The sequence below is a fragment of the Leptospira sanjuanensis genome (genome assembly GCF_022267375.1).
In the GTDB taxonomy this organism is placed as follows: Bacteria; Spirochaetota; Leptospiria; order Leptospirales; family Leptospiraceae; genus Leptospira; species Leptospira sanjuanensis.
Genome location: NZ_JAIZBH010000001.1, coordinates 3,177,672 through 3,262,500 on the forward strand (window position 1 = coordinate 3,177,672; position 84,829 = coordinate 3,262,500).

Annotated in this window: 86 protein-coding genes, 4 tRNA genes, 2 pseudogenes and 1 riboswitch (2 of these 93 only partly in view); of the genes and pseudogenes, 37 read left to right on the forward strand and 55 right to left on the reverse strand. The window is 46.1% G+C overall.

From position 1 onward, the window contains the following. Window positions 1-651 carry the 3' portion of a fumarylacetoacetate hydrolase family protein gene (locus LFX17_RS14205; RefSeq protein ID WP_238747159.1) on the forward strand. Its footprint begins 297 nt before the window's first position, so 651 of the gene's 948 nt are visible here — the last part of the coding sequence; its start codon lies beyond the left edge, outside the window; its stop codon occupies window positions 649-651. Between the two features lie 433 nt (window positions 652-1,084). Here LFX17_RS14205 and thiC read toward each other — a convergent pair whose 3' ends face one another. Beyond that, complete coding sequence (gene thiC / locus LFX17_RS14210) at window positions 1,085-2,653, reverse strand: phosphomethylpyrimidine synthase ThiC (RefSeq protein WP_238747160.1); 1,569 nt, start codon at window positions 2,651-2,653, stop codon at window positions 1,085-1,087. Window positions 2,654-2,778: 125 nt separating this feature from the next. Further along, window positions 2,779-2,877, reverse strand: a riboswitch (TPP riboswitch). A gap of 464 nt (window positions 2,878-3,341) precedes the next feature. Here thiC and LFX17_RS14215 point away from each other — a divergent pair. From LFX17_RS14215 to LFX17_RS14225, 3 genes are all read left to right on the forward strand, one after another. Continuing rightward, window positions 3,342-4,301: a porin OmpL1 gene (locus LFX17_RS14215; RefSeq protein ID WP_238747161.1), complete on the forward strand. Its 960-nt coding sequence runs from the start codon at window positions 3,342-3,344 to the stop codon at window positions 4,299-4,301. A gap of 148 nt (window positions 4,302-4,449) precedes the next feature. Further along, complete coding sequence (locus tag LFX17_RS14220) at window positions 4,450-5,421, forward strand: porin OmpL1 (protein WP_238747162.1); 972 nt, start codon at window positions 4,450-4,452, stop codon at window positions 5,419-5,421. A gap of 3 nt (window positions 5,422-5,424) precedes the next feature. Beyond that, the gene (locus tag LFX17_RS14225; protein ID WP_238747164.1) at window positions 5,425-5,580 is read left to right on the forward strand and encodes a hypothetical protein; all 156 of its coding nucleotides are present in this window, start codon (window positions 5,425-5,427) and stop codon (window positions 5,578-5,580) included. Between the two features lie 54 nt (window positions 5,581-5,634). On the opposite strand, the gene LFX17_RS14230 is transcribed toward LFX17_RS14225, so the two are convergent. Next, window positions 5,635-7,335, reverse strand: coding sequence for an acyl-CoA dehydrogenase family protein (locus LFX17_RS14230; RefSeq protein WP_238730822.1), 1,701 nt, complete (start codon window positions 7,333-7,335; stop codon window positions 5,635-5,637). 225 nt (window positions 7,336-7,560) lie between these two features. Here LFX17_RS14230 and LFX17_RS14235 point away from each other — a divergent pair, with 225 nt between their 5' ends. Further along, entirely contained in the window at window positions 7,561-7,806 is a 246-nt protein-coding gene (locus LFX17_RS14235) for a hypothetical protein (RefSeq protein ID WP_238747166.1), read from the forward strand. A gap of 132 nt (window positions 7,807-7,938) precedes the next feature. Here the strand turns inward: LFX17_RS14235 and LFX17_RS14240 are convergent, their stop codons facing one another. Continuing rightward, the gene (locus LFX17_RS14240) at window positions 7,939-9,066 is read right to left on the reverse strand and encodes an alpha/beta hydrolase (protein ID WP_238731612.1); all 1,128 of its coding nucleotides are present in this window, start codon (window positions 9,064-9,066) and stop codon (window positions 7,939-7,941) included. Window positions 9,067-9,658: 592 nt separating this feature from the next. On the opposite strand from LFX17_RS14240, the gene LFX17_RS14245 reads away from it, so the two are divergent. Together LFX17_RS14245 and LFX17_RS14250 are read left to right on the forward strand one after the other, a co-directional pair. Beyond that, on the forward strand, window positions 9,659-9,907 hold the full coding sequence (locus LFX17_RS14245; RefSeq protein WP_238747167.1) for a hypothetical protein: 249 nt from the start codon (window positions 9,659-9,661) through the stop codon (window positions 9,905-9,907). Window positions 9,908-10,009: 102 nt separating this feature from the next. Further along, entirely contained in the window at window positions 10,010-10,348 is a 339-nt protein-coding gene (locus LFX17_RS14250; RefSeq protein WP_238747168.1) for an LIC10421/LIC12816 family protein, read from the forward strand. Between the two features lie 316 nt (window positions 10,349-10,664). Here the strand turns inward: LFX17_RS14250 and LFX17_RS14255 are convergent, their stop codons facing one another. Continuing rightward, window positions 10,665-11,330 carry a protein-L-isoaspartate O-methyltransferase family protein gene (locus LFX17_RS14255; RefSeq protein ID WP_238747169.1) on the reverse strand — a complete coding sequence of 222 codons (666 nt, stop codon included), beginning with the start codon at window positions 11,328-11,330 and terminating at the stop codon, window positions 10,665-10,667. A gap of 94 nt (window positions 11,331-11,424) precedes the next feature. Here LFX17_RS14255 and LFX17_RS14260 point away from each other — a divergent pair. After that, a tRNA-Phe gene (locus LFX17_RS14260) sits at window positions 11,425-11,497 on the forward strand. 16 nt (window positions 11,498-11,513) lie between these two features. On the opposite strand, the gene LFX17_RS14265 is transcribed toward LFX17_RS14260, so the two are convergent. After that, a complete protein-coding gene (locus LFX17_RS14265; RefSeq protein WP_000876121.1) occupies window positions 11,514-11,756 on the reverse strand; it encodes a hypothetical protein in 243 nt (80 codons plus the stop codon). A gap of 109 nt (window positions 11,757-11,865) precedes the next feature. Between LFX17_RS14265 and LFX17_RS14270 the strand changes: the two genes are divergently transcribed. Next, window positions 11,866-12,291, forward strand: coding sequence for an AAA family ATPase (locus LFX17_RS14270; protein WP_238730826.1), 426 nt, complete (start codon window positions 11,866-11,868; stop codon window positions 12,289-12,291). A 249-nt stretch (window positions 12,292-12,540) separates the two neighbouring features. Next, window positions 12,541-13,710, forward strand: coding sequence for a DUF1577 domain-containing protein (locus LFX17_RS14275; protein WP_238730827.1), 1,170 nt, complete (start codon window positions 12,541-12,543; stop codon window positions 13,708-13,710). 213 nt (window positions 13,711-13,923) lie between these two features. On the opposite strand, the gene LFX17_RS14280 is transcribed toward LFX17_RS14275, so the two are convergent. The 4 genes from LFX17_RS14280 to LFX17_RS14295 all read right to left on the reverse strand — a co-directional run bounded on the left by LFX17_RS14280 (window position 13,924) and on the right by LFX17_RS14295 (window position 17,295). Then, window positions 13,924-15,189, reverse strand: coding sequence for an NHL repeat-containing protein (locus LFX17_RS14280; protein WP_238747170.1), 1,266 nt, complete (start codon window positions 15,187-15,189; stop codon window positions 13,924-13,926). A 9-nt stretch (window positions 15,190-15,198) separates the two neighbouring features. Continuing rightward, window positions 15,199-16,293: a helix-turn-helix transcriptional regulator gene (locus tag LFX17_RS14285; RefSeq protein WP_238747796.1), complete on the reverse strand. Its 1,095-nt coding sequence runs from the start codon at window positions 16,291-16,293 to the stop codon at window positions 15,199-15,201. Between the two features lie 242 nt (window positions 16,294-16,535). Then, window positions 16,536-16,973 carry a hypothetical protein gene (locus tag LFX17_RS14290; RefSeq protein WP_238730829.1) on the reverse strand — a complete coding sequence of 146 codons (438 nt, stop codon included), beginning with the start codon at window positions 16,971-16,973 and terminating at the stop codon, window positions 16,536-16,538. A 67-nt stretch (window positions 16,974-17,040) separates the two neighbouring features. Then, window positions 17,041-17,295 carry a hypothetical protein gene (locus tag LFX17_RS14295; protein ID WP_238747171.1) on the reverse strand — a complete coding sequence of 85 codons (255 nt, stop codon included), beginning with the start codon at window positions 17,293-17,295 and terminating at the stop codon, window positions 17,041-17,043. Between the two features lie 691 nt (window positions 17,296-17,986). Between LFX17_RS14295 and LFX17_RS14300 the strand changes: the two genes are divergently transcribed. The 7 genes from LFX17_RS14300 to LFX17_RS14330 all read left to right on the forward strand — a co-directional run bounded on the left by LFX17_RS14300 (window position 17,987) and on the right by LFX17_RS14330 (window position 25,351). Beyond that, window positions 17,987-18,391 carry an STAS domain-containing protein gene (locus LFX17_RS14300; protein WP_135779457.1) on the forward strand — a complete coding sequence of 135 codons (405 nt, stop codon included), beginning with the start codon at window positions 17,987-17,989 and terminating at the stop codon, window positions 18,389-18,391. A gap of 248 nt (window positions 18,392-18,639) precedes the next feature. Then, complete coding sequence (locus LFX17_RS14305; RefSeq protein WP_406600535.1) at window positions 18,640-20,310, forward strand: EAL domain-containing protein; 1,671 nt, start codon at window positions 18,640-18,642, stop codon at window positions 20,308-20,310. A 2-nt stretch (window positions 20,311-20,312) separates the two neighbouring features. Next, window positions 20,313-20,765 carry a hemerythrin domain-containing protein gene (locus LFX17_RS14310; RefSeq protein ID WP_238730831.1) on the forward strand — a complete coding sequence of 151 codons (453 nt, stop codon included), beginning with the start codon at window positions 20,313-20,315 and terminating at the stop codon, window positions 20,763-20,765. 427 nt (window positions 20,766-21,192) lie between these two features. Continuing rightward, on the forward strand, window positions 21,193-23,196 hold the full coding sequence (locus LFX17_RS14315; protein WP_238747172.1) for an NHL repeat-containing protein: 2,004 nt from the start codon (window positions 21,193-21,195) through the stop codon (window positions 23,194-23,196). Window positions 23,197-23,290: 94 nt separating this feature from the next. After that, window positions 23,291-23,914 (forward strand): dephospho-CoA kinase, encoded by a 624-nt coding sequence (gene coaE, locus LFX17_RS14320; protein WP_238747174.1) that lies wholly within the window; start codon window positions 23,291-23,293, stop codon window positions 23,912-23,914. Next, window positions 23,911-24,651 carry an SPOR domain-containing protein gene (locus tag LFX17_RS14325; protein ID WP_238730834.1) on the forward strand — a complete coding sequence of 247 codons (741 nt, stop codon included), beginning with the start codon at window positions 23,911-23,913 and terminating at the stop codon, window positions 24,649-24,651. Before coaE ends, LFX17_RS14325 begins: the two co-directional genes overlap by 4 nt. A 52-nt stretch (window positions 24,652-24,703) precedes the next feature. Then, window positions 24,704-25,351, forward strand: coding sequence for an FFLEELY motif protein (locus LFX17_RS14330; protein WP_238730835.1), 648 nt, complete (start codon window positions 24,704-24,706; stop codon window positions 25,349-25,351). Between the two features lie 324 nt (window positions 25,352-25,675). Here the strand turns inward: LFX17_RS14330 and LFX17_RS14335 are convergent, their stop codons facing one another. The 5 genes from LFX17_RS14335 to LFX17_RS14355 all read right to left on the reverse strand — a co-directional run bounded on the left by LFX17_RS14335 (window position 25,676) and on the right by LFX17_RS14355 (window position 29,587). Continuing rightward, entirely contained in the window at window positions 25,676-26,704 is a 1,029-nt protein-coding gene (locus tag LFX17_RS14335; RefSeq protein ID WP_238747176.1) for a hypothetical protein, read from the reverse strand. Further along, on the reverse strand, window positions 26,673-28,085 hold the full coding sequence (locus LFX17_RS14340) for an MBOAT family O-acyltransferase (protein ID WP_238747178.1): 1,413 nt from the start codon (window positions 28,083-28,085) through the stop codon (window positions 26,673-26,675). Before LFX17_RS14340 ends, LFX17_RS14335 begins: the two co-directional genes overlap by 32 nt. A 609-nt stretch (window positions 28,086-28,694) precedes the next feature. After that, window positions 28,695-28,776: transfer RNA gene (locus LFX17_RS14345), tRNA-Leu, on the reverse strand. Between the two features lie 96 nt (window positions 28,777-28,872). Beyond that, the gene (gene cueR / locus LFX17_RS14350) at window positions 28,873-29,274 is read right to left on the reverse strand and encodes a Cu(I)-responsive transcriptional regulator (RefSeq protein WP_238730838.1); all 402 of its coding nucleotides are present in this window, start codon (window positions 29,272-29,274) and stop codon (window positions 28,873-28,875) included. A gap of 25 nt (window positions 29,275-29,299) precedes the next feature. Further along, window positions 29,300-29,587 carry a 2Fe-2S iron-sulfur cluster-binding protein gene (locus tag LFX17_RS14355; protein WP_238730839.1) on the reverse strand — a complete coding sequence of 96 codons (288 nt, stop codon included), beginning with the start codon at window positions 29,585-29,587 and terminating at the stop codon, window positions 29,300-29,302. 164 nt (window positions 29,588-29,751) lie between these two features. On the opposite strand from LFX17_RS14355, the gene LFX17_RS14360 reads away from it, so the two are divergent. The 3 genes from LFX17_RS14360 (at window position 29,752) to LFX17_RS21045 (ending at window position 30,766) form a co-directional block, all read left to right on the forward strand. Then, window positions 29,752-29,961 carry a heavy-metal-associated domain-containing protein gene (locus LFX17_RS14360; protein WP_238730840.1) on the forward strand — a complete coding sequence of 70 codons (210 nt, stop codon included), beginning with the start codon at window positions 29,752-29,754 and terminating at the stop codon, window positions 29,959-29,961. 17 nt (window positions 29,962-29,978) lie between these two features. Continuing rightward, window positions 29,979-30,428 (forward strand): hypothetical protein, encoded by a 450-nt coding sequence (locus LFX17_RS14365; RefSeq protein WP_238747180.1) that lies wholly within the window; start codon window positions 29,979-29,981, stop codon window positions 30,426-30,428. Between the two features lie 140 nt (window positions 30,429-30,568). Further along, window positions 30,569-30,766, forward strand: coding sequence for a PIN domain-containing protein (locus tag LFX17_RS21045; RefSeq protein WP_406600681.1), 198 nt, complete (start codon window positions 30,569-30,571; stop codon window positions 30,764-30,766). Here the strand turns inward: LFX17_RS21045 and LFX17_RS14370 are convergent. Both LFX17_RS14370 and LFX17_RS14375 read right to left on the reverse strand, forming a co-directional pair. Next, on the reverse strand, window positions 30,758-31,465 hold the full coding sequence (locus LFX17_RS14370) for an IspD/TarI family cytidylyltransferase (protein WP_238747182.1): 708 nt from the start codon (window positions 31,463-31,465) through the stop codon (window positions 30,758-30,760). The genes LFX17_RS21045 and LFX17_RS14370 overlap by 9 nt on opposite strands. Then, window positions 31,443-32,714 carry a diaminopimelate decarboxylase gene (locus tag LFX17_RS14375; RefSeq protein ID WP_238747184.1) on the reverse strand — a complete coding sequence of 424 codons (1,272 nt, stop codon included), beginning with the start codon at window positions 32,712-32,714 and terminating at the stop codon, window positions 31,443-31,445. The genes LFX17_RS14370 and LFX17_RS14375 overlap by 23 nt, the downstream gene beginning before the upstream one ends. Window positions 32,715-32,789: 75 nt before the next feature. On the opposite strand from LFX17_RS14375, the gene LFX17_RS14380 reads away from it, so the two are divergent. The 5 genes from LFX17_RS14380 to LFX17_RS14400 all read left to right on the forward strand — a co-directional run bounded on the left by LFX17_RS14380 (window position 32,790) and on the right by LFX17_RS14400 (window position 39,501). Continuing rightward, on the forward strand, window positions 32,790-33,866 hold the full coding sequence (locus tag LFX17_RS14380) for a zinc dependent phospholipase C family protein (protein WP_238730845.1): 1,077 nt from the start codon (window positions 32,790-32,792) through the stop codon (window positions 33,864-33,866). A gap of 6 nt (window positions 33,867-33,872) precedes the next feature. Further along, window positions 33,873-36,365: a penicillin-binding protein 1A gene (locus LFX17_RS14385; RefSeq protein WP_238747185.1), complete on the forward strand. Its 2,493-nt coding sequence runs from the start codon at window positions 33,873-33,875 to the stop codon at window positions 36,363-36,365. Window positions 36,366-36,469: 104 nt separating this feature from the next. Then, window positions 36,470-36,880 carry a bactofilin family protein gene (locus LFX17_RS14390; RefSeq protein ID WP_118956141.1) on the forward strand — a complete coding sequence of 137 codons (411 nt, stop codon included), beginning with the start codon at window positions 36,470-36,472 and terminating at the stop codon, window positions 36,878-36,880. A 53-nt stretch (window positions 36,881-36,933) separates the two neighbouring features. Continuing rightward, the gene (locus LFX17_RS14395) at window positions 36,934-38,052 is read left to right on the forward strand and encodes a peptidoglycan DD-metalloendopeptidase family protein (RefSeq protein ID WP_118956140.1); all 1,119 of its coding nucleotides are present in this window, start codon (window positions 36,934-36,936) and stop codon (window positions 38,050-38,052) included. Between the two features lie 378 nt (window positions 38,053-38,430). Continuing rightward, window positions 38,431-39,501, forward strand: a complete 1,071-nt coding sequence (locus LFX17_RS14400; RefSeq protein ID WP_238747186.1) for an alpha/beta hydrolase — start codon at window positions 38,431-38,433, stop codon at window positions 39,499-39,501. A gap of 202 nt (window positions 39,502-39,703) precedes the next feature. On the opposite strand, the gene LFX17_RS14405 is transcribed toward LFX17_RS14400, so the two are convergent. Continuing rightward, window positions 39,704-40,372 (reverse strand): hypothetical protein, encoded by a 669-nt coding sequence (locus LFX17_RS14405; protein WP_238730848.1) that lies wholly within the window; start codon window positions 40,370-40,372, stop codon window positions 39,704-39,706. 23 nt (window positions 40,373-40,395) lie between these two features. Beyond that, window positions 40,396-40,857, reverse strand: a complete 462-nt coding sequence (locus LFX17_RS14410) for a MarR family winged helix-turn-helix transcriptional regulator (RefSeq protein ID WP_238731615.1) — start codon at window positions 40,855-40,857, stop codon at window positions 40,396-40,398. A 578-nt stretch (window positions 40,858-41,435) separates the two neighbouring features. Here LFX17_RS14410 and LFX17_RS14415 point away from each other — a divergent pair. Further along, a complete protein-coding gene (locus LFX17_RS14415; RefSeq protein WP_238730849.1) occupies window positions 41,436-42,815 on the forward strand; it encodes a histidine kinase dimerization/phosphoacceptor domain -containing protein in 1,380 nt (459 codons plus the stop codon). 15 nt (window positions 42,816-42,830) lie between these two features. Here the strand turns inward: LFX17_RS14415 and LFX17_RS21050 are convergent. Further along, window positions 42,831-42,929 (reverse strand): annotated as a pseudogene (locus LFX17_RS21050) (LIC12628 family protein); the annotation flags it as partial. 113 nt (window positions 42,930-43,042) lie between these two features. Between LFX17_RS21050 and LFX17_RS14420 the strand changes: the two are divergent. Further along, complete coding sequence (locus tag LFX17_RS14420) at window positions 43,043-43,870, forward strand: crotonase/enoyl-CoA hydratase family protein (protein ID WP_238747187.1); 828 nt, start codon at window positions 43,043-43,045, stop codon at window positions 43,868-43,870. A gap of 9 nt (window positions 43,871-43,879) precedes the next feature. Here LFX17_RS14420 and LFX17_RS14425 read toward each other — a convergent pair whose 3' ends face one another. Beyond that, on the reverse strand, window positions 43,880-44,059 hold the full coding sequence (locus tag LFX17_RS14425; RefSeq protein WP_118956466.1) for a hypothetical protein: 180 nt from the start codon (window positions 44,057-44,059) through the stop codon (window positions 43,880-43,882). Between the two features lie 113 nt (window positions 44,060-44,172). Here LFX17_RS14425 and LFX17_RS14430 point away from each other — a divergent pair, with 113 nt between their 5' ends. Both LFX17_RS14430 and LFX17_RS14435 read left to right on the forward strand, forming a co-directional pair. Then, window positions 44,173-45,021 carry a tetratricopeptide repeat protein gene (locus tag LFX17_RS14430; protein ID WP_135574622.1) on the forward strand — a complete coding sequence of 283 codons (849 nt, stop codon included), beginning with the start codon at window positions 44,173-44,175 and terminating at the stop codon, window positions 45,019-45,021. Window positions 45,022-45,238: 217 nt separating this feature from the next. After that, window positions 45,239-46,126 carry a DUF2167 domain-containing protein gene (locus tag LFX17_RS14435; protein WP_238747188.1) on the forward strand — a complete coding sequence of 296 codons (888 nt, stop codon included), beginning with the start codon at window positions 45,239-45,241 and terminating at the stop codon, window positions 46,124-46,126. A gap of 111 nt (window positions 46,127-46,237) precedes the next feature. Here the strand turns inward: LFX17_RS14435 and LFX17_RS14440 are convergent, their stop codons facing one another. Genes LFX17_RS14440 through LFX17_RS14460 form a run of 5 tightly spaced genes read right to left on the reverse strand, consistent with a single transcriptional unit; the run spans window position 46,238 to window position 51,936 of the window. Beyond that, entirely contained in the window at window positions 46,238-47,590 is a 1,353-nt protein-coding gene (locus tag LFX17_RS14440; RefSeq protein WP_238747189.1) for a hypothetical protein, read from the reverse strand. 42 nt (window positions 47,591-47,632) lie between these two features. Next, the gene (locus tag LFX17_RS14445) at window positions 47,633-48,421 is read right to left on the reverse strand and encodes an LIC_10740 family protein (protein WP_238730853.1); all 789 of its coding nucleotides are present in this window, start codon (window positions 48,419-48,421) and stop codon (window positions 47,633-47,635) included. Beyond that, complete coding sequence (locus LFX17_RS14450; RefSeq protein ID WP_238730854.1) at window positions 48,402-49,493, reverse strand: N-acetylmuramoyl-L-alanine amidase family protein; 1,092 nt, start codon at window positions 49,491-49,493, stop codon at window positions 48,402-48,404. Before LFX17_RS14450 ends, LFX17_RS14445 begins: the two co-directional genes overlap by 20 nt. Next, entirely contained in the window at window positions 49,460-51,136 is a 1,677-nt protein-coding gene (locus tag LFX17_RS14455) for a DEAD/DEAH box helicase (protein WP_238730855.1), read from the reverse strand. Before LFX17_RS14455 ends, LFX17_RS14450 begins: the two co-directional genes overlap by 34 nt. Continuing rightward, window positions 51,133-51,936, reverse strand: coding sequence for a class I SAM-dependent methyltransferase (locus tag LFX17_RS14460; RefSeq protein WP_238730856.1), 804 nt, complete (start codon window positions 51,934-51,936; stop codon window positions 51,133-51,135). The genes LFX17_RS14455 and LFX17_RS14460 overlap by 4 nt, the downstream gene beginning before the upstream one ends. 122 nt (window positions 51,937-52,058) lie before the next feature. On the opposite strand from LFX17_RS14460, the gene LFX17_RS14465 reads away from it, so the two are divergent. Together LFX17_RS14465 and LFX17_RS14470 are read left to right on the forward strand one after the other, a co-directional pair. Continuing rightward, a complete protein-coding gene (locus LFX17_RS14465; RefSeq protein WP_238730857.1) occupies window positions 52,059-52,526 on the forward strand; it encodes a RidA family protein in 468 nt (155 codons plus the stop codon). Beyond that, entirely contained in the window at window positions 52,516-53,022 is a 507-nt protein-coding gene (locus LFX17_RS14470; protein WP_238730858.1) for a hypothetical protein, read from the forward strand. Before LFX17_RS14465 ends, LFX17_RS14470 begins: the two co-directional genes overlap by 11 nt. Before the next feature lie 365 nt (window positions 53,023-53,387). Here the strand turns inward: LFX17_RS14470 and LFX17_RS14475 are convergent, their stop codons facing one another. From LFX17_RS14475 to LFX17_RS14515, 9 genes are all read right to left on the reverse strand, one after another. Next, entirely contained in the window at window positions 53,388-54,443 is a 1,056-nt protein-coding gene (locus tag LFX17_RS14475) for a BPSS1187 family protein (RefSeq protein ID WP_238747190.1), read from the reverse strand. Window positions 54,444-54,477: 34 nt separating this feature from the next. Further along, window positions 54,478-55,236, reverse strand: coding sequence for a GNAT family N-acetyltransferase (locus LFX17_RS14480; RefSeq protein ID WP_238730860.1), 759 nt, complete (start codon window positions 55,234-55,236; stop codon window positions 54,478-54,480). 101 nt (window positions 55,237-55,337) lie between these two features. Next, window positions 55,338-55,661, reverse strand: coding sequence for a metal-sulfur cluster assembly factor (locus LFX17_RS14485; protein ID WP_238730861.1), 324 nt, complete (start codon window positions 55,659-55,661; stop codon window positions 55,338-55,340). Between the two features lie 258 nt (window positions 55,662-55,919). Further along, entirely contained in the window at window positions 55,920-56,360 is a 441-nt protein-coding gene (sufU, locus tag LFX17_RS14490) for a Fe-S cluster assembly sulfur transfer protein SufU (RefSeq protein WP_238730862.1), read from the reverse strand. Continuing rightward, window positions 56,344-57,585, reverse strand: a complete 1,242-nt coding sequence (locus tag LFX17_RS14495; protein WP_238730863.1) for a cysteine desulfurase — start codon at window positions 57,583-57,585, stop codon at window positions 56,344-56,346. Before LFX17_RS14495 ends, sufU begins: the two co-directional genes overlap by 17 nt. Before the next feature lie 5 nt (window positions 57,586-57,590). Beyond that, window positions 57,591-57,902, reverse strand: coding sequence for a non-heme iron oxygenase ferredoxin subunit (locus LFX17_RS14500; protein WP_238730864.1), 312 nt, complete (start codon window positions 57,900-57,902; stop codon window positions 57,591-57,593). Further along, complete coding sequence (sufD, locus tag LFX17_RS14505; protein WP_238730865.1) at window positions 57,899-59,137, reverse strand: Fe-S cluster assembly protein SufD; 1,239 nt, start codon at window positions 59,135-59,137, stop codon at window positions 57,899-57,901. The genes LFX17_RS14500 and sufD overlap by 4 nt, the downstream gene beginning before the upstream one ends. Beyond that, window positions 59,106-59,873: a Fe-S cluster assembly ATPase SufC gene (gene sufC, locus LFX17_RS14510; RefSeq protein WP_238730866.1), complete on the reverse strand. Its 768-nt coding sequence runs from the start codon at window positions 59,871-59,873 to the stop codon at window positions 59,106-59,108. The genes sufD and sufC overlap by 32 nt, the downstream gene beginning before the upstream one ends. Window positions 59,874-60,135: 262 nt before the next feature. Further along, window positions 60,136-61,380, reverse strand: a complete 1,245-nt coding sequence (locus LFX17_RS14515) for an EAL domain-containing protein (protein WP_238730867.1) — start codon at window positions 61,378-61,380, stop codon at window positions 60,136-60,138. A 154-nt stretch (window positions 61,381-61,534) separates the two neighbouring features. On the opposite strand from LFX17_RS14515, the gene LFX17_RS14520 reads away from it, so the two are divergent. Then, window positions 61,535-62,497 carry a hypothetical protein gene (locus LFX17_RS14520; protein WP_238730868.1) on the forward strand — a complete coding sequence of 321 codons (963 nt, stop codon included), beginning with the start codon at window positions 61,535-61,537 and terminating at the stop codon, window positions 62,495-62,497. Between the two features lie 35 nt (window positions 62,498-62,532). Here the strand turns inward: LFX17_RS14520 and LFX17_RS14525 are convergent, their stop codons facing one another. The 12 genes from LFX17_RS14525 to LFX17_RS14580 all read right to left on the reverse strand — a co-directional run bounded on the left by LFX17_RS14525 (window position 62,533) and on the right by LFX17_RS14580 (window position 73,040). Continuing rightward, window positions 62,533-63,906 carry a cyclic nucleotide-binding domain-containing protein gene (locus LFX17_RS14525; RefSeq protein WP_238730869.1) on the reverse strand — a complete coding sequence of 458 codons (1,374 nt, stop codon included), beginning with the start codon at window positions 63,904-63,906 and terminating at the stop codon, window positions 62,533-62,535. Between the two features lie 200 nt (window positions 63,907-64,106). Beyond that, window positions 64,107-65,819, reverse strand: a complete 1,713-nt coding sequence (locus LFX17_RS14530) for a methyl-accepting chemotaxis protein (RefSeq protein ID WP_238747191.1) — start codon at window positions 65,817-65,819, stop codon at window positions 64,107-64,109. 3 nt (window positions 65,820-65,822) lie between these two features. Beyond that, a complete protein-coding gene (locus LFX17_RS14535) occupies window positions 65,823-66,182 on the reverse strand; it encodes a c-type cytochrome (RefSeq protein ID WP_238747798.1) in 360 nt (119 codons plus the stop codon). Further along, entirely contained in the window at window positions 66,182-66,499 is a 318-nt protein-coding gene (locus LFX17_RS14540; protein ID WP_238747192.1) for a methylamine utilization protein, read from the reverse strand. The genes LFX17_RS14535 and LFX17_RS14540 overlap by 1 nt, the downstream gene beginning before the upstream one ends. A gap of 29 nt (window positions 66,500-66,528) precedes the next feature. Then, window positions 66,529-67,578 carry a cytochrome-c peroxidase gene (locus LFX17_RS14545; protein WP_240009264.1) on the reverse strand — a complete coding sequence of 350 codons (1,050 nt, stop codon included), beginning with the start codon at window positions 67,576-67,578 and terminating at the stop codon, window positions 66,529-66,531. A 403-nt stretch (window positions 67,579-67,981) separates the two neighbouring features. Further along, window positions 67,982-68,641, reverse strand: a complete 660-nt coding sequence (gene purQ, locus LFX17_RS14550) for a phosphoribosylformylglycinamidine synthase subunit PurQ (RefSeq protein WP_238730872.1) — start codon at window positions 68,639-68,641, stop codon at window positions 67,982-67,984. Further along, complete coding sequence (gene purS / locus LFX17_RS14555) at window positions 68,638-68,886, reverse strand: phosphoribosylformylglycinamidine synthase subunit PurS (RefSeq protein WP_118956110.1); 249 nt, start codon at window positions 68,884-68,886, stop codon at window positions 68,638-68,640. Before purS ends, purQ begins: the two co-directional genes overlap by 4 nt. Then, window positions 68,862-69,728 (reverse strand): phosphoribosylaminoimidazolesuccinocarboxamide synthase, encoded by an 867-nt coding sequence (locus LFX17_RS14560; RefSeq protein WP_238747193.1) that lies wholly within the window; start codon window positions 69,726-69,728, stop codon window positions 68,862-68,864. The genes purS and LFX17_RS14560 overlap by 25 nt, the downstream gene beginning before the upstream one ends. After that, window positions 69,725-70,858 (reverse strand): PP2C family protein-serine/threonine phosphatase, encoded by a 1,134-nt coding sequence (locus LFX17_RS14565; protein WP_238747194.1) that lies wholly within the window; start codon window positions 70,856-70,858, stop codon window positions 69,725-69,727. The genes LFX17_RS14560 and LFX17_RS14565 overlap by 4 nt, the downstream gene beginning before the upstream one ends. 7 nt (window positions 70,859-70,865) lie before the next feature. Beyond that, complete coding sequence (gene ccsA / locus LFX17_RS14570) at window positions 70,866-71,558, reverse strand: cytochrome c biogenesis protein CcsA (protein WP_238730875.1); 693 nt, start codon at window positions 71,556-71,558, stop codon at window positions 70,866-70,868. A 47-nt stretch (window positions 71,559-71,605) separates the two neighbouring features. After that, window positions 71,606-72,277, reverse strand: a complete 672-nt coding sequence (locus LFX17_RS14575; RefSeq protein WP_238747196.1) for a heme exporter protein CcmB — start codon at window positions 72,275-72,277, stop codon at window positions 71,606-71,608. Next, a complete protein-coding gene (locus tag LFX17_RS14580) occupies window positions 72,249-73,040 on the reverse strand; it encodes an ABC transporter ATP-binding protein (protein WP_238747198.1) in 792 nt (263 codons plus the stop codon). The genes LFX17_RS14575 and LFX17_RS14580 overlap by 29 nt, the downstream gene beginning before the upstream one ends. Window positions 73,041-73,164: 124 nt before the next feature. Here LFX17_RS14580 and LFX17_RS14585 point away from each other — a divergent pair, with 124 nt between their 5' ends. Both LFX17_RS14585 and LFX17_RS14590 read left to right on the forward strand, forming a co-directional pair. Then, window positions 73,165-74,160: a tetratricopeptide repeat protein gene (locus tag LFX17_RS14585; RefSeq protein WP_406600708.1), complete on the forward strand. Its 996-nt coding sequence runs from the start codon at window positions 73,165-73,167 to the stop codon at window positions 74,158-74,160. Continuing rightward, window positions 74,157-74,847, forward strand: a pseudogene (locus LFX17_RS14590) (hypothetical protein). Before LFX17_RS14585 ends, LFX17_RS14590 begins: the two are co-directional and overlap by 4 nt. Window positions 74,848-74,853: 6 nt before the next feature. Here LFX17_RS14590 and LFX17_RS14595 read toward each other — a convergent pair. Next, a complete protein-coding gene (locus tag LFX17_RS14595; RefSeq protein WP_238730879.1) occupies window positions 74,854-75,618 on the reverse strand; it encodes an ABC transporter ATP-binding protein in 765 nt (254 codons plus the stop codon). A gap of 45 nt (window positions 75,619-75,663) precedes the next feature. Beyond that, the gene (locus LFX17_RS14600; RefSeq protein WP_238730880.1) at window positions 75,664-76,773 is read right to left on the reverse strand and encodes a hypothetical protein; all 1,110 of its coding nucleotides are present in this window, start codon (window positions 76,771-76,773) and stop codon (window positions 75,664-75,666) included. A 229-nt stretch (window positions 76,774-77,002) separates the two neighbouring features. Between LFX17_RS14600 and LFX17_RS14605 the strand changes: the two genes are divergently transcribed. Further along, window positions 77,003-77,899 (forward strand): hydroxymethylglutaryl-CoA lyase, encoded by an 897-nt coding sequence (locus LFX17_RS14605; protein ID WP_238730881.1) that lies wholly within the window; start codon window positions 77,003-77,005, stop codon window positions 77,897-77,899. Window positions 77,900-77,922: 23 nt separating this feature from the next. Next, complete coding sequence (locus LFX17_RS14610) at window positions 77,923-78,834, forward strand: TIGR02757 family protein (protein WP_238731618.1); 912 nt, start codon at window positions 77,923-77,925, stop codon at window positions 78,832-78,834. A gap of 4 nt (window positions 78,835-78,838) precedes the next feature. Here the strand turns inward: LFX17_RS14610 and LFX17_RS14615 are convergent, their stop codons facing one another. The 6 genes from LFX17_RS14615 to LFX17_RS14640 form a co-directional block, all read right to left on the reverse strand. After that, window positions 78,839-79,219: a TIGR04452 family lipoprotein gene (locus tag LFX17_RS14615; protein ID WP_238730882.1), complete on the reverse strand. Its 381-nt coding sequence runs from the start codon at window positions 79,217-79,219 to the stop codon at window positions 78,839-78,841. A 164-nt stretch (window positions 79,220-79,383) separates the two neighbouring features. Further along, window positions 79,384-79,458, reverse strand: a tRNA-Glu gene (locus LFX17_RS14620). Between the two features lie 17 nt (window positions 79,459-79,475). Next, window positions 79,476-79,548 (reverse strand) — tRNA-Lys (locus LFX17_RS14625). 74 nt (window positions 79,549-79,622) lie between these two features. Next, entirely contained in the window at window positions 79,623-80,900 is a 1,278-nt protein-coding gene (locus tag LFX17_RS14630; protein WP_238730883.1) for an adenylosuccinate synthase, read from the reverse strand. A 37-nt stretch (window positions 80,901-80,937) separates the two neighbouring features. After that, window positions 80,938-81,972, reverse strand: coding sequence for an ATP phosphoribosyltransferase regulatory subunit (locus tag LFX17_RS14635; protein ID WP_238747200.1), 1,035 nt, complete (start codon window positions 81,970-81,972; stop codon window positions 80,938-80,940). A gap of 114 nt (window positions 81,973-82,086) precedes the next feature. Further along, entirely contained in the window at window positions 82,087-82,251 is a 165-nt protein-coding gene (locus LFX17_RS14640; protein WP_238730885.1) for a hypothetical protein, read from the reverse strand. A 95-nt stretch (window positions 82,252-82,346) separates the two neighbouring features. Between LFX17_RS14640 and LFX17_RS14645 the strand changes: the two genes are divergently transcribed. Then, window positions 82,347-84,356 carry a 1-acyl-sn-glycerol-3-phosphate acyltransferase gene (locus tag LFX17_RS14645; protein ID WP_238730886.1) on the forward strand — a complete coding sequence of 670 codons (2,010 nt, stop codon included), beginning with the start codon at window positions 82,347-82,349 and terminating at the stop codon, window positions 84,354-84,356. Window positions 84,357-84,536: 180 nt separating this feature from the next. Here the strand turns inward: LFX17_RS14645 and LFX17_RS14650 are convergent, their stop codons facing one another. Further along, window positions 84,537-84,829: the 3' portion of a LamG domain-containing protein gene (locus LFX17_RS14650; RefSeq protein WP_238747201.1), read on the reverse strand. Its footprint extends 763 nt past the window's final position; 293 of the gene's 1,056 nt are visible here — the last part of the coding sequence; the start codon falls outside the window, past its right edge — the gene reads right to left on this strand; it ends in the stop codon at window positions 84,537-84,539.

Genomic DNA, 84,829 nt, shown 5'->3' on the forward strand with positions numbered 1-84,829 from the left:
TCGGACGCGTCCTTGTTTCCGCCGATCGGCGACATTGTGCGTCCCTTGCAGGTAAAACTTCTGGATTACGAGATCGAACTCGGTCTTGTTTTCGGAAAAGGATTCGATTCCGATTTGAATCCGAATCCGGAAAACGTCGCCTCGCACGTGGCAGCGTTCTTTATGGCAAACGACGTCTCTGCGAGGGATGTTCAACTTCCTCAATTGCAATGGTATAAGGGAAAATCTTACCGCACCTTTTGTCCGTCCGGCCCGCATCTTACGGTTTTGGAACCGGGAGATTTCGAATGTTTGGATTCGCTGGAATTGACGTTGACCGTTAACGGAAAAGTCCGTCAAAGGGACAAGGCTTCCAATCTCGTTTTCAAACCGATCGAAAGCATCGTAGAACTATCACGTTTTTGTAATATTGCTCCGGGTGACGTTTTGTTGACGGGAACTCCTTCCGGTTGCGCGCTCCGCGCACCGGGGAAACTCGTACAGGCGTTGGGCGGTTTTCTTTCCGAAAAAACGAAATGGAAGTTGTTCGTCAAAGGTCAAAGCAAACGAAGCCAATACTTACAACCGGGCGATGTCGTCCGTTCTTCGATCCGCACCGTTGACGGCAAGATCGATTTGGGTGAACAGGTTTTGAACGTGATCGCCGAGTAAGACGAACATACGGATCTCCCGCGGAGCTCCGAATGTGTTATACCAACGAACGGCAGCGGAAAACGTTAGACGAAATCACGTCTTCCGCAAAGAGCCGTTCGCCGTTTTGTCAACGTAATTTTGTGCCCTTTTGTTTGTCGGACCAAACGTTGCGTTCGGAAGAAAGCGTAAGAGTTCCCACACTTTTAGGATCTCGGTGAATCGCCTGTTTTTCCGGTTTGCGGGAGTTCCCACGATCTTTCGAAAACGGAAAGATCCCGGATAACGGCCCGCAAGCGACACGCACGGCTTGGTCCGAGTCTTCGAGGACCGAGCGGGACTCCGCGAGCCGGAAGTGGCGCGGTCCGCGTGGGAACTCTTACGAAATTCAAACGAACTCGTTGCGATTCCAACGCGGATGCGGCCAAAAATATTTCCGAAGGAGTTCCCACACTCAAGGAGCACTGTAGATTTCCGCTCCTTGATCCAAAAACTCTTTGGATTTTTCATCCATTCCGACCCGGAGCGCTTCCTTCTCGCCGATTCCTTTTTCCTCCGCGAATTTGCGGAGTTCCTGCGTTAGATTCATCGAACAAAAATGAGGACCGCACATGGAACAGAAGTGCGCCGTTTTCATACGATCCTGCGGAAGGGTTTCGTCGTGAAAGGACTTTGCCGTTTCCGGATCGAGCGAAAGAGCAAACTGATCCTCCCATCGAAATTCGAAACGTGCCTTGCTCAAAAGATTGTCCCGTTCGATCGCGCCCGGATGTCCCTTCGCCAAATCGGCCGCATGAGCCGCGATCTTATACGCGATCACCCCTTGTTTTACGTCTTCCTTATCGGGAAGTCCGAGATGTTCTTTCGGTGTCACATAACAGAGCATAGCCGTTCCGAACCATCCGATCATCGCGGCTCCGATCGCGGAAGTAATATGATCGTAACCCGGAGCGATATCCGTGACAAGAGGGCCTAACGTGTAAAACGGAGCCTCTTGACAGAGTTTCATTTGAAGATCGACGTTTTCCTTGATGAGATGCATCGGAACGTGACCCGGTCCTTCGATCATCACCTGAACGTCCTCTTCCCAGGCGCGTTTGGTCAATTCCCCCAAGGTTTCGAGTTCTCCGAATTGGGCTTTGTCGTTTGCGTCCGCGATCGAACCGGGACGCAATCCGTCCCCGAGAGAAAACGAAACTCCGTATTTTTTCATCACCTTGAGAATTTCGTCGAAATGTGTATAAAGAAAATTCTCCTTGTGATGCGCGAGGCACCATTTCGCGAGAATCGATCCTCCTCTCGATACGATCCCGGTCACTCGGTTTGCCGTAAACGGAATATAACGCAGCAGAACTCCCGCATGAATCGTGAAGTAATCCACTCCTTGTTCGGCTTGCTCTTCCAAAGTTTCCAAGAAAACCTGAATATTCAAATTCTCCGCTTTTCCTTTTACCTTTTCGAGCGCCTGATAAATCGGAACCGTTCCGATCGGCACGGGAGAATTACGGAGGATCCATTCTCTCGTTTCGTGAATATTCTTTCCCGTTGAAAGATCCATCACCGTGTCCGCTCCCCACTTGACCGCCCAGTGAAGTTTTTCTACCTCTTCTTCGATGGAGGAACCGAGCGCGGAATTTCCGATGTTCGCATTGATCTTTACGAGAAAATCCTTTCCGATGATCATCGGTTCCAGTTCGGGATGGTTTCGATTGGAGGGAAGAATCGCGCGACCGCTCGCGATCGCGGAACGAACGAACTCGGGATTCATATTCTCCCGAAGCGCCACATAACGCATCTCTTCGGTGACGATCCCTTGTTTCGCATAATACATCTGCGAATGATTCGTATCGCCTCGGTCCATACGTTTTTGGATCCACTCTTGTCTGAGCTTCGCGATTCCGTTTTTGTAGTCGGAAGGCTGCTTATCGGAAAGCGCACCTTCCGTATGATACGATTGATATTCGGTCCCGTCGGTAAGACGAATCGTTTTAAGCGGGACTTGAAATGATTGAGCGGGTTCCATACTTTCTCCTGACCGCGGGTTTGGAGATGGAACTGAGGAAGGACGTTAAAAAACAAGAACCGATTCGCGATTCTTCCTTTGAAACTTCCTAGACGACTCGAAACGAATGGGAACAAAGATAGAATCGTTTGTATGATCCGTTTTCCTACGCAGGCCTTATCCTGATCAGGTTCCGGGGACTCTCTCAGAGGCTATATTGTTTAGCCCCACCCCCAACGGTTTCAAAAGTAGAATCGCATGACAAGAGTTCGATGACAAGAATAAAAAGAAGCTCCCGGTATTAAAATCAAACCCGTTTCTCTTTGAGGAATTCCCGTCTATAACGAACTTGAAACGGAAGGTTCTAAAACTGCCGATCAAAAATCGGTGAGTATAAATCACCGAACGATTTTTCAAATTCGAAAATCGGCGTCGTTTTTTGTTCCGCGTCTTAAGGGATGTTTAAAAAATTTCGTCGCTCCGATGATCAAAGATTTTATACAAACTCATAACAAATGTTATAAATAAGTTAAAATTTTTTTCATTCTACTTCGGAATTTTGGGAACTTTTCAACCTTTTCCCTAAATCCTGTTTGACACTAATCCATGAACTTCTAAAGTTTCACCCTGTGTCCGGGATTCAGGAAAATAGAAACAACCTCCGGAAACACAATCAAATCAAAATTGAATCGTGAGTAAGGAGTTATCAATGGTTCGTAACATGAGTAAGGTGTTGCTTGTCCTTGCCGTATTGTTCGCGTCGGCTGCAAGCTTAAGTGCAAAATCATACGCAATTGTAGGATTCGGGTTACAATTAGACCTGGGTCAGTTAGGTGGAACGATCACTAAGGACGGTCTCGATGCAGCTAGTTTTTACGGTCCTGTAAGATCTTCCAACACTTGTACCGTTGGCACGGATGCAGGTTGTATCCAAAACCCTTCCCGACCTACCGGAGAAGGTAACTATGTCGGCGTTGCTCCGAGAAGAGCGATCCCTGCTGAAAACAGGCTGATCACCCTCGACAGAACTACCGGCGGTCTTGTAAACGCAAGAAGCACCAAAGGGGCTATGGTCGGCGGTAACTTAATGGTAGGTTACGAATCCGATTTCGCGAAATATTTCTTCTGGAGAGTTGCGGCCGAGTACACTCAAAAGATCTCCGGCGGGGTTACCAAAGCCGATATCGCAGGTTACAACATCGTAGACATCACTTGGGGATTCAGCGCAATCATTATCCCGGCAACTGTAGGTATCAAACTGAACGTTACCGAAGACGCTGCGGTTTATATGGGAGCGGGTTTGAACTACTTCAACGGTGGTTGGTCTTTGAACGGGATGAACAACATCAAAGGCGGATACGATATGTTGAGTGCTGCAGGTCTTACTTCCGTCGCAAACCTTCTGAGCGATGGAACCGATCCAGTAACTACTCGCGAACATACAAGATTTAGAGCTTCCGGAATCGCTCCTAACTTCCTGATCGGAACTCAAGCAAGAGTAACCGACAAAGGACACGTATTTATCGAGCTCGAAACGATCATGTCTGCGGCTTATTCCGTGGGTAAGACTCAGTCCGTAGGGGGAGCTACCAACCTTTCTCCTTACCCTGCATATCCGATCGTTGTCGGTGGACAAATCTACAGATTCGGATACAAACACGAACTCTAAGATTCTTTCCTAAGAATCGAATTTGCAAAAAGGCTCTCCTTCGAGAGCCTTTTTTTATACCACTCGCTCCAAAAAAGTTTGAAGAACCTTGACAGTAACCGATTCGAATTTAGCGTCCTAATTCAACCATCCGTTGAAAGAAGCGTAAATGATCTTGGACCCACGTCGATTCTCCGTAACGAAGCCTTATTGGCTGACGCTCTGCATCTTCCTCTCCTTCTCCCTTTGCGATAACCTTTCTGCAAAATCTTATTTCGTTACAGGCTTAGGTCTTCAATTCGATTTGGGAAATATGGGAGAAGTCATCACCAAAGACGGGATCAACTCGGGACAATACCATCCGGTTCAATCTTCGAATGCCTGCGACCCGAGCGTTGCAGTCTGTAGTCAAAACGGATTCGTAAACGGCGTCGCGCTCCGAAGATTGGTCGTTCCCGAAAATAGACTGATCACGATCGAGCGGACTACGGGCGGAGTATTTCAGGCAGAGAGCGCGCATGGCGCGATGGTTGGCGGAAATATCATGACCGGTTTCGAAAAGGATTTCGGAAAATATTTTTTCTGGAGAATCTCCGCAAACTACACACAGAAGATCGCAGGCGGCGTTACAAAAGCGAGTTTCATCGGATATCGTTTTATCGACGCAAACTGGAACTTTCAATCCTTGGTTGTTCCCGCGACGATCGGAATCAAATTAAACGTCAGCGACGATGCGGCCGTTTATATGGGAATGGGTTTAAATTATTATACGGGAGGCTGGGGTCTCCGAGGCAGAAACGATTCTAAAACAGTCGCGGACACGTTAGACGCTCTTATCGTCAGCGTTCCGCAGCTTGCATTGGTTCGGGATCTTTTGAAGGACGGTCCCGATCCTCCTTCTGTTCGGGAAAACACTCAGTTTAGAATTTCGGGATTTTCCCCGAATTGGCTGATCGGAACCCAAGCCCGGATTACGGACAAGGGTTACGTTTTTTTAGAAGTGGAAACCGTGTTCGCATCTAAAATGGATTCGACTACAAGCCAGTCTTTAGGAACCATTCTAAACCTTTCCCCTACTCCGGCCTTTCCGATTCAAGTCGGGGGTCAGACGTATCGGGCTGGTTACAAGCACGAGCTTTGAGCCGTGAGAGTTCCCGCATTCGGTGCGAAAGAGGGCTGTGCACGTTTTGTAAGAGTTCCCACAAACGTATCACCGAGCGATTTGAAAACCGCAAACTTTCAGAGAACGTCCGCAGGAGTTCCCACAAACGTTCTCTTTCGTTCGACGGTCGCGCGGTGAAACGCTCACTACGGGTCGCGTTAACTCAGCGAAACGCTCACTACGGGTCGCGTTTCAAGGAGCCATTTCGTACGCGTCTTTGTAAGAATAAACCTTTTCACAAACGCGGTTAAAAAGCGCTTCATCCTCTTCCGGTTTAAAGATCATCGCGAGACATTTTTCCATCTGTGCCTTGGTACTGCTTCTCTTTGAATAAAGTTGAAGCGCGTATTTTGAAAAGTCGCGGACCATAAAATCGAAAATCTGGCTCAATAGATCGTCCTCTACCTTCTCGATCGCGGCGTTTTCAATCAAAAGCTGACCATAAGCGACTAAAGTAAAAAGTTCTCCGAGAATAAGCATAAAATCCAGATCCTTGGACTGTTTAGAATCCGGCGGAGTGTTTTTCAGAAAGTCTTTCAAAACCTCGATCTGTTTTCTGAAAATCTTTACGTTCGGAAGATTCACGCTCGCATACACTTCGTTGTAATCCGGAAAAGTGATCTTTTCAAAACCTTTGGAAGTCGTTCCTTGATTGAAAAGGAAGTCGTCATTTTGAAAGCCGTCCATCTTCGGAATTTTCGGAAGCGAAGAATTCGGTTCGAAGAAATAATTGTTCATGAACTTAATGATCAAGGCCATGTTTACATGCGCCGTTCCTTCAAGCTTAGGAAGACCGCGGATGTCTTTGGCGGCCATTTCGAAATACATGTTCTTCTCGAAACCTTTTGCTGCGATCACGTCCCAAAGAAGATTGATAACTTCTTCTCCCTGCATCGTCACCTTCATCTTCACCATCGGATTGAAGAGAAGATAACGTCTATCCGTTGCGGACGCGGATCTCATATAATCCTTCGCTCTTGCGGCAAACAGTTTCATGGAGAAAAGTCTGCAATACGCATCGACGAACATTTGTTTGATTTGGGAGAATTCAGTCACTCGGCGATTGAATAATTTTCTTTTAGAAGCGTGATTGAGAGCCTCGTAAAAGGAATGCGTGCAGATTCCGATGGAAGCCCAACCGAGATTGTATTTGCAAACGGCGATCGTACTGAGCGACGCGTCCCAAGCTTCTCTGTCTTTGGAAAGAATATCCTTTTCCTCGATCGGATAATCCTTGAGACCGTATTCTCCCACATAGCTCTGCGAGTTGACCACGTTCTGAATCAGTTCGTAATTCTTGTGTCCCGAGTTCACGGCAAAGAAAACGTAATTTCCCGTGTCCTTCATCTTACCGAAGGTGGAAACAATCGCGGCTTTGTTCGAATTTCCGATATAGTATTTTCTCCCGTTGGCGACGTAGTTTCCGTTGCCTTTGTTTTCCAAAGACATTTCGCTGGAGATCAAATCGGCTCCGTGATCTTTTTCGGAAAGTCCGAACGCGAAAATTTCGCCGTCTTGCAGAAGTTTGGCGGTCTTGTGTTTGATTTCTTCGTTCTTGCTGTTCCAGATCGGACCGAGACCCAACATAGAAACCTGCCAAGTATACCAATAGCAAAGACCGTAAAAGCCCGCGATCTCGTTGAAGTCGCAGATCCGAGTCGTATCCCATCTGGAATCGCTCGGTCCGTATCCTGCGGGCGTCATCAACGTTGCAAAAACCTTTTCCTGTTTTTGAAACTCGAGAAAATCCGCATACCAAGTTTGATTGCGATCGTCTTCTTTTAACTTGTTCTTCCCTTTCTTTTCGAAAAAGGCAATCGTACGTTTCATAATGTTTCTGGATTTTTCATCCAGATGTTTGTATTCCGTTTTGTTTGGGTTTAATAGATCCATTGATTTATCTCTTCATGATTTTCATTTCGACAAAAAGCGTTTCCGAAAATAAATACGAAGGTCGGAAAGGCTCTAAAGGAGAATCGAATCGGTGAAGGAGAAGTAAATCAGAAATTTCCATTCAGATTCGATTTCGATCAAGAATTTAATAAGAAATCGGCGATTTAAGGCAAAATAGAAACTCGCTTTTTTTACCGAATTCTGTTTGTTAGCGGAATTTACAGCTTGTCCCAAAACTTATTCCTACTTGGTTCGAAAAACAAGCGCAAGGTTCTGTCTTTGATGCTGCGATTCATAGAGAGCAATGGCGCTGAGTTTCCCGCTGCGATCATAGAGAGCAATGTCATTGAATTTTCTTCGGGACAGGTTTTATCATTGAAGCGAAATCATCCTAAAAAAGAAATCCGCCGTGTCAATCTGGCGATCGTCCTTGACCGAAACGGCGATCCGACCAAGGGACAATATGGATAACATTGGTATATTATTATTTTCTTAATTTAAATCGCGAATCGGCGGCAACCGCAAGAGAATCGAGATTTTAAACGATCTTTAAAAAACACCGCACCCGGAACCGAGGTGCGGCTAAAAGAGCGTGCTTGGAAACTAAAACAGAGGCACGAAAAGAGACGGTTTCGAAAAAGGTGAGTTATGAACCGCTTCCGGATCGGAAATCGTGATCGCATCCAAACCAGCCTTCAAATATTGGGCCAATCCTTGGGTCTCCGATTGACTAAAGAATAAATCCTTATCCAACCATACGACTTTTAGATTGAAACCGTTCCAAATATTTTGAGAAACTGGCAATCTCGGAACCGCCGTTGTTGTGTTTCCGGTAGGATCCAAACCCACAATATTCGCTGCGGCGGGATACGGTTCCAAATTGCTCATGGTTTCCAATTGCGCGGGCGTCGGCGCTCCCGTAACGGGCACTCCATTGACCGCGTATTTGGTGTTGATATAAAAATCATCCGGTGTTTGCACAAAAAGACCCGTAATCGCATAGGGGGGATATGGAAACACATCTAGAATGATCAGCGATTTAAAATTCCAAACGAAACCTTTCGCAGAATTCGGATCACTCATCGGAGTATCTCCGCCGTACCAGGGTAAAGGAGAAGGAATATCGCTCGCGATGAGAATCGTATTTTCGATTCCGTATGCGCTTAAAAGACTCGAGCCCGTGCTTCTAAACCTATTTTGAATCAACTGTATCACGAGACCGCCGATACTATGACCTACGATGGTTGTTATCTTTCTTTTTTCCGTGTTGACCATGACGCTCAACAAAGCTCGGAGCGCGTCTCCATAATTTGTGACGGTTAGCTCGCTCACGTTTGACGGCGTTGCGGCGGTCCCTTGATACATCGTACTCGCACCATGGCCGGGCAGATCCATAATATAAACGTGATGTGCTTTTCCTTGATTGATCAACTCCTTGGCTAAGGGTTCAAAGAGCGTGCTGTTATCGCCGAAACCGTGAACGAACAAAACGGTTTTCGGAAAAAGAATAATCGGACCTCCGCTCGGACGACGATAGTGTACGACATTGATCGTATAATACGTGGTGTTCAGCGAATAAAATCCTCGTCCGACCAAATCGTATGTAAGAATTTCTCTCTCATACGCAGCGCTGACGGAATTTGCCCCAAAAAAAACGACTGTAAAACAAACGATCGAAACGATTCTTCGAATCCGATTTCGAACCTTTTTAAAATCCAATTCAATCTTCATCACTAGCTTCTCCTTGTAATTTAAGGAAGAAAACCCAATCTCTATTCTAATTCTATAATTCTCTAATTTATAATTTTCGAATGGAACTGATTCACTTTTTTAAGATTGTGTAAAGGAATTTATCGATTCAGACCCGGAAAAGTAGATCTTTATTATAAGATAACTGTATTTGTTTTGAATATGCAAATTTTAGAATTTTATATTAGACTCGCCCCCCTAGACTCAGAAACTCTATGAACTTTCGAAAAAAGAATATTGAAAAAACCTTCCCAGAATGATGAATGCGGCGGTTTGTGGGAACTCATACGATGAAATCAAAAAAAGAGCCGCGCCGACGCAACGAACTTGGTGCGTTCCACGGAAGTATTTTACGAAACTAAAACGGAGGAACCGAACATAAAAGAAACGCATTGTCTGCAAAATTGCATGCAGCGGAGAAAAATTTGAACGCCGCCTTATCAGAAAACGGTCGTCTTAGAATATAACTATTTTGTTATTTAGTAAATTATATTTTGATAACAAAACTTTTTAATACTAAAAAATATCGAAAGAGAGGAGATCCTACGTCTTTCGAGAAGACACGGAATCCTGGATGCGTAAGAGTTCCCACAAAATAATAAAGACTTCTTTTTCTAAAATTCTTTCAAAGCGGGAACTCCCCATAAATCGAAAAAGAGCAGAAGTGCCGACCAAACGCTACCGCAAAGAAAACGAAACAACGAAAGAGAGAACGATTTTTACCTTACGTCATTACAGCATGTCTCAAAACCTAATTTTACTGTACCAGAAAGACCAGCAGCAAGGTTCTACCCCGGTTTTGGGACAGGTTCTTATATCTTAAGGATCTTAGATCTAAAATAATCAAATCAAACAAAAAGAAGGATTCAAGAATACCGACCTTTCAAACCGTGACGTCTAAATGATAGAAGGCTAAAGGCTACTTATGAAATCATTACGCATCACAGCCCGTTTATTCTTTTTGGCTTTTTTTCTCATTTCGAATTCCCATTTTGCCGTTTCCGAAGAGACGGAGCAAAGGCTGATGGAAAAAGCTTTGATCGAAAGCGCGGTCACCTCGGAGCAAAAAACCGCAGTTGCCAATTATTTGCGGACAATGGCAGCGCAAAAAGCGAGCCGTGCGGAAGAATTGCGGGAACTCTCCAAACGTTCGACCGGAGGAAAGTTTCTCGCAAACAAGGCGCAATCCGATCGTTATCGCAAACAAGCCGAAGCCTTAGAAAGAGAAGTGGAACGGTATCAATTCCTGCTCAACAATTTGTAATCCGAAATTCTCTTTGAAAAAATCTTCAAAGCCCCGACAAGAGAGCGGGATTTCACTCGACTCCATGCAACTTTTCTGATATATGCGATTCCCTCGAACTCTTCCACGCATTCAGAGCGTCTTTCGAAAGCATCGTTTGAGTTTGCGAAATTAGCGTCACCGGCACGAACGTAGCCCGGCGCCTCGTCTTTTACGGATCCGTTTCCGCCGATCCCGGATGAATCCATTTCGGACCATAACAAACTTGCGACTCGGTTTCTTACGCTTAGGTCCACAACCTCTCGACGACCTACAACGGAATCAACAAGACGACAAATCACAACAAAGGAACGAACTTCACGCTACCCTTCGTTTCAAACGACCAGTTATGCAAATTTCTTCTTGCGATCATCAAAAACTGTTCTTCTTTTCCCAAAGGAAAAATAAAAATCCCGCCGGGAACCAAGGACTGAAAGTAACAACTGTCGACTCCGGGAAGATCGGGAAGCGCGGCGCAAGAAATCATCTTATCAAACTGCAGCTCAGCGGTGAGAATTTTCGGCGCGCTTCCGACCAGAAAACGATTCGATTCCGTGCAACGCGGCCTCCAACGTTCCAAATTTTGAATCGCATTTCGATGCAAAGTATCGAAGTATTCCACGGAAAAGAGTTGAACTCCGAGAAAAATCAAGACCGCGCTTTGATAACCGGAACCAGTGCCGATTTCAAAAATGCGATCACCCTTCTTCACATCCAAAAGCAAAGTCATCCAAGCCACCATAAACGGCTGCGAAATCGTTTGATGACAACCGATCTGCACAGGCTTATCCTCATAAGCCTGTGCAGCGTGAGAATTCGGAATAAAACATTCTCGCGGAATCGAACGCATCGCGGAAAGAATCCGTTCGTCTCGGATTCCTCGAGCTGCGATTTGAGAATCGACCATCTTCTTCCTTTCTTCGAATCGAAGAGAAGGATCGCAAATTTTAAGGGGAGAAGACATTGGAACTCTCCCGGAAACAAATCGGTGAGAGCGAGGAGTTTACGATCTTTTTCGTTGACAGTGAGGACTGTTTTTCTATGCTGTCCATGAGTTCGGCCTTGTAGCTCAGTCGGTAGAGCAGAGGACTGAAAATCCTTGTGTCGGGAGTTCGATTCTCTCCGAGGCCAGAACTCACTTCCTTTTCTACTTTGCCGCCTTTCTTTCTTCCCCTAATTTCCAGAGTTCCGAGAAAACGACCTCGTCGATCACCTTACAAAGTTCCGGTTTATACAATTTCTTGACCGGAGGTTTCGGATAGATATGAATTTCGTCCGTGTTGGGAATATAAGTCATCATCTTTTGAATCTGATCCTCGCCTTCCACTTCGTACATCGTGTAAGACATTCCTTTCGAAGGAATGATCTGCTCCGTTTCTAAATATTTCATTCTACTCCTATTCCTCTTTGTCGCCCCCGCTCCTCGATGAGCGAAAGAATTTCCTGCTGGATGTTTCCTATAGGCTAATCAGATTCAACGTATTTGTAAAGTAAAAGAAATGAACGCAGACAAGTCTCTCATTCTGCTCAGAGGTCTTCCGGGGGCCGGAAAAAGCGCACTCGCCCAAGTCTTATCCGAAAACGGGAAATATCCCGTCTTGAGCGTGGACGACTATTTTACCGATCCGCAAACGGGAAAATACCGTTTCGATTATAAGAAGAATCACCTCGCTTATAAGAGCTGCGAGGAACGTGTACGAAACGAAGCGAAGAAGGGAACGTCCAAGATTTTTTTGGACAATACGTTTACTCTCGACTGGGAACTGAAGCCCTACTTTCAAATCGCAACCGAATTCGGTTATACGATTTTCGTGGCAACCGTGGAAAACTATCACAACGGAAAAAACATTCATTCCATCGACGACGAATCCTTACGAAAGATGGCATCGAAATACAAGGTTCGCCTACTTCCGGAAAACCTATAAACAAACGGAACGTTCCGTTGTTTCGGATTCGGGGAAGGATCAAGATCGGACGATCTCAGAAATATTTCCGGATTTTGTGGGAACTCCCTCACTTAAGTAGAAAGGTCATCTAACGCATCATCCTATCAAATTATCGAATCTATAATTTGAAAAGTTTGTTAGGAAATTTTATATTTACCAAATTAGCATTCCATTCTATTCTTAGTTGCTCATATTGTATGAGGAAACGAGGTTCTTGGGGTAAGTTCAATGAATGGAATCAAGTTGAAAAATCGAGAATTAGATGTCATAAGTTCTGCAGAACAAAGGAAGCATATTATAGAAAAACACCTCCTTAAGCAAAGCTTAATTATAAAAGGCGACAACGACAAGGAAACGGTTCTTATACAAAAATACATCGACGACGGAGAAAAAATCATCGTCGAATCCGATAGTGAAAAAGATTTTCCCGAAGTCGGAGAAATCATTCTTTATAGAATTCTCGCGAAGTATGTGCAGATCGAATGCACTTTCTTAAAACGAATCAGCCCGAAAATTTTCGAACTCAGCATCAATCAAATATCGATCGCGAAATCCAATCGTGCGTTTCCCCGTTATCCCGTCGCGGAAGACTCGGCCCACGTAACCAATATCAATTCTTCCAAAACCGTTATAGACGCGTCCCTCTTCAACATTCCGACTCTTGTGAAAGTCAGCTTTGAGGACTACAAAGCCAAACTCAAGGCCGATCAGCTCGGTTTGATCGAGATCGACGTTTTTAAATCCGATCAGGAGGAAAAATTCGAACTCGTTAAAAGATCCAAAAAATACATTCATATTGAAAATACTTCTTTGGAAAAATCATACAACTCAACGAACGAAAATCAGATCGACGTGGAGGATCAGATTCAGGAAGAAATTCCTTCGCTGATGAGAAAGTATAAGGACGAGAAAATCGTTTCGGAAATCATTTACCCGATCATCTATATCAATCATTCAAGACAATCGATTCCGCTCGGTTATATCTGGGTCAGAAGCAAAGAGAATCCTCTCGGCAAAGATACGATCGACAAACTCTCGGAGTTCTCCAAAGAGATGGTGGCGCGCATCAAAGAATCCAATACGGTTTTAACCGCGGAAAAATTTCCGATCGTGGATATTTCCAACAATGGAATTTGCATTCGCATTACGGATCAACATCTGATCCAAACCCTACCCAAACATACGGGTTTCGTCTTTGACATTTATATTCGGATGCAGGGTTACTTTAAGGTCTTCGGAGCCATTCGCTGGTATTCGTACGACGAGATCGGAAATCTCATCCTCGGATTGGAATTGGTAGGCAAGTCCGCGTTTCCCGGTGAACGGGAAAAATTTCACCGAAACGTGGAACTTTTGGGTCAGGGGAAATTCACGGGATTAAAAACGCACGCGATCTAAGTAGGGAGATTTTGCGTTTCGATCACCCTACCGAATACTAATACATTAGAATTCTTTAATTTTTGAATTGAGAATGCTGCGCTCGATGTTTGATTTTTCGGCTTTCCAACGTTCATGTTTCATAGGATTGATTCTGATTCTTTCTAAATTCGGTATTCCGATTGTTTTATAATCAGAATGGATGATAAGCGAATCCGAAGATCCTAATCGTTTTTAGAACTTATTCAAATACGCGGATTGTAAGATCACGTCGCAAATCTTTCCGTTCGCTTTCGGATCGATTTCCACGAACGTATTCGCGTTGTAAGGCATTCCATAAATCCTTCCGTTCGGAGCCAAAACGCCTCCGGACCAAGCCCCGCCTCCGGGCGCCGTTCCGAAATAGTTTACGGTCAAGGTATCCGGATCAATCTCCACGAAAGAAGTTGCATTGAATGGAATTCCGTAGATCTTTCCGTTGGGAGCAAGAACGACACCCGAATAGGCGTTCGCCGGTCCAGGCGCGGCTCCAAAGAGAAAAAAACCGGGAGTGTTCGGATTGATCTCCGCGAACATGGAATAGTCGTCAACCATCGTATAAATTTTTCCGTTCGGAGCCAATGCACCGCCGGCCCACTTGCCGCTGAAAGAAATAAGGAATGATCCGAAAAAAGTGGCCGTATTGGAATCCGGATCAATTTCGACAAACTGACTCGATCTTGCCGGAATTCCATAGATCTTCCCATTGGGTCCAAGAACCCCTCCCGCAAACGACGGATCCGTAGGAACCAAACCGAAGATCGCACCGGTTCTCGCGACAGGATCGACCACTTTGTAATTAGGCGCCGAAGCCGGCATCGGATACAATTTACCGTTAGGCGCCATCGTACCGCCCACATAGGAGTTAAAACCCGGCGCCGTTGTATAGTTTGTCATAAGATATGTGGAAGAATCCATCGATGCAAAACTGGATCGAAACGAAGGAATGAATTCTACGTTTCCATCAAAACCCAATACGGCTCCGGACCAATCATATAAACCGCCGGGAATTCCAACAACGGTCGTAGATAGAGTATCGGGGTCCAACTCGATCTTGTTCGCGGCCCCATAAGGAATCGCGAGAATCTTTCCATTCTTCATAAGAACGGCCCCCCGATATGCGTCCGTAATCGGACCGATCGCTCCGAACGTATTCGCAACGGGCGGGCCGCTACTTCCCAAAGCGGCCTGCGCTTGCAGTTCCGCTTGCACCTTCGGCCATTGGCTCGGTTGAATCACCTCTTCCAAAGAAGCCGATGCACATGCTCCCGGCGGAGCGGGAGGCAAATCCTCGTTCGGGGTTTTCGGGAAATCGCCGGAACCGTTGCATCCAACATTGATTCCGGATCTACAAGTGTAGATCCATAAATTGAGTATGGAATTGTTGGTCGGATCGGAAGGCGCTATACGACAAGCGCCCAGGAAATAAATTCCGAAAAAGAAGGGAAGAAATCGGTACATTCAAAGACACTAATTGAGTGTATACGATGGAGAATGTTTTTTGAAGAGATGAGCCTCTCTGAACTTTTTCGGAGACATTCCCGTTTCACGTAGAAACGCCCTGTGAAAAACCGAATTCGAATTGAATCCCACCGCGTTTCCTACCGAGATCACGGAACGGGTCGGATCGTTGATCAGAATCATCTTCGCTTCCTCAACCCTGAACTGATTGATGTAGTTGTTGAAGTTGATTCCCTTATGATCGTTCAGATAAGAAGACAACTGATGCACCGAGACGCCGAGTTCTTCCGCGACGTTCGGAAGGCGAATATCCTCGTCGAGATAGATTCGTTCCTCGTGAATCAGGTAGTTCAGCTGTTTGTCAAGCGCATCCATATCAATGTCGCCGAGGATGGACTTTTTTTGCGTGTTCTTCTGCGCTTCTGAAGCCGTGTCGTCGCTTAACAAATCCTGAAAGTAGACGCTTATAAAGTAAAAGTAGATAACGTCGATCGTCGTCATCACCCCTGAAAGAAGCACGAGAGTCTTATTGTCTAAAATGATTCCCATGATTTCAAGAAACGCGCAGAAGGAAACGGAGACGACCAAACCGGCCAACAGCTTCGACTTCAAACGTTTGAATTCGAAAACGTGATTGGCGACCATGTGATAAACGGCTATACCGACGTAAACCAATACGAACATATCCGTAAGATAGAGAAACATTCCGAATTCTAATCTGCTCTGCTGATCGTATAAGCTTGCGATCGGAATCGATAAGACGATCGGAGGAATCAGGTTCCAATAGTATTTGGAAGGAAGATGGCTGTATTTCGAAAAAACCATAACGGAACAAAGATAAACGAGAATTCCCGCGGTCGACAACGCGATCAGATCGATCTGAAACAGAAACCTCCTCATCCAATTGTATGAAATCGCGTTAATCGAATATTCGTCGAAATACTGAAAGATCGCAGTCAGTATCAAAAGCGCGGAAAGAAAATAATCAATCTGTCCTTTCGCTCTTATCAAACGTCCGATCCCGACAATCAATGCAAAAAATGCGCCGAACCGCGCGATTTCAATCAACAATTCTTCCCTAAGGAACCAATCTACCACATTCAACATAGTCTCAACTTCCACACTTGAATTTCTTCTTTTATAATTCGATTTTCATTTCATGAAGAATTTCTAAATCATATCAATCGTTCTAATCAATATAATATTTCCCTTCACTCCGCTGTTCCATTCAATTGACCAACAAAATATTGCCGTTTTTTTTTCACCTCAAAGACGACTGACGTATACGACATGGAACCATCGACATATATTCGAGAACGAACTCCAAGCTTTGCTCCACGATCGTTTTATCCGATCTTCTCGCTAACGGCGTAAGAGCCGTTTAAAAGAGGCATAAGAAGTTCGATTTCATTCTGAATCCTCTTAAACAACAGGTCCGTAAGTTCGCTCGAATCCTTGATAAAGTGCGAAGGTCTTTCTAAAATCAAGGAAGGAAGAGACCACATAGTGACGTACGTGCGAACTCGATTCCTCAATTCGTTTCGAGCTGGCTTCGTACAGAACTCGAACTGTTCTTCGCTTAATATTTCCTCCGGAATCTGTTCCATCAGAATCAGATTCGATTCGGTCATCATGTGTTCGCTTAGCTTCGCGTTCAGCGTCGCCAAAATATCCAAAACCTCGCTTACCCGATCCGCAATCGAATCGCTTCTTAGGATCCGGATCAGCTCGACGACGAGCCTCTTCAGAGAATCGTTTTGTTTTTTATACGCTTCGGTTGGCATGCTTCTCTCTCACCTTTAATCTTCTTTATATTTGAACCGGTTTTATCTTTGTTTGAATGTTCGATCCTTAGGACCGTTTTTTCTTTGTGTAAGTTTTACTCGGAGTTCGTCCGTATAAATCTTTTAAGGACTTGGAAACCCTACGACTTTCCGAAACGATTCGAAAAACCTTCGGAACACCGGACTCCATTTCGACGTTCGTGTCTTTATGCCGTTTGATCGCATTATAGATCTCGTCCGATTCCCGATCGATTCCGCGGGTTTGAATCGTTTCCGCCAACGAGAGCAAAACGGCGCGCGGATTCCCGGCATCTTTTCGCATTCTTATGAGAATTTTACCTTTGAATTTCGTTTTCATGTATAAGAACCGGGCCGCCATTATCGGAAAAATTTCTATCGGAATCTTGCTAAACCGAAATCAATGTTTGGTTCCTACTATTCAGGTGTCTTTTGCCCGTGTCTTCAATGACCGGAATTAAATTGGAAAGATCTCCCAACCCGGAAATCAAGGTTCTAAGCATCAACATCAACTTTCTTCCCTCCTCTGTCATGTCGCCCTAAAACATCGCTTTATAAGTTGGTTCTAATTCAAAAAGTTTTTTATAAAATAAAACAGAAACTTCTTCCTTGTTCCCGTATACTTTTTCAAAGCTCGACCTAACCATTCTTATTTCATCATTTCCTAATATCTTTTTGCTCTCCATTTCCCCGGATTCTATACGAAAAATGAATATTACCAAGCGGATTTTGGAGTTTTCTCGGTTACAAAACTTTCAACTTAATTTAATCGGAACTGTAAAATAGAAATAGTATTGATTTATAATCTGTTATCATAATTGTTTTATTTATCACAGCCCGGAATCATTTTACTTTTTCTTGTCCGCAATTGAATACGAATGGATATTTCCTTATAGATCTCATATAAACGCGGTCAAAAACTTGTTTTTCATTTTTTATTGTATTTGTAGATCGCGATAAATAACGTGAACAAAGACGCCTTCCGGAGATAATTTATGGATACGAAAGCCGATACGATCAGTTACAAAACGAATGATATAAAAATCACTGTCGAGAATATTTCTTCCGGAGGAACATTACCCGGCCCTGCGGCAATGATTCAGCTCCAAGGAGACATCAACATTTTCTCGGCTAAAAAGTTGAAGGACACTTTCAACGAAGCGATCGAAAAAGAAATTTACATTCTTCTAATAGATGTATCAGGAGTAAAAGGGATGGATTCTTCCGGGATAGCGACTTTTATCGGAGCACAGACGCGTCTTAATAAGATTCCGAACGCAGGACTTGTTCTCCATTCTCTTACTCCTCAGATCGAGAAAATGCTGGAACTTACAAGACTCAAAGCTTTGTTTCGCACTGCTCCGGATTTATCCGCGGCAATTCGTTTGTTTTCCGCCTAATGAAATTCCGCCGAATCCTCGCGACTGTGCGAGGATTCGAAACTCCTTCCTGTCTTTTTTCCGAGCCACTTGTAATTCCCGCCATAAATCATCCGATCCGGTTCCAAAACTTCGTTATAAAAACGCAATTTACGTAATTCCTAAGGATTTATAAAGCCGATCCGAAAATTCTATAATTCCGTTTTTCATCGTTTCAGCGCTTTGATACACTCTAGAAATATAGGCTGGGTAGCAAAGTGACGAACAACGTGCAAGTATCTCCTCTCATTTTAAGAAGAGCCATTAAATTCTGCTCGGACAATTCGAAAGAAGGAATCATTCTATTCTCAAAAAACTGGGAATTACTGTATTCCAATTCGACATTCGAACATCTGATTCAATCTCCGAATTTCCAAACCATATACGAGGCGCTTATAGCTTATTTTAAAACGACAAAGTCGATCGTATACGAAAAGGAAACGGGGTTGTCCAGCCTACTTCTGGAATCGGGCGTAATCGATGTCGCCTATTTCAACGATATGACGCTGATGTTGAACTTCATCGTCCATGACTTGGAGGAAATCAACGCGGTTCGTTTTCTTACGGTAAGACAAAATCTTTCCGTTGATACGAAAGAATCCTTTTATCAGGACCGTTTCACGGGGCTTCCGAATAAGAATTACTTCCTTTCCATCTACAGCAACAACCGGATCTACAATAGCAACTCCAAGAAGGAATATTTTCTTTTTCTGATCTCGCTTTCCAATCCGGATTCGATTCTAAACAAAGAGGATAATTTTTATTACGAGTCGATCGCTCTTAAAATCGCGGATCGTCTCAAAAAGTACATCTCCAAAGGAGATCAGATCTTCCGGCTCGGTTCGGAACGGTTTCTAATCGCGACTTCGAACATAGAATCCGAATTGGAAGCGGAATGGTTTGCCGAATGCATCATACTCTTGTTTTCGTTCCCGTTCACATATCGAGAACGCGAATTTCATTTAAACGCGAACGTCGGTTACGCCCAGTTCGACCAACAGGTCAATACGGACTTAAATTCCCTCCGAATTTTGGAGGAGGCCGTTCAACAATCCGCCCTTATCGGGCCGAATTCCTTTTATCATTACGACCGCAACACGATCGAACAAAACGCGACACGCGCAAAGATAGAACTCGATCTGAGAAAGGTATTAAACCGAAATGAACTCGAACTTGCCTACCAACCGATCCTGGACCTAAGACAGGATTCGATTCTTTCCATGGAAGTTCTTTTGCGCTGGAATCATCCGGAAAAAGGAAAGCTGATGCCCGCGAGCTTCATCTCGATAGCGGAAAGTTCCAGCTTTATCAAAACAATCGGAGAATGGTTGATCTGGGACACACTTAAATCCTACAGCACTTCCATCCTGAGGGACAATCAGATCTGTATTTCGCTTAACATTTCCGCGAAACAACTGAACGACAAACAGATCTTCAACGTCCTCAAGGAATCCACCGATTTTTACGGCATTTCTCCCGATTCCATCATTCTGGAGATCATCGAGGATTCTTTCGATTCGAACCTCGTCAAAGTCAACAAAGTCATCACGCTTCTTAAGGATTTCGGTTATCGTTTTGCGATCGACGATTTCGGCAAAGGTTATTCTTCCCTTGGACGACTTCAGACTCTTCCGGTCGACTACATCAAACTAGACAAAGTCTTTCTCTTCAATTACTTCAAATCGTCGAGCAAGACCATCATCTCCTCTCTAATCAGCCTGATTCAAGCGATGGACAAAGCGATCATCGTGGAAGGAGTGGAGAATCCGAGTCAACACGAACTGTTAAAGGAACTGAACTGCAACTACGCGCAGGGATATTTTTATTCTTATCCTTTGGAGTCTTCCAAAGTGGAAGAATACGTGAAATCGAAATTCAACCAAAAAACAGCGAGGAGTTGAACGTGGAACTAATCGGAAAACTCAAAAAACAACACCTGATCGTGAACGAATACGCGCATCAGATCGAATCGGAAATCGATAAGGCGAACCCGAATATAGGTCATCTCGTCGAATTGCTTTCCATTTTTTCGGCTTCTCTCCTCTTTCACCTGAACGTAGAAGACTTGGAGCTCTATCTCAAGATGGAAAGTTATACTTATAGCTCGCCTACTTTGGTTTCCCTTTTCGAACAATACCAAAAGACCATGTTCGGTTTAAAGGACACCCTTTTGGATTATGCGAGCAAATATTCCGATCCGCTTACGATTGAAATGAACTTTTCCGTTTTCCGGGAAGAAACGGAAACGATCCTCAAACTCCTCCGGAGAAGAATCGAACGAGAAGAATCGGAATTCTATCCTTTGATCGAGGAGATTCTCAGAAAATTCGCGAACGAACCCGAGGCGGTTCCGTGAGAATAGAAGCGAAACGATACGCGAAAAAACTAAGAAATTCGGCCTGAAATTTCGGAATCTACGACTCGATTCGGAAATTTTGATACGGGGAACGCAAATTCGCTACGATCAATACGGCTTTATAATTCCTTTCGATTTAATATAAATGCAGACTATCCATTTTCGAGCGGTTCCGCATATAACATTAATTATTTATAATACTTTTGAATTCAATTTAATAAAGTACTTGAAAATTTAAACGGACATTGATCGGAATGAGCGAAAGAATACGGCTTTGTTCCGTTTTTAATTTTTATTCGTAAAAGGTAAAAAGGAATCAACGGACGTTTTTCCGGATTCAAATAGGATGTTGGAGGAATGATCGACGCCGACGCGGAAATTTCAAAATGGAAACTTCGCGCGTAATTTTTCGGCCGAGAGAAAAAATATGAGAAACAAATTCAAATTCTATAAAGTATTGATCGCGATCGTTTTATCGACGTTGAATTGTCTCGGAGACAGACATTCTTCCAGTCTATCGGTCTTTAATATTCCCGGATTTGTGACTTCAACAAACATCGACCCTACCTACGCGACGATCAGCGGAGACGTGACCGGCTTAGCGGGAACGGGTTTGATTCTTTCCAATAACGACACGGATTCGGTTACGATCGACGCCAACGGAAATTTCAGTTTTCCCGAAAAAGTTAGGGGCGGCGATTCTTACAACATCACGATTCGGCAAAATCCGGTTTCTCCCTCGCAGATCTGCTCGGTGAGCAACGGCTCCGGAATCGTATCTTCACAAGCGATTTCCAATATTCGTGTGATCTGTTCCGCGATCGGCTTTTCGATCGGTGGAAACGTTACGGGACTGAGCGGCAGCGGACTCGTTCTGAAAAACAACGGCGCCGATCCGATTTCGATTTCGGCCGACGGTTCGTTTACGTTCCCCGCTTCGATTGCAAGCGGCGCAACCTATGCGGTTACGATTCAGCAAGCTCCGATTTCTCCTACGCAGACCTGTACTCTGAGCAACGATACGGGCACCGTTTCCTCTTCGAACATCTCGAACGTTTCCGTTTCCTGCGGACCGGCGATGTATTTTGTGGGCGGAACGATCACGGGACTTTCCGGGAATCTAATATTAGAAAACAATGGTGGAGATTCCACGACGATTTCGGCGAACGGAAGTTTTAAGATGACGACTCCGATCGCAGATGCTTCTTCGTTTAACGTTTCGATGACGGGACAGCCTTCCGGTCAAACTTGTTACATCGCATCCCCCTCGGGAACGATCGCGACCGCGGATGCGACGAGCGTTCTCATTAACTGCGTGAACGGAACATCTCTCGGAACGTTGGTCAGCGGAAACAGTTTGGTTTCCTCTTTGCCTCTCGCTCCGTTCGTGGAAAATCCGGCTACCGGCAGCGCCGATTGGTTTATGGGTGATCCCGGAGGCGACCCGGATATAATCGCCGACGGCTACGGATTCGCAATGTCGTCCGCACCGACGGCATCGTTCGCGAACATGTATCATATCACGACGGACGGTATCCATCTTTACGCAGGAGATTATACCACCGCAAGTCCTACGACCGGAACGGTGAGAAAAATCAACATCGCTTCGAGAACCGCCACTTCTCTTCCGATTACGATCGATAGACCGAGAGGAATTACGACCGATGGGATCTTTCTCTACATCACGAGCCAAAGTCATTTTATCGTGAAATACAACCTCATCACGAACACGTATTCCACGATCGCAGGTCTTGCGGGTTCGAGCGGAAGCACGGACGGAGTCGGAACTGCGGCGAGATTCAGCGCTCCGAAAGGAATCGCGACCGACGGAACCTATCTCTACGTCGCGGACACGGGAAATAATAAGATTCGCAAAATCAGAATCTCGGATAACACGGTCACTACGATCGCGGGGAGCGGAACCGCGGGAACTCTGGACGGACCGGGAACTTCCGCGGAATTCAATAAACCAAGCCATCTCGTTTATGATTCCAACACTCTGTATGTGACCGACACGAACTCGAACAATATTAAGAAAATCGATCTTAGTTCAACGATGGTGACTACGATCGCGGGAAGTTCCGCCGGAACGTCCGGAAACGTAGTCAATGCAACGGGAACTATGGCGCGTTTTACCGGTCCCGTGGCGGTTTCACTAGACGCAAACTTTCTCTACGTCGTGGACGGAACTACGCTCATCAAAAAGATTTCAAGAACCGCTCCGTATGCGGTCACGAACCTTTTGGGTTGTTCTCCGATTCCGCCGACCAGCGGCACTACGGTTTCAGGCGGACCGGACGGAGGAACGATCGGAACCTGCCAGGCAAACGAAGGAAGCTTCTTTGCACCGAGGGGAATCGTGACCAACGGTCGGAGCCTCTTCGTAGTCGAAATGCATCCATACATGCGGTTGGTTCGAAAGATCGACTAAAATTCCCAATCCCTCTCCGAAAAGGGATTTTCGAAAGGAAGTCCCTTTTCTCTTTTTTGCTTGTACTTTTGTCCGACGTCTCTATTCTCAACGAATGCAGAGCGTGCAGCCCGGTAAAAAAGCCTTTTTGGTCGGAATTACCGGAATGATCGGGGGCGGCAAAAGCACCGCGGCAAAGATCTTGGAAGAATTGGGCGGCTTCGGAATCAGCGCCGACCGTTTAGCGAAACGTTATACGGAACCGGATTCTCCCATTCTCGCCGAACTGACGGAACTTCTAGGAAAGGAAATTCTCGATTCGGAAGGTAAGCCGGATCGGAAAAAAATTTCCGACATCGTGTTTCGAGACGCCGATAAACTCGCGGGACTCAATCGACTGATTCATCCGAGGGTTCGCAAGGACTTCCAAAATATTTTGGAGACCATCGCTCAAGGGAGAATGGTGATTTGGGAAGTTCCCCTTCTTTTCGAAACGGACGCTCACACACTCTGCGACGCGACCGTGACCGTGGATTCCGACCCGGAAGAATCGATCGCAAGAACGGTTTCCAGAGATGGGACCACGAAAGAGGACGTTTTGGCGAGAATCAAAAACCAACTTCCTCTTACGGAAAAGCTGAAAAGAGCCGATTATATCATTAGAAACAGAGGAGACTTGGAATCTCTCAGAGAAGAATGTAAAACTCTCTACTCCGTTCTGTTGGGAAAAATGTCATGAAAGAAAAAATTTTTTACGTAATCAATCTGGACAATAAGAGAATTCTAATTCTCTCCACGTTTTTAATCGGACTTTTGTTTTCGTTTTTTTTTCTGGGAGTTTCAGTCGGAAAAAAACGCGCAGGCGGCTCCGCGGAAGAAACGCTGACGTTAAACGACATCAAAAATCAGGAAGTGCAAAGTTCGATTCCGTTTTCCGAACCGGGTCAAATTCCGAGCGAAGGAAACAACACGGTCGCATCTGCTGAAATTCCGGCGGCGAACGCGAATTCTCCGTCTAACGCAAACACACAGGAATCCGTTACGTTCAAAAACATTCCTCCCGCAACCGAAGTCGTGGAATTTAAAAAATCGGGAACGGCCCCTTCTTCCGCTGAAAAGGAAAACAAAAACGCTCCTGAAACTCTTTCCGTAAAAGAACCGGAAGGTTCCAAGGATTCCAAAAAATCCAAACGAAACGAAGAAAAAAAATCGAAACGAATTTCCAAATCCTCTTCCGACGAAGAAACGGAAGGATTTACACTTCAAGTAGCCGCATTTAAGGAAAAAGAAAAGGCAGACGAATTAAAAAAATCGATTTCCGGAAAAGAGAAAAATACGAAAGCAACCGTCAAAAGATCAAGAAACGGATATTATACGGTACGATTCGGGTCCGCTTCGTCTAAAAAAGAAGCAGAAAGTCTTGCAAAGTTATTACCTGCGAAATTGAGATCCGGAGTCATCGTAGTCAAGGATTGATTTTTATATTGACCTCCGTTGTGGAGCCGACGAAATCTGTTTCTGAATACGAATGGATCAACAGGTGTTAGAGCTAACGCGTAAAGCAGTTGTACGCGCGACGATCGAGAGGCTTCGCACAACGTATTCGGATCTTCTCATCATCAAGGGATACGACGGCATTCCCGATTTTTTCGAATTCAATCTTTATTCTCCCGCGAACAAAGAAGAGCGCGACAACGCTTTAGAAAATCTTTATGAAAAGCTGAAGACGGTCGCGGGTAAATCCATGACGGACAACATTCATCAGATCATTTTGCTGAATCGCCTAACGGATTCTTTGGATTACGACACGGCAAAGATCGTGATCGAAAACAATCTGATGGAAGACGGAGTGATTTCCAGAGACAATCTTTACGCCGCGATGGGCGAAACCGATCGTTTCGAGGAAAGAAAGAAACAGATCCAGATGGTCGGAAATACGTTGAAATTCTTTTTTTCCCTTTCCAAACTTCCGATGATCAAACTCGTAATGGCTCCGATCAAGGTCGCAGCTTCCATGGTGGGCGCTACGTCGCTTGTCGAAACGATGGAAGCGGGTTACGAGTTATCGAGCAAAATCAAGGATCTCAATCCGTTTATCGAGGCATTTCTCGATCGTGAAACCCGTCTTATTTCGAAACTCGAACTGGGAAATCCCGTCGGCGAATTGTCGAACTGATTCTTCGATAAAATAGCGTAGGAACTATTACAAACAAAGAGGGATTTCGGCCGCATCCGCGCGTTGGAATCGAATCGTAAAAATTTGATTGTTGTGTGAGTTCCAACGCCCGGACCGCGCCACTTCCGGCTCGCGGAGTCCCGCTCGGTCTTTCAGACCAAGCCGTTCGTGTCGCTTGCGGAGTTGTAAGTCGGGAAATTTCTCCGTTTGCGCAAGAAAATGTGGGAACTCCAGCATTCATTGAGTTTCAGAAAAGATTTACTCTGGATATAAAATTGTGTAGGAACTCATACCTCTGCGCTGTTCTACGAAACGATTCCGCGGTCAAAACAGAGATTTCTTTTGCAGTTCCGCTCGGAATACCGCCGTGTATTCGGCTTTTCCTAAAAGATTGAAGTGAGAAGCGTCAAAGAACAATTCCGGTCTTGTTTCAAAACGTTCCGGGTTCAAGCGGAGATAAACCGCGCTCGATTGTTCTGCGATTTTTTTGAGTTCTTTACGGACGCTTTCATATCTCTGATCGTCTTCTTTGCTAAAAAAATAATTCGGAGTTTCCAGAAGAACGGTTTTAACTCCGTGCGTGTGCGTTAACTTTAGAATTTCATAAAGTTCTTGTATGAGTCTGGGATCGAGTTTCGGCGCCAATCCTTCGTATTGTTTTTTCCATTCCCCAATCCGGACGTCTTGTTCCGCGACTTGTCCCTTGTTTGAATCGATGTTTGCGGACTCTTGCGTTTGTTTTTTCGTTTTGTTCGTCGATTCGGCGTTCAGTTTCCAAACGAAAACGGAGGATAAATACTTATCATACAATTTCGAAAGAATAAAATGAGAAAAAGAATTCAGAGAATACGAATGAGAAATACGAAAAGTCCAGTATTCGATCGGAGATTCTTGCGGAACCTTTTGATCCAGAAAGTCCACGAACAAACCTTTGTGATAATATCCTTTCACGGATTTATACGCGGAATCCGGATAACGATCCGGGTTCAAAGCGAATTTATCGGTTTCTAACACAAGCAAAGAAGGAAGTTGCATGCGGTTCTTTTTCAGATATTCGCTTACGATTTCCTTTCTGAGAGCAAGGTTGGCGCCGGGCACGTTGAGAAGAACGACCGGCTTGCCGGTTTCTTTCGCAAGAACTTCCGGGTCCAAATCCCAAAGGATATGACTCGAACCGACGATGAGCGTATTTGCCGGCTTGAAATTTTTAGACATCGAAAACATCTTATCGTATTGTCCGAACAAAAGGGCGTACCAAACACGATCGAACAAAACTACGGAGACCAGAAGAACGAGAGAAAGACCCGCATAACGCAGAATTTTAGAACTGGAAGTAGATGAAGCTGGATCCATAGAACACTCCTCCCGTAAAAATCAAAGTGATGAAAATTCCCGCAACGGCCCAATCTCCGTATTTCTTCCAGCCTTCTTTCGTTCTTTCCCAAAAAGGAAACAAGGCTTCCAAAAGTAAAAAGACCGCGATCGCAAAAACTCCGGCTTTTTTCTGAAACTCTACGATCAGATCGAGTCCTTCTCCGTTTGTGAAATCGAAAATTCTTCGGAGAATCAAATGGGCGGTTGATACCGAATTCGCGCGGAAATAGACCCAGCTTAAAAGTACGAGATGGAACGTGACGATCACTCCGATCCAGCGGAACCAAAATCCTTTCGGAGTTTTTTCGGTGACATACCGCTTCCAAATCACTTCCGACGCGAGATAAATTCCGTTTAAAACTCCCCAGATGACGAACGTCCAATTCGCACCGTGCCAAATCCCCGAAAGAGCGAAGACGATCAATAAATTTCGAATATGAAGAAACGTTGATACTCTGTTTCCTCCGAGCGGAATATATACGTAGTCCCGAAACCAGGAAGACAAAGAAATGTGCCAGCGTCCCCAAAACTCGGACACGCTCGAAGAAAAATAAGGACGATCGAAGTTTCGCATCAGATCGATTCCCAAAATTTTCGCAGTTCCGATCGCGATGTTGGAATAACCGGCGAAGTCGCAATAAATCTGAAACGCGAAAAAATACGTTGCGACCAAAAGATCCGTACCGGATTTTCCGGCAGGATCGTTGTACATCGCATCGACGAAAACCGACAGCCGATCCGCGACCATCAGCTTCATTAGAAATCCATAAACTATGTACTTCAATCCGTTTTCGATATTCTGAAACACGAGCTTGTGTTCCTGATGAAACTGAGCCATCAAGTGATGCGCTCTTTCGATCGGGCCGGCGACCAACTGAGGAAAGAACATCACGTAAACCCAGTAATATCCGAGGTGCCTTTCGGCCTTAATCTTGCCTTGATAGACTTCCACGATATAACCCATGGACTGAAACGTATGAAAGGAAAGTCCGATCGGAAGTATGATCTGCAAAGGCGATACGGGAAGATCGGCTCCGATCAGAAATCGATAGAGATAACCGGTATTCTCCAGAGCGAAATTGAAGTATTTAAAGAAGATAAGAATCCCTATGTTCGAAGAGAGACTCAAGATGAGATAGGTTCTTCGTTTCGGCCCTGTCGCATTTTCGATCCAGATCGCAAGGTAGTAATCCAATACGATCGTAAACGCAAGAATCAATATGTAGGCCGGAATAAAGGCCATGTAAAAGTAGCAACTTGCGACCAGCAGAAGAATCCACCGGAAACGGAACGGAAACAGAAAGTAAAGAACCGCGACGATCGGATAAAATACGAGAAAGTGAATCGAGTTGAATAACATAGATCGGTTCTTTTGCGAACATTCCTTCGGTTGGAACCGCGTTTTGTTCCCGGCCGATATTTCGATAAAGTAAAATCAGATTTTGAGATTTGCGGTAATTGTAAAGTCAAAAGCGGCGCCGGGAACGGGACGATTCTGTCAAGTTTCAAAGGACGATCTTGTCGGAACAGTTGGAGAATTTCGGATTCCAACTGCAAGATTATTCCGTGCCGGGTGAGAGTTCCCACATTGCCTGCGATTCAAAATGATATGCGAGGATCCGCCGAGTAAAAGCCCCCGACGATTTCTTTCAGTGTTCCGACAGGATTTATAAAAAAGAATGGATGAGGAATTACTTGCGAGTAGAGGGACGTTCGAAAGTAGAAGTTTCTCCGGGTAATTAGAATCTGTGAAAACGCGGGACTCGCCGTTACGCAATCCGTCCTCGTGACGGATTCGGCTCCACGGCGTCTCCCTTTGGCCTCGGAACATCCTGTTCCTCGGAAGCGTTTCTTCGCTTCTAGGGTCGCTCGAAACGCTTTACCAAAGCTCGCTTCGAGTCCCTCAATTTTTTGATAGACAATTGATTGAATGTAGATTCGAGATTCGGATTTTAAAAGAGGAATTACTTGCGAGTAGAGGGACTCGAACCCCCACACATTACTGCACCAGAACCTAAATCTGGCGTGTCTACCAATTCCACCATACTCGCGTGGTCTTTCCAATGTTTGCGAGTGTACGTGCGAGTCAAGCGGAAAGAATCAAAACGCCGTGGGAAAAGAGTTGCCGCGGCCGCAATCGAACGTCGTCATTCGGTGTCGTCCTCGTTGGAAAGCGTCTTTAAAATCGGACAACTCGGACGATGATCTCCTTGGCAATGATGTGCGAGATGTTTAAGAGTGGCCGCCATCTCCTGCAGTTCGTTGATCTTATTCTCCAGAGTTTTCAGATGCGTGAGCGCGAGCTTTTTTACGTCGGCGCTCGCACGGCTCTTGTTTCTCCAAAGGCCAACGAGCTTTTGAATTTCGGAAAGCCCGAAGCCCATGCTTCGCGCGCGTTTCACGAATTTCAAAATATGAACGTCATCGGAAGAATACGTTCTATAACCGGAATCTTTTCTTCTCGCCTTTGGAATCAAACCGATCGATTCGTAATGACGAATCTGTTTCGCGCTGACTCCCGATTCTTTGGAAACGTTTCCGATGTTCATAGCTCTTCACCGTTCTCTTTCTTTTTTAGTTAGACTGCGGTTCGATTCTGCGAAGAGAAAGATCCGATTTCGGAACGGATCTGCAAGCCAAAATCAATCCGTTTTCTTTTTCTTCCTCGGTGAGAGCAAAACGATTGTGGGATAAATGTTCCACTTCTCCCTTTAAAAGAAGGATCTTGCACGCGCCGCATCGACCCAAACGGCAGGAATAGGAAAGATCGATTTTCGATCGTAAGGAAGAATCCAGTACATTCTCGCCTTCCAAGACATCGGCGCTGCGATTCCAATCGGGAAAATAAATTTTATACATCATACCGCAGATTCTAAAGCTTCCCCTAATGGGAAGGTCAAGGAGCCGATCGCAAAAAAAAGAATGCGAAAAGAAAAAAAATCGAAATCGGCTATTGACCTTACCCTCGTGGGAAGGTTTAAGCTGAGTTCCAAGATCGGTTTTCAAAACCGTTTAAGGAGAATCTTATGGTGGAATTTCAAGTGGAGAATATGACCTGTGGAAGTTGTGCAAACGTTATTTCCAAGGCGATCAAAACGATCGATCCGAACGTTCAAGTGAGCGTGGATGTCGCAAGTCAAACCGTTCGCGTCGACAGCGGGCGTTCGGAAACGGAACTCGCAAATCTAATCGAAGAATGCGGTTACCCCGTTTCCAAAAGTACTGTCGTTCAATAAAAGAGGAGAATCAATCGATGGAACATTCACAACCGAATCCTAAAAGCCTGGCCGTTTTCCAAAAAACGGCCTTCCCGAAAGCGGAGATCGCAAAACTGACGCTTTCCATTTTTCTTATATTCGCAAGTTATGGATTGCGAGCGCACGGAGAACACGAAACCGGACCGAACGGAGGAACGATTCGGATGCCGGGCGGTTTCCACACCGAGCTGGTTCTTTTAAAGGAAGGTCTGAAAGTGTATCTTTTGGATATCGAATTCAAAAACCCTTCCACAAAGAACGGCAAACTTCAGGCCAAAATCGTCCAAGGAAAATCCGAACAAAAACTGGAATGTCAGGCGCATCCGGATCATTTTTTCTGTCCGGTTTCCAAGATTCCATCTTCGGGTAAAATCGTCCTGAAGGCGACCCGGGAGAAAATGGAGGGAATCGACGCGGTTTATGATCTGCCGATCTCCAAAAAATGAATGGAATTACAAAAGCGTTTCATACATACTTTGTGTATGAAACGCACAAATCTTGTATTACAGGAAGATTTATTGGAAAAACTGCTTCTTGTTTCAGGTAAAAAACGTATTCAGACGCAGTCAACTTCGTCGAGAATCCGATGCGTTTAGAAATTTATGAAGAAGCTGCCGATCTATTTCGATTTTGCAAAAGCAAAGGAATTTCGATTCAATCCGGCATCGATTGCCAAATCGCAGTTTGTGCGATACGAAACCGACTTACGGTATTCCACAGAGATCCGGATTTTTCTCGGATCGCAAAGTTGACAAATCTCAAACAAAAAGAAATTCTAACCTAACTTCTCGAACAAACCGCCGTATAACTCCGCAAGTTCCAAATCTTCTTTGCGTGTGATTTTTAAATTGAAAGGATTCGATTCAACGATGGCCGATTTTTTTCCGCCGCTCAAAGCCCAGGAACAAAGATCGGTCGGAGTAGAATCGGAAGACAAGGACAACAATTCCTTCAACACGTCGCCTCGAATTCCTTGCGGGGTTTTCATAAACCAGATATGTTCCCGATCCAAAAAGGAAGCGGTTCGTCCATTCGATTCTTCTAATACGGTTTCGGAGGTTCGGGAAGCGAGAGTCGCGATTCCGTTCTCACGAACGCTGTCGCATAACAAATCCAATTCTTTCGAAAGAACGAACGGACGCGCCGCGTCGTGAATCAAAATGACGTCCTCGCTTTGAATTTCAAGCGCGGCCAATCCCCTCAGCATGGAAGCGTGTCTTGTTTCGCCGCCTTCCACGATCAGATCGTTGTCTCGAAGGTACGGCCCGCAGATCGATTCCGTTTTCGGAATGGATTCGAGATGGGAAACCAACACGATTCGTTTTTGTTTCCCCCAGGTCTGAAATTTTTTGAGAGTGTGAACCAGAATGGGTTCGCCTGCAAATTCCAAAAATTGCTTCGGAATCTCCGAACCCATTCTAGTGCCGGTTCCTCCGGCTAAGATCAAAACGTAGATTTTCTCAGAGAGAAACAGGGATTTCATTCTGAAAGATTTGTTCTAAATTTTGGCGTTTCCGAATCAGCTGAAAACCTCCGTCGAGTCCCACAAGAACCTCCGCCGTTTCGGGAAACGAGTTGTAGTTCTTCGCGGACATGGAGGAACAATACGCCCCCGCTCCTTCCATTACAACATAATCTCCTAATGAAGCTTCTCCGGTCGTTCTTGTAATCGGTCCGCCGCCCTCAGCCTGCGTGAACAAGTCCCCGCTTTCGCAGCAATGTCCCACGTAAACGTAGTCCGCCGTTTTTCCGGAATGCGCGCCTTCTCTGGGAACGACGACTAACGGATGTCTTGCGGCATACAAAGAAGGTCTTGTGTTCACGTCCATTCCGGCATCGATCTTAACGAACGTATAACCGCCGTTAGGTCCGGTGGTTACTACGTCGTCCACTGTGGTTATGATCGCTCCGTTGTTGACCATCATAAAGGAACCCGGTTCGATTTCCATGTGAAGTTGGGTTCCGTGCTTCTTCGCGAATTCCTGAAAGAGTTCGACGACCGGCTTGCCGATCGTCTGGAAGTCGGTCGTTTTTTCGTCTTCCATTCTCCCCACTTTGAAACCTCCGCCGAGATTCAAAATTCTACACTCGGGAAACTGTGCCGCGATGTCCAAAGAAACCTGAGCGACCGTTTTCCAAACCGCGGGATCGCTTCCCGATCCGATATGAGTATGAACCTTAAAGATCTTGAGATCGTATTTTTTCGCGAGCTCTTTCACCTGATCGATGTCTTCGTGCCAAACTCCGAAGGAAGAAGTTTTTCCTCCCACGTCCGTCTTTTTCGTTTGTCCCGAACCGAGTCCCGGATTAAAACGAACGCTGACTTCTTTGCCCGGAAAGTTTTTTCCGAACGCTTCCAACTGACGGAGAGAACAGGCGTTGAAGATCATTCCCTTTTCCACGAGTTCCTTCAGATTTTTCGCAAGCTCTTGAGAAGTGAGCATGATTTGTTCGGGTTTGAATCCGTAATGGATCGCCCGCATCGCTTCGTATTCGGAGCTCGCGTCGATCTGAATTCCTTTTCGTTTCATGATTTCAAGAATGGTTCGATTCGGATTTGCCTTCATCGCGTAACGAACCGTTAAGCCGAATGCGTTCGGAAACGCAAGAGCGGTGTCGCAACTTTTTTCGATTCTTTCCCGGGAATAAACAAAAACCGGGGTTCCGAATTGTTGTGCGATCGATCGCACTTGGGATTCAGTCAAAAATTTTAATTTTTCTATTGATTGCATAGTGAAACGGGCATTTCTAAATGGTTTTAGAACAGGCTCCGTCAGAGTCCCGTTTTTTTAAAGGCATTTTCATTTATGGCTGGCAAAATCACTCATCTCGAAGTCCTTTCTCAGGTTTGCAAACATCTGGATCACGGAACCGCCGAGCAAAGAAAAATCGCCGGCCTCATGCGCGCCGAATCCAACCGCAAGTTCGCGAACATCGGAGCGATCGCTCCGGATATATTTTATTTTTATCATATTCTTTCTCCTCGCAAAACGAAAAAGGCGACCGTGTGGGGAGACATGAGTCATCACAACAACGTCGCCGAACTCGTTCTCAGTTTTCTCGATCTGATTCTTCAGACCGAAGAAGGAATCCACAGGGACCGATACATCGCGTTCACTCTCGGCTACATCTGTCACTGCGCGGTGGACATCGTCACACACCCGTACATCTTTTATATCTCCGGAGACTTTTACAACAAAGACAAAAAGATCAGCAGCCTCGCTCAATACAATCACATGAGAGTGGAGAACGCTCTCGATTCCTGGCTGCTCGATTACAGATGGGGAATGACTCCGAAGGAATACGATTTCGTTCATCACGTAGACGCGATCTTCAAGTCGGACAAAAAAACCTGGAAGATGGACCCGATGCTCTGGCACTTCTGGCTCAGAGGACTCAAGGAAACGTTCTCACAAGAATTCAAAAAACATTATATAGGTTCAGAGGACAAAATCATCCCGGGAGATTTGTTAAACGAATCCTTTCTAGGTTATCTGGAATTTCACCGCGTTCTGGATTCGAGAAGCAAATGGATGCGCGGCGCCTTAAAACTGCTGGACAACATCACGTTCCACAAAGTGCGTTCTTCCGTGTTGATGCTCCCTCTGAAAGAGCACATCGACAAAAGAATCATGAACGAAGAACATAAGAAGTGGAACTACCCGGCCGATCCTTCTATCGTTCGCGAAGATTCTTTCGTGGAACTCATCAACCGTTCCGCGCAAAACGGGAAGGACGCGTTGACGCACGCTTGGAATTATCTGGAAAACAAAATGTCCCGCACGGCGTTCTTAAAGGAATACCAGGGATACAATTTGGATACGGGACTCCGCTTTCAAGGAGTCGACAGCATGAAAGAATTTTCACCGATAGAAGAAGTTTAATCGATTATGAAACACGAACCATCCAGTTATCTTTTCCGTTTTTTTGTGATCCACTTCCGCGACAGGATTCTTCAGAGAATTCTCGATTCGGAAAATGCCCTCAAACAACTCGCGAAGGTCTGCGCGGGACTTTTGTTTTTGAACGGATTTCTTTTCGTTTTCTCGATCAAAGATTTATGGAGAGTTCCCGATTCGAATCTCTATGAAAAACCTTCCGTCTTATACGGATTAAACGATAAAAACGAATACGAACCGATCGCCGAGTTCTATCGATTCTCCCGCGTCGTATTAAACATCAAGGAACTTCCTCCCGAAGAGGACGGCAAACCGAACAAGCTGATCCGCAGTTTCGTTTCGACCGAGGACAACAATTTTTATTCCCACTGGGGCTTGGACCTGCGGGGAATTTTCCGCGCGTTTATGGTCAACCTTCTCGCGGGAAGAATCAAGGAAGGAGCCTCGACGATCACACAACAGGTCGCGCGTCTTAAATTCTTAAACACGGAAAGATCGTTCTTAAGAAAAGCGAGAGAAGCCTGGCTCGCACTTCTTCTCGAAGCGGTGTTCGACAAAGACACGCTCATGGAAATCTATCTCAACGAAATTCCTCTCGGCCACGGAACGATCGGGGTCGGAGCCGCCGCGAGATTCTACTTCCGCAAGGACGTCAAAGAACTGACTTGGGGAGAATCGGCCCTTCTCGCGAGTTTGACCACGAGACCGACGGAATTTTCTCCCTTGGTCAACCCGAATTCTTCCAGCGCGAAAGTCCGAGTCGTTTTTAAGAAGTTCGTCGAGAACGGAATCCTCGACATCAAAACGGCGGAAAAAGAATACGACGCGTTTTCCGAATATTACATTACTCTAAACCGTTCTCCGAACGACTCCGCGTTTTCCGATCGTCTCAACCGCTTTCCGTATTTCACGGAATACGTTCGTAAAAACTTAACTCGTTATATCCCGAAGACGACTTTGTACAGCGGCGGCCTCAAGATTTATTCCACGCTCAACATTCAACACCAAACGCAGGCGGAAAAGGCTTTGTATGCGGGACTCAAAGCGCAGACGGCGCTTTCCAATCAAAGAACGTTCACAAAGATCGACGCCTTCGACGACGCGTACGGAGAAATCTACGACATTCTCGCGATGATCCACGACGTTCCCGAATTCAAGTTCAAAATTTCCAGATCGGTGCGGACGTTCAGCAGAGCCTGGCAGGAAGACTTGCGCGACGAACTCAGCGCGCTCAATCTTTTGAGCGGAACCGAATCGCTGGGCGAAGCGATCGAGTGGAGTTACCGCAGTCAACAAACGGAAGACTTTCTTCTTCCCGTGGAAGGGGCGTTGATCTCGATCCGTCCCGACAGCGGTTATATCACGGCGATGGTCGGGGGTTCCGGTTTTCGGTCGGACAACCAACAGATACGAGCGTTTCAAGCGTACAGGCAACCCGGCTCCGCGTTCAAGCCGCTCGTGTATGCGGCGGCGATGGAATACTACAATCAACATCCCGATCCGAAAAAGAACGTAACGGCCGCTTCTCTTTTTTCCGATTCTCCGCTTCAATACGTATTGGAAGACGGCGATGAATGGAATCCGTCCAATTACACGGGAGAATATTCAGGATTTATAAAGTTACGCGAAGCGCTTGAACTTTCCCGAAACAGCGTCGCGGTGCGCGTTCTCGAACACACCGGAATCAGCAACTTAATGCCGAATCTGGAAAAAATTCTCCAGATAGAAAATAGATCCATACCGAGAAACTATTCGATCTCGCTCGGAACCTTCGAAGTGTCTCCGTACGAACTTGCAAGAGCGTACGCGGTACTCGCGTCGGGAGGAAAACAAGTCTTCCCGTTGAGCGTTCTTTATGTGGAAGACGGTTCAGGCAACGTAATCAAAGACTTTCGAGAAGAGGCGAGCAAACAAGAGAAGAAACAAATTCTTTCTCCCGAAGTTTGTTTTATTCTTACTTCGATGATGGAAGACGTGATCAAAAAAGGAACGGGGACCGGAGCTTCTTCCTATGGACTCAGCCGACCCGCCGCCGGTAAAACCGGAACGACGAATAACTTTCGGGACGCGTGGTTTGCGGGTTATACGGCGGATCTCGTGAGCGTTGTCTGGCTTGGTTACGATACGGGAACTCTTTCCATGGGCCGGGGAATGTCGGGCGGGGTCGTTGCGGCCCCGATCTGGGGAAGATTTATGTCCAACGCACTTTCTCGCGAGAAGTCAAAGTCCTTTCACTTCGGAGAAACGGGCGTGGTCCGCAAAACGATCTGTTCCATCTCGGGAAAACTTCCGGGGTCTCATTGCAATCAAACGGAAGAAGAATACTTCACCAAGGATACGGTCCCTAAAGAAGTTTGCGACGATCACAGAGGAGCGGGTTTTATTCCCGAACCGGAACAGGAACATCATTCTTCCCATCAAACCAAAGTTAAAAAGAAGCAGAAAACCAATATTTTCCAGGGCGACGATGATTTGATTCGGTAATTCCGAACAAAAATACTTGTCGTTTTGGGATTGAATACACAAATAGATTTACGGCGTGTCCCGAAGAGCAAGGGGCAGGTTTGGATTGCTAGCAGGAGTTTTAGATGGCCATCGGCAAGGAAAATAATAACAGCGTAATCGGTCCCGGGTCCATTTTTGAAGGGAAATTTTATATCGCGGGTTCTCTCCGCATCGACGGAAAATTCGAAGGGGAGATCAAAACGGACGATACCCTCTACATCGGAGAAACCGGTAAAGTAAGAACCAATATCGCCGCTCGCGAAGTGACCGTTTCCGGAACCATGATCGGAAACATCAAAGCCGAGAACGAAGTTCGTCTGGAAGAAACCGGAAGACTTTTAGGAGACATCATCGCCCCTGCCCTCCACTTAGCCAAAGGCGTGGTAGCAAAAGGTAACATAACGATCACCGGCGGCCAAAAGAAAGACGTAAAGAAAATCGTGGAAGAATCTTTCGGCGGAACCCGCACTTTGGATAACGGAAAGGACGAATAAGTCCTTTTTCTTTACTATAGGAAAGGCTCTGAACGGGCCGATAATCTTCCTGTATGATCTTCAAAAAGCCCAGACAACTGAATGCGGGGAAGGAACTCCTTAGAACGGACAACTTCACCCTGATCTATCTGGGCGCCTTTCATTTTCATTATTCCTTTTATTTCAGAGGCAATCTTTATCACGGGAATCTCGACTTTCGCAGAAAAAGGTTCCGTCTCATTCCCATCTTCGCATCGGCCGCTCTCTTTATCGCCTTCTTAGGATTCGGAATGAATCCGAGCAACGCAATGATCGATTCTTCCGGAAAAGAAATTACGGAGAACGATTCCGAGGATCTCAAGGCGAAATCGGGTGATGAAAAGTTTCTCGAAGAATCGGAAAAGGCAAAACTTACGATTCTAATGGCGAAGGAACTCAAAAATCCTTCGGAAAAAAAGAAACAACTCAAGGTAACGACTTACCGCGTAAAACGAAATGAAACGTTAGCCGAAATTGCGACCCGATTCAAGGTTTCCATGGAATCGATCGCGGGTTCTTCGAACATCAAAATCGACGACACTTTGTATCCGGGTCAAATATTAAGTATTCCGAATAAACAAGGGCTTCTCTACAAGATGAAAACCGGAGACACAGTCGCGAAAGTGGCCAGTCTCTACAAGGTCAACTTGGACGAGATCATGCTCGAAAACAAACTGGACGATCTCGACATTCTCCGACCGGGACAAAAAGTATTCTTACCCGGAGCGGTCATTCCCGATCCGGCTCCGAAGTGGGTGATTCCGGTCGCTTCCCGAATCGTGACTTCCAACTTCGGATTCAGAACCTTCCCGAGAAGAAAGTTCCACGAAGGTCTGGACTTAAAGGCCTTCTACGAACCGATCGCGGCCGCAAGAAACGGAAAAGTCATCTACGCTGGATGGATGGGCGGTTACGGAAACGTGGTCGTGATCGAACATACGGACGATTTCAAAACTCTTTACGCACACAATTCCAAGTTGTTCGTACAACGCGGCGACTACGTTTTAGCCGGAAAGAAAATCGCAAGATCCGGTTCCACCGGTTATTCTTTCGGTCCTCACCTTCACTTTGAAGTCATCAAAAACGGTCAACCGGTCAATCCTTCTAAATATCTCAAAGGTCTTACGTTCCGCAAGGGCGGACCAACCCACTAAGCTTCGATCCGGATTCGTTTGTCGTAACGAGGGCGTAGGAACTCCTGCGCGTTACGGCGATTTCTGTAGAATGTGGGAGTTCCCGCTTTTTCTTGGAGTTCTCGACTTCACACAAATCCTTTGTTTTTCGAAAAAAAGTAGGAACTCATACGTCATCCGGAGAGAATTTTTGATCGCGCGGAAATTGTGGGAACTACCACAAAAACCGATTTCTTCCTCGGTGGGAGTTCCCACATTTCTCACTGCAAAACATTCCTGAAAGCGGGAAATATCGTTTGCAACTTGTAAGAGTTCCCACACATCTCTTCCGGAAAATTCTCATTCACAACTCGAGAATTTGATTTCCATTCTCCCGACTTTTTCGAAAGATTCTCCCAAATGAAGAATTTGATTTTCTTGTCCCCGATTCTACTTTTGTTTTTCAGCTTCGGCTGCAAAACCCCTTCCCTCGAAGAATTACTCGATCAACGTCTGATCAAAAATTACGATCAAACCGAAACGCTCAACTTATACTACGCGACGCTTCGCGCGCAAAACTCGAGCGCTCAAAATTCATGCAGCGTTTCATACTTCTTATCGACCGGAAATCAGGAACTCAAAACCGGATATTGTATCGTAAACGTTCCCGCCAATCACGAGGTAGGAGCTCTTCCCGCCGGACTCGGAAGTCGGGAGAACTACTTTCAATTTCTCGGCCATAAACCCTTTGAAAACCGGGACGCGCTCGTCGAGGATCTCAAAAAAGATCCTTTCGACGAGGTGCTCGTCTTCGTTCATGGATTCAACGTAAAGTTCGAAGAAGCGATTCTGCGCGGAGGACAAATCCGATACGACCTGAAATTCCCCGGAAAAATCGTAATCTTTACTTGGCCCGCGGGAAGCGAAGCCGGTTTGATCAATCAGGTTCTGCTCAAAGGAACCTACGAAAAAAATCTCTCCTCCGCGAGAAGCTCCCGAGACGAATTTAAGAATTTTCTAAAATCCCTGCAAAAGGTCGGTAAGAAGGTTCATCTCATCGTACATTCCATGGGACATCAAGTCGTTCTACCTGCGTTAGCCGAAATCGGGAAAGAATCGAAACAACCCGCCGTCCAGGAATTGATTCTGAACGCACCCGATTTCGATTCGGGAGAATTCAGACTTCTTTCGGATTCGCTTTTGAAAGCCGCAAAACGGACGACGCTTTACTGTTCGCCCGGCGACAGCGCGCTTCAAGCGTCCGCATCGGTCAATCAAGGAGGACGTCTCGGTTCCTGCGTGATCCTTCCGGGGATCGACGTAGTCAATGTGAACCCGGTTGATTCTTCCCTAATTTCACTCGGTCATGGATATTATTCTTCCAAACCGCTCTTAACGGACATCTATCAGATTCTACTTGGAGTAAAAGCGGAGAAGCGATTGTTTATCCGCAAATCCGCCGGTAACGAGAACTACGTTTTGCGGAATTGAAAAAACGAAGATGCGGAATCGAAGTCGAAGTCGATTCTGCCGATTGCAGACGAATCGAATTGCGCGGGATCGGAACCCGATTCGATTCCGGAAGAATGCGGACTGCGCGGATATTACGGACCGATTTTTTTTCGAAACTAAAAACGCGCGCTCCACAACCTTCGTCATGAAACACGCGTTCAACGAAATGATTTTACTTTTTTCAACGAGTGTTCGTCGTATTCTCTCTATGATACTTTAACAATCGAAAAATCGCATATCCTCCCGGAATCATCGGAAGCACCGCGGTGTAAAGACCTGAAAAATAATATTCTCCTACGGTCTTATAATAATAATTCGGCATATCCCGAATCAAGACTCCGTTGATCACCTGCGAAAACGGCTCGGGAGAATTGGGTTGAATGCTCGGCTCAAGAAGCGGAAAGATAAAATGTGTGAATTCCGCGCACCCGGGACCGATAAAGATAAACCACGCGATAAAACCCGCCAAAGGAATTCGAAGAAATAAACCCAACGCGGTCAACATATAGATCATCGGACCGAGCAAAGTGAACACGATCACGAATCCTTGTTCGCTCCAAGCGATCCCGAAAAGACGGCTCATCGCCGGACCGAAACCGGTTAGATATTCCTCGATCATATGAATCTGTAAGCAGACTACGGTAAGCACAAATAACGGGAGAATGACCCGAGGTTCCACCGGCCGTTTCAAATACGTGAAATACCAAAAGATACCTCCGATCAATCCCGAACCTCCGACTATAATCACCGGAGGCAAACCGATTTTAAGATAACCGAGCGTGCTTACAACAATCGTAAAAGTGAGAGCGGCGACCGCGCTCAAATGTTTTTTCCAAGTTTGTGTTTCCATCCGTAACACCCCTTCCGTATTTTTTATTCCGTTTCCGATTTTGTTTTTAGATTCGCGAGATTTTGTTCGATACGCGCAAGAACCTCCATCGTAACCGTAAGCTGTTCTTTATTCAGACCGATCGCCACATCACCTAACAATGATTTAGCGATTGGAATCAGCTTTTCCTTGAGGCGTTTACCGCGCTCCGTCAGAAAGATAAGCCGATTTCTACGATCGTTTTCAGATACAACCCTCCGAATCAAACCGTCCTCTTCCATCGCGTTCAAGAACCGCGTGACCGTGGTTTTATCCTTCAAGGTTTTTTGGGAAATTTCGTTCTGGTTCATTCCGTCCGATTCCCAAAGCCGATTGAGAATCACCCACTCTTCAGGCGTGATCTCGAATCCCGCGTTCTTAAAACGATCCTGCAGCTCCAACTTCATCACGATCGCGGCGCGATTGATCCGGTAGCCGAGAGTATTCTCGATCAAAAACTCTTTCATAATTAGATGTATAATACAACTAATTCCAAATTCGTCAAGCACGGAATTGGTTCGAATTCGATTTTTTTACATCGACCCTGTCCTGATTCAAAGCCGGACATAGACTTGTTCCCGAACAAATCCGAACTCGATAGCGGATTCGAAATCCGCAAGGGAGCAGAAAAACGGTTACCGATTCCCTACTTCCATTTTTTCGCCAAACAGGCGTTACCTGAAATTCACTCCCGCTTAAGGGATATAAAAAACGAAAATCAGCAAAAAGGAAACGGGACGCTTGTTCTTATCGTTGAAAGAGAAACCGAAACGGAACGGCGCCGCTTTGGAAGTCCGAACGCTCAAAAGGCCAGGGAATAAATTAAAAATCCGATCAGGATTCTCCCTAAAAAATGAGTCTAACGTAAAAGCTTGTAACAGGATCGAAATCGTTTCGCTCCCTTTTTTTTCTTTTCCGGCTAGGGGCTCGGAGAAAACTGGGAAGAGCGTTTGGAATTCCCACGAGGGGAAAACATAATTTTACCATAACTTTTTCCGTCTTTTGACAAATATCTTGTTGAATTCGGGGTTATTTTTAGTAACTAATGAATATGCTTCAGAAACCCAAAATTTTGGTCGTTGAGGACGAGATCATCGTTGCAGTCAACCTAGGCCAAAAGCTCAAAAAGTTGGGTTACGAATTGGTTGGAATTACTTCTTCGGGTGAAGAGGCGATCCAAAAGGCAGAGGAAAATCACCCGGATCTTGTCTTGATGGATATCAATATCGAAGGCAACCTGGACGGGATCGAAACCGCCGAAGTTCTCCGAAACCGCTTTCACACCCCCGTTATTTATCTTACCGCTTACGCCGACGAAAACACCTTAGACAGAGCCAAAAAAACACAACCCCTCGGATACATCGTAAAACCTTTCGAGTCGGATCAGCTTCGTTCCTCCATAGAAGTAGCACTTTATAAAAACGAAATCGAACAGCGCTCCAAACAAACCGAGGAAAAACTCAAAGGCGCGTTAGACCAGCTCGGTGCGGGAATTGTAACGACCGACGAAAACGGATCTCTTCTTTTTATGAATCCTGCGGCGGAAAAACTCATCGGTTGCAAATACGAAGATTATCTCGGCAAACCGATTCAAGACATTCTCTTTTTCAAAGACAGAACGGGTGACGCAGTCGGAAACGTAGTGGAAGAAGTTTTGAAATCCAGACTTCCGAAAGAAAACGGAAATCTTCTTCTTGTTTCCAAAAACGGAAATAGCCAGGAAGTACAGCTCCAAAGTTCACCGATCTTAGGAACCGAGGAAAAACTGACGGGAACGTTCAACATTCTCCGGACCAAAGAACAACATACGACCGCCGGAGAAAAAGACACCTACCTCAAAGAAATTCATCATAGAATCAAAAACAATCTCACGATCATCTCCTCCATCTTCAGCTTACGTTCGGGCCAAGCCAACGGAGAATCAAACGATGTCCTCCGTGAAAGTCAGAATCGTCTGCGCGCCGTCGCGCTTCTTCATGAAATTTTATACGAAAGCAAGGATCTCTCTTCGATCAGCTTCGAGCTGTATGTGAAAAAACTCACCGACGCGCTTTTCGAAATCTATCAGGTGGATCGGGAAAAGGTTCGACTCGAGCTGAACATCCGCGAGGGAAAAGTAAAAGCGGAGATCGGAATGAATCTCGCTTTGATCATCAACGAACTGATCACGAATTCTTTAAAACACGGATTGGCCGATTCCTTATCCGGGTTGATTCGGATTCATTTCACGAGGGAAAACGAAACGCTGACGCTGGAAGTTTCCGATAGCGGTGCGGGCCTCCCGGAAGAATCCATCCGAAATCGGAATCCAAGCTCGCTTGGCCTATCACTTGTGGAATCTTTGGCGAAACAAATCGGCGGAAAAGTCGATCTTTTGAATCGGGAAGGCGCCTGCGTTAAGCTGCATTTCCCTGCTTCCGCTTAAAAACGCGGGAACTCCCCACTTTTTTTTCTCCATAGAGGCATCTACGTCCTCTAAAAGCCTCTTCCATTCTTCCTTTGGATGTTGATGGCGAATCTTTTCCCAGCTGATAATCATCCCAAACCCTCTTTAAGATAATGAGAATCATTCTCATAATTTAAAAACTGTCCAGCATTTCTTGAGCTCAGGAATGACTTGTAAGAATTTTTTTCCCTCCGAAACTGACCGGGATGAAAACCCACTTTGAATTTTTTGAAATCGTCGCAAGACCCGAAGACAAAACCGCCATTCTTTATTTGAACCGCCCGGACAAGAGAAATGCTATGAACTGGCCTTTCTGGAGGGATTTACCGGACGCCGTTGAGGAAATCAACGCGAACTCCGACATTCACGCGTTCGTCATTGCTGCACGCGGAAAATCCTTTTCCACCGGTCTCGATTTGGATTCGTTCATCCAACAATTCGGCAACGTGATCCAAGCGCCTCTCGGCGGAGACCGCAGAAAATTCTTCGATCTCATCTTAAAAATGCAGAAAGGAATCAACGCGGTCTACGATTCACCCAAACCTTCGATCGCGGCGGTTCAAAAACATTGCATCGGCGGAGGGCTCGATCTCATCTCCGCTTGCGACATCCGTTACGCGACCACAGACGCTTCCATCTCGCTTCGCGAAGCGAAAGTCGCGATCGTTGCGGACATGGGTTCCATCAATAGACTTCCCGCAATCATCGGACAAGGTCATACGAGAGAACTGGCTCTTACAGGTAAGGACATCGACGGGATCGAAGCCGAAAGAATCGGACTCGTTACTAAGGTTTTTCAAACGGAAGAAGAGATGATGCAAGCAGCGCTTGCGACCGCGAAAGAAATCGCGGAGAATCCTAAGATAGTCGTTTCGGGTGTTAAGGATGTGATGCGCTACGCGGAAGGAAAACCGCTCGAAGCAGGTTTGAATTACGTTGCGCTATGGAATTCGAGCTTTCTCGATTCCGCGGATTTTAGAGGAGCGATGCAATCTTTCAAGGAGCGCAAACGCCCCGTCTACAATCAAAACTGAAGTTTCGTCTTAAGCGTAAAGGTCCAGGATTCTTCTTTGTCCCTCTTCCTTGGAATTCTGGACTCCCGCTTCCACGGCGAGATGCAACATCTTTCGATTTAAGTCGCTTTGAGCCTGAAAGATTTCCTTAGGTAGATTCGCTACCCTTTCCAAAAGTAAACTCTGGTTTGTGTTTCCGTTGATGTTCATAAATTCCCTCTTCCGAGAATTTCGGGGTTTTCTTTCTTTTTCCCCCAATTCTATTCTCGGTTGATAAATAGAAAACTTGATTATTTTTTGAAAATTTTTAACCTGTCCAAACTGTGAGTTTCCCTACACTGATCAGATCTGCGATTCAGAGGGAGAATCAAAGAGAATTCACGAAAGCTTTCAACCTCTACAAGGAAGCTCTTTCCTTCACCACAAGTCCGAAAACGATCTTAAAGATCCGAAATCGTCAGGCTTGGTGCCAGTATCATATCGGAAATACTCGAGAGACATTGAATCTCTTTCACGAGATCATCACTCAATATCCGAACGAACCCGGCAGCTATCTCTACTATTCCAATTATCTCATCAAGGTTTCCAATTTCAAACAAGCGAAGAAGATTCTTACCAAAGGAATCGAACTTTATCCGGATCAACTCGAGTTGTATCTGACTCTCGCTTCCCTATTGAAAGACACGGACCGTTCGAACGAAGCGATCGCGGTTTTAAAACAGGCGCTGGCTCAGGAAAAACTTTCGAGAGGAAGGGGAATTCTCCGTAAGGATATCTGGGCGGAACTCGGACATCTTTACTATCAAAGAGGAGATTACAACTCCGCTTTGGTTTCTTTGAAAACTTCCATGAGAATGGACAGCGACGAGAATTTTCTGCACTACGACATGATCGCCCAGTGTTATCTGAAAGTCGCCGATCATAAAAACGCGTTGAAGTTCATCGACTTATACATACAATATTTCGGAGAGTCTGATTCGGACATTCTCATCATCAAAGCGAGAGCGCACGCACAACTCGGAGAAAGTCATTTGGCCTGCGCTTCCCTTTTACAGGCGTATTCGATGGAAAACGGATTGAAGCTGAACGCGGAAGATATGGTGGACTTTGCCCCGCTGCTCCAGACCGGGTTTTTCGATACATTAGAGAACGTTGAAATAGAGGAACCCTGACCGTTTTTCCGAGAATTTCTTGACTCCGTTCCTCGTTCCTGTCTCATATTAGGTCCGGTCCGGATACAACATCCGGATTTATACGCACGGCTCTTAGTTCTTGAAAAAGTTTTCGCCGATAATATCGGGAAATACAGATATTTGCAGAAAACCTTGGACAAGCTAAAGCAGATCGACTAGCCGAAACGTTTTAAATCAATCCACGCGGGAGAATTCTATGAAATTGAAAATCACGGCGACGATTCTACTCCTCTTATCCTTCGGATTGCTCGCGCAACCGAGCCCGGAAGCGATCAAGATCGTCAATTCTTTGAAATACAAAACCGGAAAGGTAACGTTGGGAGACGGGCTCGCAACCTTGAACGTTCCCGCTAACTTCCGATACATCGACGGGGCGCAGAGTAAACTCGTTTTGGAAAACGTCTGGGGGAATCCGCCCGGAGCGGAACCGCTCGGAATGTTGTTTCTAAAGAATGAAACACCGATTAGCCAAAACTTCTCTTATGCGATCAGCATTTCCTTTTCCGAAGAAGGTTATATCAAGGACGACGACGCAAAGGACATGGACTACGACGACCTTCTCGACGAGATGAAAGACGACATGAAGGAAGCCAACGAAGCCCGCAAAAAGGAAGGTTACGAAAGCGTCGAATTGGTGGGTTGGGCCTCTCCTCCGTTTTACGATGCTAATACCAAAAAACTGCATTGGGCAAAGACCTTGAAGTTCGAAGGTTCTCCGGTCGATACATTGAATTATAATATTCGAATGTTAGGGAGGAAAGGCGTTCTGATCCTGAACGTAATCGCCGACATCGATAAACTTTCTTTGGTCAATGGAGAACTCGACTCGATCGTAAACTCGACCGAGTTCAACGAAGGACATCGTTACGCCGACTTCAATCCGGGTCTGGATACGGTGGCCGCGTACGGGATCGGAGGTTTGATAGCGGGAAAAGTTTTGGCGAAAGCGGGCTTTTTCGCTCTCTTATTAAAATTCTGGAAAGTGATCGCGTTAGCCGTAATCGGCGGATTGGGCGTGCTGAAGAGGTTTATCTTTAAGGAAAAGGATACTGCGGCTCCTCCGAGTAACGATTCCAACGCTTAACGGAATCTTTGCGTTCACGAATAAAAACCCTTTCACGGCGGGGCTTCCGGAAGGGTTCAAGAATCTTAATATTTGCCTTAAATGAGATTCTACGGTTCGGAGAACGCAAAGTCACTGAGGAATCTTCGGCCCCAACTCGATCACGAGTTGTTCTTCCGGAACGGTAAGATCGATCTTGTCGATTTTCTCAGGCATTCTTCCGGACAAAACGTCCTCGGTAAGATTTTTGATCTTAGGAAGAATCGTCTCGTCCGTGCAGTTCGAAATCGAGATGATGTTCGGTAGATCTCTTCCCCAAGAAAAACGAATTCCGGGGCTGTCCACAAAAAAGGATTCGGTAATACCGTCTCCTTCCTTATCGATCATGGTGAATACCGTGGAATCTCCCGTAACGACTACCGCCTTTTTGCCGTTTTTCATCTTCTCCGCTTTGACGCGCGTGTTCGTCATCTCGCGGTTCCAAAGATAATAGTATAATTTCCTAATTTGAGAATCGATCAGTTTGTCTCTCGCGGACTTAAACAATTCCCCGTATTTTTTGCCGACCTCTTCCTCTCCTTTCATCTGACCGTCGGGTTCGCGCGGAGTCGTGGAATGAAGATAAAAATCGGGAACACCGTTGATCGTATTCGTATAAAACGCCTGATCCTTTCGATCCCCCGGATACGGATTGGTGGATGAACCGGGGTTCCTTAAGAATTGAATGAGAACGTTTCTTCTTTCGTTTACTTTCTTGCGAAGTTCTTCCGCGCGGAAACGAATCGAAGTCGTTTTAGGTGAATCCTTTCCGTAAAACCGTTCGGACCGTTCCAATTCTCCGCTGACCGCACGTTCGGAAGAATAACTTTTCAAAAGTTCCTCGTCGTATTTCAAAAGAAGATCGAGCTCCTTCGTCTTTTTCAAAGGTTCCGCCGAAACCTGACCCGCCTCGGCGTTGTTAGTCGATCCATTTCCGGAAACCGCGGCGTTTGAAGAAGAAGTCGCGTTCGAACTGGAAACGTTCTGCTGACCGGAACCTTGCGGACTTTCGGAGGATTTGTTCGGACTTACGGTCCGTTCCGATTCGGGAAGTCTGTAGTATTCCGATTCCAATTCCCGGAGTCTCGCGTAATTGGAAATCTTCACGAGATATTCCTTTTCCTTCTCCCGTATCTTGTTCGGATCGTCGTATCCGTCCTTAAGTAACGTTAGTTGTCCTTTGTAGATGATCATCAAAGTCGCTTCGGAAGAATCGCGGTTGGGATTGGTTTGCGGAAGGGATTTTCCCTCTTTGTCCACGAGCTGTATAAAATGAAATGCGAGCCGATCGGTCCGAAAATCGGTGATATTGAGTAGATCGGGAGAAATCTGCAGATCGGAAGAAGACGAGACGCTTCCCCCGAGAAAAAACAGGGCGAGAAAACAAATCGTGAGCGGCTTCGTTTTGCCGATCGGAAACAAGCGACCCATAAAATCGGATTTCATCTTGTTTCTAGTATCGGCTAAAAAACGGACGGAAAGAGCGAATCAGTTCCTTTTATGGGTTAAATTGAGAGAATATTCCATTCCGGGAATGCTCTCCGATAAACCGTCGAGCCTATATTCTAGGCTTTGAATATCCTGAAAATTCTCGAAAACGGTTTTTTCCAGAGCAAGAAACGTGGAATCCAAGAGGGCCATCTTTTTACGGGCGATTTCCTTTTGTTTTTCTTCCTCTTTCATGTTCTGTTGAACGTAAGTATAATCGATTCTAAACTTCATCCCGGAAAGGATTTCCTGAAGCGTCGATTTTCTGAAATCCAAAATCAAAACGTTTCCGGTCTTCCAGATCGCCTTTACCGCGTATTGTATCTCGGGCAAACGCTTTAGGTTTTTATAATGTTCTCCCTTTCCGCTTTCAAGTGTCTTATCGAAATACGAGGATTCGCTGATTTCTCCGATCAGGGTCATCGTCTTGTGACGGTATTCTTCGTCTTCGAGAAGAACCTTTCTTTGAACCGGAAATACCTGACGTTCTCCGTCCGATCCGTAGATCGTGATCGTCGTTCTCGGATCTCTGTTTCCCACGTCGTAAAGGGAAAACGGAACGAGTGTGACGAAAGGGCTATTGCCCGCGAGAATAAAGGACGTAAAAAATAATACGACTCCGATCCAAGCGTAGGTCAGAAAAAGGGTTCGTCTGGAAACTCCGTCTTCGGTGGCGGTGCGGAACAACCAAAGATATCCGAGATTGATTTTTACTCCCGCGGCCTTGATCGCTTCCCATGCCGCGTCTCTGATCGCGATTGCAGATTCTTTAATTTTTTGCCAATTCATATCCCCGGATTCCTTCTACGATACTTTTCGCTATCTTTACTTGCAGACTTTTGCTTTGCAAAAGTTTGGATTCTTTTTCATGAGAAAGATAACCCATTTCCACGAGAACCGCGGGCATGAGACTTCCTCGGAGGACCGAAAAATCCGCCTTTTTCACTCCCCTGGACAGAATTTGAGGTTGGAGCTTTTTTTTCATCTCCGATTCCAGGGACCTCGCTAAGATTCTGCTCCTTCTTTGGATGAGGGAGGACATCATTCCCGCCTGGATTCTTTTGACGGCTGAGGTTCCTTTGGGCTTGAGAATCCGGTTTTCCAACAGCGCGGTTTCCCGCGCGGATTCTGTGGAGGCAGTTTGCGAAAGATAATAGATTTCGAAACCGTTCACATCCTCGTTGATGGAGGAATTGCAGTGAAGACTGATGAACAAAGCGCTTCCCTTTTTTTTGAGTTCCCGATTGGCGATCGCGGATCTTTGTTCGAGTTCCACGAACGTGTCGTCCGGTCTCGTTAATACGACTTCGATCGACGGATAAACCTTCTCGAAGAACTTCTTGAGAATTTTGGCGACTTGAAGAGCGACCGTTTTCTCGTTCGTTCCGTCGTTCGAGGCAGTCCCCGGGTCCTTTCCTCCGTGTCCAGCATCGATCAGAACGGTCTTGATTCCGAGTATTTCCGCGCCCGGAAGAACCTCCAACTCCAACACGTTTTCCTTATATTCGTAACGAACGTCCTCGGACATGAGTTGTACGAACAAGGCTTCCACGATTTCGGGTGGAATCAGAAAATCCTTTTCCTTATACAAAATCGGAACGGAGATTTTTTCGATCGTTTGATTGAAGGTGTAAAAGGAGGAGCCTACCCGAAAACGGATTTCTCCGGAAGGATGTTTGATCGAACCGACAAAGGTCGCTGGATTGAACGAGGACTTTAGGGAAGGAAATTCCTTTTGAACGTCCTCAAAGCGCACATAACGTTCGGAAGCCTGCGTGGGAATGGAGACCTTGGCCGCAAGTCCCCACGCGTTGGAAAAGAATAGGATCAGCCCCCAAAGATAGATTTGATTTTTTGCCAAATCGAACCTTTTTTCTTTTTGGAATCTTCTCTTTGAGTGTCGTTGATATCGAACAGATTCCGTTTGCTCTTGTCGTAATTCTTATTCGTCTGTTGGTTTCTGTTCTGATTGCGGTCGCGATTTTGTTGATTGCGTTGTTGATTTCCGCCGCCCTGTTGTTGACCGCCATTCGGTTGACGTTGTTTGTCCTTGCCGCCTTGAAAACGATGTTGATTCTTATTGCCTTGTTTATTGCCTTTCGGTTCGGAAGATAAAACGGAATCGGCTTTTTGCAGAAAAAATTCCGCCTCTTGAATCGCGGCGGCCGGTTTTTTCTTTTGGGAAGAATCTCTTGCGGGAGAATGAGAACGGGTATGACTTGCGTGACGTTTGTCCCCTCTTCTGTCCCGATCGTGTTTGTGAGGAGCGCGTTCCCCCCTTTCGTGAGGACGTCTCCCGTTTTGTTTGAAGTGAGTTTCTTTTTCCCGATCGTAGGAATCACCGCCCACGAAAGGCTGAAAATCACCCGCAGGAAATTGAATATATTCTTCCTGAACATCGAGAACGTCGATCTTTTGTTTCAGATATTTTTCGATCTTTTCGAGTTCCACGTAATCAGACTCGGAACAAAAACCGATCGCCTTCCCTTTTCTTCCCGCTCTTGCCGTACGTCCGATTCTATGAACGTAGTTTTCCGTGTCTTGCGGAAGATCGTAATTGTAAACGATGTCTATGTTTTCGACGTCGATCCCGCGGGAAGCGACGTCGGTCGCGACCATATAACGGTATTTGCCCGATTTGAAATCCCGTAAAAGTCTCAGTCTTTTTTTCTGATCCAACTCGGAGGAGATTCCAGTGACGGGAATTCCGTATTTGCGTAGAGTATGAACGATCTTGGGAATATTCGCTTTATAATTCGTGAATATGATTCCCTGACCTTCTTCCTCCGAGTTGACGATCAGATTGGTCATGTAAGGAATTTTTTCCTCGCGTCCCAAGTGGACGATCTTCTGATCGATTCTTTCGGTGATGATCTTTTCGGGATTGATCTGAATTTCAACGGGTTCGTTTAAGAAGCGATAGGCGAGACGCATCACTTCCACGGATAAGGTGGCGGAGAACAACAAGGTCTGCTTGCGATTCTTACATTTATGAAGAAGCCAACGGATGTCCTGGATGAATCCCATGTCGAGCATTCGATCCGCTTCGTCTAGAACGAAGAACTCGACGTTGGATATGTCGATGGAACCGGACTTGATCATGTCGATCAATCTTCCCGGAGTCGCGACGATGATTCCGTTCAATCCTTCCAAATCCTTGTTTTGGGATTTGTAATCGGTTCCGCCGATGATCGGCACCGCGCGAATTCCTTCCGAATGTTTCAGAAGTTTTTTGGCTTCGTCCGAAATTTGCATCGTAAGTTCTCTTGTGGGAGCCAATACGAGAGCGGAAACGCCTTGGATTTCTTTGGTAAGAATGGTGTGAATGACCGGCACTAAAAAGGCCACGGTCTTTCCGGTTCCCGTTTGTGCGAGACCGGTGATGTCTTTTCCTTCCAGCCCGTGCGGAATCGATCGTTCCTGAATCGGAGTGAGTTCGGTATAACCGATCTCTTGAATGGCTGAAAGTAATTTAGGATGTAGCGAAAGTTCTTCGAATTTCATGTGTGCAGCTTCTGAGCGATTAAGTGGAATGTATCACCGTAACAGGTGAGGTCTGAGAGACGTGCAAAAAGGCGGTGACTCAGTGTTTTTCCTCTCCAGCCCCGATCACGGGACGGGTGGTAGGACATCGGTTTCTTATACTCAGTCTTAAAACCGTATCCTTTCAACATTTTTTTCAGGGAGGCTGGGCTGTAATCCCAAAAATGGTCCGACGGATGCGTGCGGAACCATTCTTCCGGATTGGTTTGAAAGGTCGGACCGTATAAGGAAGGCAGTCCTAAGAACAGAAATCCTCCGGGTTTGACAAGACCGGTTAACTTTTCGAACACGAAGTCCGCGTCCGGAAAATGTTCCACTACGAAGAAAGCCGCAACGACGTCGAAAGTAGACCCTTGTAGAACCTTCTCCCCTAAAAAAGAATCGCAGAGAACGTCGAGCCCCAAAGTCTTTCGGGAATATTCGACCTCTGCGGGAGAAATTTCCAAACCGCTCACCTGATAACCGACTTTCTTTGCTTCGTCCAAAAAGAAGCCTGCGGCCGAACCGAGTTCGAAAAGAGCGGACCCTTTCGGGTCGTGGAGCTGACCCAAGATCGCGAGCCGTTTTCGGGCAAGAGCGCGCAGGGAAACCTCGTCTTCGTAGTAGGTCTTTTGATACTGATTTTTATATTCTTCTAAAAAATAAGAATCCTTGTATTCCCGGGTTTTGGCCGGTTTGTAAAAACAAACTCCGGTTCGTTTGCAGATCTGATAGTGTTCGGGATACTGCGGATGAGGAATCAGCTCGAGTTTCGGATACATTCTCTGGATCTAGTGAAACCGGAGGGGAAAAGAAAGAAAATTCCTTTTTTCGAAACTGCTTGAAAAATCGAGTATGACAATCTTTTTGGAAGGATCTTCCCTATTCGGCAAGAAAGAAGCACATGAGCATTCAAAACAAAATCGAATCCTTAGGTTACAAACTTCCTCCCGCTCCGCAAGCGATCGCGGCGTATATTCCCGCAAATCGTTCGGGAAATCTCGTATTCACTTCGGGACAACTTCCTCTCAAAGACGGTCAACTGATGCAGGTTGGAAAACTGGGAGAAGGTCTTTCCGTCGACGACGTCAAGGAAGCGACGATCCAAGCGAGTCTCAACGCAATCGCAGCGGCTGCGGCAGTTTGCGGAGGTCCGGACAAACTCGTTCGAATCGTGAAGATCGGAGTCTTTGTCGCTTGCAGTCCGAATTTTACCGAACATCATCTTGTCGCGAATCACGGAAGCAACTTTCTTCTTTCCGTGTTCGGAGAAGAAGGACGTCATGCGCGCTTTGCCGTGGGAACTCCTTCGCTTCCGCTCGGATCGCCGGTGGAAGTGGAAGTCACCTTTCAGGTTGCAGATGCTCCGTAATCTCTGGAGAGACGTTCAATGGAGCCTGCGTTCCGTCCCTCTTCTCTTGAGAGAATGGCTCACATTTTATCTTTCGTTTACGGGGAGGTTCACCGAGTTTTGGAAGGAAAAATCCGTCTCGGAAAAAGCCCTCTTTGTCGCTGTAACTCTTCAATTGTTATTCAGTCTTTCGACTTGGATCGAATACACGATCCATTTAGGCGGAGAAGAAACGGAAGGACTTCGTGTTTCGTCTAACTTCTATTTTATCTTTTTGTCGGCCGGGGTTTTCTTTTTCGGATCGTTCTGGCGTTCTCATTGGCTCGGATCGTTGTTGTTGAGCGTTCAATTTCTTTTGGGTTTGGGCGCGCTTGCGGGAATCTTTTTTCCCGAAGCGTTCTTTGTGAGCTTTTTGCGCGAAGAAGATTACGTTTTCAGTTGGAAGTTCTACGCGTTTTTGGGCGCCTGGGGAATTACGACTCTTCTTTCACTCAATCAATTCTTTCAGAAAGATTAGAAGCGCGGGCTCAAGGCTCGCACTCTATGAGATCGTTCGACTGGGCGGTGCCGCGTAGCGGCCCGGGCTCGCAGCTTCGGTCAATAAATTGAATCCGTTTTTGAATTCGCGAAATCATTCAGGAAAATCAATTTATTGACCACGCTTTGATCCCTACCGCTTCTCCGTAAGAGAAGCGGTGCTGAGTTCAATGAACGAAGTGAGTGGCCGCACAAGTTGCGCGAACCCGTATGAGTTCCTACATTTCGGATTTTCACAAGTGTTCCGACAAGAGATTCGGAAAAAGCTTGTATCAAAAAACTTTTTAGACCTGCACTGTTCCGAAAAAAATCCGAAACCAGAGGGGTATGTATCCACGTATTCCATTAAGGAAAACTAATATAATCCCAAGCCGCCTGTTGGGAGGGAATCATCGTACAGTTGTGTTTGCTGTTCTCGTCCTGACCCGCGCAGCGATTCGTAGTCAATCGTTGTGTTCCTCCGAACGGAGCGGTTCCGCTGTCGGCGTCGGTAAGGGCGCCGTTCATCCCGAAGGCGCTTTGCCACGTATCCGTAGCCTGATTCGAATTTCCGGAAAAATTCGTGACACCGTCTCCGACATGGATCAAACCGAAAAAGAACGCGGAAGAGGTCAGGCCGCTCTGAGCCAACCAAGTCGCGGGAGTCGCCGAAGTGATATGATAATCCCCAACACCGCTGTAAATCGAAACCCTTCCGATGGCTTTGATCTTTCCTTGATACGCGGCGTGTCCGCTGCCCTGCGAATGGCCGCCGAAATAAACCTTGTTCCAGTTAACGGAATCTCCGTTTAAAAACTGTCCCCAACCGTCGTTCGGACGTTTGACGACGAGATATTGAAGTAGCTTCAACAAACGACCGTCGATGGAATTGTTCGTATCGACGGAAACGATGTTCGTCTTATCGACTCCCGTAATGATTTCCTCTCTCGCATTCCCGAAACAAGCGGGAGAACTTCCCGCACCGTTACAAAGAACGTTGATCGGTTCACCGTTCGGATACATCAAACCGACGCTGTGATAACCGCGGGCCGCGCCTTCCTGAATGAGTTTGGAAACGCCGATCGGAGTTCCTCCCGAACCCGGCAAAAACACGGTAAGAATATTTTTTACGGAGGAAGAAGGAACAAAAATCAAATGCGGGTCGTTGTATCGCGGCACGCAGGGAAACGTAAAACTCGGCAGAACGAAAATCCGAGTCAAACCGTCGACCGTATCCACGCGGGGTGCGTTCTGATATTGTGTACATCCCAATACGCTCAACAATGCATATCCGGTGAAAAGATCCGCATTCGGATCGTCTTCTTTGTCTTGAAACCGTTTGCAGGAGATCGTCGACGAAAGAAAAAGAAAGGAAGAGAAGAGAAGGATTATGATCGTTTTTTTATATTCTAAATGATTCATATAGGTAAGTTGTTGAATCGAAACTCCTTTCGAACTAAAAACCGTATTTCCGTTTGAGAATAGGCGCCGTCAAATCGCTCAAGCGGACTTTTTGAAGCCCGTTCTCGTCGAAATTGCCGGGATTTAACCATTTCAAAAACGCTTCTTGAATCGCGGGCCATTCCTCGTCGATGGCCGAAAACCAGGCGGTATCGCGGCTATGACCCTTTAGAACATTGGCCTGTCTAAAAATTCCTTCAAAGGACAATCCGATTCTTTGTGCCGCGATCGCGGAAGGCAAGTTGAGAGCGTTGCATCTCCATTGATATCTTCTATATCCGAGTTCGAACGCGTTCTTCATCATAAGATACATCGCTTCCGACGAAACCGGAGATTGTCGCATGAACGGAGAATACGCCAGATGCCCGACTTCGATCGAACCGGCTTTCGGAGAAATCTCCGCGTAACTAGCAAGTCCGACGGCCCGATCGGAAGACAAGTCGAAGATCGCGAAAAACAACGGATCTTCCGTCAGACACGTATTCTTCATCCATTCTTGGTATTCGTCGAACGTTTTAAAAGGTCCATAGGGAAGATACGTCCACATCGCCCCTCCGGCGTCCAACGAATTGGCAGAATAGAGCGATTCTGCGTGCCTTTCCGGATCGAGAGGTTCCAAGCGGCAGAATCTTCCTTGTATAGTTTCCTTTTTCGGGAGCGACGCAGGTTTCCAATCGGGAAGCGGGGTTCCGATCGGTTGTCCCAAAGAATTGGCAAATCGTGTTTCTAATTCGGAGGATTGGATTTCTTTCATTTAGAATCGGTTACAATATTCTTCTTTTGAAAGGAAAAAACATCGGCGACGTTTTTCCCCTTTCCTTCATTCAAACATTCAAACTTTATGATATTTGCGGTTCAGTCGAAAATTCCGAGATCCATCTTGGCTTCTTCGGTCGCCATTTCGCGCGGATCCCATTTCGGAACCCAGACCACTTCCACTTCCGCGTCGGAGATTCCTTCCACACGAAGTGCATGATCCTTGACTTGTTGTTTCATTTGAGGTCCGGCTGGACAGGCCATGGAGGTGTAAGTCATGTCGATCTTGGCCTTATCGCCTTCGACTTTGATTCTATAGATGAGACCGAGTTCCGCGATGGAGATTCCGATTTCGGGATCCTCCACTTTTTTTACTTCTTCGTAGATCTGTTCTTCCAATGCGTTTGTGGGGGCTTCTAACATTTTCTCACTCTCCGTTTTTCTATTTCATTTTCCCGACAAACCGTGTGGGAACTCTTACGATCCGAAGGGGACGGCGACCAACGGTGACTTGTGGGAACTCATACAATTTATCGACGACCGCCGAGTCCCGTCGAAGCTCATACAGTCGTTTGTCGACCCGATTCTTTGTATGAGTTCCCACAAATTGGATGGTATGAATATTTGCATTGTGGTAGTTCCCACACTTTTTATCGGGAGAAAATCCGCACGCAGGCAAACTCAACCTCGTTTGGACGCCCGCTCCAACGCGCGTTCCAAAGTATTCCAAGGAAGGACCGCGCATTTGATCCGCGCGGGAATCTTTTTTACGGACTCCATCGATTCAAGATCCTCGAGTTCTTCCTCGAACTGCGGATCCTTATCTTCCAAAAACATATTCTTAAATCGGCTGAGAATATTCTCCGCTTCCGCCACCGTTTTTCCTCGGATCGATTCCGCCATCATGGAACCCGAGGCCTGGGAAATCGAACATCCTTTTCCGGTCACGCGAACGTCCGAAATCGTTTCTCCGACGAGGTTGATCGTCAACTCGAGTTCGTCGCCGCAAAGGGGATTGATTCCGTGTTCGAAAAGATCGGCCGGTTCGAGTTTGCCTCGAAATCTCGGATTTTGATAGTGATCGAGAATGACTTCTTTGTAAAGACTATCGCTTAAGGACACGGGAGAAAATCTCCTTTACCTTAATTAGACCCTCGATCAATCGATCGATGTCGTCTTTTGTATTGTAAAGGTAAAGACTCGCGCGGCAAGTTCCCGGAATATTCTTAAACGCCATAAAAGGCTGCGCGCAGTGATGTCCGACCCGAATCGCGATTCCTTCTTCGTCGAGAATCGTTCCCACGTCGTGCGGATGAACTCCCGGGAAGTTGAAGGAAATCACTCCGCCTCGTTTGGAAAGATCTCTCGTTCCGTAGAGTTCGAGTCCGCCGAAATCGTCCAATCGATCGAGAGCATATGTTAACAATTCGACTTCGTGATTTCGAATTTCCTGCATCCCGATCGTTTCGAGGTATTCGATCGCCGAACCGAAACCGATCACTCCCGCTATGTTCGGAGTTCCCGCTTCGAGTTTGGAAGGAAGTTCCGCGTATGTGGATCGTTCCTTATAAACTTGCGCGATCATATCGCCGCCGCCCATCCAAGGAGGCATCTCTTCCAGGATTTCTTCCTTTGCATAAAGAACACCGACTCCGGTCGGGCCGAGCATTTTGTGCGCGGAGAATACGTAGAAGTCGTAATCCATTTCCTTCATGTTCACGGGAAGATGGCAAACTCCCTGCGCTCCGTCTACGAGCAGTTTGGCGCCGACTTGTCTTACGCGTTTTTGTATGGGGAGAATGTCATGAATCGTTCCGGTCACGTTCGACATTTGCGAGACCGCGACGAGTTTCGTTTTGTTCGTGATGATCTCGTCGATCCCGCTCAGATCCAAAGTGCTGTCCTCGTTCAGAGGAATGAATTTTAATACGGCTTTTTTTTCCTGAGCGAGCATCTGCCAAGGAACGATATTGGAATGGTGTTCGAGTTCGTTGAGAACGATCTCGTCCCCCTCTTGAATTTGGGTTCTTCCCCAGGTTTGTGCGACAAGATTGATCGACTCGGTAGCGTTTCTCGTGAAGATACAAACCTTCGCGCATTGCGCTCCGATAAAGCGGGAAAGACGGATTCTACTCAGTTCGTATTTTTCAGTCGCTTTTTGGGAAAGATAATAAATGCCTCGGTGAATGTTCGCGTTTTCTTCGCGATAATACTTTTCGATCGTATCGATGACCGTAAACGGTTTCTGAGAACTAGCCGCGCTGTCCAAAAAAACGAGAGGTTTCCCGTTCATCGTGGTTCCCAAAATCGGGAAATCGGTTCTGATTCTTTCGGCTGAGAAACTCATATATGTCAATCCTCCAAGTCCACCTCGACGGAGTCACCCACGATTCTTACGGGATAAACCGGGAGATCTTCCACTGCGGGCATACAAAGCGCTTTTCCGGTTTTGATCGAAAACTGCGCCTCGTGTCTCGGGCAGGTGATTACGTCTCCACACAATTCCCCTCCGGAAATCGCCTCTCCGTCGTGTGTACAAACATCTTCGAATGCGTAAATGTTTCCGTCCAAACTCGTGATCCCGATTCTATTATAGCGGGTCTCCACTACTTTGACTTTCCCGTTTTCGATTTCGGAACGATTTGCTACCTTACGAAAGCTCATGCGGAACCTTCCACTTTACGGGCGATCAGCTCGAAAAGCTCTTGTCGTATGGAATCGGATTCGATTTCCCCAATCACTTGACCCAAAAATCCGTCCACGATCATTCTTCTCGCCTCGTCTTCGTCGATTCCTCGGGAAGCGAGATAAAACAACTGTTCTTCGTCGATCTCGCCTACGGTCGCCCCGTGCTCGCACTTTACGTTCTCCGCATATACTTCGAGTTTCGGAATGGACTCGGCTCTCGCGGATCGGTTGAGAAGAAGGTTGTTGTTGATCTGAATCGCGTTTACGTCTTTGCAGGAATTCGGAATATGAAGATTGCCGGTAAAGATATGATGCGCCTTGTCCTTAAACGCGCCTCTGTAAAGGATCGAACTTTCGGTATGACTTTCGTTGTGAACGATCTTCACTTCGGAATCCTGAAATTCGCGGGCGGCCATCGGAGCGAGTCCGATCACGCGCGCCCTCGCGCCTTTGCCGGAAAGTTCCACGTTGAGAAGATTTTTTCCTTTGTAACCGCCGGGAGTTACCTTTGCGATCTTTACGTCCGAATCCTCTTTTTGATCGGAAAATAGATTTTGAAAATGGAATACGCTCGAACCGAAGGATTCGATTCCCGCATAGGAAAATTTTGTTCCCGCGCCCGCATGAATCACTGTCAAACCTTGGAAGAATTTAAAATCCTGTTCTTCGGGACATTCGTATCGTTCCGCAAAAAACGCCTTGCTGTGGTTTCCGATTTTTGCAACGACCAACGGAAGAATTCGATTCTCCGTTTCGAGGCGAAACTTCACTTCGATTTCTTCCTTGAGGACGCGATCGGATTCGACTTCGAGATAAATCCCGTGCGTAAAGGAGGAAAGGCTCAACAACGTAAACCATTCTTCATTCTGTTTTTGGAATATAGTTTCCAGACTTTCGAGAAAGAATTCGAGTTCTTTTCCGGAAAGGGATTCCGCCTTTTGCAGTTTTACCGATTCGGGAAGTTTCCACGTAACCGCGTCTGCCGCATCCGGAGTTTCGTTGAATTCGTCCGGATGAAAATTGGATAAGGGGATTTTTCTCCAAGACTCGTTTTCCGATCTCGGAATTTTTAAGGTCTGAAACTTTGCGAATACCTTCTTGCGAAAATCCTTTAGTGCCTGGGGTTCCCCGCTGCGGGAGAGCAGACTCGAAAATTGAGTTTCTAAAGACACTTGGTTTTTAGTCTCCAGATTCCGCAAGGATCCAATCATATCCTTTTTCTTCCAATTCCAACGCGAGTTCTCTCGTTCCTGTTTTGAGAATTCTTCCTTTTGCGAATACGTGAACGAAATCGGGTGTGATGTAGTTTAGCATTCTTTGATAGTGCGTGATGAGTAGAATCGATCTATCGGGAGTTTTGTTTCGATTGATTCCTTCGCTTACGATGCGGAGCGCGTCGATGTCGAGTCCCGAATCCGTTTCGTCCAACACGGACAATTTCGGTTTCAGCAAACTCATCTGGAGAATTTCGTTTCTCTTTTTTTCCCCGCCGGAAAATCCGTCGTTCACATAACGAGATATAAACGACTCGGGCATGTCGAGAGCCGCCATGGATTCTTTGAGTTCCTTTCTGAATTCTTTAACGGGTAGTTCTTTTCCGCGAACGGACTTGACGATGGTCTTTAAAAAGTTTCCGATCGTAACTCCCGGAATGCTCGTCGGATATTGAAAGCAGAGAAAGATTCCGAGACGGGCGCGTTCGTCGGTCGGGAGATCGAGAATGGATTTCCCTTCGAATAGAATATCTCCCGACAATACTTGGTATTTCGGGTGTCCCATGATGACGTTGGATAAAGTGCTTTTGCCGGAACCGTTCGGGCCCATGATGGCGTGAACTTCTCCGGGACGAATCGTAAGATTTACGCCTTTTACGATCTCCTTGATTTCTCCGGAATCTCCGACTTGGATTCCCGCTCGCAGGTCCTGGATTTTTAGAATCTCGGTCACAAACGCACCTTCCCCTATTCTACCAGTGTTTTTTTTTGTAAGGAGAGATCAATAGTTATCAAACGAATTGTCGGAGGTACGACAATGAGTCCGTGAAACTTACGCCCCACCCTTGTTTGGGCGGAGGGGTGAGGAGGCGGGAAAAATTCCTGCGAAATTTCTATATCACGGATTTCTTAAATTTTCAATCGAAATTCTTTCCCCGTGTTTGTGGGAGTTCCCACAAAGTCTACGGATAGCCGACATAACTCGAAAACGGATCTTAGACCCGTTCCCAATCCATCTTGATCACGAGAATATAATTATCGCGAAGAGTGTAGGTAAAGATCACGACTTGTTTGTGAAGATCCATATCGTAGACCGGTTCGGTCACGGTCCATTTGGCTCCGCTTTGAACCACCTTTGCTTTGTGTCGGATAAAGAACGGTCTCCAAGCGTAATTGTTCCCGATCTCGGTCAGATCGGAATCCCATTCTTCGCCCGGATGCGAACGGAAATACGTTGGAGTGATCTGATAACCGAAGATATCGCAGGCAAACACGGATAGAATTTCCGAGGGCAACTCGGACAGCATCAAATGAAGAACGAGAGGCAGATCCTCTTTTCCGTTGTGACGAAGGGCTTCGAGTTTTTCTCCGAGGGCGTCGATGACAGCTTGGCCTTTTTGAAATTCTTCCAAGAGTTCCATAAACCGAAGACCGGAAAACTTCTCCAGAGTATCGCGAAGAGTTCTGTTGAACTGCTTCTTATCCTGAAACTCCACCTGAGGTCTTGAAAAATAAAATCCCTGGAGAAGGTTCGCTCCCATCGAAAGAGCGAGATGCAATTCTTCCTCGGTTTCGATTCCTTCGAAAAGAAGATCCGATCCGAGTTTCTGCGACATGTCCGCGATCGCGCTCAGAACGTTTTTGAACGATCTTCTGTTCAAGCTCTCGCGCATGATCTTGATATCGACTTTCATGATATCCGGATGAATGTAACCGATTCTTTCCAAGTTGGAAAATCCGACTCCGAGATCGTCGACCGCGATCTTAAAACCGTAGTCCTTGAAGACGTTTACGATCGAGAGTAGTTTTTCGATGCTTCCGTCGAATTTGTCTTCCGTGATTTCCAACACGACTTCGGAAGGAGATATATCGTATTTTTCGATGAGATTGAGAACGTGAAGTCTCTTCAGATCCAAAACGTCCCCCGTATGAATCATCGAAAGAAAGTTCGGCATCATGTTGAGGAACAACTTGGTTCTGAGTCCCGTATCTTTGAGATGGCGAATCGCCTTTTCGCGGATCAGCCGATCGATCTGGATCAATCGAATCGTATCGAGTTCTGGATTGTGGAATTGATAACCGAGCGAACGATATTCGTTCTTTTCCGGAGAATAAAATCTCCCGAGAACCTCGTAGCCGATGATGTTGCAGTTCGTAACTTCCAGGATCGGTTGATAGTGAGGTTGATAATAATTCTCCCCATACGAGAGAAGGTTGCTTGTATCCTGGCTGTACAACATGTTTTTTTAAGAGTTCCTATACTGGAATCCACAAAGCAAGGTCCGGCAAGCAAAATTCCGGACAAAAAGCGCCAAATTAAGGAGAAGAGAAGACCACATTCTTCTTTTTTTTTTGAAACCTCTGGAAAAACTGACAATCCTAAAGGTATTCTTCATGAAAGAGGCGATCGGCCATCTTCTCAACCCCTCCACATTAGAACCCAATCTCGGTCTCTATTCAGGAACTCTTGGAATCGACAACTCCAGAGAGTATAAAACTTCTTTTTTCTCTTCCTGGAAGAAAATAGACTCCGTTTTAGTCGATTTGATTACAGAAGATTTTCTTCTCGGGTTGCGAATTTTCCGAGGCCCGGGGGCCTGTAAGGCCCTTCTCCATCTTTGGTTTTTCGAATCCGACAATTTCAAGGACTTCGAATGGATCGGCAGCCCGGGCAAAGAATACTTATCCCGAGGCACGTTTCGAAACGGTTATTGGAGTTTTACCCAAGGCAATCAGAGATTCAACTTTCGTCTGGACGATACGATCCAACAAGGGTATACGCATTCATCGATCTTAGCTTCGAACTTGAATCTTCAACTCGACGCACTCGTAAGCACCGTTGAAAAAACGCATAAGCCGGTTTCTTCTTTGGAAAAATCCGGCAAGGACTGGCTCTTTCGTTTGATTTCGCCCGATCTCAGCGTGCGGGGACAACTCGCCTTCGACGATCAAACTTGGAATTTGGAATCTTCGGAAAAACTTTCCTACAGCATCACCACGGGTTTTGCCAACCAATCCTTTTTTCCGGAATCGAGAATCTACGGATGGGGCGCGGGAAAGAATTCGTTTCGTTTGAACTACAACCAAAAGACGGGCATTCTACTTTGGAGAAACGGAATTCCTACGTTTTTGGAAACGGCGAGTTTCAAAAAAGAATCCTTATCGTATGTGCTTCATGATCCTTCCGATCAAATCGAACTTACCGTGACTCCGGTGCGGACTACACATTCGACGATTTCGGGTTTGTTGGGGAAAAAGATTCCGATGGAACGGATCGAAGGAAAGATTTCCGGTAAGATTCGCATCGGAAATAAAAAGGAAACGATTAAGAAAGGATTCGCGATCTTAGAAGTCTGATTCGCGCTTTGATCGAAGTTCTCGAAACGGTTCGGTCAATTCTTCCTTTCCCGTTTTGAAACCTTTCCGTTAGCCGTTCGTTTTTTACGCGTCCGTGTCTGCGCTTTTAAATTCCGAACTCTGGTAAGGATCGCCTCTCTAAATACGGGATAATCGTTCAAGGCGTTCAGAAAATCACCCTTACTGAGAGTGTACGCCTGAGAGATTCCCACGGATCGAACCGTAGCCGATCTCCTTTCCTCGGTAATCAAAGCCAACTCTCCGAAAAATTGTCCGCCTCCGGCTTTCGCGATCACTTCGTGATCGTTTTCTCCGAGAATTTCAACCGTCCCTTCGCTCAGAATGTACAAGTTATGACCTATATCACCTTTCCTGAATATGATATCGCCGGGGAGAAAAATCTGATGTTTGAGGGAAAACACGAGCGTCGTAATGAACGAAGGCTCCGCGCCCTTAAGAAACGGAACCTTTTCTAAAAGTTCCCGATGCAGATGAATCTTGACCTCCCTTTGCAGGGGAATGGGCAAGTCGCTTAACAATTCCTTTTCGTTTTGACCGAAACCTTTCTCGATAATGTAAATGTAGAACTCGCGGATTTTCATCCTCAAATCCGAGGGAAGGTTTCTCGCCTTTAAAAAGGAATCCACTTGCGACATTCTTTTGATGCGGGCCGAACGTTCCAAATCCAGATTTCCGAGAATACTCGCCACGTTCCCGATGATGGTCGCGTAAACCGCCGCTCCGATCATCATCACCAAAATCGAATAGATCCTCTGTTCGGTCGTTGCGGGAAGCACGTCTCCGTAACCTACGGTGGCAAGCGTCATCACGGACCAATAAAGAGCTTTGACATATTCGTTCCATCCGGTTTTCATCCTTTCCAATTGGTCCATATAGAGCCAACCGACCGCAAACCAATGGGCCACGATCGTGATCCAAAAGCCGAGCAATCCTAAACGAAGAACACCAGGCGACGGCTGGAATGCGAGATTCAGCCTGCGAATGATTCCCGGAATCCGAACCACCTTAACGATACGAGTGATCCCGAATAAAAGAAACAAATACGGATGAAAGGTGAGTTCGATACCGATCGCTTTCTGAGCGACCAATTCGAAAGGGAATGCGGCGATGAAATCGAATACGAACCAGCTTTTTAAATAAGGGAGAATCATCTCTTTTCGGAAAGCAGGTCTGCGTTCCGTCCGCGCGGATTCGGGAAAGAATAAATTCACGAAAATATCGCCCAAAAACAGCAAGTCGACCAAAATGTATATGCCGCTCAAGGTAAGACCCTTTTCATAAAAAAGAACGATTCGAAGCGGCGACTCGACGGCAGCGAACAAAATACAAAAGAATATTATAATATCCCAAAATATTCGCGCTTTATTTTCGGCATAAAGAAGGCTCAACGATCGTATCTCTAAAGGAGCCCCCTTCAAAGGAAGGCGTATAGTTTAGACGACGATACGATTGCCTGGGTTCCAAAGGAAGCAAACCCTTTTTTATTCAAAGAAAAGTAGAATCGAAGAAAGGATCCCTTAAGTATTCGATAGCGTTGATTCGGGTTCCACTCCCGAACTCAGCGAGTCGCTCTATACGGATCCGTTTGTCAGACCTTAAATTTTTCCATCAGGCGTTTTACTTTTGTCGATTGTTCGTCGATCTTTTTCGCCCCCTCGTTGATCGCCTGAGAACCGGAAGAAATTTGAAGCGCGCCCTGCGAAAGTTTCTGCACCGATTCCCGTATCGAACCGTAAGCGCTTTTATTTTCCAAAGAAGAGGATTCCAAATCCGTAATATTCGATGCGACCTCGTGCATTCGTTGAGAACATTGATTGAGGCCGGACTCCTGAACTCTCATGTCGTCCAAAAGACGGAGACTGAACTCCGCAACATTCACGGCGTTCTCTTGAATGATTTTGAAAAAATCGGAGAACTGATCCATTTCTCCGTTTCCGGAATCGATATTCGTCCGGGTAAACTCGATCAGTTCGGTGATTTCCCTCGTGTTTTTCATCGTGTGTTCGGCGAGTTGGGAAACCTCTTCCGCGACGACTGAAAAACCTTTTCCGTGTTCTCCGGCTCTTGCAGCTTCGATCGCTGCGTTGAGGGCAAGCATATTCGTTCTTGTGGAAATTTCTCCGATCTTGACGAGCGCGTCCTTAATCTTTTGTACGGTTCGTTTAACTTCGGCAAAGGACTTCTGAACCGCGTCGACTTTTTCTCTTCCTTTCAAGGCCGTTTCGGAGGATTCCTTCGCACGTACGGTCAAAGAGTTTAGGGACTCGGTGACGCTCGCCAAAGACATTAGATTTCTTTGAATTTCGCGTTCGAGGTTACGGAGATGTTCTCCCGAAATCAAAATCGTCTGCGTATTCTTTTCGACTAAGCGGCTCAGACGATCGATATGGTCCGCGACCTTTTGAGAATCGAAGGCCTGCGTTTCGGAGGTTTGCAGAAATTCCTGTGAAACTTTCGCGAATTCCTGACCGGCTCTTTCCGAACTTTCGACCGAGTTGCGCGCCTCAACGATGATTTCGCGCAAAGATGTTTCCATTCTTTTTAAGAATTCGAGCAGCTCGCCCATTTCGTCCAAACTATCGATATCGATTTGGTTGTTCAGATTTCCGTTTTGGATTTCGGACGCAAAGTCGATCGCCCTTTTTAAAGGGAACATCACGGACAGAATGATGGATCTGGAAAACCACACACCAGCGATCAGGGAAAGAACGGAAAGAATGCTGATCGTGTATAAGGATAACGTTAGTTGCGCTTCCGCGGTTTCTTCACTTTTGCGCGATTCCAAGGCTTCGAACTCGATCAACTCCTTGATAACGCCGCGCATCGATGCGCTCAACGGATGAATTCCCCGCACGTAAAGGATCTGCGCTTCCTGTCTGCGGTTCTCCATTCCGAGAAGGTGAATCGTATCCGTGTATCGCAGAAGATCGTTCAAACCTTCCTTCAAAGAATTCAACTTTTCAACTTCCGTTTTTTCCAGATAATAACCGTTCAAACGAGTTAGGTTCGCTCGAATCTCGTCGATGAGAACCTTTACCTTCTTGTATTCTTCTTCGGATAAGACGGCGTCGATCGTGGAAACCTTGGAAGAAAGCGTAAGTTCCGCGAGAATCAGTTTTTCCAAGGTCAGGTTCATCAACTGAAACTTAGGTTGAGAATGGTCGATCATGGATCGAATCGCCTTTCGATACGTGAACGTATTGTAGACGATCAACGCGGACGAAAGAATGAATACGCCGATGATCGCCCCGAAGCTGAAGCGAAGTCTCGTTTTGATGCTGATCCGATTGAGTAGGTTCACCGATTATTTGTTTTTGGAAAGATAATTGATATACGAGATCACGTCTTTGATCTGTTCTTCGGAAAGTTCGTCCTTCCAAGGCGGCATAAACGCAGAACGGTTCACGCCTGCTCCGCCTTTTCGGATGATTTCCTCCTTTTGAGAATCGCTGAGCTTCGTGATCGTCAAGTTCGCCGGAGGAGGAACCTTGCCCGCGGCGAGTCTTCCTTTTCCGTCCGCGGATTCACCGTGACACAGAACGCAGTATGTACGGAATACGATACTGCCTCGGATCACGGACTTTTCCTTGGGATTCTCCGCATTCACGTCGGCAAACGCAAAAACAAAGAGAAATAATATCAGAATATTTGAACGTATTTTCATCATTGAACGTCGATCGTCATCTTCATATCGGGATGAATCGCGCATTGAACCGTAATTTTTCCGGCCTTTTCGAATTTCACCTTTTGAGTCTGTCCTTTGGCGTACGATCCCAAGTCGAAGATCTTAACCGGAGAAAGAGAATAAACGTTGTGGTAAAAGGAATCGTAATTCGGAAAACTTACGATATCTCCCATCTTGATCTTGAGGGATTCCACCGTGAATTTTTTATTCTTTTGCCCCACTTCGTGTTCCGCCGCGGACAAACTTCCCGCGAAAAAAATTAAACCGAACAGAATAACGTTCCATCGAATCGACATGTAAAACTCCTATAGTATCTTTTTTAATCTTATCTCGGCAACTCGGGAATGGAGACGATCCGTTTCTTCCCGGTCAATGATTTCATAAACGCGACTAAGTCCGCTTTTTCCTGAAAGTTCAGTTTGAGCGGAGCCATGTTCGGATCGAGATTCGACGTTTCGTCCCCTCCCCGATCGTAGTGCTCCACGACTTCTTCCAACGTCGCATAACTTCCGTCGTGCATATAAGGCCCCGTAAAATCGACATCCCGCAACGTGGGAGTTTTAAACGCGCCTTTCATGGATTTAACCGGAACGATCTTAAATCTTCCGACATCCTTTCGATTCGATTTCAGACCGATGTTATGAAATCCGTTGTCCGTAAAATGCTCCCCTTGATGACAAGACGCACAGTTCGCCTTCCCGTTAAAGAGCGCGAAGCCGCTTTGCGCCGATTTAGAGATCGCGTTCGTTTCCCCTTTTTTCCAACGATCAAAGGGAGAATCGGTCGAGATGATCGTCCTTTCGAAATTCGCGATCGCCTTGGCGATCGTATTCGCGCTGATTTCTTCTCCTGGATAGGCTTTTGCAAAAAGATCTTTGTATTTTTGAATATTCTTTAATTCTAATACTGCTTCGTCCAAATTCTGATTCATTTCATCGGGAGAAGCGATCGGACCGAGGGCCTGCGCTTCGAGATTGTCGGCACGTCCGTCCCAGAACATCTTATTTCCGAAAGCTCCGTTGAGAATGGTCGGAGTGTTCTTTCCTAAAACCTTCATATTATGGCCGACCGCGGTTTTGAGTCCGTCCGACCAGCCGAGTCCCGGATTGTGACAAGTCGCGCAGCTGATCCAGTTGGAGCCGGAAAGAATCGGATCAAAAAACAATGTTTTCCCGAGAAGAATCCGATCGGGCGTCGGCTGATTGTCCGGTGGGAAAGGATATGCTGCGGTATCCACAGGATTTGCGGTCGTTTCACCGGATTTATCCGTCGCCTTAGAAGTTTCCGTCTTTGTATTCTGTTCCTTTTCGGATGTACAATGTGTGAAAGTAAAAAGACTGAAAATAAGAATTGGAACAAACAGAATGCAAGACAAGACATACCTCGAAAGGACATTTGTTCGAGAAACGTCCTAAATTTTCGTTGTCTTTATCATACAAGAAATGTTGGAACTCCTTCCACTTGGTTTATAATTTGAAATATTCTCAGTTATAACTGCAGGGGAATTCGCAAATTCTAATGTTTTGAATGAAATATTATCCTTTTCTACTATTCAACGAATCAATTTTCGAGTCAAATACACTCGAATAAGGGATAAAATTCGCGATTATCCGCGAAATCTGTATTCTTTAAATATAATACAGGAGTTCACGGAAGAATTCTTCATAAATCGGAAAGGAATCGAGCTGCGACTGCGATATGCGTTTTAGCCGGGACGCGCGGACTAAATCCAAATTTCCTAATATACTCGCGACGTTCCGATCGAGACTTGTTTTATATCAAGCGCCGAGGATAAGATCCAGAACGACCTTGCCGTCCACTTCTCCGGTGATCGAATTCATGGCGCGCTCCGGGTGAGGCATCATACCGGCGACCTTGAAATTTTTAGAAGTGATTCCCGCGATCGCGTCGAGAGAACCGTTCGGATTCTCTCCGGAATAACGAAACAGAATTCTCCCCTCGTCGTCCAATTGTTTGAGAACATCGGATGTCGCATAATAACAACCGTCCGCGTGGGCGATCGGAATTCTCAATTCTTTCGAAGCGTCCAAGGAAGTCGTGATCGGATTGTTGGCCGAACCTTTTTTTAAGGTCACGGTTTTGCAGATGTATTTCAGAGTTTTGTTTCTTGTAAGAGCGCCCGGGAGGAATTCCGCTTCGGTTAATATTTGAAATCCGTTGCAGATCCCGAACAGCTTTCCGCCCTTGTCCACGTGTTCCTTTACCGATTTCATCACGGGAGAAAAACCGGCCATCGCGCCGGAGCGGAGATAATCTCCGTAAGAAAATCCTCCGGGAAGAATCACGAGTTCGTATTTCTTATCGAGCTGATCCCTATGCCAAACGCGATCGACTTCGGCGTCGTATTGATCTCTCAAAACGCGGTAGATGTCCGCGTCGCAGTTGGAACCGGGAAACGTGATGACCGCAACTTTCATAGTTTTTGAATATTCGCAGAATATGTTTCTATAACGTGATTGACGAGAATCTTATCGCAAAGTCTTTCCACGTCCTTTCTCGCGGCGTCTTCGTTCGGAGCGTCGATCTTGAGTTCGATGTATTTTCCGACTCTCACGTCTTGCACCGATTTTTCACCGACTTCGGAAAGAACTTTTTTCACCGTGCTTCCCTGAGGGTCGAGAACGGATTCTTTGAGGACTACTTGGATTTTTGCGATGTACATGAAAGAATGAGATCCTCTATCTTCTGATATTTTTCTCTCAGCTCCTGAATCAATCCGGCCGGGAGATCGGGCGCAGGCGGCATCTTGTTCCAGCTCGTAGTTTCCAGATAATTCCGAAGGATCTGTTTGTCCAAACTCGGAGGAGAAATTCCCACCGAATACGTATCCGCAGACCAATACCGGGAAGAGTCCGGGGTAAGAAGCTCGTCGATCAGAATGACCTGTCCGTCCAAGATTCCAAACTCGAATTTGGTATCACAAAGAATGATTCCGGCCCTATCTACCACTTCAGAGGCCCGGTTGAAAATGGAAATCGATTTTTCCTTCAGAATTCCGAACAGTTCCTTTCCGATCCGATTTTCCATTTCGGCTTCGGAGATGTTCTCATCGTGACCTTGGTCGTTTTTGACCGCGGGAGTAAACACCGGCTCGGGAAGTTTTTGGGATTCTTTCAAACCTTTGGGGAGAGTCACGCCCGCGAGAGTTCCCGCGTCCTTGTATTCTTTCCAACCGGAACCCGCAATATAACCGCGAACCACGCATTCATAATCGATACGTTTGCACTTCTTTACTAAAACCGAACGTCCTTCCAGATCCGGATGATTTTGAAACGGAGCGGGAAACTTCTTCACATCGGTTTCTAAGATATGATTGGGAATATCCTTAAAGAAGGAAAACCAAGAAGTGGAGATTCGGTTGAGAACCTTTCCCTTATCGGGAACCGGCTGGGGAAAGACGACGTCGAACGCAGAGATACGATCCGTGGAGGAAAGAATCAACTTGTCTCCGAGATCGTAAATGTCCCTGACTTTACCCCGGTAGGAAGGATTCGGCAAATTCATAATTTCAATACCATCATAGCGATATCGTCATCATTCGTTCCACGGTCCGAATGCGCAAGAATGGATTGCATCATCGATGCGAGAATGTCCCCGCCTTTGGAAACTCCGTCCTGAAAAATTCTCTTCAGCTTTTCTTCGCCGAGAATGTTCATGGTTTTGTCCGCGATCTCCGTGGCGCCGTCCGTGTATAAAAGAAGATACGAACCTTTTTCCAATTGAACGGTTTTGAATTCTTCGCTTACGTTGATTTCGATCGGAATGATAAGAGGCCCCATCCCCGGAAGAGTCGTAACGGCCCCGTCCTTAAAAAGCATCGGAGAAGGATGACCTCCGTTCGAATATTCGAAGTGAAGATCCTTGTGAAGAATTCCGTAAAAGAACGTGATCGAAAATTCCTCGGGAAGAATTTTTTCGAGATTGTGACGCAGCGTCCGCACCTTTTCCTGCAACGTCTGATCGGGAGAAAGACTGGAAACCTGCATCTTCAGCATCGCCGCGAGCAAGGCCGCAGAAGGACCGTGACCGGAACAATCCGCGATGAAGATATGAAGACATTCGTTTTCAATCCAAGCGTCCGTATAATCTCCGCCGATCTGCATCAAAGGTTGGAAGATCGTGCTTAAACTTACTCCGCTCCATTCCAATTCCTTTTCGGGAAGAAGTTCCTGTTGAACCTTCCGCGCCATGATCAGTTCCTTTTCGTAGTTCCGCTTTTGTTCTAAGACTTCGTCCTGAAGAATTTTAATCCGAATAAAAGCGCGGATCTTTGCGATCAATTCCCTCGGCTGAAACGGTTTGTGGATGAAGTCGTCTCCTCCGTGAGAGATCGCTTCGTCGAATCCGAGTTCGCGGTTGATCGCGGTGATAAAAAGTATGGGAAGAAGTTTGAATCGTTCGATTTCCCTGAGTTCCTTGCAGAACGAAAAACCGTCCTGCCCCGGCATACTCACGTCCAACAAAAGAATATCGACCCGGTTGGTCAAAAGCACGTTACGCGCCTCGGCCGCCGATTCCGCGGTGAAGATCTGAAACCCCAAAGGTTGGAGAGTATGTACGATCAGCTTTAAATTGATCTCGGAATCGTCTACCGCGAGAACCGTATAAAGACTGTAATTCGTAGCCGTGGACAAGAACGGATTACTCTTCCCTTTCCGGCAGGCTTTCCCTAAGATCCTCGATCTTAGCCAAACGATAAGCGAAGCGGATCAATACCAAAAACAAAATATGATACGCAAGAACCCCGAGCCAGAAACTCATGCGAATATCCGAGTCCATTCCTCCCTTGCCGAGAACCGATTCGGGATGATTTCCCGGATTGTCGATCCAACGGATCGCCCCCCAAGTTATGACCGCGTTCACCGCGCATAAAATGCTCAAGAACGCCGAAAAAAGTTTTTTCTTGGTCGCGTCGGTGATCAATATTCGAAAAACGAAATATGCGATCAAACTGATAAACAAAACGGTGAAGGACTGAAGTCTTGCGTCGGTTTTATCCCAAGCGACTCCCCACGCGCTGAAGGCCCAGATTCTTCCGGAAAAGATGACTCCGATCGCGAACAAAAGCGCGACTTGATTTGCGGCAAGCGAAAGAAGATCCCATTTGGATTCTTTGCGGATGAGATAAACTACCGCGAACGCGAGAGAAAAAACGGGACCGTAAAGCGCGACCCACGCGACCGGAACGTGAAAGTAGAAAATTCTGTGAGCGGTTCCTTGTTGTAAAATCACGTTCGGATAATTGAGCGAAAACAAAACGGCGGTCGGAAAACCGATCAAAAAGAATGCGGATAAAACCCAGTCCCAAATCGGATGAGCGATTCGAATTTTCATACGAAATAGAGTATTCGCGGGAATGTCGGTGGAATCAAGAAGATTCTTCAGGGTTCGTCGCCCGAAAGTTCCAAAAGTAGAATTCCGATTCCAGCGTAAAAAACGCAAAACGAAAGTAAGATGGCAAGACCGGGAATCGGATCGAAGACGGGCATACGTTCGAGCTTCCGTTCGGCTTCCATTCCGAAAAGAAGAATCGGAATCGTAAACGGAATCATCAACAAGGGAAGAAGAATTTCCTTCAGCCGCGAAGAATCGCTGATATGACTCAAAGCCACACCCAAAAAGGAAATGCAGAGAACACCCGGCACAAGAAAGATCAGATTGACCGTAAGATCTTTCCAACCCAAGGGAAACGCCTGAAAAAAAACGGATAATAAAATCATTAAGTAGATCGCGGCGATCGTCAAACCCGTAAACACGGCAAGGGACTTTGCGAGAAAGCGCATCCAAATCGGAAGAAACAACGAGCTGATTCTCCCTCCACCGCTTTCCCGTTCCTCCCAAGCGGACTGACCGATAAAAACGTACGAGGTCAAAAACAAAACGGACCATTTGATTCCGATCAAAGTCTGACGATCCAGTTTGCCGCTCTGCTCCAACGCATAATTAAAAATGAATACGATCGAGGTGATCAAAACGAGAACGGAAAGAATTCCGTTAATCGCCCTTCCTAAAAGCAGAAACTCCTTATGAAGCAGAGAGAACAGTTGTTTCAAGATTTCCCTCCCGAATCGTCAAAGTTTTTGTCGCGCGTGAAAACGGAATTCCCGGATCGTGCGTCACCATCAACACCGCGGCGTTTTTCGAATGTTCTTCCAAAAGACGGATCGCGGTTTCCAAACCGGAACGATCGAGCGCGGTAAAGGGCTCGTCCAAAAGAATCAAATCTGCTCCGGTCAAAAGCGCGCGAACGAGCGCGGCCTTTTGTTTCATTCCTCGGGAGAATGTAAAGATGGGATCCTCTCTTCTCGACCAAAGTTTAAAGGAACGCAGAAGCGACTCGACCTTCTCCTTAGGAAATTCAATTCGTGCTATGGAAAGAAAGTAACGAAGATTCTCCTCCAAGCTAAGAGAAGTATAAAGTCCGAGTTCGTGACCGAGATAAGAGATCCGAGGAATTTTTTGAGTCACCGAATCGTTGTTCGACTTTGAGATCGAATCGTCATTCAAGTTTACGTTCTTATTTCCTGCGTCGGGACTTTTACCGGCGTTGTCGGAGCTTTTATCGACGAGGATCGTCGTGTCGGAAGAGTTGCGCCGCAAATTCTCACCCGAGCCGTAAAACGAAAAACAATCCTTATGTTGACCGTGATTTAAAATCGCGCGAAGCAGAGTCGTTTTTCCGGCGCCGTTGTCGCCCCGCAACAAAGCGAGTTCGCCACGGAAAAGCGAGAATGAGATCTGTTTGAGAATCCGTTTTTTTCCGATAGAATAAGATAGGTCTTGGCAGACGAAGAGCGCTTGTTCTTTAAGTGGCAAACCGATTCCTCTTATGAAACCAGAGTCCTCTCCGAAACGGAATTTACAATGCGTTTTTATTTCGCTCCGAAGAGTTCCCGCGGTCTTATTCGAAAAATCCTTCATTTCCGCTCTTCGGTCGAGAATTCTACCGGTTCTCTTTTTTCTTTGTGCGGTTTTTATGAGCCCCGCGCCCGTTCATGCGCAGCTGCTCATCGGAGGACAGTATTATTCCGGATTACTCTGGGGTGAGAATGAAATCCTTTCTCCCGAATACTACAACAACGGATCGTTTTTAAGAACGGATCAGGACTTCATTCTCGCGGCGGGAAGAAATTGGAAAGGAGATCCTCCTCCTTCCAAGGGGAGTTTCAAGTATGAAGAAAAGGAAATCCTCAACTGCGGACTGTTCAACAACGAAGCCGTAAAACTTTTGGAAACCGGAAAGTCGGAAGATCGTCTCAAGGCGATTTCCATGCTCGAGGAAGGAACGCGTTTCGATCCGAAATTTTTTCCGTTTCGCTACAACCTGGGCCGTGCGTATCACTTGGAAAAAAAATACCAGAAGGCGATCACACAGCTCGAATACGCGAGCGCGGAAATCCCCGAATACTATCGAACCTATATTCATCTGGGAACGTTGTATGAAATCATAAGAGAACCGATCAACGCTACGATTCTCTGGAGGAAGGCGGTTTCGCTTAACGAATTCCATACGGAAGCGTTACTCCTCTTGGCCGACCACTACATACGGACCGATCTCAGAAACCGCGCCCTGCTCTACATCAAGGAAGCGGCGCGCATCGACGAACAAAGCCCGGACGCGAGAATGGGAAGAGCGAGGATCGAACTTCTTTCCTCAAAGGATTTATACGCCTACAGAATTTTTAAGAACACCGAACTCGTGGACGACCTCGGGCAAAAGAAACAATACAATAAGAAGTTTCACTTCTTCTACGCCGAAACGGCTAGTAAGGTAGGCGATTATGTCACGGCTGCGGATCAATACGAACAACTTCTGAAATATCCTAACGATCCTTTCTTTTCCGAATTTTCCTATAAGGTCATCGAACGAAGAAGGGATCTTGCAAAACGTTTCGCCGAAATCAAGTCCCTGGAAGAAGAAAACAAAACCGAGTGAAAAAGGTTTGCTTTTTTCAATTTTCTTCCGTTATCTTGAACCTTGGAGGAATCTATGAAAAAAATCACCTGGCTCACAATCCTGCTTTTCCTCCTTAGCATTCCTGCGTTCGCGCAGAATAAAGAGAAAGGGCAGGACGACCTGAGTCGTTCCGATGTTTTTTCTGAACAGGGAAGTTCTTACACGAAATCCCTCCAGAAAATCGTCAGAGATCTGGAAAGCACGATCAACGAAAGGCTTACGGATTTGGAGAAGAAACATTCGCTTCTCGTAATTCTGAGACCGGAACTGGAAAAGGTGCAAACAATCGTCACGGAAGACATTCCTTTTACTTTCGACGAAGGTTACGAGAGCAACCTGCTCAAGTATGTTCGTTTCAAGTTTGAGGGCGGCAAAATCAAGGAAGTTGAACTTGCCTCTGAGAAAAAAAGAATTCAATACGAATTCGCTTTTGAAAACAAAAGACTGATTTTCTCTCCTCCGGACGTATTAGCATCTCAGGTCAGACTTGAAAGATTCGACAAGATAGAGAATACGAAAGTGGGAGATATCTCCCTGGAAAATCAGATCAAAGCGCTACGACTTTTAGAATCCAGCCTTAGATCTTCGATTTACCGGATCGATATCATGATCGCTTTGTATAAAGACAAAAAAGACAGAAAAAACCTCTATCAGATCGATATCTGATCAAGATCAAACGCGGAGGGAGCTCAGATCGGTCGCACGGATGAGTTCCCCCGTAAAAGCGCTTTTGTAGTTCGAAAAAACTTCCTTCGTTTTTCCAAAATCCAACAGTTTCCCTTTTTCTAATATTCCGATTTGATCGCAGAATTTTTTGGCAGTTCTCAAGCTGTGTGTGATGAGAAGAATGGTGATTTTCCGTTCCTGCGCGATTTTTTTTAGAAAGATCAAAACTTCGTTCAACAAAATCGGATCGAGCGCCCCCAAGGCTTCGTCCAAAAAAAGGATCTTCGGTTCCGCAAGAAGCGCGCGTAAGATCGCGGCGCGCTGGAGTTCTCCTCCGGAAAACGAAAGGACGTTACGGTTTAGATCCTTGTTCGCGAGCTGAAACGATTCGAGAAGATCGGCAAACGATTCCTCCCCTCTCTTTGCGATCTCTCCTCCGAGAACGCGAAGCGGTTCTTTAAGCGCTTTTTCCAAGGACCATGTCGGATTAAAACTCGCGGAAGGATCTTGAAACACGGGTTGTAATCGATGGATCGGAATTTCTTTCCGTTCTTTTCCGAAAAAGAAAATCGATCCGCTTTGTTCGAAATCTTTCGAAGTCGGAATTCCCAAAATCATTCGAAAGAGGGAAGTTTTGCCCGAACCCGATCTCCCTAAAATTCCGAGAATACTTCCGGGTTCCACTGAAAAGGAAACGGAATCCAGGATCGTTCTTGAACCGAATTGCAGATTCAATCTTCGAACTTCGACGGCTTTACTTGGATCGGGCATTTTCCCAGACTTGCGGAGTTTGGCTTTCAAGACAAGAATTTTGAATCACAACAATTCTCCGCGATCGCGCAGCGACGCGATCAAATCTCGAATCGCGCGTTCCCTTTGATAGGAAGAATCCGTCCACTCGGAGTAAAGATTCTCGCGGACGTTTTCGGCCCAGATGATTCTTCCCGTTTGAACGTCGATACAACGGATCGAAAAGGCGAATTTACCGTCGTATGCCTGCCGATTGTATGGAATGTATTCGAAGTGATCCATCAAAATCAAACGATCCGCTTCCAGGAGTTTGCCTAGTTTCAATCTTGAATTTTCCGTGATTCCCGATAAGGACAACTGGATCTCGGAGAGAACCTTATCCAAACGGTTTCGTTCCACCAAAAGAATTCCGTGTTTGATGAATTTTTTTTCCAACTCGGAATATATGTCCGTGAAAATCTGCGAACCGGGCTCGTCCGTTTTCGCGAGGGAAACGAACGCGAAACGATGCGCTTCGTCCTGAGTAAAATGAGCGGACAATTCCTTCAGATGACCGAGATCCGCTTTGAGATCCTGTTCGAATTGCTGAAACGCAACGCGCATGATCGCGAAATTCTTTTTATTCTGCGAATGATCGAATCGATCGCTGAAGATCGGAACGATCGGACCCAAAAGCAGCGGAGCGATTCCGAAGATGGATCGATGTTCGATCGGATACTTGTAACTTTTGAGAACCTTGTTCGTTTCTTCTTCGTACAATTCGAACTCAACTCTTCCGTTCGTTCTTTCGATCATCGGGAACAAACCGATCGTAACGATAAACGGAATGATGGACAACACGGGAGGTTTGACTTCTTCCGCGGAGGAACGGATTCGAATCTGAATGTGCGCGTTCGGATTGAGAAGGAACAAAGCGCTCTTTCGGAACTGCGAAAGAATCTCGGAGGAATAATAACTTTCCACGTCTTGCAAAGCTACGGAAACGTTCAGACCTTTTCGGTGCATGTCTTGGGCGGCCGTTTCTCTTCCCGAAGGATCGAAATCGATCCGAACGGGAACACTTCCGTGAAACCGATATTCCCTCGGATTGATAAGCGACTTGGCTCCGAACCCGTCTCCGCTTACGTTCGCGTGATGCAGGTAACATCGAAAAAACGGAACGCAAAGAAAAACCAAGAAGAGGAATTTCGGGATAAGCGAACGGAGTAAAAACGGATTTTTCATAATTCAAAACCTAACACAAAAGAACGCGGTTCAAAAAATAATTTCCGCAAAAAAGATTTCGAAACTCTAACGAGTCGCAAACGAAAGTCAAATCAATTCGAAAACAGTCCAACGGATATAGGGTAAAGAACTTCGATATTTGACTTGCCCGCACGTCGCAAAACGGTGGAATCAGAATAGAATGAAAGTAAAAATCACGGAAGTAGGTCCGAGAGACGGACTTCAAAACGAGAAACGTCCGGTTTCCACGGAGATCAAAGCGGGTTATATCGAGCGGCTCGTCAAAGCGGGTTTGACGAATATAGAAGCGACTTCCTTCGTAAAAAAGGACGCGATTCCTCAATTGGCGGACGCGGCCGAACTTTCGGCCTTATTGGATTTGAACGGAAAAATCCGTTACTCGGCGTTGACTCCGAACGTAAAAGGATACGAAGCGGCAAAGAACGCCGGCTACAAAGAAGTCGCGGTTTTCACCGCGGCGTCGGAATCATTCGTGAAAAAAAACATCAACCGAACGATCGCGGAATCCATCGAAGGGTTCAAAGAAATCTTTCGACTCGCCCATCGGGACGGAATTCAAGTGCGAGGTTACGTATCGACCGTGATCGACTGTCCGTACGAAGGAAAAATCGATCCGATAAAGGTGCTCGAAGTTTCCAAAATTCTTTTGGATCAAGGCGCGTATGAAATCTCGCTCGGAGAAACGATCGGCACGGGAGTTCCCGCGGAAGTGGAGAAGTTGTTGGAACTCCTACTGAAAGAAATCCCCGCGGACAAATTGGCGGGTCACTTTCACGACACGTATGGAATGGCGATCGCCAATGTGGAAAAGTCATTTTCTATGGGACTTCGTTCCTTCGATTCTTCCTCCGGCGGATTGGGAGGATGTCCCTACGCAAAAGGCGCGGCCGGTAATTTAGCGACCGACGACCTCGTATATTTTTTGGAAAAGTCGGGAGTTCCCACGGGAATCGATCCCGGACTTCTCTGGGAAGCGTCCGCGTTTATGGAGAATGCGCTCGCCCGAGAACTGCAATCCAGAACGTATCTCGCCACCAAAAAGAAACGAGAGTCTTGACCTCCCCTTCCTCTCCTCAAAAAATGAGGAAGGTTCTGGAAAGAATCTTCTTCGAATACGAAACTCCCGAATATCTAACGACGGATCCGATCGAGTTCCCGCATTCGTATCCCGATTTTCAAGATCGGGAAATCGTCGGACTGATTTCAGCGCTCTTCTCGTACGGGAACGTTGCCGCGATCAAAAATCATCTCAAACATCTTTTCGAACTTTGCGGGAACTCCCCGGTTCGATTCCTCTTAAACGAAGAACTCGAACCCGTCCGCAAAAAACTCAAACCCTATCGATTTCAAAAACCCGCCGACACGTTTCTCTTTCTGCAAACGATCCAAAAAGAAATTCGAAAAACGAAATCGCATACGTTGGAACCTTTATTTTCTCTTCCGCAAACCGGAGAATTCTCGCTTTCCCCAAAGGAACAAAGATCGCTCGATCAAAGCGGAACCTTACGACAAAGAATCGTCGCCTTCCAGCTTCGATTTCTGGAAACTTCTAAAAAAATCAACCGACAGCAAACACAAAGTTACGGATATAAATTTCTGATCGGACAAGGACCGAGTTCGTCCTCGTTAAAACGCTATTCCATGTATCTGCGTTGGATGGTTCGGAAAGAATTTCCAGACCTCGGAATTTATACGACGATCGATCCGAACGAACTGCTCTACCCGCTCGACGTACACATTCAAAGAATTGCAAGCGTTTTGAAGATCAGCTCCAGAAGCACTCCGGACTGGAAAAAAGCCGAGGAAATCACGAACTTCTTTCTAAAACTTTTCCCGAACGATCCGGTACGAGGGGATTTTGCTCTCAGCCGATTGGGTATATTACGAAAGTGTAAGTCGAAATACGCGAAGGAGTTATGCGAAACCTGCAGAATCAACTCGATCTGCAAGGTTTACGAGAAACGACCCGGAGCAAACCGGGCCAAGGTTTAAGGAATTAAGGAAGTTTTTTCAGTTTGCAAGCCGAAGCCGCAATCAAGCCGGCATCCGTATTTCGAACAAGGATGATCGTAGACAAAATAGAGTCAGCACAATCTTTCACTTTTTTCTTTTCATATAAAGCGGAGGTATCTTCCTCATCAATACCCGCAGTGGAGCTTATAAAAGCAAGCGATAATATACTTCCTGAAGAAGAGCGACTACTCGTAGACGATGTAGTTGTCCCTATGGTCATAACCATTCCGATCAAAACAGCTTCGTCAATTTTGAGTGCAGCCTCTGGCGCTTTTATCGAATCACGCCCGGTTACGTCATATACAGTAGAGCAAGAAAAACTAAAGGCAACAATGAGTAAAAACAGCACAACAACATTCTTCATCCTATTTTGAAACCTCTTCCCTATATTTGAAACGAACGTAATTCCCACTCTCACCTTGTCAACTTAATATTGGAATAATATCACAAGTTGAATTATTGAATTAATTCCAAAATTGCATTCGAATTAAGAACATAATGGAAACTGAATGTATTTTTAAAAAAGAGTGGTACCGCCAAGGGGAATTGAACCCCTGTTCCAAGAATGAAAATCTTGTGTCCTAACCACTAGACGATGGCGGCTTATAAGAACGTTTCCTTGAGTCGTCGGGGATTCGAACCCCGGACCCATTCCTTAAAAGGGAATTGCTCTACCAGCTGAGCTAACGACTCGAAGCGTTACGAAATACACGATATTTTTCGAGTGCGGTGGGTCAATCAAAAACGATGAAAAAAACTCCCGATTCTTAAAAAGAATCTCCGTGAATCGTATCCTTTCGATCAGGTCCCGTTGAAACCAAATTGATCTTCACTCCGATGAATCTTTCGAGAGTTGAAATATAATCCTTACACTTTTCGGGAAGTTTTTGAAATTCGCAGATGCCGGAAATATCGGATTTCCATCCGGGAAATTCTTCATACACGACTTCCACTTTATCCAAACCTTGCGATGGAAAACAATCCAACTTCTTGCCGTTCAACTTATAGCCGACCGCAACGGGAATCTTATCGTAATCGGAAAGAATGTCGATCTTTGTGAGAGCGATCGAAGTGATTCCGTTGATACGAACCGAGTGACGCAGCATTTCCGCGTCAAACCAGCCGCAGCGTCTCGGACGTCCCGTGGTCGCGCCGAATTCTCCGCCTTTTTGACGAAGAGCTTCTCCCGCTTCTCCCAAAAGTTCGGTCGGGAACGGCCCCTCTCCCACTCTCGTAGTGTAAGCCTTCGTGATCCCGATCACGTGTTTCAAATGTTGAAACGGAATTCCGGTTCCGATCAAAGCGCCGCCCGTGGTAGGATTGGAACTCGTAACGTAAGGATAGGTTCCGAAATCCACGTCCAAACCGGTTCCCTGGGCTCCTTCCAATAGAACCCGTTTTCCTTTCTTAAGTTCCGAATCCAAGTAATATGCAGTATTGATAATATTCTTTTTAACTTTCGAAAGGAAGAATTTTAAACCCTCGTTGATGTCGTTGTAGGAAACGGGAGGCATTCCGTAAAGTTTGTCGAGTTCGCGATTCTTTTCGTCTACGAGATGTTTCAAACGCGCCTGATAGGAATCGTCCAAAAGGTCTCCTACTCTCAAACCCATTCTCATCATCTTATCCGCGTAACAGATTCCGATTCCTTTTTTGGTCGTTCCGATCTTGTGTTCTTGGCTTACTGTAGTCTCTCTCGCTCCGTCGATCTGAGAATGATACGGAAACAGAAGATGACACGCGTCGCTTAACAAAAGCTTGTCATAAACCGGAAAACCTTCCTTTTGAAGACGATCGCATTCTTCGATAAAGAAAAGAGGATCCAGAACCACGCCGTTTCCGATCACGCAAATCGTCTGATCGTAGATCACTCCGGAAGGAACCAGGTGAAAAACGTATTTTTTTCCGTGAACTACGACCGTATGTCCCGCGTTCGCGCCGCCTTGATAACGAACGATGATGTCCGTGTCCTTGGAAAGAAAGTCGATGACTTTGGCTTTTCCTTCATCACCCCATTGGGTTCCTACTACTAACGATGCGGGCATAGTTTTTCCTCAAATAGATGCTTGGTAATATTGCGTTTCATGATTTGGAATCGGGAAGCGGAGTCTTCAGAGAAGCTTCCAAAGTGTTGACCACGATCGCGTAACCGCTCGCGTCCCTCTGCACTCCCGAAAACATTTCGTAAAGATGATCGTAAGCGCCTCCGGTCAAAACCGGATCGGGAGAACCTTGCAGATAACCTTGAAAAACGAAACCGGTATAATAGTTCAAATCTCTCAAAAGGGAAAAGTCGATACAAAGATCGATCCTTCTTTTTTTGGATTCCCATGCCTTTAAGATCCAGGAAGTTTCTTCGAGAACGACGTTTAAACTTTTTTGAAGTTCCGGCGAAAGGGAATTCAGGCTCAGGGATTTCTTCAAAGAATCCAAATCGAAGTTCAACACGAGTGCGTTTAACAAACGGAGGTATACGTCGCTGTTTTTCTTTTCGCCGAAAATCCGTTCGATCTCGTTTCCGTTTTTCTGATAGAGAAGCGTTGAAAGAATTTCGATCTCGTTCGCATTCAGCTCGAACTCGCGGACGATGGAATGAAACAGATTCACGTTTCCGAGAACCAAGGTCAACGGATCTTCCAAGGGAAGCAGAGAAACGATCTCGTCCAATTCTTCCAAAATTTTGAATGTGTTTTCCTTGCCGGAAGCGCCCAGAGATTCCGCACCGATCTGAAGAACCTCTTTGCGGGACACGCTTCCCTTGGCGCTCTCCCGAAAAACTCTTCCGACATAGAAGATGTTTTGATTTTCCTTTTGATGGGAGAAACCGGCCATCCCTTTGACCGCCTGAACGGTCAGATCGATGCTCGGAGAAATCTCGTTTCCGGAAAGATCACGAATTCTGAATAAAGAGGAAGAATCGGGAGCGGAAACCGTTTGTAAAAACGTGGAACTGTAATCGAATGCGGGAAGGAAAACTTCCGAGTAGCCTTTTTTTTTAAGAAAGCCGGAAACGGTTTCGAGTAAGATCCTTCTGTCCTTGCTGTCTTCGGGGCCGAGAAAGTGAAACCCGTCGGGAATCCATTTTTTCTGGCTGGGTTCTGGGAGATTTTGATTCATGTTTTGGAAGACTTCGATTCCAAAATACAGTTCAAAACCGAGACGTCAGAATTCAAACCTTTTTAAAAAAATAGAATGACAATTCCCATTGCAAACGGATGATTATCAACCTAATCAATGGATTCTTTCCATCGCAAGATTTCTATCCATGACATCGATAAGTCCTTCCAAAAGGCCTTTCCGGGCAGTTCCCGGCGCGGTGAGAATCCAACCCGACGCGAAAATTTTCTTTTCGTTCGGAGCAACCGAAAACGATCCTAACTCCGATTCCTCTTTCATAGAACATATCGGAATGCGAAGAATCCGGATTTCCGTTTTAGGAAAAACACCGGCTGTTAAGAACTTATTTTTGAACGGACCAGGAAGGTATTTAAATGGCTGAGAAAGAATCCAGCGTCGGTAAATGGCAGAAAGAATTTTTTGAAAACATCCACTTATTCAAACGTTCCGGAATGACGGAAGAAGAAGCCAAAAAGATTCTCCAGAAATTCTTATATCTCTCTTCTGTAACACCGATGCCTCCGGTAATGGACGTGTTCAAAGAGCCGAATCTTTTGGAAACCGTCGGAGTCTACACTTCTCCGGAACAAAGATCGAGAGAGTTTATGATGGAATTTCTTTCTCCGATCATGAAGCAATTCACCGTGGAAGGAGTGGACAATCTCAAAGCGGTCAAACCTCTCATCGGAAAATATCCGATCACGTTGATCTCGAACCACTTATCGCATCTCGACGCGCCCGCGATCTTTCATCAGCTGTATAACTGTTCTCCGGAGGGAAAGGCGATCGCCGAACAGCTCGTTTTTATCGCGGGAAGATTGGCGTATGAACCCGACTTCACTCGTCTCGGTCTTTATATGTTCGGAACGTTGCTCGTTTGTTCCAAAAGGGATATGGCGGACAATCCGAGTCTTTCGGACGTGATGACCAAGATCAACATGAGAGCGTTCCGTCATTCTCAAAAACTTCAATCCGAAGGAAAGATCGTAGCGATCTTTCCCGAAGGAACGCGTTCGCGAGACGGAAGACTGATGCCGTTCGTGGAAACGGTCTATCACTACGTCGCCAACAAAGTCATCATTCCGATTTCTCTCGAAAAGACGGACAAGATTCTCCCCACGACAAGTCTTTTGTTCAATCAGGTGAACGGAAAACTCGTCATCGGCAAACCCGTGTTAGTGGGAGAATTATCCCGCAAACAGATGGAAACCTTTCCGAAGGAAGTGGAACAACTTCAATTCCCCGAACACGGAGACAAAAAGCAGTTCCTCATCGACAACCTCGCGTTGCTCGTCGGTTCCAACTTGAACAAACACCAGCACGGAACGTATCGAAATCTTTATAAAGGCGATGTCGCGGGAAAGAACATTCTCATCAAGGTTCCGAAAGAACCGGAAGAAAAGATCGTCGTCATTGGCGCGAGCAGCATGTCGATCGCGGTCGCGACCCTTCTTGCAAACAACGACGTTTTGGTTTATCTCTATCATCCCGATCAGGCTTACACCGAACAATGCAATACGGAAAGAAGGGAACTGAAATACTACCCTCTTTACAAACTTCCGCCGAATTTGATTTTTACGTCCGATCCGGAAGTTTTAAAAACGGCGACTCTCTTTATTCAAGGAACCAATCCTTGGGAACTCATCAACGTTTATCCGGAGATTCAACCTTTCTTGAACAAGAATAAGGCTCCGTTCTTCAACGTGGTCAAAGGATTTACGAGCACCGGCTTGATCTTGGACGAAGTGCAGACCGCGTTCGGTTTGGAGGACGATCGTCTCGGCGTGATCGCGGGGGCTTGTTATCCCGATCAGATCATGGAACGAAAAATTTCGGGATTCGAGATCGCCGCATCCAACGCAACTCTCATCCCGAGAGTTCAAAAGCTGTTCACGACCGGTTATATATTTCCGCGCCCAGCGAGAATCCCGACCGACATCAAGGGAGTTCAGTTAGGCGGAGCTTTGAAAACGATCTACGCTCTCGCAATGGGAATCGTGGAAGGTTACTTCACGCAAACCCTCGGCGGCAACGTGGATAATTCTCTCTTTCATTTATCGAATCGTTTCTTTTCCGAAATGACCGCGATCGGAGCGAAGATGGGCGGACAACCGGAAACCTTTCTCGGACTTTCGGGACTGACGGACTTTATGCTTTCTTGTTTCGGAACCGATGCGAAGGACAGAAAAACCGGATACGACATCGCTTACGGTTCGCCTTCGGAAAGAATGTCCAACGGATTTTACGGTTTGAAAGTGATGCCGAATCTGATGAACATCACTCCGGAAACTCCCGTTCTCGCGGCGGCATATGAAATCGTGATCAACAAAAAGCCGATGCAGCAGGTCATTGAAATGATGGAAGGAAGACTTTCGAGAGTTTAGAAGAAACGCACGAGCTAAACGTTACAAGTTTGGCTCGCGCTAACAAAACCGATCTACATACGGCTCTCACCTTCTTTTGTCTCAAGAAAGAGGAAAGAAGGTCGTATATTATAATTCCGTTATTAGAACGCGAGCCTATCTCGCAAAACTACAATCTACTTCGGTTATAGTCAGAGTAACTTAGTTGCAAGAATGCGGAACCGTTAGGTTGTATTTGAAAGCCAAATAACATTCCGCTTTCACTCGATCCGCAGCGCTGAGTCCCTGATTGTAGATCAAAGTTTCCGCAAGTCTTCCGTCAAAACCCGATCCACCGGCATAAACGCCTAGATACGTTAAATTATTTCCGACCGCATTGTACACGTTCGTGGTGTTTTTCTGCAAACTTCCGTTCAAATAAAGAGAGGTCCCGGTTCCGGAAAATTGCATCGTAAGAATATGAGCCGAGTTGGTGGCATAAGCGTTACTTTGAA

What these genes read in the sequence shown, in the direction of transcription:
- thiC (WP_238747160.1), bottom strand. Translation starts at nt 2,653, where the DNA reads ATGGAACCCGCTCAATCATTTCAAGTCCCGCTTAAAACGATTCGTCTT.
- LFX17_RS14215 (WP_238747161.1), top strand. Translation starts at nt 3,342, where the DNA reads ATGGTTCGTAACATGAGTAAGGTGTTGCTTGTCCTTGCCGTATTGTTC.
- LFX17_RS14220 (WP_238747162.1), top strand. Translation starts at nt 4,450, where the DNA reads ATGATCTTGGACCCACGTCGATTCTCCGTAACGAAGCCTTATTGGCTG.
- LFX17_RS14230 (WP_238730822.1), bottom strand. Translation starts at nt 7,335, where the DNA reads ATGGATCTATTAAACCCAAACAAAACGGAATACAAACATCTGGATGAA.
- LFX17_RS14240 (WP_238731612.1), bottom strand. Translation starts at nt 9,066, where the DNA reads ATGAAGATTGAATTGGATTTTAAAAAGGTTCGAAATCGGATTCGAAGA.
- LFX17_RS14245 (WP_238747167.1), top strand. Translation starts at nt 9,659, where the DNA reads ATGCGTAAGAGTTCCCACAAAATAATAAAGACTTCTTTTTCTAAAATT.
- LFX17_RS14250 (WP_238747168.1), top strand. Translation starts at nt 10,010, where the DNA reads ATGAAATCATTACGCATCACAGCCCGTTTATTCTTTTTGGCTTTTTTT.
- LFX17_RS14255 (WP_238747169.1), bottom strand. Translation starts at nt 11,330, where the DNA reads ATGTCTTCTCCCCTTAAAATTTGCGATCCTTCTCTTCGATTCGAAGAA.
- LFX17_RS14265 (WP_000876121.1), bottom strand. Translation starts at nt 11,756, where the DNA reads ATGAAATATTTAGAAACGGAGCAGATCATTCCTTCGAAAGGAATGTCT.
- LFX17_RS14270 (WP_238730826.1), top strand. Translation starts at nt 11,866, where the DNA reads ATGAACGCAGACAAGTCTCTCATTCTGCTCAGAGGTCTTCCGGGGGCC.
- LFX17_RS14275 (WP_238730827.1), top strand. Translation starts at nt 12,541, where the DNA reads ATGAATGGAATCAAGTTGAAAAATCGAGAATTAGATGTCATAAGTTCT.
- LFX17_RS14280 (WP_238747170.1), bottom strand. Translation starts at nt 15,189, where the DNA reads ATGTACCGATTTCTTCCCTTCTTTTTCGGAATTTATTTCCTGGGCGCT.
- LFX17_RS14290 (WP_238730829.1), bottom strand. Translation starts at nt 16,973, where the DNA reads ATGCCAACCGAAGCGTATAAAAAACAAAACGATTCTCTGAAGAGGCTC.
- LFX17_RS14295 (WP_238747171.1), bottom strand. Translation starts at nt 17,295, where the DNA reads ATGCGAAAAGATGCCGGGAATCCGCGCGCCGTTTTGCTCTCGTTGGCG.
- LFX17_RS14300 (WP_135779457.1), top strand. Translation starts at nt 17,987, where the DNA reads ATGGATACGAAAGCCGATACGATCAGTTACAAAACGAATGATATAAAA.
- LFX17_RS14315 (WP_238747172.1), top strand. Translation starts at nt 21,193, where the DNA reads ATGAGAAACAAATTCAAATTCTATAAAGTATTGATCGCGATCGTTTTA.
- coaE (WP_238747174.1), top strand. Translation starts at nt 23,291, where the DNA reads ATGCAGAGCGTGCAGCCCGGTAAAAAAGCCTTTTTGGTCGGAATTACC.
- LFX17_RS14325 (WP_238730834.1), top strand. Translation starts at nt 23,911, where the DNA reads ATGAAAGAAAAAATTTTTTACGTAATCAATCTGGACAATAAGAGAATT.
- LFX17_RS14330 (WP_238730835.1), top strand. Translation starts at nt 24,704, where the DNA reads ATGGATCAACAGGTGTTAGAGCTAACGCGTAAAGCAGTTGTACGCGCG.
- LFX17_RS14335 (WP_238747176.1), bottom strand. Translation starts at nt 26,704, where the DNA reads ATGGATCCAGCTTCATCTACTTCCAGTTCTAAAATTCTGCGTTATGCG.
- LFX17_RS14340 (WP_238747178.1), bottom strand. Translation starts at nt 28,085, where the DNA reads ATGTTATTCAACTCGATTCACTTTCTCGTATTTTATCCGATCGTCGCG.
- cueR (WP_238730838.1), bottom strand. Translation starts at nt 29,274, where the DNA reads ATGAACATCGGAAACGTTTCCAAAGAATCGGGAGTCAGCGCGAAACAG.
- LFX17_RS14355 (WP_238730839.1), bottom strand. Translation starts at nt 29,587, where the DNA reads ATGATGTATAAAATTTATTTTCCCGATTGGAATCGCAGCGCCGATGTC.
- LFX17_RS14360 (WP_238730840.1), top strand. Translation starts at nt 29,752, where the DNA reads ATGGTGGAATTTCAAGTGGAGAATATGACCTGTGGAAGTTGTGCAAAC.
- LFX17_RS14365 (WP_238747180.1), top strand. Translation starts at nt 29,979, where the DNA reads ATGGAACATTCACAACCGAATCCTAAAAGCCTGGCCGTTTTCCAAAAA.
- LFX17_RS21045 (WP_406600681.1), top strand. Translation starts at nt 30,569, where the DNA reads ATGCGTTTAGAAATTTATGAAGAAGCTGCCGATCTATTTCGATTTTGC.
- LFX17_RS14370 (WP_238747182.1), bottom strand. Translation starts at nt 31,465, where the DNA reads ATGAAATCCCTGTTTCTCTCTGAGAAAATCTACGTTTTGATCTTAGCC.
- LFX17_RS14375 (WP_238747184.1), bottom strand. Translation starts at nt 32,714, where the DNA reads ATGCAATCAATAGAAAAATTAAAATTTTTGACTGAATCCCAAGTGCGA.
- LFX17_RS14380 (WP_238730845.1), top strand. Translation starts at nt 32,790, where the DNA reads ATGGCTGGCAAAATCACTCATCTCGAAGTCCTTTCTCAGGTTTGCAAA.
- LFX17_RS14385 (WP_238747185.1), top strand. Translation starts at nt 33,873, where the DNA reads ATGAAACACGAACCATCCAGTTATCTTTTCCGTTTTTTTGTGATCCAC.
- LFX17_RS14390 (WP_118956141.1), top strand. Translation starts at nt 36,470, where the DNA reads ATGGCCATCGGCAAGGAAAATAATAACAGCGTAATCGGTCCCGGGTCC.
- LFX17_RS14395 (WP_118956140.1), top strand. Translation starts at nt 36,934, where the DNA reads ATGATCTTCAAAAAGCCCAGACAACTGAATGCGGGGAAGGAACTCCTT.
- LFX17_RS14400 (WP_238747186.1), top strand. Translation starts at nt 38,431, where the DNA reads ATGAAGAATTTGATTTTCTTGTCCCCGATTCTACTTTTGTTTTTCAGC.
- LFX17_RS14405 (WP_238730848.1), bottom strand. Translation starts at nt 40,372, where the DNA reads ATGGAAACACAAACTTGGAAAAAACATTTGAGCGCGGTCGCCGCTCTC.
- LFX17_RS14410 (WP_238731615.1), bottom strand. Translation starts at nt 40,857, where the DNA reads ATGAAAGAGTTTTTGATCGAGAATACTCTCGGCTACCGGATCAATCGC.
- LFX17_RS14415 (WP_238730849.1), top strand. Translation starts at nt 41,436, where the DNA reads ATGAATATGCTTCAGAAACCCAAAATTTTGGTCGTTGAGGACGAGATC.
- LFX17_RS14420 (WP_238747187.1), top strand. Translation starts at nt 43,043, where the DNA reads ATGAAAACCCACTTTGAATTTTTTGAAATCGTCGCAAGACCCGAAGAC.
- LFX17_RS14425 (WP_118956466.1), bottom strand. Translation starts at nt 44,059, where the DNA reads ATGAACATCAACGGAAACACAAACCAGAGTTTACTTTTGGAAAGGGTA.
- LFX17_RS14435 (WP_238747188.1), top strand. Translation starts at nt 45,239, where the DNA reads ATGAAATTGAAAATCACGGCGACGATTCTACTCCTCTTATCCTTCGGA.
- LFX17_RS14440 (WP_238747189.1), bottom strand. Translation starts at nt 47,590, where the DNA reads ATGAAATCCGATTTTATGGGTCGCTTGTTTCCGATCGGCAAAACGAAG.
- LFX17_RS14445 (WP_238730853.1), bottom strand. Translation starts at nt 48,421, where the DNA reads ATGAATTGGCAAAAAATTAAAGAATCTGCAATCGCGATCAGAGACGCG.
- LFX17_RS14455 (WP_238730855.1), bottom strand. Translation starts at nt 51,136, where the DNA reads ATGAAATTCGAAGAACTTTCGCTACATCCTAAATTACTTTCAGCCATT.
- LFX17_RS14460 (WP_238730856.1), bottom strand. Translation starts at nt 51,936, where the DNA reads ATGTATCCGAAACTCGAGCTGATTCCTCATCCGCAGTATCCCGAACAC.
- LFX17_RS14465 (WP_238730857.1), top strand. Translation starts at nt 52,059, where the DNA reads ATGAGCATTCAAAACAAAATCGAATCCTTAGGTTACAAACTTCCTCCC.
- LFX17_RS14470 (WP_238730858.1), top strand. Translation starts at nt 52,516, where the DNA reads ATGCTCCGTAATCTCTGGAGAGACGTTCAATGGAGCCTGCGTTCCGTC.
- LFX17_RS14475 (WP_238747190.1), bottom strand. Translation starts at nt 54,443, where the DNA reads ATGAATCATTTAGAATATAAAAAAACGATCATAATCCTTCTCTTCTCT.
- LFX17_RS14480 (WP_238730860.1), bottom strand. Translation starts at nt 55,236, where the DNA reads ATGAAAGAAATCCAATCCTCCGAATTAGAAACACGATTTGCCAATTCT.
- LFX17_RS14485 (WP_238730861.1), bottom strand. Translation starts at nt 55,661, where the DNA reads ATGTTAGAAGCCCCCACAAACGCATTGGAAGAACAGATCTACGAAGAA.
- LFX17_RS14495 (WP_238730863.1), bottom strand. Translation starts at nt 57,585, where the DNA reads ATGAGTTTCTCAGCCGAAAGAATCAGAACCGATTTCCCGATTTTGGGA.
- LFX17_RS14500 (WP_238730864.1), bottom strand. Translation starts at nt 57,902, where the DNA reads ATGAGCTTTCGTAAGGTAGCAAATCGTTCCGAAATCGAAAACGGGAAA.
- sufD (WP_238730865.1), bottom strand. Translation starts at nt 59,137, where the DNA reads ATGATTGGATCCTTGCGGAATCTGGAGACTAAAAACCAAGTGTCTTTA.
- LFX17_RS14515 (WP_238730867.1), bottom strand. Translation starts at nt 61,380, where the DNA reads ATGTTGTACAGCCAGGATACAAGCAACCTTCTCTCGTATGGGGAGAAT.
- LFX17_RS14520 (WP_238730868.1), top strand. Translation starts at nt 61,535, where the DNA reads ATGAAAGAGGCGATCGGCCATCTTCTCAACCCCTCCACATTAGAACCC.
- LFX17_RS14535 (WP_238747798.1), bottom strand. Translation starts at nt 66,182, where the DNA reads ATGAAAATACGTTCAAATATTCTGATATTATTTCTCTTTGTTTTTGCG.
- LFX17_RS14540 (WP_238747192.1), bottom strand. Translation starts at nt 66,499, where the DNA reads ATGTCGATTCGATGGAACGTTATTCTGTTCGGTTTAATTTTTTTCGCG.
- purQ (WP_238730872.1), bottom strand. Translation starts at nt 68,641, where the DNA reads ATGAAAGTTGCGGTCATCACGTTTCCCGGTTCCAACTGCGACGCGGAC.
- purS (WP_118956110.1), bottom strand. Translation starts at nt 68,886, where the DNA reads ATGTACATCGCAAAAATCCAAGTAGTCCTCAAAGAATCCGTTCTCGAC.
- LFX17_RS14560 (WP_238747193.1), bottom strand. Translation starts at nt 69,728, where the DNA reads ATGAATTTGCCGAATCCTTCCTACCGGGGTAAAGTCAGGGACATTTAC.
- ccsA (WP_238730875.1), bottom strand. Translation starts at nt 71,558, where the DNA reads ATGAAAATTCGAATCGCTCATCCGATTTGGGACTGGGTTTTATCCGCA.
- LFX17_RS14595 (WP_238730879.1), bottom strand. Translation starts at nt 75,618, where the DNA reads ATGCCCGATCCAAGTAAAGCCGTCGAAGTTCGAAGATTGAATCTGCAA.
- LFX17_RS14605 (WP_238730881.1), top strand. Translation starts at nt 77,003, where the DNA reads ATGAAAGTAAAAATCACGGAAGTAGGTCCGAGAGACGGACTTCAAAAC.
- LFX17_RS14610 (WP_238731618.1), top strand. Translation starts at nt 77,923, where the DNA reads ATGAGGAAGGTTCTGGAAAGAATCTTCTTCGAATACGAAACTCCCGAA.
- LFX17_RS14615 (WP_238730882.1), bottom strand. Translation starts at nt 79,219, where the DNA reads ATGAAGAATGTTGTTGTGCTGTTTTTACTCATTGTTGCCTTTAGTTTT.
- LFX17_RS14630 (WP_238730883.1), bottom strand. Translation starts at nt 80,900, where the DNA reads ATGCCCGCATCGTTAGTAGTAGGAACCCAATGGGGTGATGAAGGAAAA.
- LFX17_RS14635 (WP_238747200.1), bottom strand. Translation starts at nt 81,972, where the DNA reads ATGAATCAAAATCTCCCAGAACCCAGCCAGAAAAAATGGATTCCCGAC.
- LFX17_RS14640 (WP_238730885.1), bottom strand. Translation starts at nt 82,251, where the DNA reads ATGAAAGAGGAATCGGAGTTAGGATCGTTTTCGGTTGCTCCGAACGAA.
- LFX17_RS14645 (WP_238730886.1), top strand. Translation starts at nt 82,347, where the DNA reads ATGGCTGAGAAAGAATCCAGCGTCGGTAAATGGCAGAAAGAATTTTTT.